The 115,343-nt window shown below is 44.9% G+C and carries 101 protein-coding genes and 5 tRNA genes (2 of these 106 cut by a window edge); 19 read left to right on the forward strand and 87 right to left on the reverse strand.

Annotated elements, in window-relative coordinates:
* From EZE20_RS15185 to EZE20_RS15270, 18 genes are all read right to left on the reverse strand, one after another.
* A protein-coding gene (locus EZE20_RS15185) for a M1 family metallopeptidase (RefSeq protein WP_394345651.1) crosses the window boundary here: on the reverse strand, positions 1-1,850 show its 5' portion. It extends 103 nt beyond the left edge of the window; the window shows 1,850 of its 1,953 coding nt (coding positions 1-1,850); it begins with the start codon at positions 1,848-1,850; its stop codon lies off the left edge, out of view.
* Between the two features lie 96 nt (positions 1,851-1,946).
* Complete coding sequence (locus tag EZE20_RS15190; protein ID WP_132119158.1) at positions 1,947-2,276, reverse strand: DUF3467 domain-containing protein; 330 nt, start codon at positions 2,274-2,276, stop codon at positions 1,947-1,949.
* Positions 2,277-2,408: 132 nt separating this feature from the next.
* Complete coding sequence (gene rpoC, locus EZE20_RS15195; protein WP_132119160.1) at positions 2,409-6,731, reverse strand: DNA-directed RNA polymerase subunit beta'; 4,323 nt, start codon at positions 6,729-6,731, stop codon at positions 2,409-2,411.
* Positions 6,732-6,826: 95 nt separating this feature from the next.
* Entirely contained in the window at positions 6,827-10,687 is a 3,861-nt protein-coding gene (gene rpoB, locus EZE20_RS15200; protein ID WP_394345650.1) for a DNA-directed RNA polymerase subunit beta, read from the reverse strand.
* A gap of 410 nt (positions 10,688-11,097) precedes the next feature.
* The gene (gene rplL / locus EZE20_RS15205; protein ID WP_132119164.1) at positions 11,098-11,481 is read right to left on the reverse strand and encodes a 50S ribosomal protein L7/L12; all 384 of its coding nucleotides are present in this window, start codon (positions 11,479-11,481) and stop codon (positions 11,098-11,100) included.
* 103 nt (positions 11,482-11,584) lie between these two features.
* Entirely contained in the window at positions 11,585-12,121 is a 537-nt protein-coding gene (gene rplJ, locus EZE20_RS15210; RefSeq protein ID WP_132119166.1) for a 50S ribosomal protein L10, read from the reverse strand.
* Between the two features lie 2 nt (positions 12,122-12,123).
* Positions 12,124-12,822 carry a 50S ribosomal protein L1 gene (gene rplA, locus EZE20_RS15215; protein WP_132119168.1) on the reverse strand — a complete coding sequence of 233 codons (699 nt, stop codon included), beginning with the start codon at positions 12,820-12,822 and terminating at the stop codon, positions 12,124-12,126.
* A 33-nt stretch (positions 12,823-12,855) separates the two neighbouring features.
* Complete coding sequence (rplK, locus tag EZE20_RS15220) at positions 12,856-13,305, reverse strand: 50S ribosomal protein L11 (protein WP_132119170.1); 450 nt, start codon at positions 13,303-13,305, stop codon at positions 12,856-12,858.
* Between the two features lie 74 nt (positions 13,306-13,379).
* Positions 13,380-13,934, reverse strand: a complete 555-nt coding sequence (nusG, locus tag EZE20_RS15225) for a transcription termination/antitermination protein NusG (protein WP_132119172.1) — start codon at positions 13,932-13,934, stop codon at positions 13,380-13,382.
* A gap of 39 nt (positions 13,935-13,973) precedes the next feature.
* The gene (secE, locus tag EZE20_RS15230; RefSeq protein WP_132119174.1) at positions 13,974-14,165 is read right to left on the reverse strand and encodes a preprotein translocase subunit SecE; all 192 of its coding nucleotides are present in this window, start codon (positions 14,163-14,165) and stop codon (positions 13,974-13,976) included.
* Between the two features lie 20 nt (positions 14,166-14,185).
* Positions 14,186-14,256 (reverse strand) — tRNA-Trp (locus EZE20_RS15235).
* 112 nt (positions 14,257-14,368) lie between these two features.
* A complete protein-coding gene (tuf, locus tag EZE20_RS15240) occupies positions 14,369-15,556 on the reverse strand; it encodes an elongation factor Tu (protein WP_132119176.1) in 1,188 nt (395 codons plus the stop codon).
* 358 nt (positions 15,557-15,914) lie between these two features.
* A tRNA-Thr gene (locus EZE20_RS15245) sits at positions 15,915-15,986 on the reverse strand.
* 84 nt (positions 15,987-16,070) lie between these two features.
* Positions 16,071-16,143: transfer RNA gene (locus EZE20_RS15250), tRNA-Gly, on the reverse strand.
* Positions 16,144-16,149: 6 nt separating this feature from the next.
* Positions 16,150-16,235 (reverse strand) — tRNA-Tyr (locus EZE20_RS15255).
* A gap of 166 nt (positions 16,236-16,401) precedes the next feature.
* Positions 16,402-17,547 (reverse strand): outer membrane beta-barrel protein, encoded by a 1,146-nt coding sequence (locus tag EZE20_RS15260; protein WP_132119178.1) that lies wholly within the window; start codon positions 17,545-17,547, stop codon positions 16,402-16,404.
* An 11-nt stretch (positions 17,548-17,558) separates the two neighbouring features.
* A complete protein-coding gene (locus EZE20_RS15265) occupies positions 17,559-18,374 on the reverse strand; it encodes a hypothetical protein (protein WP_132119180.1) in 816 nt (271 codons plus the stop codon).
* On the reverse strand, positions 18,352-18,945 hold the full coding sequence (locus EZE20_RS15270; protein ID WP_132119182.1) for an RNA polymerase sigma factor: 594 nt from the start codon (positions 18,943-18,945) through the stop codon (positions 18,352-18,354). Before EZE20_RS15270 ends, EZE20_RS15265 begins: the two co-directional genes overlap by 23 nt.
* A gap of 172 nt (positions 18,946-19,117) precedes the next feature.
* On the opposite strand from EZE20_RS15270, the gene murI reads away from it, so the two are divergent.
* Complete coding sequence (murI, locus tag EZE20_RS15275) at positions 19,118-19,927, forward strand: glutamate racemase (RefSeq protein WP_132119184.1); 810 nt, start codon at positions 19,118-19,120, stop codon at positions 19,925-19,927.
* A gap of 71 nt (positions 19,928-19,998) precedes the next feature.
* Here the strand turns inward: murI and EZE20_RS15280 are convergent, their stop codons facing one another.
* The 20 genes from EZE20_RS15280 to smpB all read right to left on the reverse strand — a co-directional run bounded on the left by EZE20_RS15280 (position 19,999) and on the right by smpB (position 40,117).
* Positions 19,999-20,283 carry a hypothetical protein gene (locus EZE20_RS15280; protein ID WP_132119186.1) on the reverse strand — a complete coding sequence of 95 codons (285 nt, stop codon included), beginning with the start codon at positions 20,281-20,283 and terminating at the stop codon, positions 19,999-20,001.
* Positions 20,280-20,819, reverse strand: coding sequence for a DUF420 domain-containing protein (locus tag EZE20_RS15285; RefSeq protein ID WP_132119188.1), 540 nt, complete (start codon positions 20,817-20,819; stop codon positions 20,280-20,282). Before EZE20_RS15285 ends, EZE20_RS15280 begins: the two co-directional genes overlap by 4 nt.
* A gap of 6 nt (positions 20,820-20,825) precedes the next feature.
* Positions 20,826-21,491, reverse strand: a complete 666-nt coding sequence (locus EZE20_RS15290) for a hypothetical protein (protein WP_132119190.1) — start codon at positions 21,489-21,491, stop codon at positions 20,826-20,828.
* Between the two features lie 6 nt (positions 21,492-21,497).
* Positions 21,498-21,815, reverse strand: a complete 318-nt coding sequence (locus tag EZE20_RS15295) for a cytochrome C oxidase subunit IV family protein (protein WP_132119192.1) — start codon at positions 21,813-21,815, stop codon at positions 21,498-21,500.
* A gap of 23 nt (positions 21,816-21,838) precedes the next feature.
* Complete coding sequence (locus tag EZE20_RS15300) at positions 21,839-22,609, reverse strand: cytochrome c oxidase subunit 3 (RefSeq protein WP_132119194.1); 771 nt, start codon at positions 22,607-22,609, stop codon at positions 21,839-21,841.
* Positions 22,610-22,624: 15 nt separating this feature from the next.
* Positions 22,625-23,212 carry a cytochrome c oxidase subunit 3 gene (locus EZE20_RS15305; RefSeq protein WP_132119196.1) on the reverse strand — a complete coding sequence of 196 codons (588 nt, stop codon included), beginning with the start codon at positions 23,210-23,212 and terminating at the stop codon, positions 22,625-22,627.
* A 6-nt stretch (positions 23,213-23,218) separates the two neighbouring features.
* Entirely contained in the window at positions 23,219-24,100 is an 882-nt protein-coding gene (gene cyoE / locus EZE20_RS15310) for a heme o synthase (RefSeq protein WP_132119198.1), read from the reverse strand.
* Between the two features lie 19 nt (positions 24,101-24,119).
* On the reverse strand, positions 24,120-25,151 hold the full coding sequence (locus EZE20_RS15315; protein ID WP_132119200.1) for a COX15/CtaA family protein: 1,032 nt from the start codon (positions 25,149-25,151) through the stop codon (positions 24,120-24,122).
* Positions 25,126-27,006, reverse strand: coding sequence for a cytochrome c oxidase subunit I (locus EZE20_RS15320; RefSeq protein ID WP_132119202.1), 1,881 nt, complete (start codon positions 27,004-27,006; stop codon positions 25,126-25,128). Before EZE20_RS15320 ends, EZE20_RS15315 begins: the two co-directional genes overlap by 26 nt.
* 33 nt (positions 27,007-27,039) lie before the next feature.
* Positions 27,040-28,140 carry a cytochrome c oxidase subunit II gene (locus EZE20_RS15325; RefSeq protein WP_132119204.1) on the reverse strand — a complete coding sequence of 367 codons (1,101 nt, stop codon included), beginning with the start codon at positions 28,138-28,140 and terminating at the stop codon, positions 27,040-27,042.
* A gap of 21 nt (positions 28,141-28,161) precedes the next feature.
* Complete coding sequence (locus EZE20_RS15330) at positions 28,162-29,457, reverse strand: quinol:cytochrome C oxidoreductase (RefSeq protein ID WP_132119206.1); 1,296 nt, start codon at positions 29,455-29,457, stop codon at positions 28,162-28,164.
* 30 nt (positions 29,458-29,487) lie between these two features.
* Entirely contained in the window at positions 29,488-30,096 is a 609-nt protein-coding gene (locus tag EZE20_RS15335; protein WP_132119208.1) for a c-type cytochrome, read from the reverse strand.
* 12 nt (positions 30,097-30,108) lie between these two features.
* Entirely contained in the window at positions 30,109-30,636 is a 528-nt protein-coding gene (locus tag EZE20_RS15340) for a DUF3341 domain-containing protein (RefSeq protein ID WP_132119210.1), read from the reverse strand.
* A gap of 20 nt (positions 30,637-30,656) precedes the next feature.
* A complete protein-coding gene (nrfD, locus tag EZE20_RS15345) occupies positions 30,657-32,084 on the reverse strand; it encodes an NrfD/PsrC family molybdoenzyme membrane anchor subunit (protein WP_132119212.1) in 1,428 nt (475 codons plus the stop codon).
* 54 nt (positions 32,085-32,138) lie between these two features.
* Entirely contained in the window at positions 32,139-35,219 is a 3,081-nt protein-coding gene (locus tag EZE20_RS15350) for a TAT-variant-translocated molybdopterin oxidoreductase (RefSeq protein ID WP_132119214.1), read from the reverse strand.
* Positions 35,220-35,266: 47 nt separating this feature from the next.
* The gene (locus EZE20_RS15355; protein ID WP_228713779.1) at positions 35,267-36,463 is read right to left on the reverse strand and encodes a cytochrome c3 family protein; all 1,197 of its coding nucleotides are present in this window, start codon (positions 36,461-36,463) and stop codon (positions 35,267-35,269) included.
* A 316-nt stretch (positions 36,464-36,779) separates the two neighbouring features.
* Positions 36,780-36,850: transfer RNA gene (locus tag EZE20_RS15360), tRNA-Cys, on the reverse strand.
* A gap of 67 nt (positions 36,851-36,917) precedes the next feature.
* Positions 36,918-38,753, reverse strand: coding sequence for a 30S ribosomal protein S1 (gene rpsA / locus EZE20_RS15365; protein ID WP_132119218.1), 1,836 nt, complete (start codon positions 38,751-38,753; stop codon positions 36,918-36,920).
* Between the two features lie 228 nt (positions 38,754-38,981).
* The gene (locus tag EZE20_RS15370; RefSeq protein WP_132119220.1) at positions 38,982-39,494 is read right to left on the reverse strand and encodes an HNH endonuclease; all 513 of its coding nucleotides are present in this window, start codon (positions 39,492-39,494) and stop codon (positions 38,982-38,984) included.
* A 164-nt stretch (positions 39,495-39,658) separates the two neighbouring features.
* On the reverse strand, positions 39,659-40,117 hold the full coding sequence (gene smpB, locus EZE20_RS15375; protein WP_132119222.1) for an SsrA-binding protein SmpB: 459 nt from the start codon (positions 40,115-40,117) through the stop codon (positions 39,659-39,661).
* 60 nt (positions 40,118-40,177) lie between these two features.
* Between smpB and EZE20_RS15380 the strand changes: the two genes are divergently transcribed.
* Positions 40,178-40,657: a nuclear transport factor 2 family protein gene (locus EZE20_RS15380; RefSeq protein WP_132119224.1), complete on the forward strand. Its 480-nt coding sequence runs from the start codon at positions 40,178-40,180 to the stop codon at positions 40,655-40,657.
* A 9-nt stretch (positions 40,658-40,666) separates the two neighbouring features.
* On the opposite strand, the gene EZE20_RS15385 is transcribed toward EZE20_RS15380, so the two are convergent.
* From EZE20_RS15385 to rplM, 19 genes are all read right to left on the reverse strand, one after another.
* Positions 40,667-41,644 (reverse strand): radical SAM protein, encoded by a 978-nt coding sequence (locus EZE20_RS15385; protein ID WP_132119226.1) that lies wholly within the window; start codon positions 41,642-41,644, stop codon positions 40,667-40,669.
* A gap of 6 nt (positions 41,645-41,650) precedes the next feature.
* Positions 41,651-42,493, reverse strand: a complete 843-nt coding sequence (accD, locus tag EZE20_RS15390; protein WP_132119228.1) for an acetyl-CoA carboxylase, carboxyltransferase subunit beta — start codon at positions 42,491-42,493, stop codon at positions 41,651-41,653.
* A 102-nt stretch (positions 42,494-42,595) separates the two neighbouring features.
* Positions 42,596-43,288 carry a DNA alkylation repair protein gene (locus EZE20_RS15395; protein WP_132119230.1) on the reverse strand — a complete coding sequence of 231 codons (693 nt, stop codon included), beginning with the start codon at positions 43,286-43,288 and terminating at the stop codon, positions 42,596-42,598.
* 75 nt (positions 43,289-43,363) lie between these two features.
* Positions 43,364-44,890 carry a cell division protein FtsZ gene (ftsZ, locus tag EZE20_RS15400; protein WP_132119232.1) on the reverse strand — a complete coding sequence of 509 codons (1,527 nt, stop codon included), beginning with the start codon at positions 44,888-44,890 and terminating at the stop codon, positions 43,364-43,366.
* Between the two features lie 84 nt (positions 44,891-44,974).
* A complete protein-coding gene (ftsA, locus tag EZE20_RS15405; RefSeq protein WP_228713782.1) occupies positions 44,975-46,315 on the reverse strand; it encodes a cell division protein FtsA in 1,341 nt (446 codons plus the stop codon).
* A 31-nt stretch (positions 46,316-46,346) separates the two neighbouring features.
* The gene (locus EZE20_RS15410; RefSeq protein WP_132119236.1) at positions 46,347-47,123 is read right to left on the reverse strand and encodes a cell division protein FtsQ/DivIB; all 777 of its coding nucleotides are present in this window, start codon (positions 47,121-47,123) and stop codon (positions 46,347-46,349) included.
* A 27-nt stretch (positions 47,124-47,150) separates the two neighbouring features.
* Positions 47,151-48,548 carry a UDP-N-acetylmuramate--L-alanine ligase gene (murC, locus tag EZE20_RS15415; protein ID WP_132119238.1) on the reverse strand — a complete coding sequence of 466 codons (1,398 nt, stop codon included), beginning with the start codon at positions 48,546-48,548 and terminating at the stop codon, positions 47,151-47,153.
* A 26-nt stretch (positions 48,549-48,574) separates the two neighbouring features.
* Entirely contained in the window at positions 48,575-49,672 is a 1,098-nt protein-coding gene (gene murG / locus EZE20_RS15420) for an undecaprenyldiphospho-muramoylpentapeptide beta-N-acetylglucosaminyltransferase (protein ID WP_132119240.1), read from the reverse strand.
* A gap of 6 nt (positions 49,673-49,678) precedes the next feature.
* Positions 49,679-50,830, reverse strand: coding sequence for an FtsW/RodA/SpoVE family cell cycle protein (locus tag EZE20_RS15425; RefSeq protein ID WP_132119242.1), 1,152 nt, complete (start codon positions 50,828-50,830; stop codon positions 49,679-49,681).
* Positions 50,831-50,842: 12 nt separating this feature from the next.
* Entirely contained in the window at positions 50,843-52,195 is a 1,353-nt protein-coding gene (gene murD / locus EZE20_RS15430) for a UDP-N-acetylmuramoyl-L-alanine--D-glutamate ligase (RefSeq protein WP_132119244.1), read from the reverse strand.
* A gap of 167 nt (positions 52,196-52,362) precedes the next feature.
* Positions 52,363-52,680, reverse strand: coding sequence for a large conductance mechanosensitive channel protein MscL (gene mscL, locus EZE20_RS15435; protein WP_132119246.1), 318 nt, complete (start codon positions 52,678-52,680; stop codon positions 52,363-52,365).
* Between the two features lie 36 nt (positions 52,681-52,716).
* On the reverse strand, positions 52,717-53,595 hold the full coding sequence (locus EZE20_RS15440) for a DUF3078 domain-containing protein (RefSeq protein WP_132119248.1): 879 nt from the start codon (positions 53,593-53,595) through the stop codon (positions 52,717-52,719).
* Positions 53,596-53,614: 19 nt separating this feature from the next.
* Positions 53,615-54,451, reverse strand: a complete 837-nt coding sequence (locus EZE20_RS15445; RefSeq protein WP_132119250.1) for a mechanosensitive ion channel family protein — start codon at positions 54,449-54,451, stop codon at positions 53,615-53,617.
* Between the two features lie 3 nt (positions 54,452-54,454).
* Positions 54,455-54,640 (reverse strand): hypothetical protein, encoded by a 186-nt coding sequence (locus EZE20_RS15450; RefSeq protein WP_132119252.1) that lies wholly within the window; start codon positions 54,638-54,640, stop codon positions 54,455-54,457.
* A 7-nt stretch (positions 54,641-54,647) separates the two neighbouring features.
* Positions 54,648-55,244, reverse strand: coding sequence for an RNA polymerase sigma factor (locus EZE20_RS15455; protein ID WP_317129177.1), 597 nt, complete (start codon positions 55,242-55,244; stop codon positions 54,648-54,650).
* A 152-nt stretch (positions 55,245-55,396) separates the two neighbouring features.
* Entirely contained in the window at positions 55,397-56,233 is an 837-nt protein-coding gene (tsf, locus tag EZE20_RS15460; protein ID WP_132119256.1) for a translation elongation factor Ts, read from the reverse strand.
* A 192-nt stretch (positions 56,234-56,425) separates the two neighbouring features.
* Positions 56,426-57,241: a 30S ribosomal protein S2 gene (gene rpsB / locus EZE20_RS15465; protein ID WP_132119258.1), complete on the reverse strand. Its 816-nt coding sequence runs from the start codon at positions 57,239-57,241 to the stop codon at positions 56,426-56,428.
* A gap of 162 nt (positions 57,242-57,403) precedes the next feature.
* Positions 57,404-57,790, reverse strand: a complete 387-nt coding sequence (gene rpsI, locus EZE20_RS15470) for a 30S ribosomal protein S9 (protein WP_132119260.1) — start codon at positions 57,788-57,790, stop codon at positions 57,404-57,406.
* 20 nt (positions 57,791-57,810) lie between these two features.
* Positions 57,811-58,254, reverse strand: a complete 444-nt coding sequence (gene rplM / locus EZE20_RS15475; protein WP_132119262.1) for a 50S ribosomal protein L13 — start codon at positions 58,252-58,254, stop codon at positions 57,811-57,813.
* A gap of 300 nt (positions 58,255-58,554) precedes the next feature.
* Between rplM and EZE20_RS15480 the strand changes: the two genes are divergently transcribed.
* Positions 58,555-59,328: a polysaccharide deacetylase family protein gene (locus tag EZE20_RS15480; RefSeq protein ID WP_132119264.1), complete on the forward strand. Its 774-nt coding sequence runs from the start codon at positions 58,555-58,557 to the stop codon at positions 59,326-59,328.
* Between the two features lies 1 nt (position 59,329).
* Here EZE20_RS15480 and lhgO read toward each other — a convergent pair whose 3' ends face one another.
* The 8 genes from lhgO to EZE20_RS15520 all read right to left on the reverse strand — a co-directional run bounded on the left by lhgO (position 59,330) and on the right by EZE20_RS15520 (position 72,374).
* The gene (gene lhgO, locus EZE20_RS15485) at positions 59,330-60,529 is read right to left on the reverse strand and encodes an L-2-hydroxyglutarate oxidase (RefSeq protein WP_132119266.1); all 1,200 of its coding nucleotides are present in this window, start codon (positions 60,527-60,529) and stop codon (positions 59,330-59,332) included.
* Positions 60,530-60,565: 36 nt separating this feature from the next.
* A complete protein-coding gene (locus EZE20_RS15490) occupies positions 60,566-61,765 on the reverse strand; it encodes an anhydro-N-acetylmuramic acid kinase (protein WP_132119268.1) in 1,200 nt (399 codons plus the stop codon).
* 81 nt (positions 61,766-61,846) lie between these two features.
* On the reverse strand, positions 61,847-63,016 hold the full coding sequence (locus EZE20_RS15495; protein ID WP_132119270.1) for an efflux RND transporter periplasmic adaptor subunit: 1,170 nt from the start codon (positions 63,014-63,016) through the stop codon (positions 61,847-61,849).
* Positions 63,017-63,072: 56 nt separating this feature from the next.
* Positions 63,073-67,410, reverse strand: a complete 4,338-nt coding sequence (locus EZE20_RS15500; protein ID WP_132119272.1) for a CusA/CzcA family heavy metal efflux RND transporter — start codon at positions 67,408-67,410, stop codon at positions 63,073-63,075.
* A 258-nt stretch (positions 67,411-67,668) separates the two neighbouring features.
* The gene (locus tag EZE20_RS15505; protein ID WP_132119274.1) at positions 67,669-68,067 is read right to left on the reverse strand and encodes a hypothetical protein; all 399 of its coding nucleotides are present in this window, start codon (positions 68,065-68,067) and stop codon (positions 67,669-67,671) included.
* A 179-nt stretch (positions 68,068-68,246) separates the two neighbouring features.
* Positions 68,247-69,170 (reverse strand): bestrophin family protein, encoded by a 924-nt coding sequence (locus EZE20_RS15510; RefSeq protein ID WP_132119276.1) that lies wholly within the window; start codon positions 69,168-69,170, stop codon positions 68,247-68,249.
* Positions 69,171-69,252: 82 nt separating this feature from the next.
* Positions 69,253-70,914 (reverse strand): response regulator, encoded by a 1,662-nt coding sequence (locus EZE20_RS15515; RefSeq protein WP_132119278.1) that lies wholly within the window; start codon positions 70,912-70,914, stop codon positions 69,253-69,255.
* Between the two features lie 77 nt (positions 70,915-70,991).
* Positions 70,992-72,374, reverse strand: a complete 1,383-nt coding sequence (locus EZE20_RS15520) for an ATP-binding protein (RefSeq protein WP_132119280.1) — start codon at positions 72,372-72,374, stop codon at positions 70,992-70,994.
* Positions 72,375-72,687: 313 nt separating this feature from the next.
* Between EZE20_RS15520 and EZE20_RS15525 the strand changes: the two genes are divergently transcribed.
* Genes EZE20_RS15525 through EZE20_RS15540 form a run of 4 tightly spaced genes read left to right on the forward strand, consistent with a single transcriptional unit; the run spans position 72,688 to position 75,964 of the window.
* The gene (locus EZE20_RS15525; RefSeq protein ID WP_132119282.1) at positions 72,688-73,890 is read left to right on the forward strand and encodes a hypothetical protein; all 1,203 of its coding nucleotides are present in this window, start codon (positions 72,688-72,690) and stop codon (positions 73,888-73,890) included.
* Positions 73,891-73,917: 27 nt separating this feature from the next.
* Complete coding sequence (locus tag EZE20_RS15530) at positions 73,918-74,286, forward strand: MerC domain-containing protein (RefSeq protein WP_132119284.1); 369 nt, start codon at positions 73,918-73,920, stop codon at positions 74,284-74,286.
* A complete protein-coding gene (locus tag EZE20_RS15535; protein WP_132119286.1) occupies positions 74,279-75,496 on the forward strand; it encodes a GTP-binding protein in 1,218 nt (405 codons plus the stop codon). Before EZE20_RS15530 ends, EZE20_RS15535 begins: the two co-directional genes overlap by 8 nt.
* 27 nt (positions 75,497-75,523) lie before the next feature.
* Positions 75,524-75,964: a DUF3299 domain-containing protein gene (locus EZE20_RS15540; RefSeq protein WP_132119288.1), complete on the forward strand. Its 441-nt coding sequence runs from the start codon at positions 75,524-75,526 to the stop codon at positions 75,962-75,964.
* 93 nt (positions 75,965-76,057) lie between these two features.
* Here the strand turns inward: EZE20_RS15540 and EZE20_RS15545 are convergent, their stop codons facing one another.
* The 11 genes from EZE20_RS15545 to EZE20_RS15595 all read right to left on the reverse strand — a co-directional run bounded on the left by EZE20_RS15545 (position 76,058) and on the right by EZE20_RS15595 (position 85,796).
* Positions 76,058-76,990 (reverse strand): DUF6607 family protein, encoded by a 933-nt coding sequence (locus tag EZE20_RS15545; RefSeq protein WP_132119290.1) that lies wholly within the window; start codon positions 76,988-76,990, stop codon positions 76,058-76,060.
* Positions 76,991-77,028: 38 nt separating this feature from the next.
* Positions 77,029-77,649, reverse strand: a complete 621-nt coding sequence (locus EZE20_RS15550; RefSeq protein WP_132119292.1) for an HmuY family protein — start codon at positions 77,647-77,649, stop codon at positions 77,029-77,031.
* Positions 77,650-77,691: 42 nt separating this feature from the next.
* Positions 77,692-79,827: a TonB-dependent receptor plug domain-containing protein gene (locus EZE20_RS15555; RefSeq protein WP_132119294.1), complete on the reverse strand. Its 2,136-nt coding sequence runs from the start codon at positions 79,825-79,827 to the stop codon at positions 77,692-77,694.
* A 5-nt stretch (positions 79,828-79,832) separates the two neighbouring features.
* Positions 79,833-80,174 carry a DUF6686 family protein gene (locus tag EZE20_RS15560; RefSeq protein ID WP_132119296.1) on the reverse strand — a complete coding sequence of 114 codons (342 nt, stop codon included), beginning with the start codon at positions 80,172-80,174 and terminating at the stop codon, positions 79,833-79,835.
* A 186-nt stretch (positions 80,175-80,360) separates the two neighbouring features.
* Positions 80,361-80,933: a PepSY-associated TM helix domain-containing protein gene (locus tag EZE20_RS15565; protein ID WP_132119298.1), complete on the reverse strand. Its 573-nt coding sequence runs from the start codon at positions 80,931-80,933 to the stop codon at positions 80,361-80,363.
* A 34-nt stretch (positions 80,934-80,967) separates the two neighbouring features.
* Complete coding sequence (locus tag EZE20_RS15570; RefSeq protein ID WP_132119300.1) at positions 80,968-81,657, reverse strand: hemerythrin; 690 nt, start codon at positions 81,655-81,657, stop codon at positions 80,968-80,970.
* Positions 81,658-81,757: 100 nt separating this feature from the next.
* Positions 81,758-82,330, reverse strand: a complete 573-nt coding sequence (locus tag EZE20_RS15575) for a YceI family protein (protein ID WP_132119302.1) — start codon at positions 82,328-82,330, stop codon at positions 81,758-81,760.
* Complete coding sequence (locus EZE20_RS15580) at positions 82,330-83,229, reverse strand: DUF5777 family beta-barrel protein (RefSeq protein WP_132119509.1); 900 nt, start codon at positions 83,227-83,229, stop codon at positions 82,330-82,332. The genes EZE20_RS15575 and EZE20_RS15580 overlap by 1 nt, the downstream gene beginning before the upstream one ends.
* Before the next feature lie 11 nt (positions 83,230-83,240).
* Positions 83,241-83,765 (reverse strand): QcrA and Rieske domain-containing protein, encoded by a 525-nt coding sequence (locus EZE20_RS15585; RefSeq protein ID WP_132119304.1) that lies wholly within the window; start codon positions 83,763-83,765, stop codon positions 83,241-83,243.
* A 92-nt stretch (positions 83,766-83,857) separates the two neighbouring features.
* Positions 83,858-85,243 carry a porin family protein gene (locus tag EZE20_RS15590; RefSeq protein ID WP_132119306.1) on the reverse strand — a complete coding sequence of 462 codons (1,386 nt, stop codon included), beginning with the start codon at positions 85,241-85,243 and terminating at the stop codon, positions 83,858-83,860.
* Positions 85,224-85,796, reverse strand: a complete 573-nt coding sequence (locus tag EZE20_RS15595; protein ID WP_132119308.1) for an RNA polymerase sigma factor — start codon at positions 85,794-85,796, stop codon at positions 85,224-85,226. Before EZE20_RS15595 ends, EZE20_RS15590 begins: the two co-directional genes overlap by 20 nt.
* 212 nt (positions 85,797-86,008) lie before the next feature.
* Here EZE20_RS15595 and EZE20_RS15600 point away from each other — a divergent pair, with 212 nt between their 5' ends.
* From EZE20_RS15600 to treY, 6 genes are all read left to right on the forward strand, one after another.
* Entirely contained in the window at positions 86,009-86,803 is a 795-nt protein-coding gene (locus EZE20_RS15600) for a PI-PLC domain-containing protein (protein ID WP_207104704.1), read from the forward strand.
* Positions 86,804-87,063: 260 nt separating this feature from the next.
* The gene (locus EZE20_RS15605) at positions 87,064-87,603 is read left to right on the forward strand and encodes a heme NO-binding domain-containing protein (protein ID WP_132119312.1); all 540 of its coding nucleotides are present in this window, start codon (positions 87,064-87,066) and stop codon (positions 87,601-87,603) included.
* 2 nt (positions 87,604-87,605) lie between these two features.
* Positions 87,606-90,098, forward strand: coding sequence for a PAS domain S-box protein (locus tag EZE20_RS15610; RefSeq protein ID WP_132119314.1), 2,493 nt, complete (start codon positions 87,606-87,608; stop codon positions 90,096-90,098).
* Positions 90,099-90,259: 161 nt separating this feature from the next.
* Positions 90,260-92,485 carry a glycogen debranching protein GlgX gene (gene glgX / locus EZE20_RS15615; RefSeq protein ID WP_132119316.1) on the forward strand — a complete coding sequence of 742 codons (2,226 nt, stop codon included), beginning with the start codon at positions 90,260-90,262 and terminating at the stop codon, positions 92,483-92,485.
* Positions 92,460-94,310 (forward strand): malto-oligosyltrehalose trehalohydrolase, encoded by a 1,851-nt coding sequence (treZ, locus tag EZE20_RS15620; protein WP_132119318.1) that lies wholly within the window; start codon positions 92,460-92,462, stop codon positions 94,308-94,310. Before glgX ends, treZ (EZE20_RS15620) begins: the two co-directional genes overlap by 26 nt.
* Positions 94,297-98,538 (forward strand): malto-oligosyltrehalose synthase, encoded by a 4,242-nt coding sequence (treY, locus tag EZE20_RS15625; protein WP_317129179.1) that lies wholly within the window; start codon positions 94,297-94,299, stop codon positions 98,536-98,538. Before treZ (EZE20_RS15620) ends, treY begins: the two co-directional genes overlap by 14 nt.
* 80 nt (positions 98,539-98,618) lie before the next feature.
* On the opposite strand, the gene treZ (EZE20_RS15630) is transcribed toward treY, so the two are convergent.
* The 9 genes from treZ (EZE20_RS15630) to EZE20_RS15670 form a co-directional block, all read right to left on the reverse strand.
* Positions 98,619-100,469, reverse strand: coding sequence for a malto-oligosyltrehalose trehalohydrolase (gene treZ / locus EZE20_RS15630; RefSeq protein ID WP_132119320.1), 1,851 nt, complete (start codon positions 100,467-100,469; stop codon positions 98,619-98,621).
* A gap of 3 nt (positions 100,470-100,472) precedes the next feature.
* Positions 100,473-102,098, reverse strand: coding sequence for an alpha-amylase family glycosyl hydrolase (locus tag EZE20_RS15635; protein ID WP_132119322.1), 1,626 nt, complete (start codon positions 102,096-102,098; stop codon positions 100,473-100,475).
* Positions 102,099-102,302: 204 nt separating this feature from the next.
* Positions 102,303-103,400 carry a hypothetical protein gene (locus EZE20_RS15640; protein ID WP_132119324.1) on the reverse strand — a complete coding sequence of 366 codons (1,098 nt, stop codon included), beginning with the start codon at positions 103,398-103,400 and terminating at the stop codon, positions 102,303-102,305.
* A gap of 31 nt (positions 103,401-103,431) precedes the next feature.
* The gene (locus EZE20_RS15645) at positions 103,432-104,130 is read right to left on the reverse strand and encodes a hypothetical protein (RefSeq protein ID WP_132119326.1); all 699 of its coding nucleotides are present in this window, start codon (positions 104,128-104,130) and stop codon (positions 103,432-103,434) included.
* The gene (locus tag EZE20_RS15650) at positions 104,117-104,671 is read right to left on the reverse strand and encodes an RNA polymerase sigma factor (protein ID WP_132119328.1); all 555 of its coding nucleotides are present in this window, start codon (positions 104,669-104,671) and stop codon (positions 104,117-104,119) included. The genes EZE20_RS15645 and EZE20_RS15650 overlap by 14 nt, the downstream gene beginning before the upstream one ends.
* A 102-nt stretch (positions 104,672-104,773) precedes the next feature.
* Complete coding sequence (locus EZE20_RS15655; protein WP_228713784.1) at positions 104,774-105,598, reverse strand: DUF1206 domain-containing protein; 825 nt, start codon at positions 105,596-105,598, stop codon at positions 104,774-104,776.
* A gap of 79 nt (positions 105,599-105,677) precedes the next feature.
* Entirely contained in the window at positions 105,678-106,520 is an 843-nt protein-coding gene (locus EZE20_RS15660) for a DUF1206 domain-containing protein (RefSeq protein ID WP_132119330.1), read from the reverse strand.
* 43 nt (positions 106,521-106,563) lie between these two features.
* The gene (locus tag EZE20_RS15665) at positions 106,564-106,998 is read right to left on the reverse strand and encodes a GNAT family N-acetyltransferase (protein WP_228713786.1); all 435 of its coding nucleotides are present in this window, start codon (positions 106,996-106,998) and stop codon (positions 106,564-106,566) included.
* A gap of 111 nt (positions 106,999-107,109) precedes the next feature.
* Positions 107,110-108,357 carry a bifunctional 3,4-dihydroxy-2-butanone-4-phosphate synthase/GTP cyclohydrolase II gene (locus tag EZE20_RS15670; protein ID WP_132119332.1) on the reverse strand — a complete coding sequence of 416 codons (1,248 nt, stop codon included), beginning with the start codon at positions 108,355-108,357 and terminating at the stop codon, positions 107,110-107,112.
* Positions 108,358-108,554: 197 nt separating this feature from the next.
* Here EZE20_RS15670 and EZE20_RS15675 point away from each other — a divergent pair, with 197 nt between their 5' ends.
* The 3 genes from EZE20_RS15675 to EZE20_RS15685 all read left to right on the forward strand — a co-directional run bounded on the left by EZE20_RS15675 (position 108,555) and on the right by EZE20_RS15685 (position 112,026).
* Positions 108,555-110,504 (forward strand): T9SS type B sorting domain-containing protein, encoded by a 1,950-nt coding sequence (locus EZE20_RS15675; protein WP_132119334.1) that lies wholly within the window; start codon positions 108,555-108,557, stop codon positions 110,502-110,504.
* 114 nt (positions 110,505-110,618) lie between these two features.
* Positions 110,619-110,966, forward strand: a complete 348-nt coding sequence (locus tag EZE20_RS15680; RefSeq protein WP_132119336.1) for a YbaB/EbfC family nucleoid-associated protein — start codon at positions 110,619-110,621, stop codon at positions 110,964-110,966.
* A gap of 67 nt (positions 110,967-111,033) precedes the next feature.
* Positions 111,034-112,026 (forward strand): glycosyltransferase family 2 protein, encoded by a 993-nt coding sequence (locus EZE20_RS15685; RefSeq protein ID WP_132119338.1) that lies wholly within the window; start codon positions 111,034-111,036, stop codon positions 112,024-112,026.
* A 20-nt stretch (positions 112,027-112,046) separates the two neighbouring features.
* Here EZE20_RS15685 and EZE20_RS15690 read toward each other — a convergent pair whose 3' ends face one another.
* The gene (locus EZE20_RS15690; protein WP_132119340.1) at positions 112,047-112,268 is read right to left on the reverse strand and encodes a PspC domain-containing protein; all 222 of its coding nucleotides are present in this window, start codon (positions 112,266-112,268) and stop codon (positions 112,047-112,049) included.
* Between the two features lie 359 nt (positions 112,269-112,627).
* On the opposite strand from EZE20_RS15690, the gene EZE20_RS15695 reads away from it, so the two are divergent.
* The gene (locus tag EZE20_RS15695) at positions 112,628-112,822 is read left to right on the forward strand and encodes a cold-shock protein (RefSeq protein WP_132119342.1); all 195 of its coding nucleotides are present in this window, start codon (positions 112,628-112,630) and stop codon (positions 112,820-112,822) included.
* A 70-nt stretch (positions 112,823-112,892) separates the two neighbouring features.
* Here EZE20_RS15695 and lysS read toward each other — a convergent pair whose 3' ends face one another.
* Positions 112,893-114,608, reverse strand: coding sequence for a lysine--tRNA ligase (lysS, locus tag EZE20_RS15700; RefSeq protein WP_132119344.1), 1,716 nt, complete (start codon positions 114,606-114,608; stop codon positions 112,893-112,895).
* A gap of 215 nt (positions 114,609-114,823) precedes the next feature.
* Here lysS and EZE20_RS15705 point away from each other — a divergent pair, with 215 nt between their 5' ends.
* Both EZE20_RS15705 and EZE20_RS15710 read left to right on the forward strand, forming a co-directional pair.
* The gene (locus tag EZE20_RS15705) at positions 114,824-115,162 is read left to right on the forward strand and encodes a PadR family transcriptional regulator (protein ID WP_132119517.1); all 339 of its coding nucleotides are present in this window, start codon (positions 114,824-114,826) and stop codon (positions 115,160-115,162) included.
* 48 nt (positions 115,163-115,210) lie between these two features.
* Positions 115,211-115,343, forward strand: the beginning of a protein-coding gene (locus EZE20_RS15710) for a hypothetical protein (RefSeq protein ID WP_132119346.1). The gene runs 554 nt beyond the window's last position; the window shows 133 of its 687 coding nt (coding positions 1-133); its start codon is at positions 115,211-115,213; the stop codon falls past the right edge of the window.

Raw genomic sequence — 115,343 nt, forward strand, 5'->3', positions numbered from 1 at the left:
GGCTGCTGTGTTTCTGCCCGGAAAGTCCAGGTTCCGCCGCGCTGCCACACCTCCACGGGCAGTTCTACACGTGTTTTCTTGCCATTTGCTTCTTCAATTTCAATGGTAGCAGGCATTGCCCATTGATTTAGATTTTCGATTGTTATCACGGATCCTTTCTGCGGATTTTGCTCAACGTAAATAACATCTTTTACACTTTGGTCAAGCTTGAAGTTTTCAAAAAACCAGCCTTTCCAGAACCAACCCAAATCTTCGCCGGCGGCGTCTTCCATGGTTCGGAAGAAGTCATAAGGTGTAGGATGTTTAAAAGCCCATCTTTTGACATACTGTCTGAATGCAAAGTCAAATCTATCTTTTCCTAATACACGTTCACGCAGCATTTTCAGGCCAATGGCAGGTTTGTAATAAGCCTCGAAACCTAAATTACGAGCCTGAACTACATCCGGAATCGTCATGATCGGATCTGCCTTTTCTCTGAATATAGCCGGAGCCAGCCGGTGCAGGTCGTTCATCTGATTGTTCTTGTACTCGCCGTTATTGAATGCATCGGTAGAAAGGAAGTTCAGGAACGTATTAAATCCTTCGTCCATCCAGGCGTATTTACGCTCGTTATTGCCCACAATCATCGGGAACCAGTTGTGACCAAATTCGTGATCAGTAACTCCCCATAAGCTTTCTCCGCGACTATCATGCCCGCAAAAAACAATGCCGGGATATTCCATTCCGCCCACGATACCAGCTACATTAGTAGCAACGGGGTATGTGTATTCAAAAATATAATTTGAATAAAACTCAATACATGCTTTTACATATTCTGTGGAACGTCCCCAGCCGTTGGCTCCTCCATCTTCGGCAGGATAAACTGACTGCGCAAGCGCTGTTTTTCCACTTGGTAAGTTCATGCGAGCGGCATCCCATACAAATGCTTTGGAAGTAGCCCAGGCAATATCTCTTGCTTGCAGGCACCGAAAACGCCAGGTTAATGTACCTGATTGTTTGGGGCGAGTGGCGGCATCGGTCACTTCCTCAGCCGAACGAATCATCACAGTTTGATCGCTCTTACCAGCCTGATTGAGCCGATTGATCTGTTCTTTGGTCAGCACATCATTCGGATTCAACAACTCACCGGAACCGACTACGATGTGGTCCCAGGGTACGGTAATAGCATATTCAAAATCACCGTATTCGAGGTAAAACTCTCCGGCACCAAGATAAGGCAGTACGTTCCAGCCTTCAATGTCATCAAAAACACATACGCGTGGATACCACTGCGCAAATTCATAAATCATTCCATTCTTGGTTTGAAGTGTTCCCATCCGGTCGGAGCCATATTCGGGAATTTTGAAGGAATAGGAGATTTTTATTTTAATAATTTCGCCATTGGCTTTGAGCGGGTCCATCAGACGAACCTGCATACGGGTATCGTTGATCACGTACATCGCTGAGGCAGCTTTGCCTTTTCCCTGTTGCACCGTGACGGCAGTAATTTCATTACCACCCATAAAGCCGATATTTCCAAATCGGCCACCCGTAATTGCCGTCGTTTTTCCGCTTCTCGACGAATCGCTGAAAGCGTTTTGGTCCAGTTGCAGCCAAATAAATTCAAGATCCTCAGGGCTGTTATTCTTGTACGTAATTTCTACGTCGCCCTGCAATTTGCCTGCGGTTTCATCCAATGAAACGTTGATTTTATAATCTGCCCTATTTTGCCAATACTTCGGCCCGGGAGCACCACTGCCGGTCCGATACTCGCTACCCGGCTGAAAGTTGAACAGGGGATGAAATAGCACGTGTGCATCGTAAGCTCCTTTTTGAGCCTCCTGAGCAAAAGAGCCAAAGCTGATAAACATACATATCGCCGTGAGTGCCTGGCGAGCAATAAATTTTTTCATTCTTATTTTGAGTTGATGATGATAGTTGAACTAACGGTCAAAGTTTAAAAATAGCTATGCTTCACCGCCGGGACCTCCAAAACTAATAGGAAAATTGAAGTGAGAATCGTCGTCATTGGATGGTTTGATAGGGCCGTTGATTTCCTCAAACCGTCGAATATTGTCTTTTAACGCTTCCAGTAGACGTTTGGCATGCTCAGGTGTGACGATGACACGGGCTTTTACTTTGGCTTTGGGGATACCCGGCATTAAGCGGATAAAATCCAGAATAAATTCGCTATTGGAATGGGCAATCATGGCGAGGTTTGAATAGACGCCCTCCGCCATTTCCTCTGTAAGTTCGATATTTATTTGTTGCTCTGAATCCTGATTCTTTTTTTCCATAGGTTTAGTTGTTTTTAACAAAGGTAAAAAAAGTCAGAAGTAAAGATAGAGGCAAAGTCGGTTAGTTTTTTTAAACAAAAAGCCGGTTCCCTCAGGAACCGGCTTTGAGCTATCTAATTCATTACTTATCTACTAAGCTAACTCGCGTTTTTTGCGGGCCGCTCTCTCACGAGAATCAGCCAATGCATCGAACTCTTCCTTAGAACCCACGAGCAGGTCAACATACTTGCGCATGCCTGTACCGGCCGGAATGAGGTGACCAACGATTACGTTTTCTTTCAGGCCCTGCAATTCGTCGCGCTTGCCACGAACGGCGGCTTCGCTTAGAACTTTGGTTGTTTCCTGGAAAGAAGCCGCAGATACGAAACTTTCAGTACCTAACGATGCCTGAGTGATACCCATCAGTGTTGGCTTAGCCACAGCAGGCTGTGCATCACGGGCTTTCACCAGTTGAAGATCACGACGTTTGAGGCTAGAATTTTCGTCTCTCAACCGACGAACAGACACGATCATCCCCGGTTTCAGCGACTCAGAATCACCAGATTCTTCGATCACTTTCATGTTCAGAATCTTGTCATTATCTTCCCGGAATACCCAACGATCTACCGGTTGCATTTCGAGGAAGTTTGTATCGCCAGCATCCAGAATTTCTACTTTCTGCATCATTTGGCGCACGATACATTCGATGTGCTTATCGTTGATTTTTACACCCTGCAAACGGTATACTTCCTGAATTTCATTCACGAGATATTCCTGCACGGCGGTTGGTCCTTTGATCGACAGAATATCTGCGGGTGTGATTGCACCATCCGAGAGAGGATCACCAGCCTTTACAAAGTCTCCATCCTGCACCAGAATGTGCTTGGAAAGCGTAACCATGTAGCGGCGCTGCACTCCATCTTTTGATTCAATCAGGATTTCACGATTACCACGCTTTACACCTCCGTAGCTTACAACACCGTCAATTTCACTAACAGTTGCTGGGTTAGAAGGATTACGGGCTTCAAAAAGCTCTGTAACACGGGGCAAACCTCCGGTAATGTCACGGGTTTTACCAACTACACGAGGAATTTTGGCAAGTGGCTGACCGGCTCTGACAACAGCTCCTTTTTTCACCACAAGGCGTGCTCCAACAGGTAGGTTGTAAGACTTCTCGGTCTGATCTTTCAGAAGCTTGCTTTTACCTTTGACAACAATCGCCGGGTTTTTGGTTTTATCACGAGTTTCGATAATTACCGCTTCCTGGAAACCTGTTTGTTCGTCAAACTCTTCCCGATAAGTAATACCTTCCTCGATTGCATCAAACTCAACTCCACCATCAAATTCAGAAAGAATTACAGCGTTGTAAGGATCCCAGGTACAGAGTTCTTGTCCTTTGATCACAACATCTCCTTCTTTGATACTTAGGTGAGCACCATAAGGTACGTTATTGGCAATCAGCAATTGACGGGTTTCGGGATGTACAATACGAACTTCTCCTGAACGTCCCATTACGACTGTGATTGCGTCTCCTTCGCTATTGGTTGTTTCTACCAAACGCAAATCTTCAAATTGAATAACCCCCTCAAACTTAGCTTTGATGTTGGCATCAACGGCAATGTTAGAAGCAGTACCACCTACGTGGAACGTACGAAGCGTTAGCTGTGTACCGGGCTCTCCAATGGATTGTGAGGCAATTACACCCACAGCCTCTCCAATATCTACCATGCGGGCAGAAGCAAGGCTGCGACCGTAGCACTTGGCACAAACTCCATTCCGAGTTTCGCAGGTGAGAACGGAGCGAATTTCTACGGTTTCAATGCTTGTTTCATCAATATATGCCGCAATTTCCTCGGTAATTTCCTGACCAGATTCCAGGATCATTTCACCTGATAGCGGATCAAAAACATCATGTACGCTCACACGACCCAAAATCCGTTCTGAAAGCGGTTCAACAATATCCTCGTTGTCTTTCAGTGCCGAAATCTGAATTCCTCGCAGGGTTTCGCAGTCATTTTCAACGACTACAACATCCTGAGCAACATCATGCAAACGACGAGTCAAATAACCGGCATCCGCAGTTTTTAGGGCTGTATCTGCGAGACCTTTCCGGGCACCGTGGGTTGAGATAAAATATTCGAGTACGTCCAATCCTTCCTTAAAGTTTGAAAGAATGGGGTTTTCGATAATTTCTCCGGCACCACCCGCCAGGTTTTTCTGAGGCTTAGCCATCAGACCTCTCATTCCTCCCAACTGACGAATCTGTTCCCTGGAACCGCGGGCTCCTGAGTGCATCATCATATAGATTGAGTTAAATCCACCCTGATCCGCTTCAAGCTGCTTCATGAGGGTTTCAGTAATGCGGGAATTTACACGAGTCCAGATATCAATTACCTGATTGTATCGCTCGTTTTCGGTAATTAATCCCATGAGGTAATTACTCCAAACACTTTCTACATCTCTTTTGGCATCTTCAATCAATTGCTCTTTTTCGGCAGGTACCATCACATCACTCAATCCGATGGAAAGACCACCCCGGAATGCCATCTGGAAACCAAGCTCTTTGATATCATCCAGGAATTGCGCTGTACGAGACACACCGGCAAGCTTAAATACCTGTCCAATGATTTGCTGCAATTTCTTTTTGGTCAGCAGTTCATTAATAAAGCCTACTTCTTTTGGAACGCTTTGGTTGAACAGAATTCTTCCTGCTACGGTTTCGATGAGTTTTTCTTCAAAAGTTCCGTCCTCGTTCCGAACTCTTGCCCGACATTTGATGTGAGCATGCTTGGAAACTCGTCCTTCATTGATGGCAATGATTACCTCATCTGCCCCGTAGAAAGTCATGCCTTCACCCATAATTGGGTATTCAGGTGAGTTATAACGACCTTTTGTTACATAGTATAATCCCAAAACCATGTCTTGTGATGGTACCGTAATCGGCGCACCGTTGGCAGGGTTAAGGATATTGTGAGAAGACAGCATGAGCATAGATGCTTCCAAAACAGCTTCCTGTCCAAGCGGTACGTGTACGGCCATTTGGTCACCGTCAAAGTCAGCGTTGAATGCAGTACACACCAAGGGGTGCAGCTGAATCGCCTTTCCTTCGATCAACTTTGGCTGGAATGCCTGAATACCCAAACGGTGCAGCGTTGGAGCACGGTTTAGAAGTACAGGGTGTCCTTTCAGTACATTTTCCAAAATATCCCAAATCACGGGATCCTTGCGATCAACAATTTTCTTTGCTGATTTTACTGTTTTTACGATTCCACGCTCAATAAGTTTACGAATAATGAACGGTTTGAAAAGCTCGGCTGCCATATCTTTTGGCAATCCGCATTCGTGTAGTTTCAATTCCGGTCCTACTACAATTACAGAACGACCTGAATAATCCACACGCTTTCCAAGCAGGTTTTGACGGAAACGGCCCTGCTTTCCTTTCAACATATCCGAAAGGGATTTAAGCGCACGGTTTCCTTCGGAACGGACGGCGTTTACTTTCCGGCTATTGTCAAAAAGTGAATCAACGGCTTCCTGAAGCATCCGTTTTTCGTTCCTCAAAATAACCTCAGGTGCTTTGATTTCGATCAAACGCTTCAAACGATTGTTCCGAATAATTACCCGGCGATACAGATCATTTAAATCAGAAGTTGCAAAGCGACCACCGTCCAGGGGTACAAGCGGGCGCAATTCAGGTGGAATCACAGGTACCATTTTGATAACCATCCATTCGGGGCGGTTTTCAATACGTGTATTGGCATCTCTGAAAGCTTCTACAACTTTCAGTCTTTTCAATGCTTCTGCTTTCCGCTGTTGCGAAGTATCGGTAGCAGCCTGATGACGAAGCTCGTACGATAACTCGTCGAGTTGAATCCGATTAAGCAGCATTTCGAGCGCTTCTGCACCCATTTTTGCAATAAACTTATTAGGATCCGTATCGGGCAACATTTGATTTTCGCGTGGTAGTTTATCAACGATGTCAAGATACTCGTCTTCCGTCAGGAAATCCATGTAGCTTACACCGTCTTCAGCTTTCACACCTGCCTGAACAACCGCATACCGTTCGTAGTAAATAATCTGATCCAGTTTTTTGGTTGATAGTCCCAGAAGGTATCCAATTTTATTTGGCAAACTTCTGAAATACCAGATATGAGCAACGGGCACAACGAGCTCGATATGCCCCATACGCTCGCGACGAACTTTTTTCTCGGTTACCTCTACCCCGCATCGGTCGCAAATGATTCCTTTGTAGCGAATACGCTTGTATTTACCACAATGACATTCCCAATCCTTTACCGGGCCGAAGATTCGCTCGCAAAACAATCCACCCATCTCCGGCTTGTAGGTCCGGTAGTTGATGGTTTCGGGCTGAGTCACTTCACCATAGGAGCTTTCCAGGATTGATTCCGGTGAAGCAAGGCTGATGGTGATATTTAGAAAGTCACTGTTTAGTTTTTTGTTCTTCTTAAAAGACATATTGTTGATCTTTTTGCTGTGAGTCAATAGTCTTGGATAATTTATAAGGCTAAGTACCCTCAAAGCCCGTGTTGAGCTTTGAGGGTTGCTTTCAATTAATCCAGGGTAATCTCCAATGCCAATCCACGAAGTTCGTGAACCAATACGTTAAACGACTCCGGAATATTTGGCTTTGGAAGATTTTCACCTTTCACAATTGCCTCATATGCTTTTGCACGTCCTACTACGTCATCGGATTTCACCGTCAGGATTTCCTGAAGAATGTGTGATGCACCGAAGGCTTCCAATGCCCATACCTCCATTTCGCCAAACCGCTGACCTCCAAATTGTGCTTTACCACCAAGCGGCTGCTGAGTAATAAGCGAGTAGGGTCCAATCGAACGGGCGTGCATTTTATCATCTACAAGGTGGCCCAACTTCATCATATAGATGAGACCAACCGTAACTTTCTGATCGAACCGATCGCCTGACAGGCCATTGTACAGATACGTACGTCCCCAATCTGGCAAACCTGCCTCTTTCAATTCGGCGGCAACTTCCTCTTCGGTAGCTCCATCAAAAATTGGTGTTGCATAGCGACGACCCATTTTCAGACCTGCCCATGCCAGAATTGTCTCATAAATCTGCCCGATGTTCATACGGGAAGGTACCCCAAGTGGGTTAAGAACGATGTCAACGGGAGTGCCATCTTCAAGGAAAGGCATGTCTTCTGCCCGAACAATACGAGCAACAACCCCCTTGTTTCCGTGGCGACCCGCCATTTTATCTCCTACTTTCAGTTTACGTTTTTTAGCGATGTAAACTTTCGCTAGCTTCACGATACCTGCGGGTAGTTCGTCTCCTACTTCCAGCGCAAAACGTTCGCGTTTGAAGCGGCCCATGAGTTCGCTACGACGGTTGAGGTAATTACGTACTAACCGTGAGATCATTTTATTAAGCTCAGGTTCGTCCGTCCACGAATCTGTCAGAACGTCACCAATTAAGTTGACTTCTTCTGGTACAGAATATTGACTTTCATCGCGGTAAGGGTTGGCTGCGGGGAAAAGGTTTTCCGAAACATTCTTGCGATTGAATTTCACGCCTTTGCTCACAAGCACGTCACCAAATTTATGCTTAACTCCCTGACTGGTTTTCCCGTCTACCAGGAAAATCAGTTTGTCAATCATGTGCTCTCTCATGGCAAGCAAGTCACGGCTATACCGCTTCATGAGCAATTTAAGCTCATCCTTATGCTTGGCACGTTCTTCTTTGGTAGGGCGCGAAAATAGTTTGGTATCAATTACAACTCCTTTCATAGATGGCGGCGCTTTTTTGGAAGCGTCCTTCACATCTCCTGCTTTATCACCAAAAATGGCACGTAACAGTTTTTCTTCCGGAGTGGGGTCAGATTCTCCTTTTGGCGTAATTTTACCAATCAGAATATCTCCTTCCTTTACCTCAGTACCAACCCGGATGATTCCGTTTTCGTCAAGATTCCGAACAGTTTCTTCGCTTACATTGGGAATTTCCGCCGTAAGTTCTTCTTCACCACGCTTCGTATCACGTACTTCCAGTTCAAATTCTTCAATGTGAATGGAGGTAAAAATATCTTCCCGAACTACTTTCTCAGAAATTACAATAGCATCCTCAAAGTTATATCCCTGCCAGGGCATAAACGCAACCATCATGTTACGGCCTAAGGCAAGTTCGCCACCTTCCGTACCATATCCCTGACAAAGCGCTTCTCCTTTTTTCACCTTTTGGCCTTTCAAAACCATTGGTTGCAGGTTAAGACACGTATCCTGATTGGTGCGGCGGAATTTTACCAGATTATACGAAATACAATCATCTTCAAAACTCACCTGCCGGTCTTCATCCGTACGGTCGTAACGCACAATAATTTTATCAGCGTCCACATAGTCAATCACACCGTCTCCTTCGGCAACAACCAATGCACGTGAGTCCATTGCGACACGTCTTTCAAGACCTGTACCTACGATTGGGGCTTGTGGCCGCAACAGAGGTACTGCCTGACGCTGCATGTTTGAGCCCATCAAAGCACGGTTTGCATCGTCATGTTCCAGGAAGGGAATCAACGAGGCAGCAACCGAAACGATTTGGTTGGCCGCAATATCCATAAAGGATGCCTGCGAAGGTTCTACCATTGGGAAATCCCCTTCAAATCGAGTCTTAATTTTCTCAACCGTGAAGGTTCCTCCTTTATCAACCGAAGCATTTGCCTGAGCAATATATTTGGAGTCTTCTTCCTCCGCTGTCATGTAAATGATTTCGTCGGTCAATTTTCCGTTGGTATCAATCACACGATAAGGAGTTTCAATGAATCCCATACCGTTCACCTTGGCAAATACACAAAGGGAAGAGATCAACCCGATATTTGGTCCTTCGGGAGTTTCAATGGTACACAAGCGCCCGTAGTGGGTATAGTGAACGTCACGAACCTCAAATCCGGCGCGCTCACGCGACAGACCGCCAGGCCCGAGAGCCGACATCCTGCGTTTGTGGGTAATCTCAGCTAACGGATTGGTTTGATCCATAAACTGAGACAGCTGATTGGTACCAAAAAAGGAATTGATAACAGAGGATAATGTCCTGGCGTTGATCAGATCAACCGGCTTAAAATCTTCATTATCCCGCACGTTCATACGCTCTTTGATCGTACGCGCCATCCGTGCCAAACCTACACCAAATTGTGCATATAGCTGCTCACCAACGGTTCTAACCCGACGATTTGACAAGTGGTCAATATCGTCAACTACCGCTTTGGCGTTGATCAGCCCAATCAGGTATTTAACGATCGAAACTATATCTCCGGTAGTAAGTACCCGAACGTCCAGACTAGTGTCAGAGCCCAATTTTTTATTGATCCGGTAACGTCCTACGTCTCCGAGATCATACCGCTTATCGCTGAAGAAAAGGCTTTGAATTACCTCACGGGCTGTTTGCTCGTCCGGTGCTTCAGCATTTCTAAGCTGACGATAAATTTGCTCAACGGCCTCTTTATCAGAGTTTGAGCTATCTTTTTGTAAGGTATTATAAATAATATTGTAATCCGCCACATTCATATCTTCCTTGTGCAGGATGATTGATTTTTGGCCGGAGTTCATTACTACATCAATATCTTCGGTAGCAATTACTGAGTCACGCTCAAGAAGTACCTCATTCCGCTGAATAGAAACTACTTCACCAGTATCTTCATCCACGAAATCTTCCGTCCAGGTACGCAGTACCCTTGCAGCCAGGCGACGACCAACGGCTTTTTTCAGATTGGTTTGAGTCGCCGAAATTTCTTCGGATAGGCCAAACAAATCAAGAATGTCTTTATCAGAACCAAAACCAATCGCACGGAGCAAAGTTGTAACCGGAAACTTCTTCTTACGGTCAATGTACGCATACATTACATTGTTCACGTCGGTAGAGAACTCAATCCATGAACCTTTGAAAGGGATAATGCGTGCTGAATAAAGCTTTGATCCGTTGGTATGCTTGCTCATGGAGAAAAACACTCCCGGTGAGCGGTGCAGCTGCGAAACGATGACACGTTCCGCACCATTAATTACGAAAGATCCGCGGTCTGTCATGTAGGGAATATTCCCTAAAAACACCTCTTGCTCAATCGTTTCAAATTCTTCGTGATCCGGATCATTACAAATTAGCTTTAGCTTTGCCTTTAAGGGTACAGCATAAGTCAATCCACGATCAATAGATTCATCGACGGAATATTTTGGCGGCTCAAGCAGATAATCAATAAACTGAAGCACGAAATTATCACGGGAGTCAGCAATTGGAAAGTTCTCTGCGAACACTTTGTAAAGCCCTTCATCTGAGCGATCTTCAACTGACGTATCAAGGCTGAAGAAGTCTCTGAATGACTGAACTTGTACTCCAAGGAAATCGGGATAATCAATGATCGGACTAATCCGGGCGAAATTTTTTCTGGAAGTTGTTTGGGTAGCCAAGGCTATATTGTTTGGGGTTAATAGAACAATAAATTCAAGAACTTATGCGACAAATAAGGAAGTGGCAAAAGCTCTAATCAGTTTAAAACCACAAAATTAGGCCTCGTAGAATTAAATAAAAAAGAACAGACCCCTCTTCTTGCTTTCTACGAGTAAAGAAGTGTTTCGGATCAATTCTTCCAATTAGTGAAGAAAAACAGAATGCCTGCTGTTTACAATAGGCTTTCAGGAAGATTTACTTAGAAATAAAGGCATTTAACTACTTGTGATCAAATGACTTAATTCTTTCATACAAAGAGAGAAACAACCTTTTGTATAAAATAGTTTGATGCCCTATTCACAAAACAGGAAAAGACCTGACTAGTGTCAGGCCTGTTCCTGTAAATTTATGGGTAAAGAAAAGAGATAAATTACTTAACCTCTACTTCTGCACCAGCTTCTTCAAGTTGCTTTTTGAGGGCTTCGGCCTCATCCTTACTAACACCTTCTTTCAAAGGCTTAGGAGCGCCATCTACCAATTCCTTAGCTTCTTTCAGACCAAGTCCGGTAAGATCTTTTACCAACTTAACAACCGCAAGCTTACTTGCACCAGCTGCCTTTAAAATTACATCGAAAGACGTTTGCTCAGCAGCAACAGGGGCATCACCATCGCCAGCAGCAGGACCTGCTACCATAACTGCACCAGCAGCGGCGGGCTCAATACCATATTCGTCTTTCAGAATTGCAGCAAGTTCGTTCACTTCTTTAACCGTAAGGTTAACAAGCTGCTCCGCGAAAGCTTTCAAATCTGCCATTTTTATTTTTGATTAAGTGATTACAAAAAAAGTTTTTGAAAAATTTTGTGGCTTAAATGACCTCACGGATTGCCACCTCCGCAGGGACTTATACTTACTAATACTATTGCTCTTCTTTTTCGGATAAAGTCTTGAGAATCCCGGCCAACTTGTTGCCACCACTTTGCAGGGCAGAAACAACGTTTTTGGCAGGAGATTGCAACAAGCCGATCACTTCGCCCAAAAGCTCCTGCTTGGATTTCAGCGCAATCAAAAGCTCTAACTGATCTTCTCCTACGAACAGAGAATAATCTACGGAAGCACCTTTCAATTTTAACTTATCCTTACCGGATTTCTTACGAAATTCTTTGATCAACTGTGCAGGAACTTTACCTGACTCCGGATGAAACATCACGCCTGAAAATCCTTTCAGTACGCTTGCGTCAAAAGATGAATAATCGGTTGACAATGTTTCAAGGGCTTTTCTGATCAGAGTATTCTTTATCACGCGATATTCTACACCTTTTTCAAAGCACAGGCGGCGAAGTTGATTTACTTCATCAACTGACATGCCCGATGCATTGGTGATATAGAAGTAAGGCGTGCTAGCGAATTTCTGACTCAATTCGTCAATTACTACTGCTTTTTCTTCCCTTGTCATAATTATAAACCTGGAATCGTGTTTTTATCAATGGAAACACTTGGACTCATCGTACTTGATAAGTGAATGCTTCTCACATACGTACCTTTTGCTGAAGAAGGCTTCAGGCGAACAAGTGTGTTAATAACTTCCTGAGCATTCTGTGCAAGCTTATCGGGGTCAAAAGAGACCTTACCGATGCTAGTGTGAATGATTCCAAATTTATCAACCTTGAAATCAATCTTTCCAGCCTTTACTTCTTGAACGGCTTTTGCTACGTCAGTTGTCACTGTGCCTGATTTAGGGTTAGGCATCAATCCACGGGGACCGAGAATTTTACCTAATTTACCTACCTTAGCCATAACACTTGGCATCGTGATGATTACGTCGATGTCGGTCCAACCTTGCTCAATTTTTTGAATAAATTCATCCAATCCAGCATAATCAGCACCGGCTTCCTTTGCCTCAGCTTCTTTGTCCGGCGTACACAACACAAGCACACGAACTTCTTTTCCTGTACCATGAGGTAAGGTAACTACACCACGCACCATTTGATCAGCTTTCCGCGGATCAACGCCCAAACGAACGTCAATATCTACGGATGAATCAAATTTTGTGTAAGAAATAGTTTTAAGGACTTCCGCAGCCTGATGAAAGTTATACGACAGATCGTTATCGAATTTCGACAGGGCCTCTTTTTTCTTTTTCGTCAATTTTCCCATGTTCTTAAGTTTCTTAGGCGTATTACACTACGCTTAGTTGTTTTCTTCCCACGGGGCTTTGCCAGTCACGGTAATACCCATACTACGAGCTGTACCGGCTATCATTTTCATTCCCGCATCCACAGTGAAGCAATTTAAGTCCGGCATTTTGGTTTCAGTAATCTGACGAACCTGATCCCACGTTACTGAACTTACCTTGGTACGGTTAGGCTGAGCCGAACCTTTCTTCAATTTAGTTGCTTCCATGAGCAGAATAGCGGCCGGAGGAGTCTTGATGACAAAATCAAAAGACTTATCCTTGTAGTACGTAATGACTACCGGCAAAACCATACCCATTTTGTCTTGAGTACGGCCATTGAACTGCTTGCAAAACTCCATGATGTTCAAACCCTTAGAACCCAATGCAGGTCCGATAGGCGGTGAAGGATTGGCCTGGCCACCCTTCACTTGGAGTTTGACGTATCCGGTTATTTCTTTTGCCATTGTTGTTTAATTTGTAGGTCTGATGGTAATTCTGATGGCTCACGTGCAGGGGAAGCTCCTACCCATAAGAATTTTCAACTTTCCTTTTCTACTTGTGCGTAACTGAGTTCCACGGGCGTGCTGCGCCCGAATATTTTTACAACTACATTGAGTTTTTTCTTTTCTTCAAAGACCTCTTCAACAGTTCCTATAAATCCACTGAAAGGCCCATCAACAACTTTGACGCTTTCTCCTTTAATGAAGGACATCGAAGGTGCTTCTTCTTCTTGTGCTGCCTCATCGACCCGGCCTAAAATACGATTAATTTCAGATTGACGGAGAGCCACAGGCACTTTGGAATTACCTTCCGAATTACCTAAAAACCCAATGACACCTGGCATACTCGTAATAAGGTGAAGTACTTCTCCTTTGGATAGATCAGCTGAGATGATGATATAGCCGGGAAAAAAGTTCTTTTCACGAACTCTCTTCTTGCCATTTCTCATTTCATAAATTTTTTCCGTAGGAATTAAAACCTCGGGAACGTATTCACTGAGGTTTTGACGGGTAAGCTCATTTTCAATATAGGTCTTGATTTTTTTCTCCTGACCCGATATTGCTCTTAGTACGTACCAATTTACACCAGTCATGCCGTTCTGGGATTGTGTTCAGACATTCAAACGAATGCCTTAAAAAGTCTGATAAAATAGATTGAGAACGTTCTCGAAAAGAAAATCCATCAACCCTACCACGAAGGCAAAGATGAGCGAACCCACCAATACAAGCGTTGTATTAGATTGTAACTCACCAAAAGGAGGCCAGGTTACGTGTTGGGTTATTTCTTCCCAGGAGGCTTTAAAAAATGAAGTAATTTTTTCCATTCTCTTTTTTATACTTAATGCACGGGTGGAGAGATTCGAACTCCCATCAACGGTTTTGGAGACCGCTATTCTACCCTTGAACTACACCCGTAGTCGCCCCATTCATATATTCCAGATGTTTGGGGCTGCAAAGATAGTTTTTTTTTATAAAAAACAAGTGCATTTCATAATGAAATGCACTTGTTTTTAGATATTTATTTCGATTAGTCGAGGATTTCGGTCACCTGACCAGCACCAACGGTACGGCCACCTTCACGAATCGCAAACCGAAGACCTTTTTCCATAGCAATCTTGTTGATCAACGTCACTTCAATTGTGATGTTGTCACCAGGCATTACCATTTCTACGCCGGCAGGAAGAGTAATTTCTCCTGTTACGTCCGTAGTACGGAAATAGAATTGTGGGCGGTATTTGTTAAAGAATGGCGTGTGACGGCCTCCTTCTTCTTTTGACAATACGTATACCTCTGCTTTGAAGTGAGCGTGTGGTTTTACTGAACCAGGCTTGCAAATTACCATACCACGACGGATATCTTCTTTGTCAATACCACGGAGCAATAGCCCTACGTTATCACCAGCTTCTCCACGGTCAAGGATCTTACGGAACATCTCAACACCTGTTACGGTAGATTTGAGGTTCTCTGCACCCATTCCAAGGATATCGACAGGATCACCTGAGTTGATTACACCACGCTCAATACGACCTGTGGCTACTGTACCACGACCTGTGATCGAGAATACGTCTTCAACAGGCATAAGGAATGGAAGTTCGGTCATACGGGGAGGAATTGGAATGTAGCTATCAACAGCTTCCATCAAATCTTCTACCGTTTTCACCCACTTGTCTTCGCCATTCAATGCGCCAAGGGCTGAACCTTGAATTACAGGAATGTTGTCTCCGTCATATTCGTAGAAGCTCAAAAGCTCACGAATTTCCATTTCAACAAGTTCAAGTAGTTCGGGATCGTCTACCATATCCACTTTGTTCATGAATACAACCAACTGGGGTACACCTACCTGACGAGCAAGCAGAATATGCTCACGAGTCTGGGGCATAGGTCCATCAGTTGCAGCAACCACGATAATTGCACCGTCCATCTGAGCAGCACCCGTAACCATGTTCTTTACATAGTCAGCGTGTCCAGGACAGTCAACGTGCGCATAGTGGCGATTGGCTGTTGAGTACTCAACGTGTGAGGTGTTAATCGTGATACCACGCTCCTTTTCTTCGGGAGCATTATCAATAGATGAGAAATCACGCTTTTGTGATAGTCCCTTGTTTGCTAAAACAGTTGTAATCGCAGCTGTCAGGGTAGTTTTACCGTGGTCAACGTGCCCGATAGTACCGATATTTACGTGCGGTTTCGAGCGGTCAAACGTCTCTTTTGCCATGTTCTTGAAGTACGCTTAAATTAAAAGTTTATACGAATTTGTTACCGTTTGCTGATCCTCCTGCCTGATATCCGAACAGACGGACAGTTACAGGATTGTATTGAACAAAAATCAACTTCTTTTATTTCTTTGTGTTTCTAACTTTAAAACACATTATTGAAATTCCATGCAGGACACAAAAGAACTGAGAATGAACTCTTCTCTTATCCTGATAAATATCTGAATAATAAAGGATCCACTCTTTTTTGTATTCGGTGAGCTGTTGAGCCGGACCGCCGGAGCGGGGATTTGAACCGCAGCGGCGGACCGTCCCTGACCTCTTCCTTACCAAGGAAGTGCTCTACCGTTTTTTTCGGTGAGCTGTTGAGGGGATTTGAACCCCTGACCTCTTCCTTACCAAGGAAGTGCTCTACCCCTGAGCTACAACAGCGTTCGCCTAAAATATCAAAAGCGATCAACGAAAAGATTTTCCAAAGGATATTTTCGGTGGTCGCTTTGATGATTTAAAGTTTTGAGCGGGAGACGAGGTTCGAACTCGCGACCTATAGCTTGGAAGGCTATCGCTCTACCAACTGAGCTACTCCCGCAAAAAATGGTGGGGGCGGATGGATTCGAACCACCGAAGGTATAAACCAGCAGATTTACAGTCTGCCCCATTTGGCCACTCTGGTACACCCCCCTTTTCAGTATTTCAAAACAACTATTAGCCCTTAGGATTTTCTTTGGAGTCGCAAAATTATATCCTTTTCTATTATTGTCAAATACTTTTTAGTTTTTTTCTTCATAAAATAAAACAGGCAGCCACAATTGTCTCTGTGACTGCCTGTTAGCTCTATATCTTTTTTTTAGAATCTTATCCCAAAGTTTATCATCCGAATCTCTGGACCTCGATTGTCTTGAAAAAGTGTATTAATGTCATAATGTACGAAGAGATCGGGAAAGTTGCGGATTCCTAGTTCCAGAGCCGCTCCGTATCTAAAATCGTTCAGGTAATAATTGCTCCTTACACGATCTTTCTTCCCATCTGCACCTAGTTTGGTTTTTGTATATCCGCCTAGACGATACCCAACATACATACCTGCACTAAGGTAAGATACAACGGAATTAGGAAAACTGACGGTGGGCATCAAGGAGAAATTTACATACGGAACTGCCAATTTACTCTTCCGCAGATCCAGTTCCCGGCCTTCATTATTGAGAATTACCGGAAAAGATACATCATTCACTCCTTTCACAATGGTATTATTTCCTTCAAACATCAGGTTGTTCCAGGCTACATCTAATCCAAAATCAAGATGTAAGCCAGCCGATTTTCCTCTTGCCAGTGTTGCACTTTTTACAAAACCTAAACTTACATACCTGGAACCGAACGGTCTCAAATCATAATCATCTGTATTGTAGCCCATTGGGTTATTCACCGCATAGGCATTAAGGCCTATCAGGATGTTAAACCCTTTCCTTGGGCTTTTGAACTTACGAATTTTCCGAATAGTAGTAATACCCTCATCAATATCCTCTGATTCCGTGTCACGTTCGGTCGAATCCTGCTCATAAACATCGTCATTTCTACCTATCCTGACTCTTTCTTCCCCATCCTTTATATCAACACCCCTAGTAGTTATTGTTACTTCTGTCTCCCCATCCTTGATGCGTATTCCCCGGAGATTAATCCGAACATAATTTTTATCCTGATCAGCTTTCACTGTATCTTTTAGGTACTCTCTTCCGTCCAGCTCATCAAAATAAATTTTTGTTTCACCTTGCATTGTGTCCAAACGTGCGCCTAAATCTTTCAGTAGCGCATTCAAATCATACTGCATTAGTTTTTCGAGCTCTTTTCGGTCCTCCCCATAAATTATCAGACGGGTTTTGTCTCCAAATGTGATGATAATTGAATCTTTTTGAACGGGTTGATTGGTATCTGCATATGATACACTTACTGTAAGCAGATAAAAAAAACCAACGAGTATGGTGTTAAAAAGGCTTTTCATGGCAGTTCAATTTATAGGTTTGCTTTTTCTTTTAGATTTTGATAGTACTTAGAAACTTTTTCTTCTTCATTCTTTAAACGGGCATCTGCACGAGCAATCATTTTTCGTGGATTTACACCAACTTCTTTCCAATCGACAGATTCTCCTTCTTTGGCATTTTTCAACTGCTTCAATATTCGAATGAATTTTGAAGATTTAGCCTCATCTTCATTCACCGGCATTTCTGTCTGAACCCGTGCAATCACAACCCGCTTAGGGGTGCCTATTTCTGGGTTTTCCAAATTCTCTTTGGATGTGCCGTCTGTCGTAGGTTGCAACGAAGCGATCGAAGGTTTTTCAGTCATTGGCGGTTCCGTTGCCACTTCCAATGGTTTTGTAGTAGTAGCTACTTGTATTTCAACTGCCTCAACCGGCTCAGAGTCTAGGTTTTGCTTAATTTCTGTCTGCGAATCACCGCTATTGACTGGGAGTTGAGACATGTGTTTTCCCGTTGCATCAGAAACAAGTTCCTGCTTTGCCTCCAATTCAGGTTTCTTTTCAGGAAGCACAGCCAACGATTCACGAGGCTCTGATTTAGGCAAAATAATTTCTTGTTTTGCCAGCGTGTTGCTAGTATCCATTTGAGAAGGGGCTTCGGATTGCCACACCAAATACCCGGCAGCGATTGTCAGCACAACACCCGCTGCCGCATACCAATACCATGCAGCCATGCGTCGGGTTTTGGTCTTTTGTCGGGCTTCAATCCGCTTCCATAAATCTTTCGAAGGCTTGCGTTCCCATGAATCCAGTTTCTTTGCGAATAGGTCATCTACCGGATGCTTTTTCATAGTTTACTTTTTTTTTAATTTCATTTTCCCAATCTATTACGACCTGCTGCAACAGCGCTCTTGCCCTATGCAGCTGTGACTTGGATGTACTTTCAGATATTCCCAACATTTCAGCAATCTCTGCGTGAGAGTAGCCTTCTATGGCGTATAGGTTAAAAACCGTTCGATAACCCGTTGGAAGCTTATGAATCATTTGTATCATCTCTTCGGCTTCCAGATTTTGATCAGCTCTGTTTTCATCAGCAACTACCTGTGCTACTTCCAGATTTGTATCTTCCTGAATTCGTTTTTGCTGCCGCAGGTAACCCAATGCCTCATTAACCATTATTCTCCTAATCCACCCTTCAAAACTTCCCTCTCCTTTGAATTGATCTATTTTATCAAAAACTTTCATAAACCCTTCGATCAAAACATCCTCAGCGCCCATCTCATCATGTACATATCTAAGGCACACACCCAGCATTTTGGGCGCATATTTTTCATATACTTTTCGTTGAGCTTTTGCATTGGCCTCCCTTAGACCCTTTATTAGCTGCGCCTCCTGATTAAATAAGGGTATAATTTTGACCATACCTTCTAGGTGTTTTCATAGACAAGATGCAAATTCGCATGCCTGAGGTTGCGTGACTATTCGTAGTTTTCTTTCTTTTTTTTCCAACCAAAGAAATCCAAACTAAATTTTACAATAAAGCTCTCATAATCAATTATTTGTTTTTTTTTAAATTTTAGAAACCAATAGATATATGTTTGACTCAACCGCTCCGATCGGAATATTTGATAGTGGAATTGGAGGAATGACCGTCGCTCGTGCGGTAACGAGACTATTACCGCAGGAAAATACTATTTACTTTGGTGATACCGCACACTTGCCCTATGGTGATAAATCGACAGCTGCGATTCAGGCCTATTCAATTAAGATTTGTAATGTATTGCTACAACAGAAATGTAAACTTATTCTGATCGCCTGTAATTCTGCATCAGCTGCTGCTTTTGAACTAGCCCGGGAGTATGTAGGAAGTAAGGCACACGTAATGAATGTGATTGATCCCGTCGTTGATTACATAAAGGAGCGCTATGCAGCTAAGACCCTGGGGCTTATCGGAACCAAGCAAACGGTTCTTTCCAATGTATATAAGAAGAAAGTAGACGCGCTGGATCGAGACATTATTCTCAAATCTTTGGCAACTCCGCTTCTAGCTCCAATGATTGAAGAAGGTTTCTTTGATAATTCTATCAGCGAAAGTATCATTGCCAGGTATCTTTCAGACCCAGGCTTGGACGGTATCAGTGCATTGATTTTAGGCTGTACACATTATCCGCTTATTAAAAAACAGATTCGCTTATTTTATGGTGGACAAGTGGAGATTCTGGACACTTCCGAAATCGTAGCTCATTCTCTGAGAGCGTGGCTGGAACAACACTATCTGACCAATCAGACGGGAGAAGGGAAACGGGATTTTTTTGTGTCAGACTACACCCAATCGTTTGAAGCATCTACCCAACTGTTTTTCGGGCAGCCTACCTCGCTCCAACATTACCCGCTTTGGGAATAAAAAAAGGGAATAACCAAGCGTCCCTTGCAGGTTCGCTTTTTGTTATTCCCTTTCTCAGAAGTAATTATGTGTCAATTATTCATCACCTGCCGAATGCGCGCAGCGATTAATCGCTGCTCTTCCCGGGCTTTACGGCTGTTGCGATACCAAAGGTAACCTACCGCAAAAACAATCAGGTAGGGCATCACAAAAAGATACATTATACCTGTGTTCAGGCCAATCCCAACATTGTTGCGTCCATTACCCATAGTACTTTCTACGGATCCCCGACACATGGCACATTGAGCCCAAAGTTGGCTGCCATTGATACAAAGGAGCAGAACTATTATTACAATTTTTCTGAGGATATTTTTCATTGGTAATAAGGACTAATTAACAGATACACAATTACACCAGTCACACTTACATACAACCAAATTGGAAACGCCCATTTTACAACTTTCTTGTGTGCGGCAATTTGATTACTGAATGCAAAATATATTGCTTTCAAAACAAACCACACCACAACCACCGAAAGTACTATATGAGAAATCAGTAAAAAATAGTAGATCGGTCTGATGACTCCCTGCCCCCCAAAAGGCGTAGAATCATTGGTAAGATGATAAATTACATAGCTAACCAGAAATAATGAGCCAAGCACAAAGGCTGCTGTCATTGAAATCCGGTGTGCCTGAACGTTTTTTTGAGCGATAAAATACCTGCCCACTAGTAACAAAAACGCAGTTAGAGAATTTATTGCACCATTGATATGAGGTAGAGTTGACGTCCATTCACCAAGGTCTACTTTCTGTCGTATTCCTAATAATACTGCCACTACCAAAGGTATTGCTATTGCGACGATATTGATTAAACGATTGTATTTAGGGCTTTTTTCGATTAGGAGAGTCGTCATTGTTAATTACTTTTCTATTTTCCTACTATACTCTAAAACTTTGATTTCGGCAAACAGGCGATCCATTTCTTTGGGATCCAAAGGATCATAATATCCTCTTATATACCCTTTGCTGTCTATAAGGCTAAACTGAAATGAAGATGAAATGGTTTGCCCTGAAATACCTTTTCCTGATAGATAAAAGACCTTTTCCTGAAGGTACGTTAGTGAGGAATCTTGTACCGATAAAATTCGCCAATTTTTCTCATTGTCTTTTCTCAGCGAAAGGACATTCCCTAAATCAACTTCTGCATCCACTAATGTAAGCATTACAAGCGAGGAGTAGTCAGGCAGTAAAGCACTTAATCGGGCTAACTGATCTAAGACAACTTTACAGGATACGCTACCGTTTCGGCAAGAATCAGGAAGTATGCTTACAATTACGGTTCTGTCTACTAGGTTATTAGTTGAAAGTGTATCAGCAGATTGAATTGATTTTACTGAAAAATCACGTAGCGTATAAAAAACTGTATCTCCCTCTGAGATTGTAACCTGCTGTGTAACGGAATCTTTCAGCGGTATAAAGTACGGCAGATCAAAATGATTGGTTGTAAATCCTTTGAGGAATAAAAAAATTAAAACCGGAACAGCTAGTGTAAGCACTAGCAGCCCGGTTTTTATATAGGTGCGCATAGAGATTTACCTCAGACTAAAAATTGATCCACCTTCCAGCATAAGCGCCAAAAGAAGCCATACCACAAATATGCAGGGAATCAGGATTGACCAAATTAAGGATTTCACTTCATGCTTTAAGTGCATAAACTCACCCACGATATAGAAAGCTTTAACAATTGTCATTCCTACAAAAATTGACACCTTCAAAGTTCCTTGTGGAATAGTAAAGGCAATAAGGAACTCTACTGCTGTCAGGATAGAAAGGATGTAGAATACTTTCCAGATTTGTTTGCGTTGAGCGGCACCGTTATCGGAATTGTGCTCTGAATGTATATCAGCCATAAGTTTCGTTTAATTAATTGTGATTAGACCAGATAGAAAAATGTAAATACAAACACCCATACAAGGTCCACGAAGTGCCAGTATAGTCCTACTTTTTCAACCATCTCATAATGTCCGCGACGGTCATAAAAACCAGTAGCCGACCGGTAGAAAATAAGGATATTCAGGATAACCCCGCTAAATACGTGCGTACCATGGAAGCCGGTAATGAAAAAGAAGAAGTCTGCAAAGGCAGGGGGGCCATATTGATTCTCAACGAGATTAGCCCCAAAAATTGTCTTTTCAACCCATGCACCGTTCACAAGTTCACGAACCACAGTTCCGGTATCGGTACCATGAATAAAGTGAGCCCACTCCCAGGCTTGACATCCAAGAAATGTAAATCCACCTAAAATAGTCCAAAGCATATATTTCTCAACTCCTGCACGATCCATTCGGTGGCCTGCTTCCACAGCGAGTACCATAGTAACGCTACTAAAAATCAGGATGAAGGTCATAATACCAACGAAAACGAGTGGTAGCTCAACTCCATGAAGAAATGGAACTGCTTCGTACACTTTCTCTGGAATCGGCCAATAGAGGTCTGAGAATGTAAAATCCGCAACTTCTCCGGCATAGGCAGGATAGCTGAAACGTACCAAGCCATAAGAAACCAGCAAGGCAGAAAAAGTAAAAGTATCAGAGATGAGGAAAAACCACATCATGAGCTTTCCATAACTCGCTTTCATGGGCTCGATTCCGCCCATCCACATTTTGGGTTGTACGGTATCTGTTGTCGTTGCTGTTGCAGCCATTGCTTCGTTAAATTATCAATTAAAAGTCAATAAAAAGAAAAACAAGTATACCCAAAGGATATCTAAAAAGTGCCAATATGTTGAACAAATCTCAATTCTACGTAAATTTTTTGCGTGTATCTTCAATCGGAATGCAGATACAAACGCTACTGCCAATACCAATAATCCACTAATCAGGTGAAACGCATGCAGGCCTGTAAAAACATATAAAAATGATCCGGAAGGGTTACCAACAAAATACACTTTCATATTGACCATTTCGCGCCATCCATCAAACTGCATCCACAGGAATGCCAGGCCCAGCACAAAAGTAATAGAAATTGCAATTTTCAGATTGGTAAAATTATCTTTTTTTGCTGAATAATATGCCCATTGCATACTCAGACTACTAACCACTAGTACAATTGTGCTGTATGAAAATATTGCGGGCATTTCAAATTCCAGCCAGTTACCTTCTGCCCGACGAACCAGATAGGCACTTGTTTGCGAGGCGAACAACATGACTATGCTCACGATAAAGAGCCATAAAATAAATTTCTTGGGATCTACCGACAGGGTAGCTTCGGGTTCCTTTTGTATTGGCAGTTGATGAGAAGTCTCCATATTGTATCAAAGTTTGTCAATTAAGAAGGCTATTTGCACAATTGGCAAATAGATAAACGAGCCAAACATAAGCTGCAATGCGGTTTTATCTGTACATTTTCGCATCAAGTGAAATGTTTGGGCAAGAAATAAAACTCCAAAAAGCGTAGCCACAAAGGCTGAATTTATTCCGGTCATACCCAATTTGTAGGGTAACCATCCGACGGGTAACAGAAATAAAGTATAAATCATAATCTGAATTGTAGTATTCAGATCCTTGCCTCCCTGCGAAGGTAAGAGCTTAAAACCAGCCCGTTTATAGTCATCGTCCAAAACCCAGGCGATTGCCCAGAAATGAGGAAATTGCCAAAAAAATTGAATGGCAAACAAAATACCTGGTTCAAGTCCGAAATGATTTGTGGCAGCAACCCACCCTATCATCGGGGGGAACGCCCCTGGAAACGCTCCTACAAAAACGGCAATTGGCCCTACCCTTTTCAATGGAGTATAAACAAAACCGTACAAGGTAAGTGATAAAGCAGCGAGAAGAGCAGTACTAATATTAAACCAAACAGAGAATATAAACAATGAAGTAATTCCAAGAAACAACGCCCATAGAATTGCTTCCTGTATCGTGACTCGACCGCTTGGCAACGGACGATCCATTGTCCGTTTCATCAGTTTGTCAAGATCTTTCTCAATGATCTGATTTATGATATTTGCAGCTCCGGTTATTCCAATGGCGGCTACACAAAATAAAGAGAGCATGGCCCAATTAATTGTTGGCGTTGCCAGGCTATATCCGAAGGCACCAGAAAAAGCTACTAATGCAGCTAATCTGAATTTAAGCAACTCAAAAAACGCTTTTGCTTTACTGCCAATGGAGGGTTCCCTTTCGGTAAGTATCATAATAATTTTTTTAGTCTGTTTAGTTTTCAATTACTGGTGCTAACCTGTCATCAAATGTCATTCGTGGATCTTCTACTCCGGCAGACACATTCAACCAAATCACAAACTGCAAACCAATAATCAGAATACTCAAAGTCAAATGTATGGGCTGCGCAAAAGCAGGAACAGCCCAATAAGCCATGATAATGCCTGTGGCAATTTCCAGCATGAGAAAGGTTCCAACTACCTTAGCCAGCGTATAAAGCGTGCCGGGAAGCTGTAAGGATTTTCTCAACTGATACAGCATTAGCACATTTGCAGCCAAAATCACTAATGAAAAAGATCGATGTATATAAAATGAAATCCCCATTTGATCGATCCATTGGTCCCGCGCAGCGTACCCGACTTTGGCGATTATCAGGTCCATTGCTTCTCTAACCTGCGTGCCAAGAATTATCTGGATCAAAGAAAGTGCGATAACTACGCCAAGAATTATCTTAACTCTACGCCTTTGAAGGACAACCTGCGGGATCAGAGTCTCAGCAAAAGATTTGCTTACTACAAATAATAGGATAAATACGATAATAATTGCTACAACCATGTGTAGCGTAACCATTATTGGACTTAATTCAGTTGAAACGACCTTGGATCCCAGCCAGCCCTGAAAACCTACTAAAATAAAAGCAAGCAGGCTAGCATAAAATTGCGAAGGACGATCTGATTTCAGATATGGAATTGAAGCAAGTAGTGTAGCAAAAATCAATAAACCAGTAAATGCCCCTAACAACCGATTTAAATACTCAATCCAGGTTTTTACCGCATTAAACTCTATTTCTCCTTTGAGCTTACTACCATAAATCTCCTTATAATCTAATGGTAGCTGGGATACCTCCGTGGGAGGTATCCAGCTACCAAAACATTTGGGCCAATCGGGGCATCCCATACCAGCACCAGTACTTCTAACAACTCCCCCTGCTACAATCAATAAGTAAACCGTCACTACGGTAAACAAAGCAAGGCGCCTGAAAATCCGGCTATGGGAAGGATTAATGCGCGTTTTTGAATTGATCATTGAAATTTTGAGCCTCAATCTCAGCCTCCATCGCTATTTGCTCATTTTCATGAGGCAAGTTAGATTCAGGAGTTTGGGAATAAGGGATATTTTGGGGGATGAAATCCTGAGCTGAGCCAGGCTTGCTATAATCATACGACCACCGATATACAGCAGGTATGTCCCCTTCCCAGTTACCATGCCCGGGGTTAATTGGGGCAGTCCATTCCAACGTATTTGAATTCCATGGATTCTGTGTTGCTTTCTTACCTTTGAAAATACTGTAAAAGAAATTCCAAACAAAGATAAACTGCGCCAGAAACGAAAGAACAGCAGCAATAGTAATGAACATGTTAAGGTCTGTAAAAGACTTGCCAAAATCAAAACTTGTAAACTGATAGTATCGACGAGGAAAACCAGCAATTCCAATATAGTGCATCGGGAAGAATACCAAATAAATGCCGATGAATGTAAGCCAGAAGTGGATTTGACCCATACGGTAGTTCATCATTCGTCCAAACATTTTTGGGAACCAATGATATACACCTGCAAAAAGTCCAAATGCAGAAGCTGCGCCCATTACTATGTGGAAGTGAGCTACTACAAAATAGGTATCATGCAATTGAATGTCAAGTGCACTGTTTCCTAGAATAATACCAGTTAATCCACCAGTTACGAAGAATGACACCAGACCAATTGAAAACAACATGGCAGGGGTAAATATGATGTTTCCTTTCCAAAGTGTAGTAATGTAGTTAAAGGCTTTAACAGCAGATGGAACTGCAATAATCAAAGTCAGGAACATAAATACTGACCCCAGGAATGGATTCATACCCGTAACAAACATATGGTGTGCCCATACAATAAATGCAAGGAATGCAATCCCTAACATGGAAGCAATCATGGCACGATAACCAAATATGGGTTTACGTGAATTGGTTGCAATAATCTCAGAGGTAATACCCAAAGCCGGCAAAAGTACGATGTATACTTCTGGATGGCCAAGGAACCAGAACAGGTGCTGAAACAAGATAGGGCTACCACCTACATTTGGTAATGCTTCTCCGCCGATGTAGATTTCTGACAGGTAGAAGCTAGTTCCAAAATGACGGTCAAAAATCAGCAAAAGGGCTGCCGACAACAAAACTGGAAAAGAAATTAATCCTAAAATCGCTGTAATCAGGAACGCCCAAATAGTAAGAGGAAGACGACTAAATGTCATTCCCCGGGTTCTTAAATTTATAACCGTTGTAATGTAGTTAATACCTCCCAATAACTGTGAGACAATAAACAAAGCCATACTTATTAACCAGAGCGTCATTCCCATTCCTGAACCTTCATGTGCCTGAGGTAAGGCGCTCAACGGTGGGTAAACTACCCAACCACCTGCTGCGGGACCGGTTTGTAAAAATAAGGAAGCAAACATGATGACACTAGCAGTAAAGAAGAACCAATAGGACAACATGTTTAAGAATCCGGATGCCATATCGCGGGCTCCAATTTGTAGAGGAATCAAGAAATTACTGAAAGTACCACTCAAACCAGCAGTAAGTACAAAGAATACCATGATTGTACCATGCATAGTAACTAATGCAAGGTAAAAATTGGGATCCAATTTGCCTGCTTCGTCAATCCATTGTCCAAGCACCGGTCTTAGCCAGGAGATATCTGCCTGAGGAAAACCAAGTTGCAAACGGAAAACAACTGACATAGCAATTCCAATCATCGCCCAGAAAATACCAGTAATTAGATATTGCTTAGCGATAATTTTGTGATCTTCTGAGAAAACATACTTTCGCCAGAAGTTTAGCGGATCGTGGTGTACGTGTTCTTCGTGCTGCACATCCGCATGAATACCTGTTTCTACTGCTGACATTTTACTGTATTTTTTATAGGATTTTAGATTAAATTAACGGAATGAAGCTGTCGTGCCTATCCCGGTAGTTTGGGCTGTTGTACTATCAGAAGGAGCGGCTTCGGGCATATACTTCATAGCTTTGGGCTTCAAATTATCTGGAACCTTCGCAAGGTACTCAGGATACGTTTCCAGGAAGGTTTTTTGCTCTGCACACCACTTACGGTAAGATGCTTCATCTTCAACGATCAAACGAAGACGCATCGCGAAGTGTCCGCGACCGCAAACTTCTGTACAGGCAATCTCATAATCAAATGATGAATTACCCAATTCAGCACGCATTTCGGCGGTAGTTTTATCTGGTATGAACCAAAACTTTGTAGGCATTCCGGGAACAGCGTCCATTTTAACCCGCATGTGAGGTATAAACACGCTGTGCAGTACATCCCGTGCTCTGATTTTCAGTAAAACAGGCTTATCAACAGGTACATGAAGTTCTGAAACACTGATAAAGTCATCAAATGAATTTTCATCAGACAAATCCAAACCCATTTCATTTTGACTATCGATCAACTTGTAATTGTAATTGCCAAGTTTGTTATTGTCAACACCAGGATAACGAACATACCATCCAAATTGCTTACCCATGATTTCAAAAACCTCAGAATCCTTGGGGGCATCAGAGGTAATATCAGACCATGCCTTCCAGCCAGTAAATACGAGCAAAGCCATTACAATCGCAGGAATCACAGTCCAAATAAGTTCCAACTTATGATTTTCTGGATAAAACGTTGCCTTATTACCTTTTTTATACTGATACTTCCAGGAGAAATAGAAGATAAGGAAGTTAACTATAAAGAATGCAATGGTAAGAATTGCCATTGAAAACCAAAAGAGGTCGTCAGTTCTTCTTCCATGGATCGAGGAGGCCTCTGGAAGAAAATCCTTCTCAGCACTATAATAGGACCATATAAAGCCGACAAAGCTCAAAACCAGAAAGGCCATAAACATCCATGCGTTCCAGCTATTTCCCTCGGGTTTAGAAGAATCTTCACTACCAGCATCCACTCCTTTCAACACGTTTTGTAGTCTGGAAACTACCAGAATGGTCAATCCCAGAAAAACAACAATAAGTATTCCAACTATGTAAGTCATGATATTTGGTTATTATTCAAATTATGCAATATCGTGATGCAATGATTCTTCCAGCATAGGATGGTTTTTAGGAATCAAATTAGCTTTCGCAAGCTGAGCTGATACAAACCAGATAAATGCACAGGTGAACAGAATGATGAATCCGAATTCCACTGGACCAAATCCTGCATTTGCTCCTACCGTACCGGGCATTATGTTGGTATAAAAATCAAAATAATGGCCGATCAAAACGCTCCAGCAAGCCACCTTCAAAATAGAGTGTGTTGCTTTTGCGTCTCTTGTCATTAAAACTAGGAATGGAAAGAAAAAGTTTAAGAAAAGATTGATGAAAAATGGAGCCTTAAATATGCCTCCAAAGCCGGTAAATCGTTCTTTGTAATATATTGTTTCCTCTGGTAGGTTGGCATAGTAAATCAACAGAAACTGGGCAAACCATACATAGGTCCAGAAAATACTAAATGCGAACACAAATTTACCTAAATCCCGAAGATGACTCGAGTTTACTGCTTTTAGATAACCCATTTCACGCAGTGTTACAACTGTAAGCGTGATAACTGCCAGGCCACTTACGTGCCAGCTTGCCAGTGTATACCATCCAAACATGGTACTAAACCAGTGGGTATCTATTGACATAACAAAATCCCAGGCTGACGTTGAAGATGTTACAGCAAAAACCACCAGGAAAGCTGTTCCAAATTTAACTGACTTGTTGTACATGTCAACACCGCCAATTTCGTCTTCCTGCAAAGAGGCATTCCGAATTACTTTCCAGAGCATGTACCAGGAAACAAAGTAAAATACAAGACGCGCCAGGAAAAACGGCGTATTCAAAAAGCCTTGCTTACCTGCGATAATTGGATCGTACTCAGGACCTCCGACTTCATATAGACCTTCGTGAGTCCAATGAAAAAGATCATGACCAGCTGCAAAAAAGGTAATCAACATGATTATCCCAGTTACAGGAAGAAATGCAGGCATTGCTTCGGGAATCCGTTTGAATACTACTGACCAGCCGGATTGTGCCAGGTAATTATACGAGATAAAAAACAATCCAATAACTGAGATACCTGTAAAATATACTGAGTTCACCCAGATATTTGCCCAAATTCTAGTCATCCAATTGCTAGTGTGATGAGCAGCCCCCTCGGCATGTTCTGCCCCATGAGCTGCTTCGTGCCCTGACCCATTAGCCAGCAGAAAAGCTCCAATAAGTACCAAAGCCAATCCTATGGCTCCGCCTATTAGTAGTTTTTGTTTTGCGCCCGAAGTAAATTCAAAGCGTTCTTCAATGGAAGGTATCGAATGTGCTGATGCCATTATAAATTTTGTTACTCTGTTTTCGATGAATTAAGAATCTTTCTGGAGCTTTTGTACATAATGTACAACTTTCCAGCGCTCTTCAGGATCCAATTGAGAGCCATGGGGCCACATGCGGCCTTTTCCATGAGTTATTACGTGGAAAATATGACCGCCATTCATTCCTAAATAAGCATCTGCTTTGTAATTAGGAACACCTTTATACGCTTTGCCAACCAATCCATCACCAGCGCCACCTTCTCCGTGACAGTGCTGACAATATCTTTCATAAAGTACCTTCCCTTCTGCCAGTGCCTTTTCATTTAAGGGAACTGGATTAGTCAGAGTCCGTTCTGCAATAGAAATGCTATCTTTTGGTACATTATATACCATGATATCAACATTGGCAGAATCTCCGGAACCAAAAGATGTATTGTAGTTACGACGGGAAACTGTACCATCTACTGGTTTCCGCATGTTCAATCCCATCGGATTAAGAGGGTGTTCATCTACTTGCCGAAAGGGCTCATATCCTACCGATTGGTACATATTAGGCGCAAATTCCAGACCGGTACTTTGAGGATCTCGATTGCAACTAGTGATAGCGGTTGCTAAAAAAGCAAAGGCCAGAACGTAGCTATATTTATTTTGAAAATTCATTATCCGGATTAATTAGAATTGTTTGATGTTCACTTCTTCGGCTCCTGAGTCTTTCAAAACCTGTGAAATTTGCTCTTCCGTAAGCTTGTTTTTACCCAGTTCAATAGCCATAACAAACTTATTATCCGTTGAACGTGGGTCAAACATGTTCGGGTTAACCCCGGGACCCAAATTATTGGTGACCAAAAAAGTCCCTACCATTCCAAAGGCAGTAAAAAGTACAGTCAACTCAAAGGTAACAGGAATATAATTTGGGATAGAAATCGGATCTTTCCCGCCAACAATCATAGGCCAGTCGATACCCATTGTCCAGATGGTAAGGCATAAAGCACAAATACACCCAGTAACTCCAAACATAAATGCTGCAATACCGATTCGGGTACGAGAATGCCCAAGAGCCTCATCCATTCCGTGAATTGCAAATGGAGAATATACTTCTGAAATTTTCACACCTGCTTTCCTGATTTTGGAAATTGCATGCAAAATCACTTCATCATCATCGTATACTCCAACTAAATATTTTCCGTGTAAATCAGCCATAACTCGTGTTCAATTGTAAATTATTCAGCGTCTTTATTAAATGTAGGATTAGCCACTCTTTCGCCTTTGGCAACCCCTGCAACTTTGGCCGGCAATTTTTCAGAAGATGATCTGATTACAGATTTTACCTCTGCCATATTTATTACGGGCAGGTATTTTGAGAATAGCAGGAATAAGGTAAAGAAGAAACCAAAAGAGAATATATAATCACCAATGTCATACATCGTAGGCGAGAACATTGCCCAACTTGATGGTAGGTAGTCACGGTGTAGTGAAGTAACAATAATTACAAACCGCTCGAACCACATACCGATGTTTACAATTACCGATATAAAGAAGGTCCATGTCACGCTCCGACGAATACTACGTGACCAGAACAACTGAGGAGAAATTACATTACAGGTCATCATCGTCCAGTATGCCCACCAATAAGGCCCTGTGGCACGATTGATAAATGCGTAGCTTTCATATTCTACTCCTGAATACCAGGCAATGAAAAACTCGGTAAGGTAAGCTACTCCAACAATAGATCCGGTCAATGTAATTACCTTATTCATGGATTCTATATGTTCCAGCGTAATGTAGTCTTCCAGTCGATAGACAACCCGGGTAATCAACATCAAGTTTTGAACCATTGCAAAGCCCGAGAAAATCGCCCCTGCAACAAAGTAGGGAGGGAAAATCGTAGTGTGCCAGCCCGGAATTACGGAGGTAGCAAAGTCCATACTTACAATTGTGTGTACAGAGAGTACCAAAGGTGTGGAAAGACCGGCCAGAATAAGGCTTATGTATTCATAACGAGCCCATGTTTTGGCAGAGCCATTCCAACCCATTGCGAGTGTTCCGTAGATATATCGGGAAACCTTGTTTTGTGCACGGTCACGGATTGTGGCCAAATCGGGAATTAAACCAATATACCAAAACACTAATGATACTGAAAAGTAAGTACTAATGGCAAATACGTCCCATACCAGTGGTGAGTTAAAATTAACCCATAGAGATCCGAAAGCATTGGGAAGTGGCAGAGCCCAATAGGCTAACCATGGACGACCCATGTGCATAAGAATGAAAGACGCAGCACAGAGTACGGCAAAAATCGTCATTGCTTCCGCCGCACGGTTAATGGAAGTTCTCCATTTCTGTCTGAAAAGCAGCAAAATCGCAGAAATGAGCGTACCAGCATGTCCTATACCTACCCACCATACGAAGTTTGTAATATCCCAGGCCCATCCCACAGTTTTATTTAAGCCCCAAACGCCAAGACCTTCCCACCAGGTCCAAAAAAGGCAGGCCGTACCGTAGGCAAGAACAATCACCGAAATAGTGAATGCAATTTTCCATTCTTTGGTGGGTTTACCTTCTACCTGACGGCATATATCCTCCGTTACATCGGCGTACGTCTTTCCGCCAGTTATGAGCGGCGGTCTCACGGATGAAGTAACATGCATACGACTGTAAGTTATATTGAATTAATGTTCGATTTACTTTACAAATACAAATTATTAAGCTTCTGTGTTTTGAGCAGCAGCTTCTTTATTACGGACTTTGGTTAGATAAGAAACCTGTGGCCGAACGTTAATTTCTTCCAGCATGTGGAATGCCCGTCCTTCTCTTTCTACTTCCAAAATCTTTGAAATTGCACTTTCGGGATCATTCATATCACCAAATGTAATGGCATTCGTTGGACATGTTTGTGCGCAAGCGGTAACAATTTCTCCATCCTGTGGCCGTCTTCTTTCTTTCCGGGCTGTAAGTTTGCCCTCTTGAATACGCTGCACACACATTGAGCACTTTTCAATAACCCCGCGAGAACGAACAGTTACCTCAGGATTGATAACCATTTTGCCTAAATCGTTATTGAAATGATAGTCAAAGTTTTCATTATCAAAGTACTTAAACCAGTTGAAACGGCGAACTTTATAAGGACAGTTGTTGGCGCAATACCGGGTTCCTACACAACGGTTGTAGGTCATTTGATTAAGCCCCTCAGAACTGTGTGTCGTAGCAAGTACAGGACATACAGTTTCGCAAGGTGCATTATTACAATGCTGACACATCAGCGGCTGAAAGGTTACCTCAGGGTTTTCTGATGCCTTTTCCAAACCGGCTGTACTATCAACAGATTCACTGCTGTAATAACGGTCAATTCGAATCCAGTGCATTTCCCGGCGATTAATCACCTCCTGACGTCCTACTACCGCCACATTGTTTTCTGACTGACAGGCTACCACACAAGCGCTGCATCCTGTACAAGTGTTCAGGTCAATCACCATTCCCCACGAGTGGTTTGGATATTTATGACCATTCCAAAGAGAAATATCCGTTGCTTCTTTCGGGCCTTCTGAGGTTTCAATTTTGGGAACAAAGCGTCCGGCCATTGTATCTTTCTTATAGGCTGCCAAAACAGTCTCCTGCAATACAGACTCGCGACCCATTACTGTGTCATGAGTTTGCGTTTGTGCAATCTCTTTGAAGTCACCAGTTTTGGAAACAGAAACTTCTCCTGGCAAAAACGATAGGTACCCATTAGCAAATGAAGCCATAGGGAACACATTTTTACCTACACCATCAGCAGATTTTCCAGCTTTTTCTCTTCCATAGCCAATCGCAACAGCAACTGTTCCAATGGCTTGTCCCGGCTGTACTATAACAGGCAAATCAACTGATTTCCCTTTGAGATCAACCTTTACAACATCTCCCTGCTCGACTCCAAGTTCAGCAGCCGTTTGCTTTGAAAGGGAAGCGTAATTGTCCCAACATGCCTTAGTAACCGGCTCAGGCATTTCCTGCAGCCATGGGTTATTTGCCAAATGACCTGTCCCCATACCTACTTTCTCATAAAGAGCAAGTTCAATTGCGGAGGAGGTAGCTTTATACGTTTTTGCAATGGAAGCCGCAGCTCCGGCAACATCTCCGGTAAAACTTCCACCAGATGTGGTTGTTCCTTTTCCTGGCTCAAATACCCCGTCATGAAGCGCTTTGATCCAGAAATTTTCAAAGTTTCCGCCAGCTCCCTGCGTATAGATATTACTCCGCCAAAATGCTTTTACATATTCATGATAATCCGCATTCTTGCCTGCCCATGTCAGAAGACTTGCCTGCGCCTGACGAGTATTATAAATCAGACTTATAGTTGGCTGAGTAAGGCTATAGAATCCGCTGATAGGTTCAGCATCGCCCCATGATTCAAGATAATGTGAAGACGGGCAAATATATTTGACCAATGAACCGGTTTCATCGGCACGGTCTGAAAATGAAATACTCAAAGAAACTTTTGGAAGAGCCTCGGCAATTTCAGCACCTCGTGGGTGATTGTATACTGGGTTGGCGTCCAAAAACAGAACAGCACCAAGTTTATTACCTTTTAGCTCGTCAATAAATCCATTCATAGCCTTGTCACTCCCCTGACGAATATTCATGGAAGCTCCAAGATTAATGGTAGATCCGTAGCTACCCAAAAGGCTATTCAGTGAATTAACAATAGTTTGAACCGCAGGATCATTTACACCGCATACAACTAATGATTCGCCTTTTGAGGCAATCAAATCAGCAGCAGCTTTATCAAGTTCAGGAATGGTAAGCGCAGGGGCAGAAATCGTTTGAGCGCCCATTTTGCTGGCCACTTTATTATAAAGCGTTGTAGCAACCAAACCAATCTGTGATGGCTTAACGGCCGAACGGTAATCTGCATTAGAACCGGTTAGTGAAAGAATAGTCTCAAATTGGTAATGACGAGACATATCTCTTTTGCCATCCTTTGCACTACTTAAACGACGTGTTTCAGCATATTGCATGGAAAACATTTCCGGTGCCAGCCAGCTACCAAGAAAATCTGCGTCAATTCCAACAATAGTTTTTGCTTTGCTAAAATCATACGCAGGAATTGCTGCTTTACCAAATGAGGTCGAATTCGCATCCAATAGAGCTGATGCAGAATTTGCATCATATTGAATGTGTTGCGTTGTAGGATATTTGGCAATAAAGTCGCTGATAACTGCCTTTGTAGATGGGCTAACGACTGATGAGGAAACTAGGCGAATTGGGGTTCCGGAGGTAGCTACCTGAGCCAGCTGACTCATGATTTCTTTGTCAACCTGCTCCCAACTAACCTTGGTATCTTCTCCTTTCCTAGGGCCTTTCAACTTCTCTACGTCATAAAGGCTTAATAGAGAAGCATGAACACGACCACTAACTCCTTTTGATATTCCTGAAAGTGTATTGGGCTCTATTTTAATAGGCCTTCCTTCCCGGGTCTTTACAAGTACGCTGGCGTAATCTCCACCTTCTGCGTACGTAGAGGCATACCAATTGGCAATTGTAGGATATTCTCCTTCTGGTTTATTTAAATAAGGGATAGCTTTCTTAACCGGAGTTTCACATGCAGCTAAGGAAACCGCTGCCATTCCGAATCCTAAAACCTTCAAAAAATCCCGGCGGTGGGTACCCATACCGTCAACCAGGCTATCATAGTTGCTGGAATCAGGTGCATTTTGGGCAAATTCACTGTTGGCATTCTTGACAAAGTTTTCGTCATTACGTAACTCTTCAAGTCCCTTCCAGTACCTTTTATTTGTATCTTTCATAAAACTGTTCAATAACGAATTTTTATCTTGGAATTTTCTTCAGATTATTAATAGTGACACTTTGAACATTCCAAACCGCCAATATCAGCCACCTTTAATGCTTCCTTGCTCTCGCTATTATGCAGCTGTACAAGCTTATCGTAATAGGCATTACCTTTGGTATTAACCTCTGTTTTGCGATGGCAATCGATACACCAACCCATCGTAAGTGAAGAGCGCTGCTCCACGACTTCCATTTTTTCAATTTCACCATGGCATTGCTGACATTCCAGCCCTCCCACATTCACGTGCTGAGAGTGATTGAAATAGGCAAGATCTGGCAAATTGTGCACACGAACCCATTCAATCGGCTGATTAGTTTCGATGGCTGCGTAAATTTTCTGAATTTCAGGAGATTCTTTCTTGATAGCTCCGTGGCAGTTCATACAAATGTTTGCCGAAGGAATATGTGCAGACTTTCCACGATTAACGCCCGTGTGGCAGTAGTTACAGTCGATTTGATATTCGCCTGCATGCAGTTTATGAGAGAAAGCAATGGGCTGCTTAGGAGCGTAACCCTGCTGTACGCCTACGTTATAGGCACCATCTATAAGAGCTTTGGTAACTAACAATACAAAAACCCAAATAGTGGCCGAACGTATCGCCGGATTGTTAGCTGCTTTTGAAAATGTAGTTTTAAGGCGATCCATAAAAGGTACGCCATCTGCACCCGTGGCATCTCCACTGACAGCCTTGGACAATAATGTTACGATTACCAGCAACACACCAAGAACGAGTAACATAACCACCAACAAGGCAATTAGTACCAATACAAATAAATCAGAAGGTCCGCTTGATTGCGCAACCGCTGCACCTGCTGCAGGGGAGCCACCATCAGCAGCAACCGGAGCGGCATTTGCCTGATCTATGTAAGCTAAAATCCCTTTAATGTCATCTTCTGACAAATTAGGGAAGCTAGTCATCTGAGCCTGATTGTACTCGTTATAGAGTTTTACAGCTGCCGGATCACCACTTGCGATCATCGCCTGCGAATTGTGAATCCAACTGACAAGCCATGGAAAATCCCGGCGTTCTGAAATGCCTTTTAACCCAGGCCCTACTGATTTCTCGGCTGTGACATTATGACAGCTCGAGCAATTATTTTTAAACAATGTTTCCCCTTTGGCTGCATCGCCTTCAGCATCCTGTGCAAAAGCCAAAAACGGGCTGCATAGTAGGGCCAATCCTACAATGAATTTTTTCATTCTAACAGATAGTTTTTTTGCTATGAGAGCGGTTTTTTTTATTTGTATATTCATAATAATGCATTCATGATACTTCAACACACAAATCTACTGCACGAATTTTTATCCACAAAAGTATTTTATCTATATTTTACCATAGACACTTATTTATACTTTTTCTAATCAAAACCGGTTGCGACACCTTTTTGTTTTCAGTAAAGAACATCTGACTATCAATCATTTATAAAAAAATACCATTCGTGAAAGCTACTTAATGTTTGCTCCACAAATGGTATTTTTCCAGCTTGCAGGTCTTAAATTATTTCCTGCGATGTTGAGGTTCCGAGCGGATTCGAACCGCTGTAGGAGGTTTTGCAGACCTCTGCCTAGCCACTCGGCCACGGAACCAAATACCCGGTCAATTCTCTGCTGTCAGCAATGAACTGACCGGGGCAAAATTAGGAATTATTCAAACTTACTCAGCGTCTTTGTCTTCTTTTTTAGAAGTTTTTTTGCCTTTCTTTTCGGTTTCTTCCATTTGTTCTTTCAAAGCAGAGAGAATATCCAAATCTCCGAAGGTCGATTTGTCTGCTTCTTTCTCCTTAGAAGCGGGTGCTTCTGCTGCTTTGGGTGTTACTTTCTTGGGAGCTTTTTCTTCTACTACTCCAACCTGCCAGATTTTGGCATGCGATAGAACGATTTTCTTTTCGTCTTTGGAGAATTCCAATACCATGAAATCCAGGCTATCCCCTATTTCGGCTACCGAGTTATCTTCTTTTGAAATATTTTTGATCGTTGCAATTCCTTCAATACCATAAGGCAGTTCAAGTGTTGCAAATTTATCTCCTTTGGACAGAACTGTGCAACGGTGTACTGATCCAACTTCGAAGATAGACTCAAAAGTATCCCAAGGGTTTTCTTCCAGTTGCTTGTGTCCAAGAGCAAGACGACGGTTATCGGCGTCAAGTTCAAGTACCACAACTTCCAACTGATCTCCAACTTTAATAAAGTCGGATGGGTGTTTGATTTTCTTGGTCCAGGAAAGATCCGATACGTGCACCAATCCATCGATTCCTTCTTCAAGCTCAATAAACAAGCCGAAGTTTGTTAGGTTACGAACCACACCGCTGTGACGAGTACCTACTGCGTACTTATCTTTCAGTTCAGCCTGTGTCCATGGATCTTCGGTTAGTTGCTTAATGCCAAGCGACATTTTGCGTTCCTGACGATCAAGTGTTAATACAACAGCTTCAAGTTCGTCATTTACACTCATGAATTCCTGTGGATTCCGCAAGTGCTGCGACCATGACATTTCTGATACGTGAATCAATCCTTCAACACCTGGAAGAATTTCAAGGAAAGCGCCGTAATCAGCTACATTGACAATGCGGCCTTTTACTTTCGATCCAACCTGAATCTCTTCGGACAAAGAGTCCCATGGATGTGATTGAAGCTGCTTCAAACCAAGTGAAATACGCTTTTTCTCTTCGTCAAAGTCAAGTACAACAACATTGGTTTTCTGATCCAGGCTCAACAATTCGGACGGGTGATTAATACGTCCCCACGAAATATCTGTAATGTGAAGAAGTCCATCCACACCACCTAAGTCGATAAATGCACCGAAGTTGGTCATGTTTTTGATCACGCCTTCCAATACCTGACCTTTTTCGAGGTTGTTCAGAATTTGCTGACGCTGTGCTTCAAGATCTTTCTCGATCAGAATCTTGTGAGAAACAACTACGTTATCGTTTGCATGATTAATCTTAACAACTTTAACTTCCATACGCTTTCCAACAAAAATGTCGAAATCACGAATTGGCTTCACATCAATTTGCGAACCGGGCAAGAATGCTTCGATTCCATATATATCTACAATCAGACCGCCTTTGGTTCTGCGCTTTACAAGTGCATCCATGACGAGATCTTCTTCAAATGACTTCTGAATATTGTCCCAGGCAGTGATTACTTTGGCTTTCTTACGAGAAAGTACAAGTTGTCCCTGAGCATCTTCCTGATTTTCTACGTATACTTCTACCTCATCACCAATTTTGAGATTCGGTAAATCTCTGAATTCGTTAGAGGAAACCAATCCATCAGATTTGAAACCTATGTTTAGAATTACTTCACGATCGGTAATTCCTACAACTGTTCCTTTTACTACTTCTTTTTCCTGAATTGGAGAAAGTGTGTTTTCATACATTTGCTCCAATCGAGCGCGATCTGCGGCTGTGTAGCCGGTACCAAATCCTTTGTCATCTGCGGTTTCCCAATCAAATTCGGGGCTAACGTAGCTTTGTTTTTCCTTTGCCATAAATAGTTTGAAAATTTGCCCTGACATACATCAACTCCCAGGCAGCTGAGTTGAATTTTGTGAAACATGGTATTGCTTTGAAAAAATAGACCGCAAAGGTACTGTTTTTTTTCTTTTTTCAAACCTGCTTCCCGGAATAATAAATATGCGCACGTATACAGCCTTACTTGCGTAAGCAGATTAACAGGAAACTACGTCCTGAAAAGCAATGAAAAACAAGGGAGAATTTTAATACATCGCCTCACGGGCTCCTAAATACGGAAGCCATCCTTCATCTATAGTTCCGGAAAAATCGCGTAGAAACATTAGAAAAGAAGGCCGAAAAGGGCGTTGGAAGAGTGGCATGGAAGCCTCTTCGGGAGTATAATCGCCTTTACGTGAATTACAGCGCTTGCAGGCAGTAGCAAGATTGTCCCAATTTGTTTTGCCACCTCTTGATTTTGGCAATACATGATCCAACGTAAGATCTTCATGCGTGCCGCAATATTGACAGCGATTGCCGTCGCGCTTGAAAATATTTTGCCGAGTCATCATTACGCCTCGATACGGCAAATTAATATACTTGTTTAGCCTGATCACGGTCGGCATTGGATATATTTCGCTCACCGTGCGTAATGCATAGGTGGGCGAATCAGCGATCATCTCGGCTTTGTGGAGGTAAACCAGCAAAAAAGCCTTAGGAACGGAACAAACACTAAGTGCACTATAATCTTGATTGAGAACCAAAACTTTCCTGCCCATGGGTTTAAAATGGTAAATTCTTCAAAGCAATTTAGAAAATATACCCTTAAATAACGCCAACGGATGGTTAAATGTTAGTAAAATTTTGATAGTGAATCTTTTTGTTGACGAAAGGGCCGATTGACATATGAAACCATATACAATCAAATCCTCTGATTTTCAGATCAGTAGCCCATTCTATCCGTTTCACGTTTTATGTCGCGTTCTTTTATACTGTCACGTTTGTCATACAGTTTTTTCCCCTTGGCCAAAGCAATTTCCAGTTTAACCAACCCGCGCTCAGATGTAAATAGCTTGCAGGGGATGATTGTCAATCCCTGATCTGTAAGTTTTTCTTCAAGTTTGCGCAATTCTCGCTTGGTAAGCAGGAGTTTACGATCCCGCAAGGGATCGTGATTGTAGTGTGTTCCTTCTGTATAAGGAGAAATATGCAGACTTCGAATATAGAGCTCACCGTCCATAAAAAGGCAGTACGCATCCTGAAAGTTTACTTTCCCCTGACGAATTGATTTAATTTCAGTTCCGGTCAATACCATTCCAGCCGTATAGTTTTCCAGAAAGAAATATTCGAATGAAGCACGACGATTGGCTATATTAACCTTCTTGGCTATTTTTTCAGACATTTGTATAATTTTACCACTAGATGCAAATGTAATCATTCAATAAAAACTATTCCAATTCGGATGAAATCTTACACAATCAATCTGTACCGAGCAATTCTCATGAGCTGCCTTTTACTGGTTTCATTGGTGGTACAAGCCCAATCCCCGGAGACCGAAATAAGGAATGTCATCGATCAGCTTTTTACCGGCATGCGAACCGGGGATTCTTCACTGGTAAGTAAATCATTTTTAGCGGATGCTACACTTCAATCTGTATCTGCCGGGCAGGATGGCAGCATTCGGATACAAAAAGATGCGATTCAGGGATTTATTAAAGCTGTTGGCACTCCGCATAGCAGTATTTGGGATGAGCAAATTTATGGAGTTCAAATCAAGGTAGATGGTCCAATAGCTCATGCGTGGGTTCCCTATAAGTTTTTTGTTGGGACTACGTTCAGCCATTGTGGAGTTAACTCCTTTACGATGATTCGTATGGATAGCGGCTGGAAAATTGCAAGCATCACAGACACACGGCGGAAGGAGCCATGTATAGAGCCATGAGTTTACTTCTCAAAATGGAAGTAACTGCTTCCAGGTACCTTTGATCCAATTATATTTCAGAGTACTTGGTAATGCTTTCCACCAATACTTATTCATTTCTACGGCAAAAGAGGGCTGCATGTAGCAGTTAATGGCACATCCTTCACAAGCAGGGAGTTTTCCTTCGAGCGCTACAAGTTTCTGTACTTCTTCTGATTGGTACAAAGTTTTCAGTCGCCCTTCAATCGGAAATTCTTTCAGTCCTAAATGGTAGCATGGAAGAACGAGCTTGTCTTCGGGTGAAATCACGAGGGTTGTGCTTGCTGCCTTACAAATGGGATCTTCGAGGTGATTCCCCCCATCGATCCGAAGTTGAACAAATGCATCATTCAGATACACGTTTTTTTGCTTTCCCCAATTTGTAAGCTCCTGCAAAGCAGCCGCTGATAACTGACTTCCTACATCATTGTATTCAAATACCGGATTGAGTATCAAAACCAATCCATTCGGCAGGCATATATCTTCCAACAATTGTGGAATCTGATGAATATTATGTTCAAATACTGTAAAAAGTATATCCGGGCGCTCACCCAATTGTTTTGCAACCTCAATGGATTCAATTACTTTATCAAAACATTTTACACCACGGGAGCGATCATGCTCTTCTGCAATGGGTGAATCCAAAGAGAAATGCAGCATGTCGATCAGCCCTGCTAGTCGATTGGCGTATTTTGGATATAATAAACCGTTCGTAGTTACGGTTGTAATCAAACCCTGATTTTTGGCTTCTTGCAGGAGAAGATCAAGTTGGCGGTGAAGAAGAGGCTCGCCTCCTGTAAAATCAATCACTTTGACTCCCAGAGCTTTTAAATCCCGAATATTGTTTTTTGCACTTTCAAGAGTTACATAGGGAGATGGTCTCTCCCAAATGTCACAAAAGCCGCACGTGGCATTGCAGCGATAAGTCAAATAGTAATTACATAAAACAGGATTTGAAACTAGCCTCATTGGATTTTACCTGAGCATGTTCAACAAGCTCGTTAATTTATCTTTCAGATCCTTCCGATCAACTATAAAGTCCAGGAAGCCATGTTCGAGCACAAATTCTGCACTTTGAAAGCCTTTGGGCAGGTCTTTACCAATGGTTTCGCGAATAACCCTTGGCCCGGCAAATCCAATGAGCGCACCTGGTTCAGAGATATTAAAATCGCCTAACATTGCGTACGAAGCAGTTACACCGCCAGTTGTAGGATCAGTCAGAAGTGAGATATAAGGAATCTTTGCTTCTGATAACATGGCTAGTTTAGCAGAAGTTTTTGCCATTTGCATGAGCGAAAAGCCAGCCTCCATCATTCGGGCACCACCGGAGCGGGAGATCATCAAAAAAGGCACTTTATGCTTAATTGAATGGTCAATTGCTCTGGCAATTTTTTCTCCAACCACTGAGCCCATTGATCCACCAATGAAATTAAAATCCATACAGGCAATAACAATTTCCACTTCATTCATTTTCCCAAATCCCGTTCTGACCGCATCTTTGAGTCCAGTTTTGAGCATTGTAGCCCGTACGCGATCTGGATAAGGTTTTGTATCTACAAAATTAAGGGGATTGCCGGAAGTCAGATTTTCATCCAGTTCTATATAAATATTTTGGTCAAAAAGCACTTCAAAATAAGCGTCAGACCCAATTTTTTCATGATAATTGCAATGCTCGCAGGTATAGGCATTTAGCTTGTGCTCACGTGTTTGCATAATTTTTTTACAACTGGGACACTGATACCAAAGCCCGTCAGGAGCTTCACGTTTCATTTCAGTGGGCGTACTTATACCTTTTTCTTTACGAACAAACCAAGACATATTTCGAGAGATTTATCGGAGCGTTGAAACATTTCTATTTGAATCCGAATGGTCCTTTTGACCGAGTTCGAGCGTCAAATATACTAATAAATGTTTTGGCTACTACAGCGAGAGGTAGTATTGTCGCCGGATGGGTGTAAGGCGCTCAATAGCATAACGTAAGGTGGTACGAGGTAATGACCGGATATGCAGGTGCAAAAATTCTTCCATACAATCCAGATCCTTTTTCCCAATTTCTCTTAAAATCCAGCCCATAGCTTTATGAATGAGGTGATGCGGATGAGCCAAAAGCTTTTCAATCAGACGTAGGCTATCTGTAAATTGGCCATATCGAATAAAATAAAACGTTGCTATGAGTGCAACCCGCTGTGTCCAAATACTCTGATCGCCGGCGAGTTCGTATAAAAGATGCCGTTCTTTGTTAAATAGATGCCGACCGACAATATCTCTGGCAGAAAGATCTACCAAATCCCAATTATTGATATACTTCAAATTTTTCAGATAGCCCTCAAAAATTGCCTCTCTATCCTCCGTGCTACCTTTATGGTACTGCCTGATCCATATCAGCAATGCGGCAAACCGACATTCATGCACAGGATCCTGAAGCAAATTTTCTACCTGCGTTAGTTCGAGGTTCTCCCACTTTTTGGCAACTTGTCGAACCAGCGGATTTGAAATACCCCAAAAAATGTCTCCCGCTGCATATTGTCCCGGTAGAGTCTGAAAATACTTTGATACAACTAGTGCCCGCTCTTCGTTCTGGAGACTTGCTAATTCTGATCGGATACCTTCCATAGATAGTGAATAATGAAGTCAGAAAATAGAGGACTATAAATAGTAAAAGCGGGATGTTAGGTCCCGCTTTTACTGTTAGTCCAATCGAATTTGCTCAATTTCGTGGGCAGGAATTGCTGGTTTACGCCAAAGATCAATCTGACTTCGTCGATAAGCAGGCCCCTTATCCAATTCATCCCAATTTATTCTTTTCTTATCTCTGAAACGTTCCACCAACTCTTTAATTCTACTATATTCTTCAGCGCTCCAGTCTTCTCTTTCCAGTCTACCTGACATTGAGTCCTGTGGAACTCTTTGATCATCATAGTGTAGGGGAAACTGTTTATGCTCATGAATTATTGGTATGTAATTAGTCTGTTGTTGCTCAATATATGGCGATGGAGTAAAGTCACTTGTTGGTGTACTATTAACTTTATTTGGGAAATTTTGAGGTAAAATCGTAGGTTCTTCTTTTACTTCCTCCTCAATTATTTCCACTTTTTCTTCCTTTGGCTCTTCTGGCTCAACTTCGTCAATAACCACAATTGGTGGCTCTTCAACTGGCAGTTCAGCTGTTGGGCGACGTGCCTTAACACCGGGGATCGGGGGCTCTACACTATCGAACCCTGCGGCAACAACCGTCACCCGGAGTTTATCTCCCAGCGTATCATCAATGATTGTTCCTAATTTAAACAGGTGGGCTTCACCCCCAACCTGAGAAAGAATATACTTCCAGATTTCGCGCTGCTCTTTCATGGTAGCTTCACGTCGCTTACTAGAAGCCAATGTTACCAGAATCCGCTGAGCCCCGGTAATTTCTCTATCGTTCAGCAGAGGAGAATCAAGAGCTTTCCGAATAGCTTCATGTGCTCTATTATCACCATCAACCTCTGCCGTGCCCATCACCGATTGCCCGGCTTCTTTCAGGACCTTCTCAACATCCCGAAAGTCAGTATTTATATTTCCGCTTGTGGTAATAATTTCAGAAATACTCTTAACGGCATTGAGCAAAATCCCGTCTGCCTGTGCAAAGGCATCGGTAATTGCCATATCCTCAAACAGTTCTTCCAGTTTGTCATTAAGTACTACAAGAACTGTATCGCTATATTTCTTTAATTGTTCAATGCCCTCTAAGGCCTGTTCTTTCTTGGAACTGCCTTCCCAGGAATAAGGAGCAGTTACGACCGAAACCGTAAGCAATTTCATTTCTTCTTTGGCAATTTGGGCGATAACCGGTGCTGCACCTGTACCAGTTCCCCCTCCCATACCTGCCGTAATAAAAACCATTTGAGTTGATCCACCCAATAGTGCTTTTATCTCTTCAATTGTTTCCAGGGCAGCTTCACGCCCTCGGGTAATATCCATTCCTGCACCCAACCCCATCGTGAGTGATGCACCTAATTGTATTTTGTTAGGAACAGGGCTTTTTAACAAGGCCTGTCTATCTGTATTGCAGATAGCAAACTCTACATCTTTGATTTTCTTTTCAAACATGTAGTTTACAGCGTTACTTCCTCCACCGCCAACCCCAATTACCTTAATAATTGAGGGCTCAGCGACTCTATCTTCAATGCCATTCACGATGTAATCTTGTTCAAGGGCGTTTAACAAATTGGTATTCATATGGTCAGGTGCGTATTAGCTTTCTTCGAATATTCTATTCCGTCCGAACAAGTATTTTAACGATGCCCGTATTCGTAGCATTTTTTAGTAACCTCCTCCGGTTTTATCTTCCTTGTCTCCGCTCGAAAAGGGATTTAGTTTTTTTAAGCCTTCAAACAAAGGATTCCCTCCACTTGGCTTTATCACTTCATCTGTCTTAGAAATCACATGCGAATTCGATGGAAACAACGGACAGATCGACTCTATACGCATGTCAATTTTTTTTAGGCCTGCCCATGCTAAACCAAGTGCGGTAGCGTAGCTAGTACTACTCACAAAGTCTGCCTTCGGTGTATGTGCAAGCCGTTCGGGAATACCTACACGAACAGGCATGTCATTAGCTACCCGGCTAAACAATGTCTCTATTTCCGGCAAATTAGCTGTCCCACCAGTAAGCACAATTCCACCGATTAAATCGTCAGAAAATCCCGATTCGAGTATCTCCGCGTATACTAAAGCAGCAATTTCCTTTAAACGCTCTTCAATTATTAATGCTACATTTTTTTTCAAAACTTGTTTAGGTGGACGACCTTTTAGGTAATTAACAAGTATTTCAATATTCAGAGCGGTATTCTCGGATAAAGATTCACCGTATTTTTTTTTCAATAACTCAGCACCATCTAATTGTATTCCACACCCTGTTTTTAAATCTGCCGTGATGTGACGTCCTGCAATCGGGAAAGAGCTAATGTAACGGATGATGCCTCCCTGATATATTACAATATCAGTAACGTGATCGCCAATATCAACCAATGCGATCCCGGCTTCCATTTCATCCTCACTAAGTACTGCCAAACCGGCAGCAATGGGTGCAAGCAAAAGCTGATCAAATTCCAGTGACTGATCTGCCGTTTTCAGGCTATTTTTCGTCAGTTCAATTGCTTGTCTATTTCCAGACACAACTAGAAAATCTCCGCCCAGCCGAACCCCAACACGCCCTACCGGCTCTTTTACAGTGGGACTATTATCGACAACAAATTCACCAGGAATGACATGCATTACCTCAAAATTTGGTTCATTTTGGGCTCTGTACAAATCCTTAATTAAATGCTCTACATCTTCCTGAGTTACTTCATTACTTATAGCAGAGGTAGGCCGTACCATAGAGCTGCTGAGCGATGATACCTGCACATGCCCCCCGCCAAAACTGACGTTCACATGTCCTATTTCAAGGTCTGAACGCATAGCAAGTTGCGATAAGGCACTGCGAATTGCCATTCCAACCTGTTTTACGTTCTTTACTGCACCATTAACAATGGCATCATTGGGTACTGAAACTTCACTGAAACCAATGACTTCCACCGTATCCTGATATAGGTTCTCCTGGCTTTCAATAGCAACGGCAGCGACCTTCGTACTTCCTACGTCCAAACCTACTGAAATCATACCTTTCCTCATGTCAAAATGGTGTATTACGTTATTCACAAACGATCTGATTTGAGAATTTTAAACTAATTTTTGAATAACGACTCCAATCAGAAGCCATTACTTTTTCATAAAAGGTACGAAGCTTTCCCAGCTTTGAATCTATATTTTCAGCCTTCCCGAATTCAATCCTTTGATTCCCTATTGTTGTGAACAAATCGATTTCTCCATCTTTGGATACATCCATTTGAGTAATTTGTACATTCCACAACGGATCCTGATTTAAAGCTTTAATCAATTCCAGAACATCTTTTTCATATTTAGTTGTAAGGTTCTTTTTTTCGGAAAAGAAAGTACCTGAAACCAAAAGTACATGTGCAGAATATCTTTCTGACAATGGGAAATATTTTCCCAGCTCATTGATATAAAAGCCTTCCGATTTTCTCCATTCTCCGTTCCTGGAGTTGTTAATCCAACGTGCAACTGGTTTTTCCTGTTCAACCTGAACGACCAAATTACCTTCCAGATCGTGGAAAATTTGCCCCGATTTGATATGCTTATTGAGTTTTATCCTGTTTTCAAGGGCACTGAGAGGGATATTTTTCTGGCGATTGCCATGAATGGGGTCATTCCCATTATTCGTAATAAGTTTTTCAACATCTGATTTCGTTACAAAACGAATACCGCTTTCATAATCAACTTTCACGATCACGTCATTGATCTGTTGATGTCTCAACTTATTTTCGGCCATTCCTACGCATATCGTAAGCACAAGTATCCAAATACTCATTCCAAACAGCTTAGACTTATAGTCAAATTTACGTAACATGCTGATAATATTAAAAGTCTTTTTTTACTAATTAGCAAATGGAACCTGTAACATTTCTTTTATATAACCAACATACTTACTAATATCCCCCGCGCCAATGGTTACAAGAACATCTATCTCCTTCATTTTTAGGACAGAAATCAATTGATCGGCTGAAATCTGCGTTTTATCCTCTAATTTCACTTTATCAAAAATTATCCGGGATGTAACTCCTGGAATAGGCAATTCTCTGGCTGGATAAATATCCAAAAGTAGTAACCTGTCTGCAAGGCTTAAACTGTTCGCAAATCCTTCGGCGAAGTCACGCGTTCGGCTAAACAGATGTGGCTGAAATACAGCTGTGATGTGGCGAGTGGGGTATAATGCCCTTACAGAAGAAAGGAACGCCTCAATTTCTGTTGGATGATGCGCATAATCGTCTATAAAAACGGCTGTTTCACTTTCAATAATATACTCAAACCGTCGTTGAACTCCTTTATACGTATTTATACCTGCTCGAATCTGTTCTGGCGACAAGCCTACGTATAATGCGACTGCAATAGCGGCCAATGCATTTTCTACATTATGAAAGCCAGGCACCGAAAGGGAAAATCCTGAAATTTCTCCCTCGGGATGGACTACATCAAACATAAATCGAGCATCTTTGATTTGAAGATTTGTACAATGTACGTCCCCTTCATGCAAGGAATACTCTACTACGTTAGCAGAAGTTGAATCTTTAAGTTCTAAGCCCTTACGCATAAAAAGCATACCGTCCGACCGGATTTGACTCACGAATGAGCGAAACGATTCCATTAATGATTCATGTTCACCATAAATATCGAGATGATCGGCATCCGTTGAGGTTACAATTGCCACAGATGGGAACAGGGTAAGAAAGGAGCGGTCAAATTCATCGGCCTCAACTACACAAAGAATTTCCTCAACGTTTTCAGTTGGGTCGTTGAGCAAGAAGTTTGTTCCATAATTTTGGGTAATTCCCCCTAAAAACGCTGTACAATTTTGGCCTGCTGCCCGAAAAAGATGAGCCACCATGGATGAGGTGGTCGTTTTACCATGTGTGCCGGCAACAGCTACTGTTTTGAGGGTATTTGTCAACCAACCGAGCACCTGCGACCTCTTTTGAATTTCAAATTTAGTTTCCCGAAAGTAGACCAATTGCCTGTGATCTGCTGGTATAGCAGGTGTATATACAACCAAAGTTAACAAAGAGTCTTTGAGAAAATCTGTCGGGATGCTGTTCAGGTTGTCATCAAAACAAACCTGTATCCCCTCAGCCTGTAGGGTATCAGTAAGAGGTGTTGGTGTCCGATCATATCCTGCGACCAAAAAACCATTCACATGAAACCAACGCGCAAGGGCGCTCATCCCTATTCCTCCAATACCAACAAAATATACATATTTCCAGGGTGTTGAAAAGTTCATGTTCAATGGGTTAAATATCCTGATAACTAAGGCATTAATTTCAAAACTTCGAGAGCGATTTCCCGAGCAGCGTGGGGTTTGGCTAATTTACCAATATTTAAACTTAATTCACTCTTTTTTAAAGGGTCATCCAGTAAACGGATAGCGGTCTCTGCTAGCTCCTGAGCGGCATTTGAATCCGTAACCAATAAGGCAGCATTCTGACGAATCAGGGCCATTGCATTCAGAGTTTGATGGTCTTCGGCTGCAAACGGGAAAGGCACCAGAATTGCGGGTTTCGTAGCCAAACATAGCTCTGAAACTGATAAAGCACCAGCTCGGGAAATAACGACATCAGCTACGGCATAGGCTAGATCCATTTCATAAATAAAGTCATAGGCTTTAAAATACCCTGAGGGATACTGTTCAATTGCCTGTCGGGCAGTTTCTATATAAGGCTTTCCTGTTTGCCACAGCAGTTGATAACCTGCGTCACTAAATTTTTTCAGGCTGCTTTTTACACTTTCGTTGATCGTACGGGCACCTAGGCTGCCCCCCATAACAAACAGAGTTTTGCGATGTGCTACAAATCCAAAGTGTTTCAAGGCGAGCGCTCGCTTATCTATGTTATTCAAGATATCACTACGCACAGGATTTCCCAGGAGCTTGATTTTCTTTTTTTCAAAAAAGGCCTCCATCCCCGGATACGCGACACAAATGGTTTTTGCTTTTCTAGCCAGCACTTTGTTTGTAATTCCTGCGTACGAATTCTGCTCTTGAATTAAAGTGGGTATTCCTGAAAGTGTGGCTGCCAATAGCACAGGGCCACTTGCAAATCCTCCCACACCAATGGCAACATCCGGACGAAATTCCCGCAAAATTTTTCTTGCCATCCACAGACTCTTAACGAGTTTAAAGGGAAATAGAACATTCTCTAACGTAAGCGCTCGCTTTATGCCAACAATTGGTAATCCTACAATCTGAAATCCGGCTCGTGGCACTTTTTCCATCTCCATCTTCCCTAGTGCACCCACAAAAAGTATTTCAATCGATGGATCCTCATGCCTGAGCGAATGAGCAATAGCAATAGCCGGATAAATGTGCCCTCCCGTTCCACCGCCACTAATTATGATGCGCTTTGCCATAAAGTATCAAATCGTTTTTTCTTCTAATTCGCCCCTGCTTACACTTAATATAATTCCCATGGCTAACCCTGTAAATAGCATGGAAGTCCCTCCTTTACTTATGAAAGGAAGTGTTTGACCAGTAACAGGAAACAAACCAACGGTTACTGCCATCGTAGCAAACGCCTGAAAAACGATGCTGAAAGTCAGACCTGCCGAAAGCAAACCTCCGTAAGGTCTCTTAGGCTTTTCAATGGCTTTAAGCCCTCGGTATAGCAAAAGAAGAAAGGCACAAATGACAAATATTGCTCCCAAAGTACCATACTCCTCAACGATGATAGCAAATACAAAATCACTATTACTATGAGGCAGGTATCTTCTTTGGCGACTTTTGGCTACTCCTTCACCCGTTAATCCACCGCGCGCCATTGCGATGAAGGCATGAGAAGCCTGATACTCTACTTTTTCACTATTAAAAAATTGCTCTATACGTTTTTCAGCTGTACCGCCTCGTTGACCCAATTTCAGAACGACTAATACCCCTGAGAAAAAAATAAAGACGCAGAAAGTAAAAAACAGATATTTGATAGGTACTTTACCTACATACATCATCATGAAGCAAGTTGCTCCCAGAAGCGCTGATGTAGAAATATTGGACCTATAAATTAAGGCACATACAAGGCCAATCATGAAGATAGGCTCTATGAGGGATTCCAGTGTATTCCAACCCTTTTTAAAACGTCGCGCCAGGACCAGGGCAAGGTGGGCAATTAAGGCTACTTTGGCAAGCTCAGAAGGTTGAAACCTGCGGTTAATAAACGGAATTTCCACCCAACGGGAGGCATCGTTAACGTTGATTCCTTTAAAAAAAGTAAGAAATAATAGAATAATCGAAAGCCAAACGCCTAATCGTGAGAATATTACAAATTTGGTGTAAGGGATTAGATGAACAAAATACATCACCAGAAACGCCATTCCTGCCGATTGAATCTGTTTGTAGAGAAGATATTCAGTATCTCCGTTATGTTCCAGGTAGGCTTCCATTACGCTCGCACTATATACCACGGGTACACCACCTACCAGCAGAAAAACCGCCACACTCCATAGCCACGGGTCTCCTTTCAGGTTTTTTACAAACCAGGCCTGAGTCAAATCTTTTAGTCTAATAACTGAATCCATTGTGACGCTCAACTAGTTTTTGGTAAACATATTTTGTACCTGACTCCTGAACTGATCACCACGATCGACATAATTTTTAAACATGTCAAAACTCGCACAAGCCGGAGAAAGCAACACTACGTCATAAGGTACAGACCAGGATTTTGCCATTACCAATGCTTCTTCGAGACTGTCAGTACTATATATTTGAGGGACAATATCTGAGAAATAGGTCATTAACTTCGTAGTATCTTTTCCTATTACAATCAAGCCCTTTACCTTTTTCTGCACCAATTCTTTAATTTGTGAGTAATCGTTCCCCTTGTCGACTCCGCCTGCAATCAAGATGATCGGTCGATCAAAACTACCCAACGCATAATAGACCGAGTCGACATTGGTGGCTTTTGAATCATTAATATAGGAAACCCCATCATAAACTCCTACAAGTTCGAGGCGATGCGGAGCATTTTTGAAGGTACGTAAACCGTTGATTATCTGCTCATCGGTAAGTCCCATGCGTTGTGCTACCAAAATTGCTGCCATAGCATTGACTGCATTATGTGGTCCCTGAATCGGAAGTTCATTCCTTTGTATCCGAAATTCAACATCCGCTCGTTTCACAATTAACGTTTCATCAATAAGAAATCCTCCCTCGCTTACTTGTCTACTTAATGAAATAGGCAATTGCTTTGCATGAAAGGGCCGTTTAACCAGTTCAACAGGTATCGGATGACTATCAGAAAAATAGATGAATTCATCTGCTTCCGTTTGGTTTTGAGTTATACGGAACTTAGAGTCAACATATTTTTGAAAGTCATACCTATACCGATCCAGGTGGTCAGGTGTAATATTAAGCAAAACGGCTACGTCTGCTCGAAATTGGTACATATTGTCCAGCTGAAAACTACTTAATTCCAACACGTACACTTCTTTCTTCCCCTCCATTATCTGCCGGGCAAAGCTATCACCAATATTCCCTGCCAACCCGACCGAAAGCCCAGCCTGCGCCAGTAAGTGATAGATCAGTAATGTTGTCGTAGTCTTTCCATTACTTCCAGTTATTCCAATCAAAGTGGAATCGGTATAGCGGGATGCAAATTCTATTTCGGAAATCACAGAAATATTCCTACGATATACCTCTGCCACCAAAGGAGCGTCATCCGGAATACCTGGACTTTTGATTACCTCGGTTGCCGAGAATACACGGTCTTCTGTATGACACCCTTCCTCAAAAGGAATGGCTTCCCTTTTGAGGATATTGCGATATTTTTCCTGAAGGGGGTTACTGTCAGAAACAAAAACCCTCATTCCCAACGATTTGGCCAACAATGCCGCCCCTACACCACTCTCGCCACCTCCTAAAATTACAAGTTCGGTCCCTTCCATATTTCTACTAAGTGGTCAATTTAAATATTGCGGCTGTAAATTTCGGAGAATTTATGGGTCTATTGCAAAAAAGCCTTCGCTTTTAATTGAGGAAAATAAAAAGAGGTATAACGCAAAAAGGAAGCGTGCAATTATTGCAGCTTCCTTTTTGAATGTTAAAAATGCGTTTACTTTTCCTCCGACTTCAATTTATTTGCATAACGCACAATAAAAAATATCACAAAGGCCACAAGCAAAAACTGAATGATCGTTTGAATAAAATTCCCATACATAATAGCAACTTCCGGTTGTTCACCAACGGCTTGCTTCAATATGATTTTCAACTCTTTGAAATTTACTCCACCAATAGCAAGTCCCAAAATTGGGTTAAGAATATCTTCAACCAAAGAGGTTGTTATCTTTCCGAATGCGGCACCGATGATAACACCAACGGCCAAATCCAGGACGCTTCCCTGAGCAATGAAAGTCTTAAATTCTTTAAGCATACGATCAGTTAGTTGAGTTAGGTTAATTTTAAGTATCTAAAAAGTATAAAGAAATCCAATTGCAAGAGATTGAGCAAACTGTATATCAAGGCTTTGGTCCTGATCATAAATCATGATCGCTCCGAGGTTCACGTTCCAATACTTATTGATTTTTGCTGTTAACATCGCATCAAGACGGTGATCGATCGCGCCGAGATCTTTATAATTTGCAAACATCAAATAGCGAAATTTCAAATTTACATTTTTTGCAATCTCCTTATCGAAATTTGCGACTAGCTGTAAAAGAGCAACTTCATTACGCAGACGTTTCCCAATAGGCACTCCATAGTTCTTGGGGAAAGTTTTATAAAGATCCAAGTCAGCTACAATTGTTTGACGTACCGCACCTGGCGAAAACGATACAAAGAAGTAAGGAGCCGGTTTATACTCCATACCTATTGACTCTGTAATAAAGGCAGGGGAGAAAAACCCTGAGATTTTGGTTCGCTCTAATCTCCCTGCGGTAGTTTCGTTAAACTCAAATCCCTGAGTAAATTGTGATAGAAAGTTAACATTCCCAATAAAACTCCATTTATCGGTAATTTGACGCCCATATTTTGTGTCAAAAAACAATCGGTCTACACTTTTGCGGCTTCCTTGCCCCTGATTTCTCACGATCCCGTATTGAGCCTGAAAATCGTTACGCCAACTATTCTTATCTTTTTTATATTCCGCAACAGAATTTAGGAATACACCGAAAGCTACCGAACTAACCGCACCTCCTGTCCAGTTAGAGCTAAAACTTCCCTGGTTTAAATTGGCTCCGAACTCTGTCTTTTTTTTCCAGGAAGTATCTTTTGGCATCTCTGTTTGCGCTGCTACTCCTGAAATAGTACAAATTAAAATCCAAAGTAAAGTAAAAATACGCTTTTTCATAAATAATCAAAATTTCAAATTAGAGGGTTTCGGTAAAGACTTCAACTTTTTTATTTTGTAAAATTTGTAATGGAACAATAGTAGTTATTTCTTCATTTTGAATAGTCAAAGAAACAGTATCCATTTTTATAATTCTACCTTTAACTTCATCAACTTTAATCAATTGACCTTCCTTATATTTATTTCGACTGTATATTGAGGAAATAATATTTGCTAATACATCCTTTGAGGCAATACCGTAGCCAAGTGCAAATGCCGCAATTGCGCCACCTAAAATCAGATTAAAGCTAGATTCAAATAGTTCAGTTTTTATTCCTATTTGTCCAAGGCAACTGATGAATGTAATTATAAGGAAGAAAATAAAGACAAAGTTACCTATCATCTTGGCAGAAGGCACATTAAATGTTTTGCATAGCGCAATCACTGCACTTTTGACAGCATCAGAAAGCATAATACCTACTTGAAGCATGATGGCGGCAGCAATCAATTGCGGGATAAAATTCACCAGAGATAATACCATACTTGTAATGGCATTAACGCCCAATGTTTCAGTAGCTGCTGTCAGAAAAACCAATAAAATGAAATAATAAAGCACCTTCGCAATAATTTCGCTAAGCCTAATCTCAGTTTTTAGTTGCTTCACTATACTTATTTCATTTAGCTTATCGCCAATTTTGTCGAATCCTACTTTGCCAAGAACATTCTTAACCACAATTGCCACTGTTTTCGCCACAATATATCCTACAATGAGGATAACAATACAGCCCATCAGTCGGGGAACAAAATCGATGAATTGATTGATTAATGTATTAAAAGTATTAATCAATATTTGAGTGATATTTGGCAGACTTTGCATTGTTTATTGAGGGTTTGCGTGGGTTTCATCAGGAATACATAAGAGAGCTGTATCAAAAAAAGTAATCGTAAATAATGAAACTACTTCCAGTGTATCACGAATCATATCAATTTCTGACACCAAGGCTTTTTTTAAATAGTCTGGCACTTGATCTTGCGGTTCAATATTTTTAAAAGTACTATTATCCATGTGGTTATTATCTTACCATTTTCAGCAACTCAAACAGCTTAGCAAATAATAAACCCAGGAATACAATTGTTTCCAGATATTTTATCCGTAATTTTTCTCTTGATCGCAGCAATCTCATTTTTGCTGCACTCTCAGTTATTTTAAATATTTCGGCGATTTCCCGAATTGAAAGATCATCCAGATATTTCATCATGAGCAAACTTTTTTCTTCTGTGCTCATTTGATCCATAGCGCTCATCAGTCTTCGGGCTTCAATATCATTTTGATCAAAAATGGTATTGAGATCAGTTTCATCAGATACCTCTACGCTTTCATCAGAATACACCTCTCCTCGTTTCTTTGTAATACGCAGCTGATCCATACAGTAATTGTATGTTATGGAGTATAGCCAAGTTGAAAAACGGGCATTTTCTTTATATGTGCCTAATTTGAGTATTAATTTGAGAAATATATCATGCGTAAAGTCCTCAGCTTTGGCAGGATCTTTAATTAGAGATAGGCATTTCCTATATACTTTGTCCGAATAACGCTCATAGAGCTCTTCAAAGTAACTGTTTCGTTGAGTTTCTATAAAAAGTTGAACGAGTTCTTCGTCGGTATGCACTTTATACAGGTTTTCATGCCGTGTTAAGACTGTCATAAGCTAAGAAAGTAACTTTACAGAGGGTAAATTTTCAATAAAAATATTTTAAGCTAAGTAACAAAAAAAGCCTTGTATTTTTCCATACAAGGCTTTCATTAAATACTTTTTTACTATCAAGAGCCTATCACAATGCGTTTAAAGGCTGTAATCGCTAATCCTTTGGAAGTTTTTTCTAACAACTGACGGATTGTCAACGACGAATCTTTCACAAAATCCTGATTGAGCAGTGTATTTTCTCTGTAAAACTTGTTCAGTTTACCAAGGGCAATTTTTTCAAGCATTGCTTCGGGTTTCCCTTCGGCACGTGCCTGATCCTTTCCGATTTCGATTTCGCGCTCCATTGTTGCTGCATCAACGCCGTCTTTATCAAGAGCAACAGGTTTCATAGCCGCAATCTGCATCGCTACGTCCTTACCGATTTCAGTAAGATCGGTACCATTTGCTCCGGCAAAACCTACCAATACACCTAATTTACCCGTTGAGTGCGTATAAGCTACTACCTGCTCAGCGGTCAGGTTTTCGTAAGCTATTACGTCTAGTTTCTCTCCCAGTTTTCCAACCAAATCAACGATATGCTCAGTCAGCGGGCGGCCGTCTGCCATATTGGAGGCCAAAAGGGCTTCTTTGTCAGCAGCATTGGTTGCTACGGCTGTATCCAATATTGATTGTGCCAGATTTTTGAAATCTTCAACATTAGATACAGGCTCAGTTTCGCACGCCAACGCGATTAGCTTTCCGTTGGTACCATCTTCGCTGATACTAATGAGAACTGCACCTTCCGATGTGGCGTTATCGGCACGCTTGGCAGCTACTTTTTGTCCTTGTTTACGAAGGATATCGACCGCTTTATCAAAATCGCCATCAGCTTCGGTGAGGGCTTTTTTGCAGTCCATCATTCCGGCGCCGGTCATTTGGCGTAGTTTATTTACATCTTGCGCAGTGATTGCCATGATATGTGTTATAAATAAATGTTGTTAATTGAATCGTATAAGACAGGCAAAAGTAGAGTTTTCTACATTACCCCAATTTTAAAAAAAGGTAGCCCATAGCATTGAGGCTACGGGCTACTTATCTATATTCAGATCGGACTTAAAAAAGAGGTCCCTGAAACATATTCCACCCGGTGGCGGCTTTGAATTGAATTAATCCTCGTCGCTTTCTTCGATGGCAGCGCTGGGCGCTTCTTCCGCCGCAGCGGCTTCACCTTTCTGATCGCTTTGGCGCTTTGCTTCTTCTTCTTCGGCAAGACGCTGATCATCTTTATCCTGCTTACGCTCCATCAGTCCTTCTTCGATGGCCTTACCGATGGCAAGTGTAATCAAAGCAATTGACTTATAGGCATCGTCATTTCCAGGAATAGGAAAATCTACGAGATCTGGATTTGAATTGGTGTCACAAATAGCAAACACCGGGATATTGAGGCGTTTGGCTTCTGCAACGGCAATGTGCTCACGTTTTACGTCCACAATGAAAAGGGCCGCCGGCAAGCGTGTCAGGTCTGCTACACCTCCCAACACTCTATCCAGTTTTTCTTGTTCACGGGCAAGCATCAGACGTTCGCGCTTCGCTATATTGTTAACCGTGGTTTCGTCTTTGAGCATTTTATCAAGGCTCTGCAACTTTTTTAGCGATTTGCGAATAGTACCGAAATTAGTAAGCATTCCTCCCAACCAACGATCCGTCACGTACGGCATTTTCAGGCGTTTTGCTTCTTCAGTAACGATTTCCTGGGCTTGTTTTTTGGTAGCTACAAACATGATTTTACGCCCTGAGCGCACAATTTGTTTGATGGCATTCTCAGCCTGATCCAGGCAGCTGAGTGTTTTATTTAAATCAATAATATGGATGCCGTTCTTTTCCATGAAAATATACGGTGCCATCCGGGGATCCCACTTACGGGTAAGGTGGCCAAAATGCACACCTGAATCCAATAGGTCTTTATATTCTATTTGTGCCATTTTTTTATAAATGATAAAAATGAATGTTTACTAATTTTGAACTACGCAGCACAGTACATCGGGCACGATAAGTAACTGCCTGGACTATTGTTCGTTTGGACTTTTTCCAGAAAAAACAGAGGCTTATTCTCCAATTCTCCAACGGGAAGTCCAAGCGAAAAATTAACGTTTCGAGAACTGGAATCTTTTCCGTGCTTTCCGACGTCCGTATTTCTTACGCTCCACCATACGGGGATCACGAGTAAGAAATCCTTCTTTCTTCAAAGCAGGACGGTTTTCAGCATTGTATTCAACAAGAGCACGTGAAATAGCCATACGAGCTGCTTCTGCCTGACCTGTCACTCCGCCACCGCGAACATTCACTTTGATGTCATAGCTTTCCCCTGAATTCAGGGTAGCAAACGGCTGTTGTACCACGATTTGGTGTACTTCAAACGGGAAATACTCTTTGTAATCCCGGCCATTTACTTTGATTTCACCTTTTCCCGGCGTCATATAAATACGAGCCACGGCGGTTTTTCTTCGACCAATTGTGTTGATAACTTCCATGTGTAGGATGTCTTTTCGACTTACAACTTAATTTCTTTAGGCTGTTGCGCAACGTGCGGATGCTCCGCAGCGGCATACACAAACAGGTTTGTAAACAAGCGACGTCCCAAACGATTTTTGGGGAGCATGCCTTTTACAGCTTTTTCAATCACACGCTCAGGGTGCTTGCTTAGAAGCTCGCGAGGTGTCTGAAAACGTTGACCTCCGGGATATCCCGTATGACGTACGTACACTTTGTCCGTCATTTTGTTTCCGGTCAGTTTAATTTTGTCGGCGTTGATAACGATCACGTTATCACCACAGTCAACATGCGGGGTGAAGTCCGGCTTATGTTTGCCACGAATGATTTTGGCCACTTCGCTCGCCAAACGGCCGAGCACAAGGTCCTTGGCATCCACTACGACCCACCCTTTGTTTACTGTGTTTTTGTTCGCCGAGATGGTTTTGTAGCTTAACGTATCCACGATTAACAAAAAGATTTATAATTGATTTTCAGTACTATACACAGAATACAGGCTGTCCCACCCGAAAATGGGACTGCAAATATAGAGTTTAACAATTTGAATTACAAGCACGTGCCCTAATTTATCTTCTCAGGCCTCCGGAAGGCCAATTTCGTTCCTATCGGGTTTATCGCAGGATCTGATTTGAATTTTCGTCAGGTACCACTTTCGTGCCTCATTTGCACGTCTGGACTAGTAGGTTTTCTATTTTATGCACTCTTTCAAAGGTCAACTATCTTCGGTTTCTTTCTATTTATATATATGAAATCTGTCTCACTCTTTTGCTATCTTTTGTTATGTATAGGATCGGTAGATGCTCAAATTATCCGGCGTCCCATTCCGGAAAAACTCGTAGTGCTGACGTTTGATGATGGTGTTAGTACGCACGCAACCACAGTTGCACCACTTTTGAAAAAGTATGGCTTTGGCGGGACATTTTTTGTCTGTGAATTTCCACCCGACTTTGCTGACAAGAATAAATATATGTCCTGGGAGCAGATCAGGCAGCTAAACGAAATGGGATTTGAAATTGGCAATCATACCCTGACGCATAAACACGTCGGCAAATTGACCAAAGCGCAACTCCTGGCTGAACTGGACTCGCTGGAAAGTCGATGTGTGAAATTTGGGATTGCTAAACCGGTTAATTTTGCCTACCCCGGCTATGCGATTCATCCAACGGCCTATGAAGTTTTAGCCGAAAAAGGCTATCATTTTGCCCGCATTGGTGGCGACCGACCTTACGATCCTGTCAAAGATCATCCGTTTTTGATTCCGAGTTTCACAACACTGAAAGATAATCGAGAGGTCATCTTAAAAGGATTTGAAGGAGCAACGCAGGGTAAAATTGTCATCCTGACCGTCCACGGCGTTCCTGATTACGCCCACGACTGGGTAACAACTCCACCCGACCTTTTCTCAGAATATCTCGATTACCTGCACACTAATAAATTTACCGTAATCTCCCTGCGTGACCTGAACCAGTATATTAATTTTGACGAAGCTGCGCGAGCCCTTCCTCTTCCGGGTCGGTAGCTTACAGTCGTTCCAACACTCGTTCTGACACCGTTTGTCCAATTGAAAGTGAGGACGTAGCTGCCGGAGAAGGCGCATTGACTACGTTAATCGTTTGTGAATTTTCCAATATCGCAAAGTCATCCAACAGCCCGCCGTCGTAGTCACAGGCCTGCGCCCGCACACCCGCACCACCCGGCACGAGGTCCGCTTCCTGAATTTCCGGAATGAGTTCCTGCAACGCTTTCGTAAAAGCCGCCTTGGAGAAAGATCGGTACATTTCGCCCAGGCCGGTGCGCCAGTATTTGGCCGCGACCTTCCGAAACCCCGGCCATGCGAGGGTTTCCCCGAGTTCTTTAAAGTCAACATCCAGCTTGCCATAGCCTTCGCGCCGAAACGCCAGCACGGCATTGGGGCCGGCTTCTACACCGCCTTCCATCATGCGTGTAAAGTGGACACCAAGAAATGGAAAATTAGGATCGGGTACGGGGTAAATAAGATTTTTTACCAGATGTTGCTTTTCAGGTTTTAGTTTAAAATACTCGCCTCTAAACGGAATGATTCGAACATTTACTTTATTTTCCTGCGTCAATTGCGCCACCTTATCTGAGTAAAGACCTGCACAATTGACAAGTATTTTGGTGTTAAAAACTGAGCCTTTTTCTGTATGCACCAGGCTTCGCCCCTGCTCGGTTGATACGTTAATTACTTTTTCCGACAAGTGAATTTCTCCACCTAAGGTCTGAATTTTTTCAGCATATTTTTCTGAAACTGCTTTATAGTCAATAATGCCGGTATAAGGAACCCAAATGCCTTCCAGGCCCTTCACGTGAGGTTCAATCTCTTTCATCTCACCAGCCGTAATCTTTCGATTTTTGACTAATCCGTTTTGCATACCACGCTCAAACAGGCCGTGTAAAACAGGTACCTGTTCCGGCTGTGTGGCAACTACGATTTTCCCGCACAGATCGTAATCTATTCCTTCTTTATCACAAAAATCAATCAGCATCTGATACCCTCTGATGCAATTGACGGCTTTCAAACTTCCGGGTTTGTAGTACAGTCCCGAGTGAATTACGCCACTATTGTGCCCGGTTTGGTGAGCAGCCACCTGCGATTCCTTTTCAAGAACGGCCAGTTTGAGAGAGGGACGCTGCTCCTTGAGACGCAGCGCTGTGGCCAGGCCTACAATGCCGCCGCCGATAATTACGATGTCATACATGCGAAAAAGGAAACTTTGTAAAAATGAGTGGCAAAATTACTCGGGAAAAGAGATTTTTCCCATTGAAACAGAAGGTACTCCTGCACGATTTCCAAAATTAACTTTCCCACCTGCCACAGTCTCATTTGCCAAAACCGCAAATAATACCGCCTCTTTGGCATCGCCGGAAACCCCTAATTCATCTATTTTACAAATTTGAAAAGACGTCGGCAATTGCTCACGGATGCCCTGCATCAAAACAGGATTGTGCGCCCCGCCTCCACTTACATAAAGGGTGTGCGGCTCGCTGATGTGAGTAGCCCGACGAATAGCAGCCACAATGGTGTCCGCACTAAACCGGGCAAGTGTTGCCAACAGATCATTGGCGCTCAGGGAATGGGCATCGCTCTTTTCCTGAGCCACCGCAACAAAGGTTTGATTAAAAACTTCGGGGCCCGTAGTTTTTGGGAAGGGTGCGTCAAAAAATGGGTGATCTTTCAAAGCCCGAAGCAACCCGGGATGACAAGTTCCGGCGGTGGCATAGGCTCCGTCCGAATCATACGGTTCATTGAAATATTTTTGTGTAAAAGCATCCAAAAGCGTATTGCCAGGACCTGTATCCGTTGTAAACACAGCGTCTGCCTCGGCTGATGCGGGCAAGTACGTAAAATTGGCAATGCCTCCCATGTTTAGCAAAATCCGATTTTCTCCTTTTTTTGTAAATAAAAGATAGTCGCCATACACAGCCAATGGCGCGCCTTCTCCGCCGGCAGCTATGTGCCTTTGACGAAAATCGCTTAGTGTAATAATTCCCGTTGTAACAGCTACGTGGTCTCCATCCCCAATTTGCAGCGTGGCGTTCGGATAATCAGGCAGTTGATGCTGTGCCCTAGGTGCGTGGTAGACCGTTTGGCCATGACTTGCCACCAGATCAACCGCTGCCGGTTCGACTCCCCATTGACTCAGGCATTGCCTGACGAGCCGCCCGTGATAGGTACCGATGTAGGGATTTAAGAGGCACAATTGCTGAAAGTCAATATGGCGTTTGGCAAAAATAGCCCGTATTTCCTGCTTAAAGGATTCAGCATAGGGCACTGTGGCGAAATGCTCCACTCGTAGTGATGTATCCAACCCGCTGCCCGAGACCCGACATAAAGCCACATCCAGGCCGTCCAGCGAAGTGCCAGACATTAGACCGATGATGCGGCGCTCGGGCCGTTGTGCTAACGTATATAATTTTTTCAGCTGTTCGTTCATGCTTTTATATTCAGGAAAGACTTCCTTACATACTTTGTGTCCAGATAAACTATTTTATTCTATAATTTCAAAAACGATACACTACTCTTCCTCGGGCTCGCTGCGTTTGGCCAATTCAGCATCAACCAGAAAGGCTCCTTTTGTTACGAGCGAAACTCCGGCCAAAGGTACGGACGTACTGACTTCAATGTTCCCGGTTTCGGAAGTTCCCCCAATTTTAACCGGTATGCGACGAAAGGTCAGATTTTCTTCCTGAATATATACATAACCGGTCGCTCCTTTTCGCACAACAGCCTCGGTCGGCACGGTAAGTACCATTCGATTCCCGGTTTCAATAAAGGCATTCACATAGCCCCCGGGCACCAACTGAGCCTCCTGTTTTTCGTCACGTACATGGGCATGTATGTTCAGCATGCGCGTATTTCCTTCCAGCATTTTACCTACCAAATATACCGACGCATCCACTGATTCACCCTGAGGCTGCACAATTCTGACTCTTTGACCTTCCTTAATAAACGGAGCATCCTGTTCAAAAACTGTCAATTCTACGTGCATGTGTGATTTGTCTATTACTTCCAGCAACACCTCGCCGGGCGTAGTTTCTTTACCCAGGTTAATGGTGGCAACCGTTATGTACCCATTGACCGGAGAGACGATTCGGGCGGCGGGCACAATCCCGTTTTTAAGTAAGGTTTCACCCGAAAGACCCAGGATCCGAAGCTTCGCTTCCAGCGACTGCACCTGCGCTTTTGTGGAGGCATAGTTGGCTTGTGCCTGCTCCAATTGTTTCCGTGCGCCTACGTTTTCATTCGTCAGTGTACGTTGTCTTTCCAGTTCTTTTTCAAGATAAATCAACTGACTGGTATTTTGTAGAAAATCCTGTTGCAACTGAATAAACTCGAAGCTTTCCAGAGTAGCCAGGAGCTCTCCTTTACGGACCCGCTGACCCGGCAGTGCCTTTACGTACCGAATTTTGCCACCAATCGGCAGGCTTATAGTAGCCCGGTTTTCGGGGGGCAAATCTACACGCCCGTTGGCCTTCACTTCGGTCCGTACGGATTCACTTTTAGCGGAGCCAATTTCAATTCCGATTGATTTGTACTGCGCATCTGTAAGCGTAATTTTATCAACCGAAACACTATCTGCAACCGCTTCTTCAGAAATGGGTTCGTTGGTGGTTTGGCAGGAAAAAAGCAGAAAATATAGTAGCGTACCGGCGGCGGCATGTATTGATTTTGATAAAATATTCATAGTTTTTTTGTTAAAAGGAGATGATTTCTTTGCCTCTTCTTTGTGTCAAAGCAGTACTAATTCTCGCCTGCCAGTTCTTCCATCCGGATCAGACTTTGGTCAAATTCGAGTACCTGTTGCAGATATTCTTCCCGTAACTGATAGGCTTGTTGCAAAGCAGCAAAAAAAGCTACGTAATCAACTTCGCCATTAGAATAAGCAGATAGAGCGGTACTTTGAATAAGATCTGCTTGTGGAAGAGCGTAGGTTTCGTAGTAGTCCAGCGTAGTCGCTAAGCTTTGTTGACGCGCCCTGACGAGTTCCATTTCTGTACCTAGCTGTCGCGAACTAAGGCGCAGCTCAGTTTCGGTGATTTGTTCCTGAATCCGGGCGGCTTCAATACGGGCATTGAACGCTTTGGTAAACAGAGGCACCGACATGCCTACCTGCAAAGCACTAAATCCATATTTCTTTTCGATGGACTGATTCACGAGCCCCACCCGCCATTCGGGAAGCTTGTTTCGCTGTTCAATTCTGGTCTGAATCTGACTGGTAAGTACCTGCTGTCGGAGAATATTCAGCCAGGGATTTGTTTCACTGACCAATGCCGGAAACAATGCCAACGGAAGCGGTCGTTTCAACGCTATGAGCGTATCAATCCGTACATTTTCGTCGGTTTGTAATAATAGGCGCAAAGCGGCATAATGCATGTCCTGCTCGCGCACGACTGCCCGAATCCGCTGACTAAGATGTTGGTAGCGGCTTTGAGCCGTAACGGTTTCGAGCCGGTTGGTTTCTCCCGTTTGAAACCGAATTTCGGCGGCTCGTGCTGCCTCCCGAAACTGCTCGCTTTGCTGCCGCAACAGCCCCAGCAGGTTGTGGTCGTACAAGAGCTGATAGTACGTTCTTTTGACTTCATTGGCCAGCTGAATCGTTTGAATAGACACTTCATACTGCGCCCGCTGAACCCCACCTTCGAGTAATTCGCGCTGTGCTTTGTATACACCAGGTGCTGAAAAGGACTGAACCGCCGTCAACGTATAATCAATAGGGCGTGCCTGCGTTTGTCCATACTGAAAATCAACAGCCGTTTTGGGTAGATCAAAGGCCGTGGGCAGCAACGCCTGCTGTTCCCGAACGCCTAGTTGCCTGGCTTTTATACCTAAATTCTGCGAAGTAGCTTCTTCAATTGCATCACTCAGCGACACCACCCGCTGAGCCTGAGTCTCAGGAGCAGATAGAAAAAAACTAATCAGCAAGGCAACTACTACCTGAGAGCTTTGTCCGCCTTTATTTTTTTTATTGGTAAATTTCTTCACCACACTATACAACACCGGCAGCACAACGAGCGTCAGAAGAGTAGCAGTTATCAATCCTCCAATAACGACCGTAGCTAAGGGCCGCTGCACTTCGGCACCGGCAGAGCGCGACAAAGCCATGGGTAGAAAACCTAGTGACGCCACCGAAGCAGTCATGAGCACCGGACGAAACCGTGCCTGAACTCCCTGCATGATCCGGTCGTAGAGGCTACTTTTTCCTTCTTTTTCTAACTGTTCAAAATAGCTTACAAGAACGATTCCGTTCAGAACTGCCACGCCAAACAGGGCAATAAATCCGACACCTGCCGAAATACTGAACGGCATGTCGCGCAGCCAAAGGGCCCAGATTCCGCCGATGGCCGAGAGTGGTACCGCCGTAAAAATGATGAGCGCTTCCGTTAATGAACCAAACGTAAAATACAACAGAGCAAAAATCAAGAGCAAGGCCAGCGGTACGGCAATGAGTAACCGTTGTTGGGCCTGTTGCAGATTCTCGAAGGCTCCGCCGTAGCTGTAATAGTAGCCTGCGGGTAGAATAACGCCTTTTTCTAATTTGCTTTGAATATCATTTACTACGCTTTCTACATCCCGGTTCAGGACGTTTATACCAATGGTAATTCGTCTTTTGGTGTTGTCACGAGAGATTTGTGCGGGTGCTTCTTCGTAGCTGATGTCGGCCACCTGACCGAGTGGAATCGTTCCGCCATCTTTGAGCGGAATGTACAGGTTACGAATATCGCTCAGGTCGGTGCGGTGCAGACTATCCATGCGAACCACGAGGTCAAATCGTCTTTCACCTTCAAAAACTACCCCGGCGGTTTCTCCGGCAAAAGAGGTTCGGATCAATTGGTTAATCTCCGCCACATCAAGTCCATACTGCGCGAGACGCTCGCGATGATAGGTTGCTTTAATTTGGGGTAAACCTACAATCGGCTCAACCCGGCAGCTCGCCACACCCGCAATCGGGCCTATGAGGGCGGCACATTCGGTGGCATGTTCAAAGAGAACGTTCAGGTCATCGCCATAGATTTTTACAACTACATCGGAGCGTGCACCCGTAATCATTTCATTGAATCGCATCTGAATCGGTTGGGTAAATTCGGCCATTGACCCCGGCACTTCCCGTTGCAGCACTTCATTCATTTTTTCGGAAAGTTCTTCACGGGTATCGGCTGAGGTCCAGTCGGCGCGCTCTTTCAGATTAATCATCTGATCGGTCATTTCTACGGGCATAGGGTCGGTAGGGATTTCGGAAGCACCGATTCGGCCTACAACCTGCCTGATTTCGGGGAAATTTTTGAGCAGGGCTCGTTCTGCTTTGAGCGAGGCCTCAATGGTTTCGGTCAGAGACGTACCTGTGGGCATTCGGAAATCGATTGCTATGTCGCCTTCGTCAAGCTGCGGGATAAATTCGCCCCCGAGCGTACCAAACAGCCAGCCACTTACCAACAACATGACCAAAGCCAGGCCAATGACCAACCGCTGCGCTTTTAAGGCCCTTTTGATAACGGGTTCATAAAAAGAGTACAGTTTTTTGACCAGACGATCCGAGAAATTTTCCTTGTTGTTTATTTTCTTTTTCAGAAATAAGGCCGAAGCCACCGGCACGTACGTAAGCGATAAAATGAGCGCACCAACAATGGCAAAGCTAACCGCAAGGGCCATGGGCTGAAACATTTTGCCTTCAATGCCGGAAAGTGATAGGATTGGAATATACACAATCAGAATAATGACCTGTCCAAATACCGCTGATTTCAGAATTCGGGACGCCTGACTGAACACCGTCTCATCCATCTGTTTTTGGGTCAGGCGGTCGCCGGTTTGCCAGTTGCCGTGAAGAAAATGCAGCACGGCCTCCACCACAATTACCGACCCATCAACTACCAGGCCGAAGTCAATAGCGCCCAAACTCATGAGGTTGGCAGATACGCCGAAGAGCTTCATCATGGCAAACGTAAACAGCATTGCCAGCGGAATCACCGAGGCGACGATCAACCCGGCCCGCCAGTTGCCCAGCAAAAGCACCAGCACAAACACCACAATCAGCCCGCCTTCGAGCAGGTTGTTACGCACGGTCCGAATGGCCCGGTCGATGAGTTGGGTCCGGTCAATGAAAGGCTCAATGCGTACACCTTCGGGCAGCGATTTCTGAATTCGTGCGACCCGCTCCTTTACGGCTTTCACGGTTCTTTCGGCATCCGCTCCTTTGAGCATCAGCACCACAGCTCCGACGGCCTCGCTTTCGCCGTTGCGCGTCATTGCTCCGTAGCGAACGGCTGCACCAAACCGGACAGTAGCCAGGCTACGAATGAGCACGGGGACACCATTTTCATTTTTAACCGCTATGTTTTCAATATCTTCCAGCGTTTTCACGGTTCCTTCTCCCCGAATAAAATACGCCTGCTTATCTTTCTCAAGATAGCTTCCGCCCGTATTTCCATTATTGGACTGCACAGCCTCAAACACTTCGCCAATGGTAAGGCCCGCTGCCCGAAGGCGCTCGGGATCAATACTTACTTCGTACTGTTTGACAAACCCGCCAAAACTACTTACCTCTACTACTCCGGGAATCCCTGTAAGCTGACGTTTAACGATCCAATCCTGCATGCTGCGCAGCTCTGTCAGGTCGTAGCGTGTTTCGTAGCCCGGCTGCGGCACAAGCGTATACTGATAAATTTCTCCCAAACCCGTAGTAATAGGTGCCAGGTAAGGCACGCCAAATTCGGTGGGAATATCCTGTGCCGCCTGACTGATTTGTTCGCCTACTAATTGACGGGCCTTTAGAATATCAAGTTGATCGTCAAAAACAACCGTAATGACTGACAAGCCCAGCCGCGAAACCGAGCGGATTTCGGTTACGCCCTGCACATTTCCCAGGCTGAGTTCTATGGGCGTGGTAATGTACTGCTCTACTTCCTGCGCAGCCAGCGCCGGCGATTGCGTCAGTACGACCACCTGATTGGAGGTAATGTCGGGTACTGCATCGATGGGTAGTTTTGAGAGCGCATATACGCCCCAACCCACCAGGCCCACTACAAATAGCCCAATGATGAGTTTGTTCCGAATACTAAATCGGATGATGGATTCAAATGACATAAGGAAAGGAGATTGCTCCCAACCAAACTGACGCAGGCAAATGCCGGGTTTCGTTTGGTTTGGAATAAAAATTCTGGTTAAAAAAGGGGTAGGTTTCTTTTTCTGAAATCGTCGCTTCCTGTTATCGCTTTTACGCAATTACCACCAATGTTCTGTGAACAACATACTAACGAGACTTCCACAGGAGTCCAGAGGATAGTGTCCGGGGGCAAAGACCGGAGTTTTTTTAGAAAACTGGAATTGACAAAAAAAGAAACCTTACAAACGCACAGGGCTCTTGGGAGGATTGAGCAGCAAGGCCAGAAATTGAAAGGAATAAAGGTTATTCCAGAAGTAGTTTTTTAACCCGGGAAGCAACTGTGCTTTGGGGGCGTTTAATTGAAGTTTAAAAAAAGTTGGTACAAACAAAGCTACTGTAACCTGCAATTGCAGCGAAGGCAAAGCCGTGTGGTCTTCGGTGCCTACATGCTTGGAGCCTGCGGCGTAATGCATTTGCAGGAAAGTCAGAAAGCTGATTTGCCCTTTGCTTTTTTGGGCATGAGCCTCAAAATGCCTGACCAAATCCGGAAGTTTGGCTAGTTCGCTCCATCCCCCTCCGGGCAAAAAACTGCCGATGAGTAGATTAAAGCTAAGTACATAAACCAGCAAACGCTTCATACTAGTTGGTCAGGCATTCTATTCCTGATTCAGGTTGTGTAGCTCAAAATTACGCAATTTCTCAACCTGCGTCCCGGCCTGAGAGAAATTTAGAATTAGTATAGTTAGAGTTTTATGGTTAAGTCATTGTATGCCTGTGTTAGTCTGCGTTTACAGCATTTTTCACAGGGCATCAACATTTAAAAAACCTTGCGGTAAAGCTCCTTATTTTCAACAGGTTGTGGTTCGAGGGGCACTTCCATAATTTCGAATACATTTTTCTTAATATTCTGTGCAAAATCGCCTGTGGACAAGTCATTACAGTCGAGCCCAAAAGGGTCTTCTATTTCGCTCGCCATCATTTCGATTCCAATAAAGGTGAAAAATATAAACGTAACGAGCGGGATTGTAAAGTAGCTGAAATCCCGAATCAGGCCAAAAGGAAGCATCAGTGAATAACCCAAAATCAGGAGCTTGATGTACACACTATACGAGAAAGGAATGGGCGTTTTTTTGATACGTTCGCAGGCACCGGTAATATCCAACAGCGCTTGCAGGTGCGGTTTCATGTTCCGAATATCCGCTCCACTGATCTCCCCGCTCCGATACATGAGCTGAACTTTCTGATGAATCAGCGTTGAAATGTAATTAGGAACGTGCTTCCGCTGCCGATACAGTTCCACTTCCTCCGCGTTCAAATGAATGAGCTCTTCTACCTTCGTCCCCTGCCGAAGGTGTTCTTTCAGCGCAATACAAAAATTAGAAATCAGGAGGGCCATTTCGTACCGGCTGCGGGAGTCATCTTCCGGGAAAATCGTGTGAGTCATGACGGCCAGGTTGCGGCAATTGTTCACCAGCATGCCCCATTGCTTGCGCCCTTCCCACCAGCGGTCATAAGCCGTATTGGTCCGAAATACCAGCAGTACGCTTAGCACGATACCCAGCAATGAAAAAATAGTGGAAGGCGCATGCATATTGAGCGGAAGCTCTTCTACTAAAACGGCAAAAATGGTTGTCAGCACTGCCACACCCAAGGTACTTCTAAGTACTTTTTGCATGGTCCAGCTGCGGCTGAGGTGGGCGATGTCTCCCAGGAAATTTTTATTGGTTTCGTAAATAATCATTAGGAATAGAGCTTTCTTTTTGGTTGTGCGAAAGAAGTAATTAACATTGAGTTTTTATGATTTTATACCTTTTGCAGGTGCATTAAATTTCGGCTAAGTACTTATGTACAAAGCTGATAGCCATTGCCCCTTCACCGACCGCCGATGCCACGCGGTTCATGGCAGAAGCACGCACGTCGCCGGCGGCAAAAACCCCGGGAAGGCAGGTTTCGAGCATGAAAGGTTCGCGCTGTTTTTTCCAGACCTTTTTGAAAGACGGGTACTGCATAAGCCCGCGCCCCGTTTCAATGAACCCACGCTCGTCTTTGAGCATGTCGGTTTGAATCCATTCGGTATAGGGCTTGGCGCCAATAAAAATGAAGAGTGCATCGGCCGGTACCGTCCGACTTTCAGCCGAATTCAGATCCTGAATGACTAATTCCTGCAAATGCCCTTCGCCTTTGGCTTCCACAATTTCGGAACAGGGCACCAGGTGAATATTCGGAGTGGCATCGATTTGGTCAATCAGATACTGCGACATCGTGGCCGAAAGGTCTGGTTTGCGAACGAGGATATACACATTTTTGGCAAATTGAGATAAATACATCGCGCCTTGCCCGGCTGAGTTTCCGCCGCCAACCACATATACCTCGCGGTCGCGGCAGCCGTTGGCCTCCGTAGTAGCCGCTCCGTAGTACACGCCTGCGCCTGTAAAATCGCCTACACCAGTAGTATCCAGCTTGCGGTAGTTGACGCCCGTGGTGATGACGATACTTTTGGTGTTAATTACCTTGCCGTTTCCGAGGGTAAGAATCTTGTAATTGTCTTTTATTTCAATATTTACTACTTCTTCGGGCGACATAAAATCGACGCCAAACCGGGTAGCCTGCGTAATGGCCCGCCGCGACAATTCGGCACCGCTCAGGCCCGACGGAAAGCCCAGGTAATTTTCAATGCGCGAACTCGTACCGGCCTGACCACCGGGTGCACGCTTTTCGATCAGCAGTGTTTTGAGCCCTTCGGAACCGCCGTACACGGCTGCGGAAAGCCCCGCCGGACCCGCGCCAATGATTACGACGTCATAAAGCTCATGAGTCGTTTGTAGGCTTAGTCCGAGCTTATCGGCTATTTCACGGGTGGTTGGATCGGTCAGGAAAGAGCCATCTTCAAAAAATATAAAGGGTGCATCTTTCGGTTCAAGTGCATTCAGCTCCATCAACTCGCGCGCCCGCTCATGCGATTCCAGATCGTACCATTGGTAGGGATAAAGATTGCCGGAAAGAAAATCTTTGATTTCATGAGATTTTGGCGAAAACTGATAACCAATGACCCGAATCCCGTCAAATTCCGGGATGTACTTCATTTGCCAGTCTTCCAGCAAATCGTTCAGGATTGGGTACATTTTTTCTTCGGGCGGGTCCCAGGGTTTCATCAGGTAATAATCCAACTGCACATCGTTGATGGCTTTAATAGCCGCATCCGTATCAGAATAAGCCGTTAGCAAAACCCGCTTGGCATTCGGAAAGATCGTTTTGGCCTCCGTCAAATAGTCTACGCCCAGCATTTCGGGCATTCGCTGATCTGACACAAAAAGGGCTACGGTTTCATTTTTTTGTTTAAGGTCTTTCAGAGCATTCAGTGCTTCCTGCGCCGAATCCGTACTCATGATTTTGTATTCTTTACGGTAGTTGGTGCGTAGATCGCGGGTGAGCGCTCTTAGTACCTGTGGGTCGTCGTCTACGGCAATTATTATGGGCTGTTTCATAAGAAAAGTTGAAGTAAAAAGCAGAAATAGTAGTAAGCTTTATAACGGATAAAAATCAAAAATAGAAGAAGTAAGAACTACTCAATGGGCAGGCAGACACAAAATTCCGTGCGACCGGGTTCGGACGTTACGGTCAGTTGGCCTCGGTGTCTTTTGACAATATTCTGCGCAATTTCCAGACCCAGGCCGCTTCCTTTACCGATTTCTTTGGTAGTAAAGAATGGATCAAAAATCTGCTGAATTACATCTTTCGGAATTCCCGTACCGTTGTCGATTACGCGCGTCATGACAAACTCCCGATCTCGGACTGCTTCGATTCGGATTTGGCCCGCATCGGGCAGCGCATCAACGGCGTTGTCGATCAGATTGGTCCAAACCTGATTCATCTCTCCCGGGCTGACATTCATCTGCGGCAGCGAGTCGGGCATATCTACCAACACCTGAATATTTTTGGATTTAATTTTGTGTTGCAACATCCGGAGAGTACTCTCGACGCCATCCCGCAGCACCATTTTTTTCTTGTCGGCGCCGCCGTCCATGTGCGAATATTCCTTCACCGATTTTACCAGATTTCCGATGCGCTGCGAGGCCTCGGCAATTTCGCCTACCATGCGCTCGGTGGTCAGTACGTTGTTGAGCCAGTCAAGTACTACGGCCAGATATTTCAGCGAAACCTGCTCTTCTACCAGATCCAGATCGTCGGTTGTTATGCCATATTCCGAAAATGATTCTGCCAGTTCGTAACCATTTTCGACGGCGCGGTCATCCAGCCAATCGTTTAGGTCATCTTCCAGCGAGGATTTTTCCATCAGGCTCATGTCCTGCACACCGCGGGCAAGCAGCGACGTGAGCAGCTCATTGACTTTATCGACCTGCTCTTCACTTAACTGAATGGAAATGACCCGCTTGAATTTTTCCGGCACAAACCCCAAATGCTTTTTGAGCGCCGAAGCCGACCGCACCACTGCCGCCGCCGGGTTGTTGAGCTCATGCGCCAAACCCGCCGATAACTTTCCCAGCGAAATCATTTTTTCATTCTGCTGATCGAGTTTCGTAAAATCCCGGATCCGGTCCAGCATCAGGTGCACAAAGCTTTGCACGAGCTCATGCTGCGTTTGAAGCATCTCTTTGAATTGATCACGATGCAGGCACAATACCGTAGTTTTTTCGAGTGCAATGGCACTTGCTACGGCGGTTTTGAGACGGGAAAAAGGCAGCAGACCGCCAATGTAGTTCTTTTCGTTGTAGCCCAGCTCGCGCTGCTGATTGTTGCGATTCACAAACATGCGCAGCCGTCCTTCCAGAATTATCCAAAGCTGATCGACCGAATCACCGTTTTGGTACAGGTAAGTACCTTCCTCAACTACCCGAATCTTTGCGTGCTCAATAAACCATTGGAGCTCATCCTCAGGCACTTTTGCCAGATTTTCATTCTCTTGTAAACATTGTAAAACATTCATATCATAATCGTTGAGCTATTTTTAAAAATCTAATTTAGGGACTCTCTCCAAAGGATTGATTAAAAAGTATGTAAAATAATCGTTTTGGGTTTTGTAAATCCGACGACTCCTGCTCGCTACCCAAATATACCGCTATAAAACACCTGCCTGTTTCTATAAATTCCTGAACACTCGTGAACTAAGGCTCCAGAACGTCCAGGTTTTTCTCTGACCAATAATTAAGTAAAAATATTTTACTTGCAACATAGTTGCATATTTGATAATTGTAGACTTATATTTGCAACACTGTTGCATTTAAAAATTTATAAAAATCATGAAAAAACATCTTCTTCGGGTTTCATTTCTTTTTGTTGGGGTAGGTTTATTGGCTTCGTGTGATCGGGAAAAAGACGTCGAACCAGTTGATACCGCCGAGCACAAGTACATGCGGGTACTTGTCAGTGATGAGCAGTCAACTCAGCTAACGCTGGTTAATCCACGGACAGAAACCATCGAAACTTTTCAGGCAGCGTACCCCAAAAGTGCCTTATACTCGACGGCTTCGGGGCGTTTTGGCTCGGTGATTCACCGCGCGCAAAACATGGTTCAAAAATTTGATACGGGTTTTGAAAACCACGGAGACCATGTGGATGTAAAAGGTACACCCAAGTGGGCCGCAATCGTGAGTGAAGGGAAGTTGCCTACGCACTTCAAAAGCCGCGGAAATGAAGTGATGCTCTTTAACGATGGTGACGGCACGCTGAGCGTAGCAAATGAAACCGAGTTTCATAGCTCAGGAGTTAAGTTCAAAACTATTGATGCGGGTAATGTAGCGCACCACGGAGCCATGGCAAAGTTTGACAACGGTACGTATGCCATTACGGAAAAAGACGGCTCGGTAGCGGGTACACTGCCCGAACGTGTGAAGATCATTGACGCAACCGGAAAGGTCGTGCATGCATCTACCGTACAAACCAAAGGAATACATGGCAATGCGGGCAATGGATCGGTGTCTCTTTTTGGCTCTTCCAGCGGAATTTTGGTGGTGGAAGCCTCCGGTGCGCAACGGTTGATTCCGCATCCGGCTGACTTTGGTACAGCCTGGTTTGGTACAATTCTGGAAGCCAAAGCTGCCAACTCGTTCATTGGCTACACAGCTGCAAAGGGTGCCTATCTAATCAATGTGACTTCGGGTCAGATTACACCAATCATCGAATCTACCGACATTATGCAGTGTAAAGTGAATTATGGTGGAACGCACCTGCTGACTCTGCTGCACAGCGGCGAGCTGCGAGTGTATGACCTGAGCAGCAATTCGCTTGTCAAAAGTGGAAGCATTTTGCCCGCTACGGCCAAAGACGAAACGCAAAAGCCACAATTGGAAGCAACTGAACGCTATGCTTACATCACTCAACCAAAAACTGGTGAACTTTTGACAGTTGCCACAAATGATTTCTCCAAAACCAGTCGAATCAAAGTATCCGCCACGCCCTATCGCCTGAGCCTTGTCGGGATGGAGTCGAGTGAGGATCATTGATTTTTTTAGTGCTAACCACTTTTTTATATGTTACCTCAGTTTCTTTTCTCTTCCAAATCAGACTGGGCAGGAATTTTCAGTGCATCACTTTGTGTGGTGCACTGCCTGCTTACACCCCTGCTAATGGTACTTACGGCTACGTTTTCGTGGTGGGCGGGGCTTAGCTATGTGTTTTTGTTCATAAGTTTTTATGCTGCTTTTGACACAAGTCGTGCGCATACGCCTCGCCCTATTCTACTGCTGATTTGGGGTGGATTTGTACTATTGACGCTCAGTATCATCCTGGAAGACGCCTTTCCTGTTCTGCACAAATTCAGCTATCCGGCGAGTTTGTTGCTCGTGATTGGGCATATCCTAAACCTCCGTCACTGCAAAAAATGTGGAACTCATGAGTAAACAAAAACTGCCTGTAACCGTGCTTTCAGGGTTTTTAGGAGCCGGAAAAACCACCCTTCTCAACCATATCCTGCACAATCGTGAGGGTTTGAAAGTTGCTGTCATTGTGAACGACATGAGCGAGGTAAATGTGGATGCACAGTTTATTGAGCGAAACAACACCCTGTCGCGTACCGAAGAACGCCTCGTAGAGATGTCTAATGGCTGTATATGCTGCACGCTACGTGAAGATCTTATGATGGAGGTAGAGAAATTGGCGCGTGAGAATCGCTTTGACTATTTACTGATCGAATCTACCGGAATTTCGGAGCCGGTGCCCGTCGCTCAAACATTCAGTTTCATTGATGAAGCGCAGGGAATTGACCTCTCCCGTTGGGCCTACATCGATACCATGGTTACTGTGGTAGACGCCTTTAACTTTGGCCGGGATTTTGGTTCTATTGATACCGTTCAGACTCGCGGTTTAAATGAAGACGACACCGACACCCGCACCATTGTTAATTTACTTACTGATCAGATTGAATTTGCAAACGTAATCCTGCTTAACAAAACGGACCTCCTTGATCCTGCTCAGGTAGGTGAGTTAAAAGCGATTATAAAATCCCTTAATCCAGGCGCAAAAATCTACGAAACGCTTTTTGGCAAAATTCCCTCAAAAGCCATTTTACATACCAAACTTTTTGACTATCAGCAAGCATCCGAACAGGCTGGCTGGATTCAGGAATTAGAAAATCAGGCACGTGGAAATGCTCATACGCCTGAAACAGAAGAGTATGGAATTTCGTCGTTTGTATTCAGGGCCGCTGACCCCTTGCATCCTCAACGTTTCTGGGACTACCTGAACACCGACTGGCCTGCCGGAATTATCCGCTCCAAGGGACTTTTCTGGATCGCTTCCCGGCCCCAAGAAGCCCTCAATTGGAGTCAGGCGGGAGGGTCTGTACGAGCAGATGGCGCAGGTGTATGGTGGTGCAGCATGCCTTTTTCTGAGCGGATTCAGTATGCTTCGTTTCTGGAAAATCGCACGATTATAGAATCTCGCTGGGATAAGCGGTTCGGCGATCGGGTAAATGAACTGGTAATTATCGGGCAGGATCTGGACAAATCGCTAATTCTGGAAGAACTCCACGCATGCTTATGTACGGAGGCGGAGATTCGCCACATGGAGCAGGGCGGAACTTTTACGGATCCATTTCCGGCTACGGTCTAGTGTAAATCTTTTCAATTAAAATAAGGCATGAGAAAAATCTTTTTCCTGCTATCAATCTGTCTGTGTCTAAGTTTTACTGCTGACCCAATTTTGGTGCCATGGAATCGACTGGCAGATGTTCAGTTCAAAAAAAAGTGGAACGACGACGTCGGAATGTATTTTCTGTATCCAACCTTCGGTCCTACTGTAAAAGCCTTACAGGGGAAAGTCGTGCAAATGAAAGGATATATGATTCCAATTGATGAAGACGCAAATATTCTGGTTATTTCTCAACAGCCAATGGCCGCCTGTTTTTTTTGTGGAGGTGCCGGTCCGGAATCCATTGCACAGGTAAAACTCAAAAAACCTCATGCTTTCAAAACCGATCAGATTGCCATCATTCGAGGTACTCTAAAACTCAATGCAGACAACATTGAAGAGCTTAACTACATCCTGACAAATGCCGAAATTGTTACGATTATGAAGTAACGTTTTTTTATTCCTAAACCTTTACCAAAAAAGCGAGTCAATGCTACTCATTCAGCACTGACTCGCTTTTCCTGCTTGCGGGCTTTATTTTCTTTACTCGTTCATACCTACCGTTATCGGTTCCGGACGAATAATGAAATTTGTCAAAACCTCCCTGATTTTCTCCCGGTTGGTAGCCGAGTCGTAGCCTTTCTTTTCTGTTTCTGTAAAAAACTGCGACAACGGCCTGGCGCGGTAGTAAGGTTTGATCGTTAAATCCTGCCGGGTTTCAAAGAATTCGTCCCAAACCGCCCGCACATCGGCCCAGAAAGGTGCGTGGCTTGCCCACCATTTTTGGGTAGCCGCACAGGCCGCCGGATCAATTTTCCGGTAATCGTTTATACCTTTTTCCTGCGCAATCAACACATCGTGGCCCGATTCGTTGCGCTGAATCTTGTCGTTATCCTGCTCGTGCAGATAACCATAGTCGGTTATATAAATCCGGTTTCCACGGCGCATCACGTTGTAATCCTTACGCTTGGTGTACTCGCGACGTGGCAAAGGCGCGTCTACGGTACTCTCCCACATCGAGCGCCCGTTGACATGCGACCACTGCGCGGAGCCTTCGTAGCGGGGTTCGTCGTTTACTTCATACACTTTTTGAGTCCAGCTTTTTTTGACCGTTTCTTTCGGCAGGCGCTGATACTTCCACGTACGATCTTTATAAAAACTGTACAAATCGCTGTTTTCATAGAGCCAATCTTCCCGCCAATGCTTGATCACCATCGTGTCGTTGATCGCCAGTAAATGCTGCAACACGATTTTATCTTTGGATTCTTCTACCACAAAAACATATTCTGTGGCCTTGGCCAGGTAGCGTTCAGGGAATTTGTAGGTAGTATCAGCCGCAAAAGTTTCGGCATATTTGAAAGTAATATCAAAACACCCGCACTGTCCTTTAATAGCCGCAATATCAGCTGACTTTTGTGCCAGAGCAGCCGAAGTGCCCATCAAAACGAAAACGAATAATTTTAGTATCTTTTTCATAGTATAATAAGCTTATTTACAAAGTTTTATGAATTGGTTTATTGAAAATTTGACGTACCATCCGGTTGCAGCACATACCTAAACGTGTAGTAACGCGCTTCGTCGGTGGCGGTATTTACGGTAGCGGGCGCGCCTTTGTAGTAGCTCAAAATTTCTACTTTGGCGTAGTTTCCTTCCGTTGTTTTTACAATCAGGACCTTCCCGGCAATTGGTACTATTAAATTATTGGCCGGATTGTAGCTATACCACCCTTTGCCTGATCCGGTCGGAATGGCCAAATCGGCTCCCTGATCCTGCCTGATTGGTGCTGTGGCTGGCAGCGTGCTGATTTCATCAAAAATTCCATCCAGCAAAACCGCACCGGCATTTCCAGGTCCGGAAGTTCCGCCATTAACCAGAATTGTAGTGGCTTTAAACGCCAGATCCCAGCGGTTGGAGGCAGAATCAGCAGCAGGCACTATGCCATTTTTGAAGCTGAAATACGTATACTTTCCTGCGGAGGCAGGGCGGCCGGTGGCGTCAACGCCCGTAATAGGATCGGCAGGTAAATCACGTACAGTTTCAGCCTTTACAGGTTCTTTTTCTACGGATTCGGTGTTGTCACAAGCCATTAGCCCAGTAACCAGGGCAGCCACAAGAATGTATGATCTTTTTTTCATGAACAATAAAAATAGGTAAGTAAAAATTTGATTATCAATAGTTTAATTTAACTCGGAAGCTCGTTTCTTTTCCAGTGAAGCACTTATGCGCAGCCAGCCAAGTCGCCCGGGCTGAGCAGGTATGTAGGCCGCATTGGTAAAATTGAAGAGGTTGTCGACGCCTGCCTGTACCGAAAATTGTTTCCAGTGCCTGCCCGCTGCTACATTCCAGACCATGTAGCCAGTTACATATTCATTGTCAGCATCCAGAATGTCATTGCTGTTGCGGTCGCCGAAGCCGTATCTACCCCGGTAAATTCCCCGCAGCGAAGCAGAAATCCCGTTTGGCCCCGTATAAAAAAGTCGGGCATTGGCCGAGTGTTTGGAGCGGCCCATCAGCCCACCGTACGAGGCTTTGGGTACACGCTCCGTCACGAGTGTTTCAGGATCTCGGCGAAATACATTTCCGGCATTCAACCGACGAACCACGGCTTTGTCTTTGGCCTCGAGGTACTGATATCCCACCGAAAGTGTCAACGTTGATTTGCCAAATTCCCAGCGATTGCTGCTTTCCAGTTCGGCACCCTGCGTAAAAACCTCGCTGATATTGAGATAACTAAACACAGATTGTCCGTTGGTTTTGCGGGCTACTGCCTGCGTTTCTATCAAATCCTGCACATCGTTGCGAAAGGCGTTGAAGGTAGTTTTGAAGGTAGCGGCAGGCGTAAACTGAAAGCCGACATTGAATGCCCGTGAACTTTCGGGGCGCAGCGCACCAAACGTCGACGGATCGAGCAGTACATCTAAAATCTGTTCAGCCGCCTGCATGCGTTCCAGATTCGGTGCCAGTTCGAGCGCTCCAAAAACACTGTATCCAGCTACGGCATTGTTAAAATTGAGGTATAACTGTCTGAAATCAGGCGCTTTAAATCCTACTCCCGCTGAACCTCGCAGCATAAATTTTTCGGTCACCTGCCACGAAGCCGAGAGCTTAGGCGAAAACTGATTGCGATAGGCGCTGTGCGCATCGTAGCGCCCACCCGCAATCACATGTACGGACCTTGTCGGAAACCACTCGTACTGAAAAAACAGGTAATTGGTCTGAAAGGTCTGTTTTTGTTCGTAACGAGTAGCTTCCACCGCTTCTGCAATATGGCCCGTTCCGAGGGTCAATAAGTTTTTTTCAGAAAGTGTCCATTCGGTTAGAAGCTCGGGGCGGGTAAAATTCTGCCGAAAAAACGTTTGATCATATACCTGATTTTCAGGCTGATAATTCAGAGATGTGGAGGTGTGGTACCGGGTGTGGTATAGTCGGGCATGTATCTTTAAATAGCTGTTGACGGTGTGGCTGAGCGTAGAGTTATAACTTACGTCCTGCACCTTTCCGGGCCCTTCTACCAGTCGAACTTGGGCATTTTCTGTCACACCGAAAGCATTTTCCTGATTCTCTGAAAAAAACCGCGACGAAACCGCTAGCCTGGTTCGCTCCGAAAACTGATAGGAAAGGCGAGGCTGTAAGGTGATATTTTGAAAAGGAGAAACTGTATTTCCAATCGTTTCGGGCGAAAAGTCATAGCCGGCGCTGCTGTACCGGTTGGCATATACGTTGACACCAAGTTTTTTGTTTTTTATGCCCGCCATTCCGGCGACATCAAGGGTTTGATTTCCGCCATAACGTAAGTTGCCCTCAGCAAAGGTCCGGTTGGGGTTTTCGGTAATGATGTTGATCACCCCGGCCAACGCTTCGGACCCATACAAGCTTGACGAAGGGCCCTTGACAATCTCAATCTGTTTGATATTTCCAACCGAAATTCTTGATAATTCCAGCGTTCCGGCAGTTCGGCCAATCAGCGGTTCGCCATCTACAAGAATGAGTGTATAGTCAGGATTAAATCCCTGAACCTGAACGCCATTGCCGTGGTCGTTGACCATGAACAAACCGGTTTGTTCGGCCAATACGTCATTAAGACGCAGAGAGCCCATCGCCTGAATCTGTTTTTTTGAAATAACCGATACCGGCATCGGCAACGCCCCAAGCTGCCGCTCCGAGCGGGTAGCCGTTACGACCATCTCCGCCAGCGAATCTTCACGCATAGGGTCAGCAGATGGGCTTTGTGAGCGACTTTCGGTCAGCTGAAAAAGCAGAATGCAGAAACCCAAAACGGCTACTTTTCTATTTTTCCTGAAAGACTGTTGCATCGCCATCAGTTGAGGTTTTGCTCGGTGGCTTCAATGAGCTGCAACTTTGTCAAAGCCCGATTGAGCAGGTGCTGCAATTCGTAAAATTCAGTTTCGGTAAATGTAAAGTACAGGTCAGGCGAGGTCGTATTGATTACAATTTTTGAGCGGTACGGACACTGCTCAAAGTATATCGGTGGCGAAGTGGAGCCAATGTTACGCTGCAATCGAACGAAATCTTCCCGTCCAAAAAGTTGAAGAATCGGCCCAAATTCAACGGTGATGCATTGGTGGCAGCCTCTACACAAGGCCACTTGCCCATTCGCAGTAAGCGCCAGATTAATCGGCAAATTGTCAAAATGTTTCATGGTCGGCTTGTGCCTGCGGAGGCAGAATGAGTACGAAACTTTTCCTGCATTCTGCATCTCCGTAGGTCTTTTTATATTTAGACTAATTATAAATAACTTGTCAAAACTAAGCCAAAGGAAAGAAACAAGCAAGTTTATTTAGAAAAATTCTAAATAAACTATTTTCAGAAAAGATCAGAAAGGGATTTACCGCGAATCGCTCCGCTTCATGCGACGAATGCGAATAGGGTTGTACCACAACCAAAACCCGCTGAAAGAAAGGAGAATGAGCCCCAAAGAGACAATTGAGGTATAGGTCAGCTTGGCCGCTTCTCCGTCCGATTCCATCCAGAAATCGAGAAGAGAGCCATCATGAATTTTTTCAATAATATCAGATGTTCGTGTGTTTACGGATAGAATCTTACCCGTTGAGCAGTCAATTTGAAGTTCGGTAAAGTGCTCTACAAACACAATTTTCGCAATGCCTTTCTGCGGTCTCACGTCAATACGATCAATGCGGTCAGGCAGGTTAAGTTCCTCAACTACATATACTTTTGCGATTTTTTGAATACTGTCAAGGCTAATCCACTGCTGACTTTTCAGCTCGGTCCCCTGCGCTGTTTTTGGCAGAATCCCGGCTTGTTTTTTCCAGCCGAGCAGCAGCCCGGTAGTGCCAATCAGAAACATACATACAAACAGCGGCACAGCCGCCCATGTATGAAGTTTCCGATATAGCCGTGTTGTTTGAGCGATTTTTTGAGGTACCGAGGATTTTGACATGAAGGGTTTTTGGTCTGTTTTTTCAGAAAACAGATTACGCAGTTTTAAGCTTTTCTTCGAGCTCCTTAGCCATCGGCACCAATACGTGATCTTCGATTATAGCATGTTTGCGCAGTTCGAGCTCAAATATTTGTACCTGATTCAGGAATATACTATACGGCAAAGGCATCGTTTCAAATTCAGAATAGCGCTTAATTATCTGACTCACTTCCATCAATTCATCCTCAATGGAATCGTGATGATCCGTAAATTGGGCAATCGAGGCTTTGGCAAGCATATCGCTGATCTCCTCAGCAGAAAGTTCGCCCTGTGTAGCTTTCAGGAGTTTTTTGATGTACGGAAAAAACTCTCTTTCCTCCATTTTTATGTGCTCAATCAGATCATTTTTGTACGCATTGAAAAACAGGCATAGTTCGGCCAAAAGTTCGTGCGTTTTGCCATAACGGCTAAAAATATGAAGCAATGACTGCTCTATTTCCGGTAGTTTTTTTGTGAGATAGTAGCGGTGCGTAGCCTGCAAATAGGTGAGAATCTCGGTGATTGAGAACTTTCTGATTTTCTGAAACGGGAAATCCCGGTCATCATCGTAGAGGTCAAGAATCAGGTCAATAAGCTCATGATCAAGCTCAATAGGTGCATTGGTGGCGGTCACGTCAAGACGTTCGGTAACCGACTGATGAAGCAGGCTACCGGTGATGAGTTCGTCGTAGGTATTTTTTTTCATGGTGATTTTGTTGCTTATCCGGCATTAAATTTAACCGAATTTATACAAGTTCTCAAATTCGGGAAGAGCCATTGGATAAAGTTTTTCAAAATCAACCCGGCTACCGGCGATAGGGAGTCAGTATATAGTTTGCTTTTACGTCAATAACCTGAGCAATTTTGACAAAAACGATTTTTGGAACATCAATTTGATGGTCTTTTAAGGCTACTTCAAAATCGGTGGTCAGAGTAATATTTTTTTCCTGAACACTTATTTTTCCAGTCAGGGTTCGGGGTTGTTCTTTGCCGTGAATGAGCAATGTACCGTCTACGCGTACGTCGGTAGTTCCGTTTTGCGTCCAATCCGGCAGTTTGGTTATCTTTCCTTTAAAGGTGCTCGTGGGATATTTTTCCGATTCGAGGTAATTTTCATTGAAGTGTTCTTCCATCAGCTTATTTGGAAAATGGAAGTCCCGAACATTCATCCGCACAGCGATTTCGCCCGTCGTAGTGTTCAACAATACCTGCGTTTTGGTATTTACGGCCCGGATATTTTCGGCGGGAGTTTCAGAAAAGAAATTGGTTTGCCCGGTGGAAGTAGCGTACAGCTGCGCTTGCGTCAGCGTGGAAAAGCAACATAAAAAACTGAACAGCAGTCCGTTCAGGCACCAATTTTTGGGGTTTATATTTGTCATCAGTTAGGGAGTAATTTTTTCTTTCTGTCCAGGCTGAACGTCCTGGAAATATTGAATCCATAATGAATATCGCCTTTGCCCCACGAACCGGTGGTTTCGCCGATAAACTGTTTTTCAATCATGCCGAGGGAGTTTGTAAAATGCAGGGAAAAGACATGTCCGCCGGTTTCAATATCAACACCCAAAGCCAGCGAGTTGTAATAGGGCAAATTGTTATTTTCACGAAAAGCGTAAAAATAATCTGCATTTATGGACACGCGCCGACTCACTTTAAGGCGTCCGCCAACGCCCATGGCGAGTAATAAATTCTCATCATTGGACAGTTCCGGTCGGTTTCTGTAAAGGTAGGTAGGCGTCAGTTGAAGCGAGAGTCGTTCACTAAACTTCCGGGCAATCAACAGCTGCCCGGTATAGGTTAGCTTGTCCTGAAACGAATAGGTTTCGCCCGGAACAAAGGATTCCTGCGTGCGGATAACGGCGCTCCCAAAGAGCGTAACCGAAATGGGCATAGATTGAGCTGCACCGGTGGTTTGTTTAAGGAGTTTATATTTCCCAAAAAAATCATACGCTTTTTGTTCGCCGCTTCGGCCCACACCCACCATCAAATCGTCCGTAATTCCATATTCAAAGCCAAGCCGCATGACGGCCTGATCGAGCCCAAAAAACTCTTTGGCACCCGAATTCAGCCGTCCAAAGCGGTGCGAAATCCGAAAGTCCAGATGGTTGCGCTTCATGGTTTCTACCGACTGCACGTTGATAATGCGGGTAGATTTGAAAGTCGCAGAAACAGGCTGAGGCTTTCCATCGGCCTGTTTTTCGAGTTCATCGAGTAAATCGTCCTGCGCCAAAACTGCTGCCGGAAGTGCACAAAAGAGAAAAACAGTGCGGAGTACGTGCATCTTCTTCATTCTTAGACCTTAACTGTCAACGTGTTGCCATCCTGACTAAGCGTAGTCGTAAACACCGTAAGGGGTGCTACCGCCGGGCTTCTTTTGACACTGCCATCCAGATTAAACTCCGAGCTATGACTGCTGCACCAAATATCATTGGAGTTTTTGCGGAAGGTTACGGTGCTGCCTTCATGCGTACAGCGCTTCGAAAGCGCCACATATTTTTGACCTGCGGTGGCCACTACGATTGTGTCACCAATGATGGCAAACTCTCCTTCTGTTTTTAATTTACTGTATGCCGAAGAAGTCAAATCAACGGTAAAATTGATGGCGTTTCCGCTCGTTGTACCTGTCACTCCGGTAGCGGGAGTTCCTCCGCCAGTATTTGTTCCACCAGTACCACCAACCGGAGCGGGGTCGTCTTCGCCTGAACTACACGCAGTGAGGGTTCCGAGGCAATAAAACGCCATCAGGGCCGCACCGCTCATTCCCAGACTTCGCAAAAATTCTCCTCGTTTTAAGGTTTCCTGATTGTTCGTTTTCATTGTTGATCATTTAAGTGTTTGAGAAAAATTGGCTGCAAAAACTCATGTACGTTTGGGTAAAACGTTTGGTTTTTTTGATAAGAAAGAAAAAATTATTTTTTGAATGTCGGAGTATACCGGGCCGAAAACCACATTCCGGCGGTGTACAGATTCACTTTGCCAAACCCAACACCACGCAGCGGTACGCGCAAAAAAGGCTCAGCAACAAGGGAAACATGTTTGGACAGGCGTCGTTCATAGCCCGCCGAAACATTGAGGTGACTGAACAAATACCAACCTGTTTTGCCTTCCCAATTCCACCAGCGGATGTTCGGGTCATAATATTTGTAGTGATAGGTATATTTTTCATTCTGCATTTTGTAGGACGACACCCCGCTACTCACAAACCAACGCGAGATTTGACCCTGTCGAATATCATAACGCAAATTGACAGGCAACTCAAAAACCTGACAGGAGCCATCTACGCTACTCGGCATTTGTTTTTGGGTCCAGCTTGTCGGCCATTCGTACTGCCCCGGCAGGGCACTGTACGTTTTCAAACTTCTCACAATACCCGTTTGCAGGGCCAGTTTTCGGCTGATATAGTAGTCCACAAACAACGAGGCCGAAGGTCCGGGACGGGTCATTTGCTTCATGCCTACGGAGCTCATGTCCGGCGAAAAACCAACCCGAACGGCCCAACGTGGACTAGCTTCCTGCACCGGAGGTTTGGGTTTTGACAGGCTGTCAGCGCGTACCTTGTACGCTACGTTCGGATACGGCAGCCTTGTGCCAAACTGTGCTACCTCACGACGGTCCAGCAATTCCATGCTGCGCTCAGGTCTCTTTTCAAGCGTAAATTTTTCGGCAACAGCAGATACATCCAATGGCATTTTCAGATTTGTATCATCTACACCAGTAGCCGTCTCTCTCTTCTCCGAAAATTCCACACCTTTGACCGATTGCTTTTGTGTGTTATCTGTTTGAGAAAAACGCTCCGTATTTTTAGTGTCAGGAAAGAGATTGGCCCCTTTTCCGTTGTCCACAGGGGACAGACCGGATCGCTTTCGTACTCCGCTTACGTTGGCAGTTTCGGGGGCCAATTCTCTTAGATCTTTATAAACTTCCGTTTCATTTTTGTCTTTTTGCTCATCTATGACCGTTTCTTCCGCGCTTTTCTGCGGGCTGGATTGAGTCCTGTATTTTTGCGCTGCTGATTTGGAAGACAGAGCTGGTTTTCCGGCAGAAAAAGCATCCTTATCCCCATCAACCTTACTCTCCTCCTGCCAAATTCCGTACACACCCCATCCTCCAATCATCAGCAGCAATAGCACGGCCAGCCAGGTAGTTGTTTTTTGTAGCCATCCGGCGGGCGTTTTTTCGTCAGCATCTAACCTGCTTCGCAGGTCGTTCCAGTCTTTTTGTTCAAATTCAGGGTCAAACTCTTCGGCTGATTTTCTGAAGAGCTTGTCCAGTTCTTCATCGGACCACTCTTTCATACTCATCCAGGCTTTTTTTTGATAACATTACTTTCAACTTTTCACGCGCTCTCGACAGATTTGACTTGGACGCACCCACCGATATTTCCAGCTTTTCGGCAATTTCTTCATGCGTATATCCATCTATTACCGCCAGGCTAAATACCATTCGATAGGCCGGAGGCAACTCTTGCACCATTCCAAGTAATTCCTGATGCGAAAGCTGACTGACCGCATTGGCATCAATTGCTGCCAGGTGCTGAGCTTGCTCTACATCCTCAAAAACCTGATGTTTGGCTTCGCGCCGGTATTGATCCAGGGCCGTATTTATCATCACTCGTCCCAGCCAGGTTTTGAAAGATCGCTCACGATCAAAACTTTCTATTTTGGTAAAAACTTTAAAAAATCCTTCGTTCAATATTTCCTTCGCCTCATCCCGATTTTTGGCATACCGCATACACAAACCCATAGCATACCCATAAAACTGCCGATAGAGCAGTTCCTGACTACGACGGTCACCACGTAAGCATCCGTCGAGCAGGTCAAGTATAGCGGCGGAGGTATGCTCGGACATGCTTTGTTGTTTTGATTTGTTTTACGCTGATTCCTTCCTGAAGGTTGCGTGTGTGACTACCAAAAAAATATTTATTTTCATTTTCAGGTAATTTTTCCGTCTGCTCATCCGTCCTTGCAAAACGAGTAAGCAGGCCCAAACCCGTACTTTTCGGTTCAATATGAACTTTTTAACTTCTTTTCACTCATTAAGTTATGTATTTTTCAATTTTTATGCGTCAGTCTTTTTATTTGTACTCAAAGGTCTTTTCTGTGTTAATTCCTGTGCTCTTGTTGGTAGCCTTAGTTGCTCAGGCTCAGCCCTCGGACTATTCGATGGCGCAGGCGCATTCGCACAACGATTACGAACAGGCGCGTCCGTTTCACGCCGCTTATGAGCTTGGTTTTGGATCGGTAGAAGCAGATATTTTCCTGAAAAATGGAGAACTTTATGTTGCTCATAATTGGGAAGACATTCAGTCTGACCGCACCTTTCGGGCGCTGTATTTAAACCCATTACTCGAAAAAATCCGGGCAAACAACGGATGGCCCTATCCGGGAAAGCGGCCGATTCAGATACTGATTGATTTAAAAAATACCGGGCAAGCCACCCTGAAGGTTTTAGAACAGCAACTGCACCCCCACCGCAAGCAGCTACGGCATGTCCGGTTTGTGATTAGCGGCGATATGCCCGCCCCCGACAAACTACCCGAACAGTACAAACTCTTTACGTTTGATGGACGAAAAAACCTGACTTACTCGCCCAAGGCTTCGGCGCGCGTCGTATTGGTAAGTAGCAGTCTAATGGATTTTGGAGGGTTTTGGGATGGTCAGGAGCCGATGAAACCTACCATGAAAGAGAAAGTACGGCAATTTGTAGCTACTCAGCATGTTGCCAACAAACTGGTCAGGCTTTGGGCTACGCCCAATACCGAGCTCAGCTATCAAACTCTGAAAGAACTTGGCGTCGATTATCTGGGCACAGACGACTTACCCGGTTTGGCCACTTTTCTTCAACCTACAAAATGATCAAACTTCATTCTATTTGCATGGTTAAGTAGAAAAAAACACGCGGTTCACTGGATAATTTATGCTTTTTCAGGAGCCCTAATTTTAATAAATCAGGAGATACAAATAATGAACTATTTTTATTCTAACCAACAATTTTGAAAAACCAATTTTCGCCTCATCTATGTAATTAGTGCTCAATGAGGTACCAGTTCTATGAAAATTTAAATACCTTTCCACACACTAATAAAATAACCCTCTATCAAAAGATCTATCCAGTTATGAAAGGAATCGTTTTTACAGAATTTTTGGAAATGGTGGAGCAAAAATTTGGCTACAAAATGGTCGATGATTTGCTAATTTCCTCAGAATTACCATCTAAGGGCGTGTATACAGCCGTTGGCACGTACAGTCATAAAGAAATGTTCAGCCTTGTTACCCAGTTAAGTGAGCGCTCAGGAATTGATGCCTCTCTTTTACTCGACACCTTCGGGAGCCACATATTTGAACATTTCACCAGTAGATACAACCATTTTTTCAGTTCGTGTACAAGTGCCTTCGAATTTCTCTCCTCTATCGAAGAACATATACATGTCGAGGTTCAGAAATTATATCCGGATGCCGAGCTGCCGGAATTTATCATCAGCCGGCCAGGCGATGACGTTCTTTCGATGATTTATAAATCTGAACGTAAATTGAGTTTTCTGGCGCTCGGGCTCATCAAATCTACCCTTGCCTACTATGGCGAAACCGCCGAAATAACCATGAAGGACCTTTCGGGCGATGGGCACACAGTTGAATTTATACTTACAAAGGTATAGCTATGGCAGAACTCAACGAGGATGTTTGGAAACGGCGATGGGAGCGCGAGCGGGAGGCCAGAAAAAGTGCGGAGGCTATTCTGGAAACAAAATCCACTGAACTTCATGAAGCTAATGAAAAACTTCGTCGGCTGAATGAAGAACTCGAACAGGAAGTCCAAACGCGTACGGCCGCTTTGCAGGAAACCGAGGCTCGGTATCAGCAACTGGTAGAATCGGCTTTGGATGTGCTCTATCGTGCTGATCAGATGGGGCGGTTTACGTATGTCAACCCGATTGGGATTGAGAAATTTGAATACTCTGAGCAGGAAATTCTGGGAATGTCGTTCATTGAACTGCTGCATCCTGACTCCAAATCGGAAGTTCTTTCTTTTTACGCAAAAGTTTTTGAGCAAAAACAAGAGCGTTCTTATTTTGAATTTAAAGCACTGAGTAAATCTGGACGGGTCATCTGGATTGGGCAGAATGTGCAGCTGATTTTCACGGCCGATGGCGAGATTGCCGAACTCGTTGCCGTCGCCCGTGACCGCACTGCCCGAAAACTCACCGAAGAAAAACTTGATACGACTCAACTCAGGCTATCATCGCTGATTTCTAATCTACATTCAGGAATTTTGGTAGAAGATGAAAATCGGTACACAGTTTTAGTAAATCAGGCGATATGCGATATTTTTGATCTTCCCACATCCCCGGAAAATCTCATTGGTCTGGATTGCTCGCAGTGGGCCGAACAATCCAAGCACCTTTTCAAGCAGCCCGAAGAGTTTGTTGCCCGAATTGACGAACTGCTCAGAAACAAACAATTGGTAGTAAATGAGCAGCTTGAAATGAACAATAACCGCTATCTGGAACGGGACTACATTCCTATCTTTTCAGGAAACTCGTACCTCGGTCATTTGTGGCGCTACAACGACATTACGGAGGTCTACGAAACTCAGGAGCTGATTCGACGCAGTGAGGAAAAATACCGGGGCATCATCGAAAACATGGAGCTGGGGCTATTGGAAGTCGATATTGATGAAGTAATCCTGAAAGCCTACGGATATTTTTGCAGCATGGTTGGGTACGAACCCGAAGAACTTATCGGGAAAAAAGCCACCGAAATTTTGTTGCCCGTAGATTACTACGAGCTGATGGCAAACAATCAGCAAAAACGTCTCAAAGGAGAGTCGGGCAGCTATGAAATGCCGTTGATTAAGAAAGACGGATCACTTATCTGGGTACTCGTCAGCGCTGCGCCTGTGTACAATCATTTGGGTGAAGTCTCGGGGTCCATCGGCATACATTACAACATCACCAACCGCAAACAGCTGGAAACAGATCTGGCGCTGGCCAAAAACCTGGCCGAGGAAGCCCAAATCGCCGAAAAAGAATTTTTGGCGAACATGAGCCACGAAATCCGGACGCCACTCAATGCCATCATTGGCATGGCAAGCCTGCTGTACGATACAAGGCCTACGCCTGAGCAGCTCGAATACATTGATATTCTAAAAGTTTCGGCCAACTTCCTGCTTTCGCTCATTTCGGATTTGCTGGATATGGCCAAGATTGAAGCCGGACGAATCGAAATTCAGGCCCGGGCCTTTGACCTTGCCGGCTCGCTGCGTACGCTGCAACGCACCTTTCAGCTAAAAATGGAAGGCCGGCCCATTCAGGTAGAAGCCTCGCTGGATATTAACGTGCCGTCTACGGTCGTAGGCGACGAAGTGCTGCTTCATCAGATTTTGATGAATCTGCTGGGCAATGCGGATAAGTTTACCGAAAAAGGTAAAATCGGGATTCGGGTTAAACCGATGCACCAAACGAATACGCACATTACGCTCGAATTTCAGGTGTTTGATACGGGTATTGGCATCGCCGAAGATAAGCTGGATCTTATTTTCCAAAAGTTCAAACAGGTAAACGACCGGCAACGCCAAAAACACAAAGGCACTGGGCTGGGACTGGCAATTGTGAAAGAACTGGTGCGCCTGCAGGGTGGAGAAATCCGGGCAACAAGTACACCAAAACAAGGAACAGTTTTTACGTTCACGATTACGTATGGACTTACTTCCGGGGTTTCGGTAGCCGTAAAACCTGCGCCCGTTCTAGGGAATCTTTCCGACAATGCATCCCTTGCCGGAAGGCGGATTCTGGTGGTGGAAGATAGTCTGATGAACCAGAAATATATTTCTACGGTCCTAAACAAATGGCAGGTAGTTTTTGAAATTGCTCAGGATGGACAGGAGGCGGTTTCCAAAGCGCATCAGGCTTTGTACGATCTTATTTTGATGGATTTGCAAATGCCCATCATGGACGGCTACGAAGCAACGATTGCGATTCGTAGTACCCAAAATCCGAATCAGCAAACGCCCATTGTTGCCCTAACAGCCTCCGCTATGCTGGATCAAAAAGAAAAGGCGTTAAAATCCGGTATGGACGACTTCCTAACGAAACCCTTCACGCCTCCTCAGTTGGAAGATAAAATAAAGGAAATTTTACATTTCCCCTTATAAATCAAGTAGTTAATTTTTTTGAAAATCATATTTTCTTATAAAAAAACACAGCTTAGGCTGTGTTTTTTTTGCTTCAGCTCGTCAGTGGCACAGATATTTAAATAGATTTTAAGCAATCAAAATCTGCTGGAAGCGGAGAAAAACCACAGTCCTCTACGTTTATGGAAAAAACTATAAGTACTAAAAAAAAACGTACCCAAAATAAAGTATTAAAGCCTTCGGCCAAGGTACAGCGTACCGTTTATCCAGGCGATCCTTACCCGTTAGGGGCAACCTGGGACGGCAAGGGAGTTAATTTTGCTTTATATTCTGAAAATGCAACCGGTGTAGAACTTTGCCTTTTCGACGAACCTCACGACCAAACCGAATCGGTAAGGATCAGAGTTAGGGAAATTTCTCATCACGTTTGGCATGTATATGTACCTGGCCTTGCACCGGGACAGCTCTACGGGTATCGGGTGTACGGCCCCTATGATCCCTTACAGAGCAATCGATTTAACCCCAACAAACTTCTGCTGGATCCGTATGCAAAGGCAATTGCGGGTACCATTCGCTGGCACGATTCGCTATTTTCATATGAGATAGGGCATCCTGATCAGGATATGAGTTTCAGCGACCTGGATAGTGCGCCATTTATCCCCAAAGCAGTAGTCATTGATCATCATTTCGATTGGGGCGACGACGAGCTGCCGCGCATTCCCTACCATAAGTCTATTATTTATGAACTACACGTAAAGGGTTTTACGCGTTTGCATCCGGACATTCCGGAAGATATCCGCGGAACCTACGCTGCAATTGCGCACCCGGTCACGCTTAATTATCTTAAAAGTCTGGGAATTACGGCAGTTGAGCTCATGCCTATTCACCACTTCGTATCGGATCGGCATTTAGAGGAAAAAGATTTGTCAAATTATTGGGGGTACAACACCATCGGTTTCTTTGCACCGGATGTGCGCTACTCTGGCAGCGGCGTCCGTGGCGAGCAGGTTACTGAGTTTAAGCAAATGGTTCGTGACTTGCACAAGGCGGGCATTGAGGTAATTCTTGACGTCGTATATAATCATACAGCCGAGGGCAACCACCTGGGGCCTACGCTTTCGTTCAGAGGAATTGACAATGCCGCCTATTATCGACATACCGAAGATCGGCGCTTTTTTATGGATTATACCGGTACGGGCAATACACTTAATGCTCAGCTACCCAATGTTCTGCGGCTGATCATGGATAGCCTGCGCTACTGGATTGAGGAAATGCACGTCGACGGTTTTCGGTTTGACCTTGCCTCCACCCTCGCCCGTGAGCTTCACGAGGTAGATCGCCTGAGTGCTTTCTTCGATATTATTCATCAGGATCCCGTTATTTCTCAAACCAAACTTATTGCCGAACCCTGGGACATTGGCGAAGGCGGCTATCAGGTAGGGAAGTTTCCGCCCGGCTGGGCCGAATGGAACGGCAAGTACCGCGACTGCGTGCGTGACTACTGGCGTGGAGCCGATAGTATGCTGGCCGAATTTGCCGAGCGTTTTACCGGAAGTTCCGACCTGTACAAAGAAGGCTACCGTCAACCCACGGCAAGCGTCAACTTCGTAACAGCGCATGATGGTTTTACGCTGCATGACCTGGTGTCGTACAACGATAAACATAACAAGGCAAATGGCGAAGATAATAACGATGGAGAAAGCCACAACCGCTCCTGGAATTGTGGCCACGAAGGCCCAACCGACGACGCTGAGATCAATTTTTTGAGACAAAAACAAAAACGTAATTATCTGACGACTCTTTTCCTGTCGCAAGGCGTACCTATGCTGGTAGCTGGCGACGAAGTGGGTCGCACGCAGGGAGGAAACAACAATGCCTACTGTCAGGACAATGAGATTTCGTGGCTGCACTGGGACAAAATGGATCATTCGTTACTCGCATTTACAAAAAAACTAATTGACCTGCGTCGCAAGCACCCTACGTTTCGGCGGCGACGCTGGTTTCAGGGAATGCCCATTAAGGGAATTGGCCTGGAAGATATCGCCTGGTTTTTGCCCGAAGGAAAGGAAATGCCGGACGAAAGCTGGAACCACGACTACGCTAAGTCACTCGCTATATTTTTGAATGGAAGGGGGATTCGCTGCGTGGGGCCTCGGGGAGAAAACATCATGGATGATAATTTTTATGTCATTTTTAATGCGCACTACGAGCCCTTGAACTATGTACTTCCTCCCCGAAAGTATGGCGATTTCTGGGAGAAAATTCTGGATACAAGTGAGGATACTATTCAGGAAGATGGCCCCGTATACAAACCCGGCGATACGGTGCTGGTCGATAGTCGATCGGTGGTTTTGTTGAAATTCCCTATCAAACGACAAGAATATGACTTCGATTCCCATAAGCGATAAAACCCTGGGCGTAAACTTTACCGACGCCAACGAAGCAACAATTCTTGTGTGGGCACCCGAGGCCGAATCTATGGATCTGATCCTGCATCATCAGCAGCAGGCCGTGCCTCTCACCCGCATTGACTATGGCTACTGGTCGCTGGAAACCCCTTTATTGCAGCCCGGAGACCGGTATTTGTTCAGAATCAATGGGAAAAATGAGTTTCCCGATCCTGCTTCACTCTCGCAGCCGGATGGTGTTCATGGTGCGTCGGAAGCCTTGCGCCTTACGGACTTTGAATGGGACGATCAGGCCTGGACAAACCCTAAGCTGGACGACTATATATTCTATGAAATCCATACGGGCACCTTTACCAACGAAGGTACTTTTGAAGCACTGGAACAAAAACTGGACTACCTGCACGAGCTGGGCATTACGGCTATTGAGCTCATGCCGCTGGCACAGTTTCCGGGGACACGCAACTGGGGCTACGATGGCGTATTTCCATATGCGGTGCAACACTCCTACGGCGGAGCTCACGGCTTGCAGCGGCTCGTAAATGCCTGCCATCAAAGACAAATTGCGGTGGTACTGGACGTAGTGTACAATCATCTGGGACCGGAAGGAAACTACCTCGGGCAGTTTGGACCGTACATCAACCCCAAATACTACACCCCCTGGGGCGGCGCCATCAACTTTGACGATGCATGGAGCGATGGTGTCCGGCAGTTTGTGATCGAAAATGTGCTGATGTGGTTTCGTGATTTTCATATTGATGCACTGCGACTGGATGCTGTGCATGCGCTCAAAGATTTTGGTCCCGTTCATATTTTGCAGGATATTCGCCGCTGTACCGATGAGCTTATGGCCCAAACCGGACAGCGTCACTACCTCATTGCGGAGCTTGATCTGAACGACAACAAATACATTGCTCCGCTCGAAAAAGGTGGGTATGGACTAGATGCCCAATGGATTGATGAGTTTCATCATGCGCTGCGGGTCACGGCTGGAGGCGAGCGCACCGGCTATTACACCGATTTTGAAGGCATTTCGCATTTGGCAAAAGCCTACACGGATGCCTTTGTTTTTAGCGGGCAGTTTTCTAATCATCGCAAGCGTTTTTTTGGTACACGGGTCGACGATAATCCGGGTCAGCAGTTTATTGTTTTTTCACAAAATCACGATCAGATCGGCAACCGGATGCTCGGGGAGCGAAGCAGTCAGCTGATGAGTTTTGAGATGCAAAAAACCATGGCCGCAGCTGTGATCCTGAGTCCCTTTTTACCCTTTCTATTTATGGGGGAAGAATGGAGCGAGCCGCATCCGTTTCTGTACTTTGCCGACCACTCTGACCCCGAACTTACGCAGGCTGTACGGCAGGGTCGCAAAAAGGAGTTTGCCGCTTTTCACGCCATAGGCGAAGCGCCCGACCCGTTTTCACTGGAATCTTATGCGCTTTCAAAACCCCAGTGGGAGCTTCTGACCCAAACGCCGCATCAGCAGATGTTTCAGTACTACAAAAAGCTGATTGCGCTGCGAAAAACACAACCTGCACTGCGGCATTTGAACCGTCGGCAGCTTTCTGTAAAAGTCTACGCAGAAGCAGAAACGCTGATTCTGCACCGATGGCACGAAGAGCAGCACATGATATGTATTCTGAATTTTTCGGATCAGCCGCAACCCGTAACTTTTCCTGAACTGGAAAATCTATCCTGGCAAAAAATACTGGATTCATCTGATACACAGTGGGGTGGTAGCGGGCAGGGCGAGCATTTGCCCATGACCGCCTCCGGAACCATGATTCCTTCACAATCCTTTCAACTCTACACCAATGGCCATGTATAATCCGATTACAACCTATCGCATACAATTCCATCAGGGATTTTCATTTTCTGATTTTGAAAAAATACTTCCTTACCTGCATCAACTCGGAGTAAAAACCATTTATGCGTCCCCTATTCTTGAATCAACACCGGGTAGTACGCATGGCTACGATGCCGTGAATCCGCACGAAATTGATCCGGAACTGGGCGATATGGAAGCGCTCATGCATCTCAAAAACACCCTTAATAGCCTGGATATGGGATGGTTGCAGGACATCGTCCCCAACCACATGGCCTTTGATCCGTCCAATCCGTGGCTGATGGACGTACTCGAAAAAGGAACCCAATCGACCTACGCTCCTTTTTTTGACATTGCCTGGAACAGCCCCCTTCATCAGGGAAGCATCATGGTGCCGTTTTTGGGTGCCCCGCTCGAAGAAATTCTGGAACGCCAGGAACTTAGGCTACACTACGACGGCGACCGGCTGGTGTTTACATACCAGGAAAATAGCTACCCGCTAAATCCGGCTTCCTACGCACGATTGCTCCAACGGGAAGGATTAGAGCTGCCTGCCAACGAAACCATGCGTCAGTTTTGTGAGCAGGTAGAAAAGCTGGATCAACTGGAAGATCGGAAGAGCTACGCACTTGCCTGGGACGAACTGCGGCAGCAGTGGGCCGCTCTGTTCAAAACCTTTGAAACAAAAGAATTTATTGAAAGCCGCCTGAAAGAAATCAACGCAGACCCTGACAAACTTCTGGAAGTTTCCACGCAGCAGAGCTATCGCCTGTGCGACTGGCAGGAAACGGATAATACCATCAATTTTCGACGTTTTTTTACAATCAATGGTTTGATTTGCCTCAATATTCAAAACGATGAGGTTTTTCAACATTATCACTCGCTTATCAAAACATTGATTGACGCAGGCGCCATTCAGGGCTTGCGCGTGGACCATATCGACGGGCTCTACAACCCATCGGATTATCTGGAACAACTTCGCGAACTGGCAGGAGACGATCTGTTTATTTGTGTAGAAAAAATCCTGGAACCGGGCGAAAACCTTCCCGCTCAATGGCCCATTCAGGGGACAACCGGCTATGATTTCATGGCGCAAATGACCAATCTGTTTACCAACACGGAAAGCGAAAATGCCTTTACGCTCTTCTATAATCAGCTGGTACATGAACCTATGTCGCTAACGCAGCTTCAGCGTGAGAAAAAAGAGCATATTTTGTTTGAGCACATGGGCGGCGAGCTCGAAAACCTGTACCAGCTTTTTGTCCGGCTCAATTTGATCGACAAACGTCTTTTTGCGGCCATTCATAAAGATGACATGAAGAGTGCCATCGGTGAATTTCTGATTCAATGCCCGGTTTACCGCTACTACGGAAATCGCTTTCCGCTCGATCCGGAAGAAACCGCTGCCCTTGAAAAACTGCTGTTTCGGGTACGCCGCTACGATCCCGACCTGCATCAGGCAGTTGGTATTCTGGAAGATATTTTTTTAAGAAAACCCTACGAAGGCGATGCGGCCCGCAATCGGCGCACGGCGCATTTTTACCAACGGTGCATGCAGTTTGCCGGCCCATTGATGGCCAAAGGCGTCGAAGATACGCTGATGTATACGTACAATCGCTTCATTGGGCATAACGAAGTCGGTAACTCGCCCGAAATCTTTGGAATCACGCCCGATGAATTTCATCAGCATATGCAGTTACGGCAAAGTCATTGGCCGCTTGCACTCAACTCTACCGCCACCCACGACACCAAACGGGGGGAAGACGTTCGCGCCAGACTCAATGTACTCACCGACCTGCCGGACGAATGGCTGTCGCTTGTAAAAGAATGGCAAGCCATGAATGACCCTCTCAAAGATGCAGAAGAAGGACCTGACGAAAACGACGAGTACTTTATTTACCAAACGCTGGCCGGGGCATATCCTATGCCGGGCGATGACGACGGCGTTCAGACCTTTGCCGAACGGATGGATGAGTATCTTGAAAAAGTTTTGCGAGAAGCTAAAACCTACTCAACCTGGGCAGAACCGGACGAAGCCTACGAAGCCGCAACCAAGAATTTTACCCACGCGCTACTTGACCCGCACCGACCGTTTTTTGCCAGTTTCAGCACTTTTCACAAAAAAATATCGGATCACGGCATCGTAAATTCTCTGGCGCAGGTCATTCTGAAATGTACCGCGCCAGGCGTACCTGACCTTTATCAGGGCTGCGAACTTTGGGACCTAAGCCTGGTAGACCCCGACAACCGGAGGCCCGTAGACTACGAGAAACGACAGACCTGGCTTTCAGAATTTGCTATGCAGGAAAACACCCCGGCCTTGCTTGAAGAATTGTGGCAAAACCGCTACGACGGTCGGCTGAAACTTTGGCTGCATCAGCAACTTTTTACAATCAGACAGCAACTGCCCGAACTTTTTTTGCACGGATCCTACCTGCCGCTAACCGTAGAAGGTGCCTACAAAAATAACGTAGTGGCCTACCTGCGGCATCATCATCGGCATACGTATCTCGTGGCGTTTCCGATCCATACGGCCGGACTTTGCGAATCACAAAACCGGGACATTTCGACACTCGACTGGCAGGACACACGTCTGATTTTACCCGACGACTATACCAACAATTGGGAAAGTATTGCCTTGCCTAAAACCGGATTTTCTGAAAAAGAACTTTCCGTTCAGTCTATTTTTGCTCCTTTACCTTTTGCAGTAATGAAGGCTGTTCCGGCCCGAAAAGAGCGTAGCGCGGGCGTACTGCTGCACATCAGCTCACTTCCTTCGGCATTTGGCATTGGCGATTTGGGCCCCGAAGCGTTTGCGTTCGCTGATTTTCTGGAACGTAGCCGTCAGCATTTCTGGCAGTTGCTACCAATCAATCCGGTGGAAGAACAGCAAGGGTACTCACCATACAGCTCCACATCGAGCCGGGCGGGCAATCCTCTTCTGATTAGTCCCGAGATATTGACTAAGGAAGGTTTGCTTACGAAACAGGCGTTACAAAAAAATACATTACCCAAAGAAAATTCAATTGCATTTTCGGAGGTTAAGCGTGTGCGTGATCTTCTTTTTGCGCAAGCCTGGGAAACATTTTGCAAGCGTCAGCAAACGATTCCTGATCCGCGATTTGACGAATTTTGTGACCACAACACCGATTGGCTGCCCGATTTTGCCAGCTACACCTTACTCAAAGAACGGTTTAAGGGAAAAGCCTGGTTTGAGTGGCCCGAGGAATATCGCCACCGTGACCCGGCAGCCCTGGCGCAGCTGGAAGCAGAAGCAGCTCCCGAAATCAGGAAAATTATGTGGTTACAGTATGTGTTTTTTAAACAATGGAAAAACCTGAAAGAGTACTGCAACAAACGGGAAATTGAGCTCCTGGGCGACCTGCCGATTTATGTAAGCTATGACTCGGCAGATGTATGGGCGCATCGTTCTATTTTTCATCTTGACGAAGAAGGGATTCTTTCGGGCGTGGCCGGGGTACCGCCGGACGCATTCAGCGACGACGGTCAGCTGTGGGGCATGCCCGTATACCGCTGGGACGTGCTCAAAGCCAGCAACTACGACTGGTGGATGGATCGGCTGAAAAAAAATATGGAGCTTTTTGACCTCATCCGGCTTGATCATTTCCGGGGCTTTTCGAGCTATTGGGAAGTTCCTGCCGGTGAAAAAACGGCCGTTAACGGAACCTGGGTAGAAGGACCCGGCGCTGATTTTTTCCAAACAGCCGAAAACACTTTTGGGAAACTACCTTTTGTAGCCGAAGACCTGGGCGACATCAATGCCGCTGTACTTTCGCTGAGAGATCAGTTTGAATTGCCCGGCATGAAGGTGCTGCATTTTGCTTTCTCCGATAACATGCCTTCTAATGAATACATTCCTCACGGGCATGCGCCCAATTTTATCGTGTACACCGGCACACATGACAACAATACGTCCGTTGGCTGGTACACAAATGAAGCCGACACCGCTACCCGCCGACGACTTGAACAGTACACGGGTCATACCATCGACGAAACAAACGTACACACAGTCCTGGCGCGGCTTGCCTATGCCTCAGTGGCCAAAATCGCAATCCTGCCCATTCAGGATTTACTGGGGCTGGGAGCCGAAGCCCGCACCAATACACCGGCCTCGGCCTCGGGCAACTGGACCTGGCGCCTGAAGCCGGGGCAGATTCGGGAGACCATCGAAAAGCAATTGAAAGAATGGACCTGGATTTATAATCGATAAAAAACGGGGCGGGAAAATCAGTTGATGACTTTTTTCCCGCCCCATTTTTTACATTCGTCACTCTCACTAGTAAGATTTTTTTATGTCCGCAGAAGACGATATACGGCTACTGAACAGCAGGGCAAATCGCACTGAGCTTCGGCCATAAGTTCGTTTGGATACGAATCCGATTGTTTCGCCGGCTCTTCCCGCCAATGTTCTTCTGTCGAATCCAAAATTTTGACCCACTGTCCTTCTCGTGCCGGAAAAGTGTAGGCTATTTTTTTTGTAGATAAATTAAAGAGACAAATCAGGTGTTCGTCTTCATGTTCGCTGATGCGGTGCATCACGTACCCCTGCTGCCCAAGCACGTGAACGCGTACTTCATTTTTACAAAAATTCTGTAACGCCAACTCTGTCCGCCGCATCAAAATCAGGTGCTGATGCCATTGCAGCATCACCTGATGCCTGCCGCTATGCCGCTTTGCCCGATCGATTTTAGATCGTTGGAACGTTTGCTCATCATCAGGTTCAGGCGGCTCAACATCCCACTGAAAACCTTCAAATTCTTTTTTTCGCCCTTCCCGCACTGCCCGAATCAGGTCAGGTTCAGAATGACTTACAAAATAAAAAAACGGATTGTCTTCGGCATATTCTTCCCCCATAAACAGCATAGGTACATAGGGTGCCAGCAAAATAGCCGCTGCTGCCACTTTCAGACGCTCAAAATCGACCAGCACACTCAGCCGTTCGCCCCCAACTCTGTTGCCAATTTGATCATGATTTTGATTAAAAACCACAAACTTATTTCCCCGAATCCCAACCGATGATGCCCCATGTTTTCGTTTCCTGAACGACACATATTCTCCGCTATGCACAAATCCGTCAGTGTAAGCCTTGGCGAGTTGTTCTACCTGACCAAAATCGCGGTAGCGCTCTTTTCCCTCCTCATCCAGCAGCACATACAGGGCATGATGAAAATCGTCAAGCCATTGAGCCTCGAACCCCATACCACCTACTTCGGGAGTTTTTACCACGTGTGGACTGTTCAAATCACTTTCGGCAATGAGGTAAAACTGTCGGCCCATGCGCTGTTGCAACTGATGGATTCGGCTATGCAGCAAATCCCAGATACTTACCGCTCCCTGATCGTAAATGGTGTGAACGGCGTCCATCCGCAGGCCGTCTATGTGATAATTTTCAAGCCAGTGAATGGTATTCATGACAAAATATTCACGCACGCCGTCGGCCCATTCGCCATCGAAGTTCAGGGCAGTGCCCCAGGGTGTGGTATATTTATCAGTAAAGTACGGACCAAACTGCGAAAAATAGTTTCCTTCGGGCCCGATGTGGTTGTAGACTACATCCAGAAAAACCGCAATTCCCCGCTGATGGCAGGCATCTACCAGTTTTTTGAGTGCCAGTGGCCCACCATATGAGTTCTGAACTGAGTAAGGATATACGCCGTCGTAGCCCCAGTTTCTGTCTCCGGCAAACTGCGAAACGGGCATCAGCTCAATGGCATTGATACCCGTGGCGGCCAGGTCGTCGAGATGAGGAATTATAGCTTCGCAGGTACCTTCCTGGGAAAAAGTACCAATATGTAATTCATAGATAATCAAGTCTTTAAACGGAAGTCCGTGCCAATCGCCGTCCTGCCACTGATAGGCCCGATGATCCACTACTTCGGATGGTCCGTGAACGCCTTCGGGTTGAAAATGAGAGGCAGGATCTGGAAAATCCGTTTCACCCTCGGGCGCAAAAAAATAGCGGGCACCCGGCAGCAGGTCGTCAACATAGGTAGTAAAATTGCCCATTTCATTCTTCTGCATATCTATGTGCCGCTCCACAGGAGACACAAGGTGCAGCACCATCCGTTCTTTTTCAGGCGCCCACACCGTAAACTCGCACGCTCCGGCGTCGGCCAGAAATTGTACACCAGGATTTTTCATGAATTACGCATTAGTTTGTTCAGGGTCAAGACGTATCAACATGCCTTCGTCGCCGTATAAGCTCAGGCTGTCCTCTACACGACTACCTTCAATTTCAATATGTGTAGCCAGTACAACTGTTCCCTGTATACGTAGATTGGGCGGGTTAAAATAGCAGGGCCGATGGCTCAGATTGAGCACAACCAACAAACGATCGCTGCCTTCCTGATGCCGGATGTAGACAAAAATCTGATTGTCGGAATACACCGGTATGTAGTTTCCATACATTAACGAAGGTTCCGCCTGACGCAGGGCAATGAGCCTTTTATAAAAAGACAGCATGGAATGGTCGTCCTGCTGCTGAGTTTGTACATTTTGGCGAGGGGCGCTGCGGGCAATCCGAAGCCACGGGCGTGCCGTCGTAAAGCCTGACTGAGGAGTAGGTTCCCACTGCATGGGCGTGCGGGCCGGGTCGCGGCTCAAATTTTTATCGGGCATGTTAAGTCCCTGTGGATCCTGCACTTCTTCAAACGGAATAGGTACATCGTGCATGCCGATTTCGTCGCCATAGTAAATCGTAGGCGTGCCGCGCAACGTAAGCAAAAGCAGCGCCGCCACCCGGGCCTGCTGAATCCCGATGCGGCTGCTGATGCGGGGTTGGTCGTGGTTGCCAAGCACCCAATTGGGCCATCCTCCGGCCGGAATAGCCCCCTCGTATTCATCAATGGCAGCAGCGATTTTCTGCGGCTCCCAGGGCAGGCTAAGCAACAGAAAATTGAACGGCAAATGTGCACCTTTGTTATCTACGCCGTAGTAGACCACCAGCTTATGTATGGGTAAATATATTTCTCCAATCATCATCCGATGGTCGTACTCATCCAGAACGGACCTCATTTTTTGCACAATATCGTGTACCTCCGGCTGATCGGTTGAGTACGTGGGTAGCAGTTTTTCGTAAGTTGCCATGTATGATTCGTAGGCAGGATTGGCCGGGTTGTCACGCAGTTGTTTGTCTTTGATCATGTGCCACATCACGTCTACCCGAAAGCCGTCTACGCCGCGGTCGAGCCAATAGCGCATGACATCAAACATCGCCTCCTGTACTTCCGGATTGCGCCAGTTGAGATCCGGCTGTTCTTTCAAAAAAGCGTGGTAATAATATTGTTCCGTGGCAGAATCCCACTCCCAGGCGCTGCCCCCAAACACCGATAGCCAGTTGTTAGGAAAGCTGCCGTCGGCCCGGCCCTCGTGCCATAAGTACCAGTCGCGCTTTGGATTGGTACGCGACGAGCGAGATTCCAAAAACCACGGATGCTGATCGGAGGTATGATTTGGCACAAGATCCATAACGAGTTTCATATCCCGACGATGGATTTCCTGCACGAGGGCGCTAAAATCTTCCTCAGTACCAAAGAGCGGGTCTATGCCCACGTAGTCGGCAATGTCGTAGCCAAAGTCGGCCATTGGCGATGGATAAATCGGAGAAAGCCAAATGGCCGTCACGCCGAGCCATTGCAGGTAGTCGAGCCGTTGAATAATTCCCCGCAAATCACCGACACCGTCGCCGGTGCTATCCTGAAAAGAACGTGGGTAAATTTGATAAATAATACCTCCCTGCCACCACAGGTAGTTTTCTTGTGGCTGTTTCATGCGTTTTTCTGCTTGTTGCTCCCCGTTGTCTGAAACGTGGGAAGATGATTTGATGGGACTATACGTTTAGTCAGCCTCATTAAATTTTCGTGCCAGCACGAGCAGTCTTCTACAACGAAGTCACTCCCGGATAATTAACGGGAGTGACTTCGCAGGTTGGAAGAGAAAATGGGAAGTATAAAGTCAAGTGGTATTGTATCTAACTCACAACCCAACCGAAATCCTCAACCCCGGACTTAGTTTTTTAAAGAATCCATTAAAGTAAACTTCGGGTTCCAACTTTACGAAAGGCGAGAGACTAAATCCGCCCGAAAGACGCCAGGTTTGGGGCTCATACACAGCGCCGCGCCGATGCACCAAATAGCCCAACGTAAGCTGACCGCTTTGTTTGATTGGCTTACGACCGATTAAAGTTGCTTCCGTTTTTTGAAAAAAAGTAAGCCCGGCAGATATAAATCCATTTTGTACAAAGGTTGGTTTCCCTCCCTCCGCCTGCGAAAAGAAATACTGTTGATGGTAGCCAACTCTGGGTTTTAGATGTGATTTTTCGAGGTACAGCGTAAAATCTGCGTTCAGTGAAGTCATCCAGTTTCCACGAATATAGCCCAAACTTACTGCCGGAGAAATGATGAGCATATCTGAGCCGAAGTTTGCCACCTGTACGTTGCGATCTCCCAAATAACGCCCATATGCTTCCGGTGAACGATCCAGAATTACGGGATCCGTCTCTTTCTCCATCTGTTCAATCAGGTAAGCGGTTTTCTCTCGGGTTTCTTCCAGCAGTTGGGGAAGATCTCTAAGATCATTTATCAGTAAATACATCTCTGCTTCGGGTTGATTGACCGTTGCCCGAAGCTTTATTTTCAGTGTATCCAGCACCGATTTTATCCGTACGAGTTCCTGATTCAGGACCGAGAATTCAGATCGGGGTTGCGGAAATTTTTCCCAACGCACCGCTTCGGCATCGTCCGCCTCAGGTTCAAATCGTACCGAAAGTCCATCTGTCGTAAGGGGTTGTTTTTCAATAATTTCTCCGTAAGACTCCCAAAAAATGCGCAGCAACGAATCGGGCCGTTGCACCCGCTTGATTGCCGAATAGGTAGAAGCCCTCAGAAGCAGCACATTGCCTTTGGAAAGTTGCACTTCCAGCGTTGCGGGTGTAATCAGTCCGGGATAGTCTTTTTTAAATTTTTCTGCATCCAGTTTGGAGTCAAAGGAAACATTAATATCTCCAATCTGAGCCAACAGGGGGTCCGTTACGCTCCCCAGCAGGAGGGCGATCCAAAGCATTGTTTTTTTCATGAAATAAAAATTTGACGTAAGAAAAAGTGTACTAGTTGATTACTTTTTGAATTGAAATTTTGAGTGGAATTTGCTCACCACCCGAAGGCGCAGACGGTTGCTGAGCAGCCGGAAACCCCAGCCGGATTGCTACTTGCGTGCGGGCTTTTTGTTGCTGTTTTTCCTGATTTCGCAGTTCATTTCTATGCACGATTCGCAGCTCCGCCGGTTCGGATTTGGGCTGAGTGAGAATCGGTTCTTCGGGCTGAAATTCTTGTTTAATTGATTCTACATCAGGTGTTTTTACAGCCAGTTCTGCTGGTGGCAGCACGTCAGGTATCGGCACTTTTACGGCAGGTAAAATTTCAATCTGCATCTTTGATTTTTTTGTTTCATTTGATGCAGCTTTTTGTGGTTTATGTGCTGTAAAATACTGATTACTAGTAGCTTTATTTTTTTCAGTAGCTTTCTGAACAAAAATTTTTTCAGGCTTTACCGCAACCAAAGGCGCCGGATTTTCTGTACGGAATGCTCTATACGTACCCACAGCCAGCAAGATAAGCAGCACCGCAGCCGCCACCGATTGCCACCAAAAAAGACTTCTTTTTTTGGTGTTATTTGGTTGATTTTGCTTTGATAATTCCGGTTGCAGTTGCTGCCAAAAAGCCGTTGGGTCAAAGTCGCCATGCGGCTGATCGGCCAGGTATTCGGCGTTGTCCCGAAAAAGTTTGTCCGGTTTATTTTCGTTCATAGCTGTATCCATTTTTAAGGAGTAAAACTTGCAGGGCCGCCCGCGCCTTACTGAGCTGCGACTTTGACGTATTTTCACTGATAGACAACATGTTGCCGATTTCTTTATGGGTAAATCCTTCCAGCGCGTACAGACAAAAAACCGTACGGTAGCCATCGGGGAGACTCAAAATCAGTTCCTGAATTCCTTCGGCATGCAGGTCGCTTTCGATGGGTGCAGGCTGCGACGGAACGTTCAATTCCAAAGTGACGCTGTCGTCAAAAAAATGTGCAAATGCTTTATTTTTCCGTACGTGCATCAGAGCCTCGTTGGTCATGATGCGCTTCATCCAAACGGTCAGTTCGTCGTCGCTGCGGTACTCAAAAGCAGCAATTGATGAAAAGATTTTCAGGAAACCATTCATCAAAACCTCTTCTGTTTCGAGCGGATTTTTGACGTAGCGGCGGCAAAGCCGGTACAGGCGGTTGGCGAAATGGTCGTACAGTCGCTTTTGGGCGAAAGGGTTTTGCCGTTGGCACTGCCGTACAATTTCTGAGAGCATGCTGAGTTTTTTGGTTTCCTGAGTATAGAAATGCGAAAAATCCCCGCCGGGTTGCCTGCGGGGATTTTTTTATTTTTTAATACCTCAAAAAAAACAGACCGATCAGCGGGTTTGAATGGGTTGATACCGTGCTCTGACAAACATAAATACGCCGTAGCAAAGCAATCCCAGCGCTATGATGCCCAGGATTACGGTACCATATTCATTTTCAACAAAACTAAACGCAGAATCTGAACCTCCTGCTTCACTTGGGTCGGATTGAATGGCGGCTTTCAAAAAGAGGTAACCGATAATCAGCCACACAATGCCCCGCGCAATGTAGCCTGCTTTTCCGGTATGAATCAACGTACCTTGTATTTCCCGTCTCAGTTTTGACTCACGTATTTTTTTTCGATATTTTTCTGAAAGTGCGTAGTAGATTTGGTACACTCCAACCGCCATTGTCCCGACGGCCAATAGCCCTACCAACCATTGCCCGTAAGGTTGTTCCAGTAACTTTTGAACCAACGTCTGCCGTGAGTCGCCATTGCCGCTGCTGCCACTCCCTATCAGCAACCGCACGGCATAAAACGTGGAGGCGCCATACGCCAGTCCACTTGCCAGATAGGCCGCTCTCTTGCCTAACCCCTTCGCCGAATTACCCTTTTTATTGGTGTCCTTAATGGCTTCAATACATCGCCAGATCGCGTAGCATAGTAGGCCGAGGGCGGTTAGTCCCAATAAAATCTGACCAAAGGGTTGTTTTTCAATCCAATTTAAAATCTCTGTTCTACTGCCCTTGTCGGCATTTCTGCCCAATTCGAAGGCGGTGGTGGCGGTCAGGATACCAATGAGAGAATAGACCACACCTTTGGCGATCAGACCGGCGCGAGCTGCTCCTTCAATCCATTGATCCTGCGAAGGTGCTTTGGGTGTTGTAATAGTCATACAGGGGAACGAGTAGGTTGGTGAAAAAAAATGTTTCTTTTTTCTTCACCAAAAGTATTCCAGCCCACCCGTGAGGCCCCTAAGTACCTGACTTCCTATTTGAATTAATGATTGGCTGAAAGCGCGCTCTGACAAACATAAAAACTCCGTAGCACACCAATCCCAGCGAAACAAGCGCCAGCGGCAGTGAGCCGTATTCCCTTTCCATAAAATCAAGCGCGGCATCAGAGTCACCAGCCTCGCTTGCATCCACCTGAATGGCAGCTTCAATCAGAAAATAGCCCAATACCAGCCACACCAATCCACGAGCGATGTAGCCAATTTTCCCGGTTTTTATGAGCATTTCCTGCACAGGAGTATCCAGCGGAGATTCCTGAACGATGCGCCGATAGTCGCCGGAAAGCGATAAATAAATTTGGTAAATGCCCGTTCCGAGGGTAAAAAGCGCAACAATGCCGAGCATCCATTGCCCAAAAGGTCGAGTCAGGAGTTCGTAGGCTACGGTTTGCCGCGTATTTTCAACGCCTTTGCTCGTGCCCAGCAGAAGTTGGGCTGCATAAAAAGTGAAGGAACCGTACACAAGTCCATACGACAGGAAAGATGCCCGAATGGCTAATCCCTGAATGCTATTTCCTTTGTTGTCGGTATCGTAAATCGCCTGAATGACCCGCCACAGCGAATAGCAAAGCATGCCGACCGTGATGAGCCCAAGCAACACCTGCCCCAAAGGCTGCGCCTGGAGCCAGTCCAGCACTTGCGACACATTGCCTTTGGTACCCGAGCGCCCCAAATCAAAAGCAGCGGACAGAGTCAAAATGCCGATCAGGGAATAGACAATGCCGATGGCAACCAGGCCGATGCGGGCGGCGAGGGTAATCCAGCGGCGTTGGGTGGCAGGTATGGGAGCCTTTTTATCTGACATAGTGCATATAACCATCCTCCACTGCGTCGTTGAACGCTATTTGCTAGCGAATGGAAACGGCAAAATGCAGGCTTGTTACCTTAAATCTTTTGTTGAGATAGAGCCGATGCGCATCCGTGCGGGCGTCATTAACTCCCGAATCCAGATGTACTTCGTCGATGCCTTCCTGCCGGGCGTAGGCCAAAATCCAGTCGACCAGGTGTCCGGCATAGCCCTGCCCCCGGTATTCGGGAAGCGTGGAAAGGTCATCGATATAAAGATATTTTCCCCGAAAAAGATTGTACCCTACTTCAAAAACAGCCACGGCGGCGGCTTCCTCATTTTCCTCCACAAACACCATTGTCCGGTTGTCGGCGAGCGTTTTCAGAATGGCGTCGTCGTATTGTTCATCCGTTAGTTTAGGACGAAGTGCCTGTATGGCCCGGCGGCATTTGGCCAGGTCGGTCGTAGAACTTGCTTTTTGAATCAAAATAGACATGCCAAATGAGTATTTACTATGGATTGGCCCCAACGGGGCGCTAAGCTAATTGGTACAAATGAATGAACAAACTACCTCTTTGCCTGACCCCACACATTCCGGTTGTTTCTTTCAACCTTTCGTAGTAGAGACCGTCAGGTTCAACAGGCTATGCCCCATTTTGTCGCGTTTGGTCAGCAAATAATTTACATTGTGTGGATTTGAGGGAATTTCTATGGCAACAGAATCCACAATTTCGAGACCATAGCCCATGAGCCCTACCCGTTTTTTGGGGTTGTTAGAAATCAGGTTGATTTTGGAAATACCGAGATCACGCAATATCTGTGCACCGACACCATAATCGCGGGCGTCCATCGGCAATCCAAGTTCGAGGTTTGCTTCCACGGTGTCGCGGCCCATTTCCTGCAATTTATAGGCTTTTAGTTTATTCAAAAGACCAATTCCACGGCCTTCCTGATTCATATACAGCACGACACCCTTTCCGGCTTTATCAACCATTTCCATCGCAGCGTGCAGCTGTCCGCCACAATCGCAGCGGCAGGAGCCAAAGATATCGCCCGTCACGCAGGACGAATGTACACGTACGAGTACGGGCTCATCTTTTTCCCAGCTTCCCTTTACGAGCGCCAGGTGCAGATCACCCGTAGTAATTTGCCGATAGGCAATCAGGTCAAAATGCCCCCACTCGGTCGGCATATCCACGCCGATTTCCCGTTTGATGAGCGATTCTTCTTTTAAACGATATTCGATCAGGTCTTTTATCGTGACGAGCTTCATATTCAGCCGATCGGCAATTTGGCGCAATTCGGGCAAACGGGCCATGGAACCATCTTCGTTAAGCACTTCGATGAGTACGCCCGACGGCGCCAAACCCGCAAGACGGGCAAAGTCGAGCGAGGCTTCGGTATGTCCTGTGCGGCGCAACACGCCACCGGCTTTGGCTTTGAGCGGGAAAATATGGCCCGGCCGGCCCAGGTCTTCGGGCCGGGTGGCGGGGTCCACAAGTGCCCGGATGGTTTTGGCGCGGTCGGAAGCCGAAATACCCGTCGTGCAGCCGTTTCCGAGCAGGTCAACCGATACCGTAAAGGCCGTTTCGTGGGTGGCGGTGTTGGTGCCCACCATCATTTCAAGACCCAGCTCGTTGCACCGCTCTTCGGTGAGCGAAACGCAGATGAGGCCGCGCCCTTCACGGGCCATGAAGTTGATAAGCTCCGGGGTAATCAGCTCCGAAGCGCCAATCATATCTCCCTCATTTTCACGGTCTTCGTCATCGACTACGATTATCAACCGTCCCGCCTTTATATCTTCGATGGCTTCTTCCACAGAATCCAGCCGTATTTTGGTATTATTGTTGCTCATTAGTTCGATTGATGAAAAATAGTTTTAATGCTTCTCTCGTTTTAGGATGTAAAGGTAAATCCTTCGTTTGGAAAGTCTTACTTTTGAGTACTTGAAAAACAAAGGTTTGGACGGTTCCGTTTCCTGAACACCTGCTCAGCGTTCCATTCATTTCATTTTCATCACCACTTTCGATAAAAACTTTACAAATAGTACACATGTGGCATTGCAGACTAGTACGGGTCTTTCTGATGAGTTGTTTGCTGGGATGGAGTTTGCCCGGACATACGCAGGATTTATGCCTTACCGGCAGCGGCGGAGGGTTTTCGATCAACGGAGCAGGCGGTACAGCCGCCATCGAAGGCTGTGCACCATTTACGGTTACTGTTGAAAGCACCGTTACTGGTGCTAATAACATTGCTTACAATTTTGACTACAAAGGAGAGCCCAATCCGGTTACCACTACAAGTCGATCATTTAATTTTAGCAAACCTGGCAGGTATCGTATTTTGCAGGTTGGCAGTAGCGGCGCCACGGGCATCACTGCCTGCCGTGAGATAATTGTCCGCGACCGCACCCCACCCAAAGCTACGGCCACGGCATGTACAGGAGGAAGAGTACTGCTGACTATTGCCGATGACAGCATCAGCCGTCAGTACGATCAGTTTGAAATTCAATGGAATGATGGCTCAGGGGTAGAATACATCAATAAAGGCAATGCTTTAACTGCGGAGCACCTATATACTGGAACGGGAGCGCGGATAATTACTGTAAAGGGAGCGTATTTTTCGGGCGACTGTAATGGAAGTAATCCCATAACCTTGCCCGTACAGGTTCGCCGCGACAACATGGCAACAATCGGAATCACCGAAGTTGTGGCGCGGGCCGACGGAACCGTCGGTCTTTCCTATTCAGGTCTGCAACTTATAGAATCAGAAGTATGGGCGCAAAGCGGAAGTCAGCCGTATGCAGCGCTGGGCATCAAAAGTACGCAGGGTGGCCCACAGCAGCTCACGCTATCTTCCCTGAATCCGGAGCAGGTACATTGCCTCAAAATGCGCTCAACGGATGCGTGCAGCACGTCCGTTGACTCTGATGAAATTTGTACCATGCTGGTAAAAGGCATAGCCGAAAATGAACGGAACGTAATCACCTGGAATCAATACCCCAACAGTCAGAACTTTTTACAATATCAGGTACTGCGTAACGGAATTATCGTTCAGAGCTTTACGTCAACAACCCAAACGTCCTACATAGATCTCAACGTAGAGTGCGGAATTTCCTATCGCTATCAGGTAATTGCGTTCACCCAAACGGCCCGTTCGGTATCTGCGCCGCTGGAAGTTACTGCCAAATCAGACCTTAAACCGAGTGTCATAGAGCAGGCACTTGTGAGCGTAGAGCAGAATGGAAGCGTTTCTCTCGTGGCTTTTCCGCCGCTGCAGGGCACTACGCCAACTTACAAAATGATTTTTGAACGGGCAGAAAACGGAACCAATGGATTTCAGGAAGTAGGCGTGACCGAAAATACCAATCGCTATACCGATATAACGGCAGCCACCTCCGTACGGTCCTATTGCTACCGGGTTTTGTACGAAAATGCCTGCGGCAATCGCTCAGACCCAAGCCCGCCTATCTGTACTATATTTTTACAAAATTCAGGAACGACCATTCGATGGACTGACGAAAGTCCCTTTACAGATGACCTGACTTCTTTTTTGGTTATAAAACTAAACCCAGGCAGCAACGACACCGAAACCGATGTGGGCCTCAATACGACCTTCGACCCTCAGTTTGACGATCCTGACACCCAGGAATTCAACTATCAGATTCGGACAAGATCAGCTAATGGTGCTTTTTTAAGCTATTCCAATGTGATTTTATTCCGGCGGGAAGCCAACCTCTTTTTACCCGATGCATTTTCTCCCAATGGCGACGGCATCAACGATTTTTTTGGGGTAAAGGGTGTGTTTTTTGACAGCTTTCAAATGTTTATTTATAACCGATGGGGACAAGTTGTGTTTCAAACCGGTGATACCGCCGAAGGCTGGGATGGACGCACGCAGGGAAATCCCGCTCAGGAGGGACAATATGTATACAAGGTAATTATCCGGGACAATACCGGCAAGGACTATATCAAAACGGGTACCGTTCTGCTTTTACGGTAAAGCTGCTATCTTTGCAGGGTTCTGAGAGGAATAGTTTGGCGTATAATCAAGACAAACATCTACGCTTCGGAACGAGTTTTATAATCGGATATTTTACAAAAAAACAACCTGACTATGTTTGGAAGTATGGGTGATATGATGGGGCTGATGGGCAAAATGAAAGACCTTCAGGCTCGAATGAAAGAAGCTCAGGAACAGTTGAGCGGAATTACAGAAACGGCCGAATCAGGTGCCGGACTGGTGCGCGCTACCGTAAACGGGCAGAAAAAAGTTGTCGCTCTGCAAATCGACTCGGATCTGTTGAAACCCGAAGATAAAGAAATGATGCAGGATTTGGTGGTTGCCGCTGTCAATAAAGCCCTTGATACTATCGAACCAAAAATTAAGGAACATCTCCAAAAAGCGACCGACGGTCTGCTGCCCAATATTCCGGGAATGGACTTTGGAAATCTTATGAAATAAAACCGTCCTGTTTATTTTTACCCCATTTTAGCGTTGCTCCGGCCTTTGGTCCGGAGTTTTTTTTCTAATGAAACAGGTCGCAATTGTTATTTTGAACTACAACGGGCAAAAACACCTCGAACAGTTTTTGCCTTCCGTTCGCCAATTTTCAGAAGGTTGTGAACTATGGGTGGCCGACAACGCCTCCACCGACAGTTCTATGGAGTGGCTTGCCGCACAGCCCGGACTGAACCTCCTCACGATTCCAGAAAATAAAGGATATGCGGGTGGCTACAATTATGCCCTCAGCCGCATAGAGGCCGAGTTTTATGTGTTGCTCAACTCGGACGTAGAAGTAACTCCACATTGGATCGAACCCGTCATTTCGTACATGCAGGCCAACTCAAACGTGGCGGCCTGTCAGCCCAAAATAAAGTCGTTTGCTACGCCCACGCATTTTGAATATGCCGGTGCGGCGGGCGGATTCATGGATTATTTAGGGTATCCGTACTGCCGGGGCCGGATTTTTGATACCTGCGAAAAAGATTCGGGTCAATACGACCACACCATGGATGTTTTTTGGGCCACAGGCGCCTGTCTGTTTGTGCGGGCCAAAGATTTTCATGCCGTCGGAGGTTTCGACGAGCTCTTTTTTGCGCACATGGAAGAAATAGATTTATGCTGGCGTCTCATCAATCGCGGGCATCGAATCAGTTGCTGTGGACAAAGTGAGGTATTTCATGTCGGTGGCGGCACGCTGCACAAATCAAACCCCCGCAAGACGTTTCTGAATTATCGAAACAACCTCGTCATGCTTTACAAGAATCTTCCAGCCAAGCAACTCTTTCCCGTTTTGCTGGCAAGGCTCCTACTCGACGGAGTATCAAGCGTGCGTTTCATTATGGCCGGAGCGTGGCCGGACGTATGGGCGATTGTGCGGGCGCATTTTGCCTTTTATGGACTTATTCCCAAGCTGAGCCGTATGCGTAAGGAACTGCCAATACAGGCAGAACTTTACCAGAAAAGTGTGGTTTGGCAGTATTTTATTAAGGGCAAAAAACGGTTCTCGCAGCTCCCTTAGGGCGCTTCCAAACCGGCTATTTACCATTCCCAGATTGTTGGGCTTTGGTGGCGGCGAAGGTGCTTGCGGATTTCCATCCAAAAAGCCATGATGAGGTATAAAATGATGGGCGAACCAAAGGTCAGGAAGGTGGCGTAAATAAAATACAGACGAATGCTACTCGCGGAGATTTTCCATTTCTCTCCCAACCGCGCGCACACGCCAAAAATTTGATTTTCTACGTAATAGCGAAAACGATCCATGCCAGTAGTTGTGTTTTGAACCTTTAAATTACTCATAAGAATCGTTGCATGCAAATGAACATAAGTAGCTATATCTGAGACACACAAGGTGTTTATATCGGCAATAACCCACGCATACTCAAATTGTTTGGTGAAATTAATTGTTTTCCAAACAATTTTCGTTTCTTTGCGTTTGAAGAATTTGTAAAATTTTGACTACTCACGTTTTGCTAAACATGGATTCCCTGCCTCTCCGGGAGGTGCTTTCGGAGATTCTCCCAAGTCATTCCTAACCACTAGGCCTATCCCAATGCAAGTCGTCAGGGCCAATTTTTCCAAGTTTTTCATGTATTATTTTTCATTCTTATTATACCATTATCATGCAGACAGGTACTGTAAAATTTTTCAATGAAGCCAAGGGGTATGGTTTTATCGTTGAAGACGATACCAACAGAGACATTTTTGTTCACGTAACAGGGTTGGGAGGCCTTACTATCCGTGAGAACGACCGCGTTGAATTTGAGGTTGTGGAAGGCAAAAAAGGACTGAATGCTGTACAAGTAAGAAAGATATAATTTTTACTTTTTCTGGCAGTGAAAAACAAAAAGACCGCGGCATTGCTGCGGTCTTTTTGTGTAAATATAGCTAGGCAATCCAGGCTTCTACCTCTTCCTTTTTAGGCATGGGTGCGTCAATTTTCAACTTCTTACGCATACCGCCCAAATCATTGAATACCTTGTTGGGGCTTGCCGCTTTGAGTTGATCAATTGTCATCAATCCCATTTTTTGTAATGCAGGCACCCACACGAGCGGCACTCCGGCGGCTTCGTAGTCGGCATCTGAGGCAAGTTCTACCTTCTTTTCAGGCCGCATTTGCGGGAAAAATATAACCTCTTGTATGCTTGAATTATTGGTCAGAAGCATCGTCAGGCGATCAATGCCGATGCCGATACCTGCCGTGGGTGGCATGCCATATTCGAGCGAACGCAGAAAATCGTCGTCCATTTCCATCGCTTCATCATCGCCCCGCTCTTTAAGCTTCAACTGATCGTCAAAGCGTTCGCGTTGATCGATCGGGTCGTTGAGCTCCGAATACGCATTCGCTATTTCTTTTCCATTTACAAACAGTTCAAAGCGCTCTACCGCTCCGGCCTTGCTCCGGTGCTTCTTGGTCAGCGGCGACATCTCTACCGGATGATCGATAATAAACGTTGGCTGAATGATGTGTTCTTCTACTTTTTCACCAAAAACCTCATCAATAAGCTTGGCCTTGCCCATTGTTTCGTTCACGTCCATACCCCAGCTGCGGCATTGCTCACGAATAGCGACCTCGTCCATGCTTTCGACATCCAGTCCTGTGTATTGTTTGATCGCATCCGTAATGCTCAGCCGCGGATACGGCCCCGCAAAGTCCAGCTCAGTGGTACCGAAAGTTGCGGTGGTTTGACCATTGACCGCCACTGCCACTTTTTCCAGTAGCTCTTCCAGCGTGCGCATCATCCAGTCGTAGTCTTTATAAGCTACGTACAGTTCCACGGTCGTAAACTCCGGGTTGTGGGTTCGGTCCATGCCTTCGTTGCGAAACAGTTTGCCAAATTCGTACACGCCTTCAAATCCGCCCACAATGAGGCGTTTGAGATGAAGTTCGGTAGCAATTCGCAAAAATAGCTTCATATCCAGCGAGTTATGATGCGTCTCAAACGGACGCGCCGCTGCCCCACCGTGGATTGCCTGCAACACGGGCGTTTCTACTTCCAGCCAGCCTTTATCATCAAAATAACCACGCATCGTCGTGATTATCCGCGCCCGCTTGCGGAACACGTCCCGCACGGCAGGGTTCACGATCAGATCCACGTAGCGCTGCCGATAGCGTAGCTCGGGGTCAGTAAAGCCGTCGTACACGTTGCCTTCGTCGTCGCGTTTGACCACCGGAAGCGGCCGAAGAGCTTTGCTCAGAAGCACAAATTCCTGTACGTGAACCGATATTTCGTTGGTTTGAGTCGTAAAGACAAACCCCTTGATACCGATAATATCGCCAATATCAAGCAGCTTTTTGAATACCGTGTTGTATAATGTTTTGTCTTCATCCGGGCACAGATCGTCGCGCCGGAAGTACAGCTGAATGCGGTCGGTGCTATCCTGCAATTCGGCAAAGGATGCGCTCCCCATGATTCGGAAACCCATGAGCCGTCCGGCCAACGTGACACTTTTATAGTCTAACTTATTGTTTTCGTAGTTTTTATGAATGTCAGCAGCCGTGGCATTTACCACAAATTCTTCGGCAGGATAGGGATTTATCCCCATCCGCATCAACTCTTCGCGCTTTTGGCGGCGCAAAATTTCCTGTTCGCTTAGTAGCATTAGATGTCTATTCTATATGGATTAATACTTCATGTTCCTGCTCATAACCACCGGATTACCCAAATGGTGTGCAAAATTAGGGAAAATTTATGGGAACAGCCTACCTCAGCTTCAAGGCACAAAGTACCGAAGAGATTTTTTATACCTCAACTCTTGATACATCAAATTCTGATGTATACATTTGCTTTCGGTTTTATGCAGGAAAAAATAGTGTTATGAATAATTCTCAACTATATAAAGGAAGCCTGACCACCGTAATCTTGAAATTGCTGGAAGAAAACGGACGCATGTACGGCTACGAAATGACCCAAAAGGTAAAAGAACTTACGGCTAACGAGGTCACTATCAACGAGGGAGCGCTGTATCCGGCTCTTCACAAACTCGAAGCCGACGGCCTGCTGACGGTGGAGGTAGTACCCGCCGGAAACCGGATGCGCAAGTACTACTCGATCACGCCCAAAGGACAAACCGAGACGGTCAATCGCCTGGCTGAACTCGAAGAATTCATGAAACACATGCAACTGCTGCTGCACCCGAAGGTAAGCCTTGGTTAACAATTATCTAATTTCCCGTAATTCTTTCACTCGTAAATTTTCGGCCCAATGAAACATTCTGACCCTGCACTGACCGATGCACAAATTGATGCCCTGACGGAATTTGTCAAAAGAAAGTACGTGGATTACTACGACGTACAGCTCGAACTTGTAGACCACCTTGCCAGCGAAATTGAGCAAC

Source organism: Arundinibacter roseus, assembly GCF_004348825.1.
GTDB lineage: Bacteria > Bacteroidota > Bacteroidia > Cytophagales > Spirosomataceae > Arundinibacter > Arundinibacter roseus.

Coding starts and splice junctions, on each gene's coding strand:
- EZE20_RS15515 (WP_132119278.1), bottom strand. CDS start 70,914: ATGAAACAGCCCATAATAATTGCCGTAGACGACGACCCACAGGTACTA.
- EZE20_RS15510 (WP_132119276.1), bottom strand. CDS start 69,170: ATGATTATTTACGAAACCAATAAAAATTTCCTGGGAGACATCGCCCAC.
- EZE20_RS15570 (WP_132119300.1), bottom strand. CDS start 81,657: ATGAAAAAAAATACCTACGACGAACTCATCACCGGTAGCCTGCTTCAT.
- EZE20_RS15605 (WP_132119312.1), top strand. CDS start 87,064: ATGAAAGGAATCGTTTTTACAGAATTTTTGGAAATGGTGGAGCAAAAA.
- treZ (WP_132119320.1), bottom strand. CDS start 100,469: ATGAAAAATCCTGGTGTACAATTTCTGGCCGACGCCGGAGCGTGCGAG.
- EZE20_RS15350 (WP_132119214.1), bottom strand. CDS start 35,219: ATGAAAGATACAAATAAAAGGTACTGGAAGGGACTTGAAGAGTTACGT.
- EZE20_RS15590 (WP_132119306.1), bottom strand. CDS start 85,243: ATGAAAGAGTGGTCCGATGAAGAACTGGACAAGCTCTTCAGAAAATCA.
- EZE20_RS15335 (WP_132119208.1), bottom strand. CDS start 30,096: ATGAATTTTCAAAATAAATATAGCTACGTTCTGGCCTTTGCTTTTTTA.
- rpsA (WP_132119218.1), bottom strand. CDS start 38,753: ATGGCAAAGGAAAAACAAAGCTACGTTAGCCCCGAATTTGATTGGGAA.
- glgX (WP_132119316.1), top strand. CDS start 90,260: ATGGAAAAAACTATAAGTACTAAAAAAAAACGTACCCAAAATAAAGTA.
- EZE20_RS15565 (WP_132119298.1), bottom strand. CDS start 80,933: ATGTCAAAATCCTCGGTACCTCAAAAAATCGCTCAAACAACACGGCTA.
- EZE20_RS15520 (WP_132119280.1), bottom strand. CDS start 72,374: ATGAATGTTTTACAATGTTTACAAGAGAATGAAAATCTGGCAAAAGTG.
- EZE20_RS15695 (WP_132119342.1), top strand. CDS start 112,628: ATGCAGACAGGTACTGTAAAATTTTTCAATGAAGCCAAGGGGTATGGT.
- rplJ (WP_132119166.1), bottom strand. CDS start 12,121: ATGACAAGGGAAGAAAAAGCAGTAGTAATTGACGAATTGAGTCAGAAA.
- EZE20_RS15635 (WP_132119322.1), bottom strand. CDS start 102,098: ATGAAACAGCCACAAGAAAACTACCTGTGGTGGCAGGGAGGTATTATT.
- ftsZ (WP_132119232.1), bottom strand. CDS start 44,890: ATGAATACCAATTTGTTAAACGCCCTTGAACAAGATTACATCGTGAAT.
- EZE20_RS15530 (WP_132119284.1), top strand. CDS start 73,918: ATGTTACCTCAGTTTCTTTTCTCTTCCAAATCAGACTGGGCAGGAATT.
- EZE20_RS15480 (WP_132119264.1), top strand. CDS start 58,555: ATGAAATCTGTCTCACTCTTTTGCTATCTTTTGTTATGTATAGGATCG.
- EZE20_RS15685 (WP_132119338.1), top strand. CDS start 111,034: ATGAAACAGGTCGCAATTGTTATTTTGAACTACAACGGGCAAAAACAC.
- EZE20_RS15540 (WP_132119288.1), top strand. CDS start 75,524: ATGAGAAAAATCTTTTTCCTGCTATCAATCTGTCTGTGTCTAAGTTTT.
- EZE20_RS15305 (WP_132119196.1), bottom strand. CDS start 23,212: ATGGAGACTTCTCATCAACTGCCAATACAAAAGGAACCCGAAGCTACC.
- EZE20_RS15525 (WP_132119282.1), top strand. CDS start 72,688: ATGAAAAAACATCTTCTTCGGGTTTCATTTCTTTTTGTTGGGGTAGGT.
- rpsB (WP_132119258.1), bottom strand. CDS start 57,241: ATGGCACAAATAGAATATAAAGACCTATTGGATTCAGGTGTGCATTTT.
- lysS (WP_132119344.1), bottom strand. CDS start 114,608: ATGCTACTAAGCGAACAGGAAATTTTGCGCCGCCAAAAGCGCGAAGAG.
- EZE20_RS15385 (WP_132119226.1), bottom strand. CDS start 41,644: ATGAGGCTAGTTTCAAATCCTGTTTTATGTAATTACTATTTGACTTAT.
- EZE20_RS15440 (WP_132119248.1), bottom strand. CDS start 53,595: ATGAAAAAGCGTATTTTTACTTTACTTTGGATTTTAATTTGTACTATT.
- EZE20_RS15575 (WP_132119302.1), bottom strand. CDS start 82,330: ATGACAAATATAAACCCCAAAAATTGGTGCCTGAACGGACTGCTGTTC.
- EZE20_RS15490 (WP_132119268.1), bottom strand. CDS start 61,765: ATGAACGAACAGCTGAAAAAATTATATACGTTAGCACAACGGCCCGAG.
- EZE20_RS15680 (WP_132119336.1), top strand. CDS start 110,619: ATGTTTGGAAGTATGGGTGATATGATGGGGCTGATGGGCAAAATGAAA.
- EZE20_RS15355 (WP_228713779.1), bottom strand. CDS start 36,463: ATGAAAAAATTCATTGTAGGATTGGCCCTACTATGCAGCCCGTTTTTG.
- EZE20_RS15495 (WP_132119270.1), bottom strand. CDS start 63,016: ATGAATATTTTATCAAAATCAATACATGCCGCCGCCGGTACGCTACTA.
- murD (WP_132119244.1), bottom strand. CDS start 52,195: ATGGAAGGGACCGAACTTGTAATTTTAGGAGGTGGCGAGAGTGGTGTA.
- EZE20_RS15580 (WP_132119509.1), bottom strand. CDS start 83,229: ATGCACGTACTCCGCACTGTTTTTCTCTTTTGTGCACTTCCGGCAGCA.
- lhgO (WP_132119266.1), bottom strand. CDS start 60,529: ATGTATGACATCGTAATTATCGGCGGCGGCATTGTAGGCCTGGCCACA.
- EZE20_RS15560 (WP_132119296.1), bottom strand. CDS start 80,174: ATGAAACATTTTGACAATTTGCCGATTAATCTGGCGCTTACTGCGAAT.
- EZE20_RS15325 (WP_132119204.1), bottom strand. CDS start 28,140: ATGACTTACATAGTTGGAATACTTATTGTTGTTTTTCTGGGATTGACC.
- tsf (WP_132119256.1), bottom strand. CDS start 56,233: ATGGCAATCACTGCGCAAGATGTAAATAAACTACGCCAAATGACCGGC.
- EZE20_RS15655 (WP_228713784.1), bottom strand. CDS start 105,598: ATGACTATTACAACACCCAAAGCACCTTCGCAGGATCAATGGATTGAA.
- EZE20_RS15425 (WP_132119242.1), bottom strand. CDS start 50,830: ATGGATTCAGTTATTAGACTAAAAGATTTGACTCAGGCCTGGTTTGTA.
- cyoE (WP_132119198.1), bottom strand. CDS start 24,100: ATGATACTTACCGAAAGGGAACCCTCCATTGGCAGTAAAGCAAAAGCG.
- EZE20_RS15285 (WP_132119188.1), bottom strand. CDS start 20,819: ATGACGACTCTCCTAATCGAAAAAAGCCCTAAATACAATCGTTTAATC.
- EZE20_RS15370 (WP_132119220.1), bottom strand. CDS start 39,494: ATGGGCAGGAAAGTTTTGGTTCTCAATCAAGATTATAGTGCACTTAGT.
- EZE20_RS15670 (WP_132119332.1), bottom strand. CDS start 108,357: ATGAGCAACAATAATACCAAAATACGGCTGGATTCTGTGGAAGAAGCC.
- EZE20_RS15585 (WP_132119304.1), bottom strand. CDS start 83,765: ATGAAAACGAACAATCAGGAAACCTTAAAACGAGGAGAATTTTTGCGA.
- EZE20_RS15610 (WP_132119314.1), top strand. CDS start 87,606: ATGGCAGAACTCAACGAGGATGTTTGGAAACGGCGATGGGAGCGCGAG.
- ftsA (WP_228713782.1), bottom strand. CDS start 46,315: ATGATTTCAGTAGGTTTGGACGTAGGAAGTACGAAGGTCGCTGCCGTT.
- EZE20_RS15645 (WP_132119326.1), bottom strand. CDS start 104,130: ATGAACGAAAATAAACCGGACAAACTTTTTCGGGACAACGCCGAATAC.
- EZE20_RS15260 (WP_132119178.1), bottom strand. CDS start 17,547: ATGAAAAGCCTTTTTAACACCATACTCGTTGGTTTTTTTTATCTGCTT.
- EZE20_RS15280 (WP_132119186.1), bottom strand. CDS start 20,283: ATGAAAAATATCCTCAGAAAAATTGTAATAATAGTTCTGCTCCTTTGT.
- EZE20_RS15640 (WP_132119324.1), bottom strand. CDS start 103,400: ATGAAAAAAACAATGCTTTGGATCGCCCTCCTGCTGGGGAGCGTAACG.
- EZE20_RS15290 (WP_132119190.1), bottom strand. CDS start 21,491: ATGCGCACCTATATAAAAACCGGGCTGCTAGTGCTTACACTAGCTGTT.
- EZE20_RS15675 (WP_132119334.1), top strand. CDS start 108,555: ATGTGGCATTGCAGACTAGTACGGGTCTTTCTGATGAGTTGTTTGCTG.
- EZE20_RS15545 (WP_132119290.1), bottom strand. CDS start 76,990: ATGAAAAAGATACTAAAATTATTCGTTTTCGTTTTGATGGGCACTTCG.
- murI (WP_132119184.1), top strand. CDS start 19,118: ATGTTTGACTCAACCGCTCCGATCGGAATATTTGATAGTGGAATTGGA.
- EZE20_RS15410 (WP_132119236.1), bottom strand. CDS start 47,123: ATGTTACGTAAATTTGACTATAAGTCTAAGCTGTTTGGAATGAGTATT.
- treY (WP_317129179.1), top strand. CDS start 94,297: ATGGCCATGTATAATCCGATTACAACCTATCGCATACAATTCCATCAG.
- EZE20_RS15600 (WP_207104704.1), top strand. CDS start 86,009: ATGCGTCAGTCTTTTTATTTGTACTCAAAGGTCTTTTCTGTGTTAATT.
- EZE20_RS15315 (WP_132119200.1), bottom strand. CDS start 25,151: ATGATCAATTCAAAAACGCGCATTAATCCTTCCCATAGCCGGATTTTC.
- tuf (WP_132119176.1), bottom strand. CDS start 15,556: ATGGCAAAAGAGACGTTTGACCGCTCGAAACCGCACGTAAATATCGGT.
- rplK (WP_132119170.1), bottom strand. CDS start 13,305: ATGGCAAAAGAAATAACCGGATACGTCAAACTCCAAGTGAAGGGTGGC.
- smpB (WP_132119222.1), bottom strand. CDS start 40,117: ATGTCTGAAAAAATAGCCAAGAAGGTTAATATAGCCAATCGTCGTGCT.
- EZE20_RS15535 (WP_132119286.1), top strand. CDS start 74,279: ATGAGTAAACAAAAACTGCCTGTAACCGTGCTTTCAGGGTTTTTAGGA.
- EZE20_RS15380 (WP_132119224.1), top strand. CDS start 40,178: ATGAAATCTTACACAATCAATCTGTACCGAGCAATTCTCATGAGCTGC.
- EZE20_RS15190 (WP_132119158.1), bottom strand. CDS start 2,276: ATGGAAAAAAAGAATCAGGATTCAGAGCAACAAATAAATATCGAACTT.
- EZE20_RS15450 (WP_132119252.1), bottom strand. CDS start 54,640: ATGGATAATAGTACTTTTAAAAATATTGAACCGCAAGATCAAGTGCCA.
- EZE20_RS15550 (WP_132119292.1), bottom strand. CDS start 77,649: ATGAAAAAAAGATCATACATTCTTGTGGCTGCCCTGGTTACTGGGCTA.
- treZ (WP_132119318.1), top strand. CDS start 92,460: ATGACTTCGATTCCCATAAGCGATAAAACCCTGGGCGTAAACTTTACC.
- rplL (WP_132119164.1), bottom strand. CDS start 11,481: ATGGCAGATTTGAAAGCTTTCGCGGAGCAGCTTGTTAACCTTACGGTT.
- murC (WP_132119238.1), bottom strand. CDS start 48,548: ATGAACTTTTCAACACCCTGGAAATATGTATATTTTGTTGGTATTGGA.
- EZE20_RS15660 (WP_132119330.1), bottom strand. CDS start 106,520: ATGTCAGATAAAAAGGCTCCCATACCTGCCACCCAACGCCGCTGGATT.
- secE (WP_132119174.1), bottom strand. CDS start 14,165: ATGGAAAAAATTACTTCATTTTTTAAAGCCTCCTGGGAAGAAATAACC.
- rplA (WP_132119168.1), bottom strand. CDS start 12,822: ATGGGAAAATTGACGAAAAAGAAAAAAGAGGCCCTGTCGAAATTCGAT.
- EZE20_RS15320 (WP_132119202.1), bottom strand. CDS start 27,006: ATGTCAGCAGTAGAAACAGGTATTCATGCGGATGTGCAGCACGAAGAA.
- EZE20_RS15650 (WP_132119328.1), bottom strand. CDS start 104,671: ATGCTCTCAGAAATTGTACGGCAGTGCCAACGGCAAAACCCTTTCGCC.
- EZE20_RS15445 (WP_132119250.1), bottom strand. CDS start 54,451: ATGCAAAGTCTGCCAAATATCACTCAAATATTGATTAATACTTTTAAT.
- accD (WP_132119228.1), bottom strand. CDS start 42,493: ATGTCTTGGTTTGTTCGTAAAGAAAAAGGTATAAGTACGCCCACTGAA.
- EZE20_RS15300 (WP_132119194.1), bottom strand. CDS start 22,609: ATGGCTGCAACAGCAACGACAACAGATACCGTACAACCCAAAATGTGG.
- EZE20_RS15505 (WP_132119274.1), bottom strand. CDS start 68,067: ATGAAGCGTTTGCTGGTTTATGTACTTAGCTTTAATCTACTCATCGGC.
- mscL (WP_132119246.1), bottom strand. CDS start 52,680: ATGCTTAAAGAATTTAAGACTTTCATTGCTCAGGGAAGCGTCCTGGAT.
- EZE20_RS15690 (WP_132119340.1), bottom strand. CDS start 112,268: ATGGATCGTTTTCGCTATTACGTAGAAAATCAAATTTTTGGCGTGTGC.
- EZE20_RS15395 (WP_132119230.1), bottom strand. CDS start 43,288: ATGGAAGGTATCCGATCAGAATTAGCAAGTCTCCAGAACGAAGAGCGG.
- EZE20_RS15340 (WP_132119210.1), bottom strand. CDS start 30,636: ATGGCTGATTTACACGGAAAATATTTAGTTGGAGTATACGATGATGAT.
- rpsI (WP_132119260.1), bottom strand. CDS start 57,790: ATGGAAGTTATCAACACAATTGGTCGAAGAAAAACCGCCGTGGCTCGT.
- EZE20_RS15705 (WP_132119517.1), top strand. CDS start 114,824: ATGAATAATTCTCAACTATATAAAGGAAGCCTGACCACCGTAATCTTG.
- nrfD (WP_132119212.1), bottom strand. CDS start 32,084: ATGCATGTTACTTCATCCGTGAGACCGCCGCTCATAACTGGCGGAAAG.
- nusG (WP_132119172.1), bottom strand. CDS start 13,934: ATGACTGGTGTAAATTGGTACGTACTAAGAGCAATATCGGGTCAGGAG.
- EZE20_RS15555 (WP_132119294.1), bottom strand. CDS start 79,827: ATGCAACAGTCTTTCAGGAAAAATAGAAAAGTAGCCGTTTTGGGTTTC.
- EZE20_RS15265 (WP_132119180.1), bottom strand. CDS start 18,374: ATGAAAAAGCATCCGGTAGATGACCTATTCGCAAAGAAACTGGATTCA.
- EZE20_RS15330 (WP_132119206.1), bottom strand. CDS start 29,457: ATGGCATCAGCACATTCGATACCTTCCATTGAAGAACGCTTTGAATTT.
- EZE20_RS15295 (WP_132119192.1), bottom strand. CDS start 21,815: ATGGCTGATATACATTCAGAGCACAATTCCGATAACGGTGCCGCTCAA.
- murG (WP_132119240.1), bottom strand. CDS start 49,672: ATGGCAAAGCGCATCATAATTAGTGGCGGTGGAACGGGAGGGCACATT.
- rpoC (WP_132119160.1), bottom strand. CDS start 6,731: ATGTCTTTTAAGAAGAACAAAAAACTAAACAGTGACTTTCTAAATATC.
- EZE20_RS15595 (WP_132119308.1), bottom strand. CDS start 85,796: ATGTCCGAGCATACCTCCGCCGCTATACTTGACCTGCTCGACGGATGC.
- EZE20_RS15665 (WP_228713786.1), bottom strand. CDS start 106,998: ATGTCTATTTTGATTCAAAAAGCAAGTTCTACGACCGACCTGGCCAAA.
- EZE20_RS15270 (WP_132119182.1), bottom strand. CDS start 18,945: ATGGTCAAAATTATACCCTTATTTAATCAGGAGGCGCAGCTAATAAAG.
- EZE20_RS15500 (WP_132119272.1), bottom strand. CDS start 67,410: ATGTCATTTGAATCCATCATCCGATTTAGTATTCGGAACAAACTCATC.